Source organism: Azotobacter chroococcum (assembly GCF_004339665.1).
GTDB lineage: Bacteria > Pseudomonadota > Gammaproteobacteria > Pseudomonadales > Pseudomonadaceae > Azotobacter > Azotobacter chroococcum.
Genome location: NZ_SMMU01000006.1, coordinates 1 through 114,615, shown reverse-complemented (window position 1 = coordinate 114,615; position 114,615 = coordinate 1). Strand labels below are relative to the sequence as shown.

Below are 114,615 nucleotides of genomic sequence, written 5' to 3'. Positions count from 1 at the left end.
CGGCCAGTACTGGTACAGCTACAACGAGACCGGCAACTACGGCTACTACTACATCGACGCCGTCTACGACGGTTACGGCAGCTCGTACTACGACGAATACGTCTCGGTCTACAGCTACTACGACAGCGAGTCCGGCCAGTACCTGAGCAGCGTCTATGGCGAGTCCTGGTCCGGCCTGGGCAACGAGTACGGCTACGGCTACAACTCTAGCTATACCGACTCCGACGACTTTGGTTATGGATACTATGAGGCGGATGTTTCCAACGCATAAATAGAAAATTACTACATTGCAGCAGGTCACTCATGGACGCAACTCCATGAGTGACCATCGAGGCTGCCTACTGAATAAATGCTCCAGCATGACCGATCGGATCATGCTGGAATATTTAAGCGCTGGTTATTTCAGACATGAAGGATAAATCGATGGAACATCTTTTTGTTGATGCTGTAAGTGAAGTTTCAGTCGGAGCAGGGGTCGTCAGGATTGTATTTGGCGTTCAACGCAAGGCCTCGAAGGATGCCAAGCCAGAACTGACGCAAACGCTTTCCCTGAACATTCCGATTGAAGGCTTTGCAAACAGCATGCCCTCCCTGCAGGGCCTGATTGACAAATTGCTCAAGGACGGAGTCCTGAAAACCCGGGATGCCAAGCAACTGGGTTCTCCAAACTTCAACTGATTGACCTGAAATTTTCTGGGGGCCCGGGCCCCCTTTTTTTACGCAGGAACTCAAGGGTTGACAGACAATAAATCTTTGCAAGACTGTTTGGCCTTTATTTTTCCTACCAAAGGCTTTGATGAACAGTTGGTTAATGATTTGTCCTCTGCAGTAATAGCAGTGGATAGTGCGCGATCATTCTCTGTCGATGGACTGAGTGCATCCCTCGACAACATGGAGTTCGAAAAACTCTCCGAACTCATCAGTTCAGGCGAAAAGGCTCTTGCCCAACTGGCAAATGGCAACTGGGTAGTTCCACTTGGCTTCGAATATGAAAATGGAGAAATTGCTCACGTCGATCTTTTTGACCCACTGGCAAGAGACGGGAGTATAAATGTAACAAAAAACCAATTCATGTCACAATGGACAGGTCTTGGGGTTCTGCTACACGAAGCGCAATCGATAGATAATAATGCCAAACCCTCCACGCATACGTTCAGCGATCTCACAAGGGCGTTTCGGGAATATCAGCACCTACTGAGTCCTGTATTATTTTCCGGCTTTATGGTCAGCCTGCTATCGCTGGCAAGTCCATTCTTCTTCATGCTGATCCTTGACAAGGTAGTCTCGTACCGCGCCTGGTCCACCTTAACTGCACTAGTAGTTGGCGCGATATTCCTGATCGCTTTTGAAGGCACTTTTGAGTACATCAGAACAGTTTTCATGAACAGGATGACGAAGTCCGTCGGCAGAGATGCATCTGCCGCGACATTTAGTCATACCACAGCGATCCCCTCCGAGATATATGAAAGTCGCTCCATCGGAGCATGGATACATGATAACAGACAATCCGAAAGATTAGTAAGGCTACTTCGCCATATATCCATCGCTTCGGTTGAATATGTATTTGCCTTTATATTTCTTGCAGTATTACTGTGGATAAACTGGATTTTGACATGTGTTGCCATAGCAACGTGCCTGTTCCAGATTGGGTTCGCTTTTTATTGCGGCGAAAAAGTCGATAAAAAAGGCAAAGAAAGTCAGGACAACCTAGAAAGAAAAGAGTCCCTTCTCATCGAGAGCTTGACGCATCTTCATGCCATAAAAATGCTTGGCCTCATGGGAAACAGGACCACAGAGTACTGTGAAAGCATTACGTCTGCAGAAAACGCTCGCCAGGCAAAGGATGACAGTGAAGCATTCGTTCGCTCAGGAACCGCCTTCATCGAACGATCGGGAAACATCCTGATGCTCGCCGTCGGTGCAGCAATGGTTATGCAGTCGAGCCTGACGGTTGGAGCCTTGGTTGCGTGCAATATCCTGATGCGCCGCCTTACTGGCCCTCTAGCCAAACTTCCCATGTTCCTGCGGGATCTGCGGGAACTCAAGAACATACAAAAACGTTGGCAAGATATTTCCCGCAATGTTCCAGTTGCTCCGATGAACAACCAGGAAAAGCTGAGAAAGAAAATCACAGGTGCACTGGAGTTCAAAAAGGTATTTTTCCGCTATGGACGCGACTCCAGATTCCAACTGATGATTGATGCGAAATTTCCGAGAGGCGAGATTATTGCAGTAGTAGGAAAGTCAGGAGCAGGAAAAACAACCCTGACGAATCTCATGCTGGGCCTGAACTCACCACAAGTTGGCTTGATCTGCATGGACGGGAGCGACCTGCGCGAACTGAACCTTGAGCATATGCGTCAGCAAATAGGAATCGTAACGCACGAAACAGGCCTATTCAGAGGAAGCGTTCAAGCCAATATCGCATCCTGGGATAAAAAAATCACGCTTGACCGCATCCAGAATGCTGCTCGCATGGCCTGTATCCATGATGCCATTCAAGCGCTTCCGCGAGGATACGATACGATTATCGGCGATGATGGCGCAAACTTGTCATCTGGCCAAAAAAGCCGATTGGCATTGGCAAGAGCGCTTGTTCGAGACCCTGCGCTCCTGATACTTGATGAGGTAACTGGCGACCTTGATCCTTCAACGGAGCATATGCTCGTTTCCAACATCATCAACGCCAGACGTGGAAGGACAACAATCTTTCTTACCCACCGAGAATTTGTTGCAAACCAGGCAGATATTGTTTACTTCCTCGATGATGGCAGAGTGATTGCCTCTGGAAAACATGAACGCCTAACAAGTGACAATGTTGCCTATCGTGCTTTATGGGGGCGGCATTAAATATGGACAAGCAGGCGACCGATAGCCGCATCAACATGGTTGAAAAAAGCCCAAGATCATTTCTGCTCTATACCTTTGGCGCTCTCGTTCTCGGCGGAATACTACTTGTCTCAATGATTGAGGTCGATCGAGTCATTTCCGGACGCGGGAAAACAGTCCTGCAAGAACCGAGAATAGTGCTTCGCCCTTCGACAAAATCCCTGATAAAGCAGATTCACGTCAGTGTTGGCGATCGAGTGACAAAAGGTGCTGCGGTACTAACTTTAGATCCAACCGTTTCTGAATCGGAACTCAATAAGTTCCTGGAAAAAGTCGATAGCTATCAGGAGGAGATTAGACGCCTGGATGCTGTCTTGAAGGGTGAAAATTTACCCACGGAAGTGTCTGAAAGCAACAGTCCGCACGCCGATATGCTTGCTGCAGAACTGCGGGAATTCAAGTTCAAGATAGAAAAGTATCGTGAGCAAGAAGCCGGTCTGCGTGAAAAAGCCGCGGAACTCTCCTCTCGACTACCGATGCTCAAAGAGCAACTGAAAATCGCCTCCGACATAGAAAAAATGTGGGACGATCTGGTCAATAAAGAGAACTACGGATCCCGCCTCAATTGGCACAAGGCGACTCAAGACCGGATCAAAGCACAAACACAGCACTCCGAAACCAGCGGAGAATTGATGAAAACACGCTATGAACTGAAGAAGGTTATAGCCGAGCGAGAAGGATACGCAGAAGAATGGCGTGTCAAGAAAATGGATAGCCGTATTCAGGCAGAAAGAAACTTGCGCGAAGCCCGACAAGAAGCAGCCAAGGCGAGCTTTGAAAATTCGTCGGTCGTGCTTGTTGCCCCCGAGGATGCCATAGTTGTGGAGATGTCGGATACGGCTGTGGGCACAATGGTCAGCCCAACTGACGTACTAATGAAGTTGATTCCTGCCAAAACTCCCAGCCTTGTGGATGTGCGTGTTGCAGCCACAGACATTTCCTTTATCTCATCCGGCATGCCGGTCGATATAAAGCTGGACAGCGCCCCTTTTCAGAAGCATGGCTTTCTGCATGGTCGGCTTGATTCGATAACTTATGACTCGTTTGACAAGGACTCAGAGTCCAGCAAAGGCAACAACAAGGATATCGAGAGCAACGTGTCCAGCGTATCGACTGAGACCGAGCAATTCTATCTTGCCCGAATAGAAATTACCGACAATGCACTGAAGAACCTGCCTGAAGCATTTCGCCTGATGCCCGGAATGAGCGTGGAGGCAGATATCAAGGTTGGCCAGCGCCGACTAGTTGAATACTTGTTGTTTCCGGTCATGCGTGTCGTGAACGAGGGAATGCGAGAGCCATGATCGGTCAAAAAGCTATGTGCCGTACCAATCTCCTGTTAATGGCTGCCTGCCTAAGCACAGCACTGACAGCGGCTACAGAAAATGAGCACGAACATTTTCTAAGGTCAGTATCGGCCAAATGCATGCAATCGGAACCGCCCGGAAAGGAAGTCTCCAAAGGCGCACTTCGCCTGGGAGGAGGACACTCGATTGGCTATGTAAATCTCCAGCAGGGAAATGGCGATCTAATCAGAATGTACGAACGAGATATCCGCTCGGGTGCCCGACTATACGAGCTCTATACAAAAACGGAAAAGGGAGTTAGAGCATCGGTATCTGCTAAGTTTGATAACAACTGCCTGGCACTGGAAGGTCGTGAGATCGAATATGACGCTTTTGGCAAAGCCGAAAGAATCCACTGGCTAGGAAAAGGACTCAACAGGACAGGCTATCGCGAAGACTTAAACCCACCAGTACCCGACTCCGCGAGCCATTTTGGCGTCAAAGTCGCCCTTGTAGACTCCGGTGTAAACTATCTCCTTCCAGAGATTGCTCGAGCGCTAGCAAGAGACGCTCAGGGCAATATCTTGGGATATGACTTCAGGGAAATGGATGATCGTCCATATGATGTGGACCCAATCAAGAGAGGGCCGTTTGATCCTTTGCGCCATGGCACATCAGTGGCAAGCGTCTTGCTGGAAAATGGCAAAGAAACGATAAGCCTTGTGCCATATAGCTTCCCAGGAGTTGACCCTAGAAGATTCCAGCTACTAATACAGGACTTGCAGAGCAAAGGCATCAAGATCGCCAATATGTCCATAGGCAGCAGCGATCCCCGAGCCAAGGAGCCATGGACGATAATATCCCGAGCAATCGAAACCGCTCCAGAAATCTTATTTGTAATAGCCGCCGGAAATGAAGGCAAAAATATTGATGCAACACCTCACTACCCTGCCTCGTTCAGGCTACCCAATGTTTTGATTGTTGGAGCAGTCAATGAAACAGGCAAAGTGTCCACCAAGAGCAACTACGGGACCAATGTTGATGTTGCAGCCAAAGCCGACCCCGTGCTCGGACGAGACTTCATGTGGAACAGCAAAATGCTGCACGGCACAAGCTTTGCCGCACCTAAGATTTCAGCCCTCGCCGCAAAAATCCTGCAGGCAGAGCCCAAACTGACTGCAACTCAACTGAAGAGCAGGATTTGCTCTCTAGCAAAGCCCCTGCCTGAGAAAAATAAAATTGCCTGTGGATATTTCGATTGAGCGAGGATGTGTGGCCAGGTATCTATTAGGACTGCTCGCAGTTGGCTTGACATGGATGCCCGAGCTTGGAATGGCAATGGATGTTTATGACGTCTATCAAAAGTCCTTGGAAAAGGAATCCAAGTACCAAGAAGCCATTCAAACATATTTATCCAAGCGCGAAGCGAAAGACCAGGGTTTCGCAGGGCTGCTTCCCAGGGTCGAGCTTAGAGGATCGTATGAAAAAGTTTACCAAAAAAAGAAAGTCGACTCGCAGACCTCGGAAAATTCTGCCGACTATTATCAGGAGCATTATGAAGTAAAACTGCTACAACCTCTGTTCGACGCTGAAAAAATGGCGCTTTTCCGCAAGGGAAAACGGGAAGCCCTGCAGGCAGAGATTGAACTGGAACTTGCACGACAAGAACTACGACTGCGAGTAGTCGAGGCCTTTTTTGAGGCGCTCTATGCCCAGGACAGTCTGAGGGCTTATGAAGCGCAGAAAAAGGCCACTTTCGAATTCATGGACCAGGCGAAGAAAAGCTTCGAAATCGGCACAGTCACTGCCAATGACGTTTATGATGCAGAGTCCAGATATGAACTGGTTTCTGTAAAAGTCATGCAGGCTGAAATCGACCTTGAACTGAAGCGCAAGGCCTTGGAGGTCCTGACTGGAGATCCGGTGGATTTTATTCAACCTCTACGGAACACCATCAAGCTTCTACCCCCACAACCAGCGACCCTGAAAACCTGGCTGGATCAGGCCGCCACCTCCAACCTTGAGGTACAAATTCAGAATTTTTCGACGGAGATCGCCTCGGCCGAGCTTGACTACAATAAAGCAGGTCATTACCCAAGATTGGAGTTCACTGCCAGCGCCAACTTGGACGACCAGTCCGGCACTATGTCCAGCTTTGAGGAGACAGGCCCGGGACAGCGTACAAACGACTCTTATGTTGGATTGTTGCTGACAGTGCCCATATTTGAAGGTGGCTATGTCCAGTCCAAGGTACGAGAAGCGAAGCATGCACAGGCTGCCTCGCATCAGAAGCTGGATGATGTCAGGAAAGAATCCATCGAAAAGGCACGGGAAGGCTTCATAAACACAGTGGTTGGCGCAAAAAAAATCGAGACTCTCTATTCGGCAGTTACATCCAGTCAAGAGTCCTTGCGGGCCAGCAAGCTTGGCTATGGTGTTGGCGTACGAACCGCCGTGGACGTTCTCAACGCGCAAGAGCAGCTATCTTCATCCATCAGAGAGCGCGCCAAGACAATTTATGATTCGATTATTTTTTCTCTGAAACTGAAAGCATCGGTAGGCACTCTCAGCGATGAGGACATAATGCAACTCCGGGCCTATACCGACTACTCAAACGCTCCAGTAAACAACACCAGTTTTTAAAAAATACAAAACAATCGTCCGCCACTATTCGAAACTAATGGTCAGTGGCAGCATTTTTTTGAAAGATTCACCACGCATAGACAAACCGAAAGCGATCCATGAGACGGTGCGCCAGGTGCTAAAAAACGGACTCAAGCCGTGAGGTTGGCTGGGTAATCCCGCCGAAGGCCAGCGGGGAACTCGTGGCGGCCATGGAGCAGGTGCTCGATGTCTACAGCCGCCCCATGACCCGGCCCATCCCGTGGTCTGCATGGACGAGACGCCGCGGCAGTTGATCGGCCAGGTACGCTCGCCCATCGAGGCCGAACCCAGCCGGCCGGCCCGGGAGGACTACGAGTATGTGCGGTGGGGCAGCTGCAATGTGTTCATGGCCTGCGAACCGCTGGCCGGGTGGTGCATGGTCCGGGCCATCGCCGAGGCTTACTCCGACGCCGAGCGCATCACTCTGGTCATGGACAACCTCAACACCCACAGCGCCGGTTCCCTGTACGAGGCATTCCCTCCTGAAGAGGCACGGGCCCTGCGAGAACGCTTCGAGTTTGTCTACACGCCCAGGCATGGCAGTTGGCTGAAGATGGCCGAGATTGAACTCCAGGTGCTGATTGGCCAGTGTCTGAAACGGCGTATCGACTGCATCGAAACCGTGTGTGCCGAAGTGGCTGCCTGGCAGCGCCATCGCAACCACCTCGGCACCCGGGTCAACTGACAGTTCACTACCCCGGATGCCCGGATCAAGCTGCGCCGGCTTTATCCGTCCATTGAGCGTTGAGGTGACATTAGCTTTAGGCGATCTCGCCCAGCAGCTTCTCCCACTCCTTGTTCTCCTTCTTCGACACTCCACCGAGCAGTTCGATGGCTTGGCGCAGGCGGAAGCGGGTCAGGTCGGCGCCGAGGATCTCCATGGCGTCGAGCACCGACACCGAGCTGGCGTGGCCGGTGATCGCCGGGAAGATCAACGGCATGGCGTCGCGCAGTTTGTAGCCGAGGTGCTCGCTGGTCTTCTGGATGATCGCGGTGATGTTGTCCTTGTTCCACTGGCGCAGCGCTTCCAGCTTCCAGAGGATCAGTTGCAGCAACTGGCGGACCTGGTCGGGCGAAAGCTTCTTGTGCTCGAACAGCCTGGCGTCCAGCGGCACGCCGCCGGCGAAGAAGAAGCCGGCCAGCGGGGCGATCTGGCTGAAGGTTTCCACCCGGCCCTGCACGTGCGGAGCAATCTGCATCAGGTATTCGGGGTTGAACGCCCACTTGTGCACTTCGGCGGCGAAGGCCTCGACCGACAGCTCGCGCAGCCACTGGCCGTTCAGCCAGGAGAGCTTCTCCATGTCGAAGATCGGCCCGCCGAGGGACACGCGCTGGATGTCGAAGTGCTCGATCATCTCGTCCAGGGTGAACTTCTCGCGCTCGTCGGGCATCGACCAGCCCATGCGGCCCAGGTAGTTGAGCATCGCCTCGGGCAGAAAGCCCATGCGCTGGTAGAAGGTGATCGAGGTGGGGTTCTTGCGCTTGGACAGCTTGCTCTTGTCCGGATTGCGCAACAGCGGCATGTACACCAGCTTGGGCTGCTCCCAGCCGAAATACTCGTAGAGCTTGATCAGCTTGGGCGCCGAGGGCAGCCATTCCTCGCCGCGCAGCACGTGGGTGATGCCCATCAGGTGGTCGTCGACCACGTTGGCGAGGAAGTAGGTGGGCAGGCTGTCGGCCTTCATCAGCACCTGCATGTCCATGCGGTCCCAGGGGATCTCGACGTCGCCGCGCAGCAGGTCCGGCACCGTGCAGACGCCTTCGCTCGGTACCTTCATGCGCACCACGTGGGATTCGCCGGCGGCGATACGCTGCTGCGCCTCTTCAGGCGCCAGGTGCATGCAGTGGCCGTCGTAGCGCGGGGTTTCCTTGTTGGCCATCTGCCGCGCGCGCACTTCGTCGAGCCGCTCGGCGCTGCAGAAGCAGGGGAAGGCATGGCCCTTGGAGACCAGCTCGTCCGAGTACTTCTTGTAGATCGCGCCGCGCTCGCTCTGCCGGTACGGGCCGTGCGGGCCGCCGACGTCCGGGCCCTCGTCCCATTCGATGCCCAGCCAGCGCAGGGCGTCGTAGATCTGCTGCTCCGACTCGCGGGTCGAGCGCAGTTGGTCGGTATCCTCGATGCGCAGGATGAACTGGCCGCCGTGCTGACGGGCGAAGCACAGGTTGAACAGGGCGATGTAGGCGGTGCCGACGTGCGGATCGCCGGTCGGCGACGGCGCAATGCGGGTGCGGACGGTGGTCATGCAGACTCCCGGAAAAAGGGACGAACGGAAGGATGAAAGGCGCGAATGTTAGCAGGCGCGCAGCCGGAGGCTCCAGCCTGGCAGGGCGGGCGAAACCCGCCGCCTCCCGGTGGCATCCCGACATTTACCGCGGGTTTCACATCCCCTACGCCCGCATCAGACCTGCAGCAGCTTTTCGCGCAGCGCCTGGATCTCGTCGCGCAGCTGCGCCGCGGCCTCGAACTCCAGGTCGCGAGCCAGGGCGTACATCTTCTCCTCCAACTGGCGGATGCGCTTGTTGATCTCGCTCGGCGAACGCAGCTCGGCGGCGTACTGGCCGCTCTCCTCGGCCGCCCGGGCCACCCGCCTGCGACTGCGCGCACCGGGCACCACGGCCCCCTCGAGGATGTCCTGGATGTCCTTCTTGACGCCCTTGGGCACGATGCCGTGGGTCTCGTTGAAGGCGATCTGCCTGGCCCGGCGCCGCTCGGTCTCGTCGATGGCGCGCTGCATCGAGCCGGTGATGCTGTCGGCATAGAGGATCGCCTTGCCGTTGAGGTTGCGCGCGGCGCGGCCGATGGTCTGGATCAGCGAGCGCTCGCTGCGCAGGAAGCCTTCCTTGTCCGCGTCGAGGATCGCCACCAGCGACACCTCGGGCATGTCCAGGCCCTCGCGCAGCAGGTTGATGCCGACCAGCACGTCGAAGGCGCCGCTGCGCAGGTCGCGGATGATCTCCACGCGCTCGACGGTGTCGATGTCCGAGTGCAGGTAGCGCACCCGCACGTCATGGTCGCCCAGGTAGTCGGTGAGGTCCTCGGCCATGCGCTTGGTCAGGGTGGTGACCAGCACGCGCTCCTCGGCGGCGACACGCTTGCGGATCTCGGAGAGCAGGTCGTCGACCTGGGTAGTCGCCGGACGCACCTCGAGCTGGGGGTCGACCAGGCCGGTGGGGCGCACTACCTGCTCGATGATCCGTCCGGCGTGTTCGGCCTCGTAGGGACCGGGTGTCGCCGAGACGAAGATGGTCTGCGGGCTGATGCGCTCCCACTCGTCGAAGCGCATCGGCCGGTTGTCCAGCGCCGAGGGCAGGCGGAAGCCGTATTCCACCAGGGTTTCCTTGCGCGATCGGTCGCCCTTATACATAGCGCCGACCTGCGGGACGGTGACGTGGGATTCGTCGATCACCATCAGCGCGTTGTCCGGCAGGTAGTCGTAAAGGGTCGGCGGCGCCTCGCCCGGGGCGCGGCCGGAGAGGTAGCGGGAGTAGTTCTCGATGCCGTTGCAGTAGCCCAGCTCGAGGATCATCTCCAGGTCGAAGCGGGTGCGCTGCTCCAGGCGCTGCGCCTCCACCAGCTTGCCGTGCTCGCGCAGGTACTCCAGGCGATCCTTGAGCTCGGCCTTGATCTGCTCCAGCGCCTCCAGCAGCGTTTCGCGCGGGGTGACGTAGTGGCTCTTGGGATAGAAGGTGAAGCGCGGCAGCTTGCGGATCACCTCGCCGGTCAAGGGGTCGAAGGCCGACAGGCTCTCCACCTCGTCGTCGAACAGCTCGATGCGGATCGCCTCCAGTTCGGATTCGGCCGGATAGATGTCGATCACGTCGCCGCGCACGCGGAAGGTGGCGCGGGCGAAGTCCATGTCGTTGCGGGTGTACTGCAGCTCGGCCAGGCGACGCAGCAGGGCGCGCTGGTCGAGTTTGTCGCCGCGGTCGATGTGCAGCACCATCTTCAGGTAGCTGGCCGGATCGCCCAGGCCGTAGATCGACGAGACGGTGGCGACGATGATCGCATCCGGCCGCTCCAGCAGCGCCTTGGTCGCCGACAGGCGCATCTGCTCGATGTGGTCGTTGATCGAGGCGTCCTTCTCGATGTAGGTGTCGGAGGACGGCACATAGGCTTCCGGCTGGTAGTAGTCATAGTAGGAGACGAAGTACTCCACCGCGTTGTTCGGGAAAAAGCTCTTGAATTCGCCGTAGAGCTGCGCCGCCAGGGTCTTGTTGGGCGCCAGCACCAGGGCCGGGCGCTGCACCCGGGCGATGACGTTGGCGATGCTGAAGGTCTTGCCGGAGCCGGTCACTCCCAGCAGGGTCTGGTGCGACAGGCCGGCCTCCAGCCCCTCGACCATCTGGCGGATCGCCTCGGGCTGATCGCCGGCGGGCTGGAAACGGGTCACCAGCTGGAATTCGGACATGGAAAACCTCTCTCGGCGTTGCGGGCGGACAGTGCTGCCGGAGGATCGGCGCGAGCCCCGGCCGGCGGCCCCGCCCTCGACAAATGGTTGACAGAAAACCCTTGACAGCATATCGCAGGCGACCGGCATGGCCGCTATACTAGCGCCCCGATTCTGCACTCCCCTGCGCGCACCGCCGCCCCTCCCCGGTCGACGGCACTTTCCCCTGCGTGGGGGTTGTAGCCTTGCCCTTCACCCTCTTCTTCTTCGAGCACCTCGACCATGAGCCTGTTCTCTGCCGTAGAAATGGCACCGCGTGACCCGATCCTTGGCCTCACCGAAGCATTCAATGCCGATACCCGTCCGACCAAGGTCAACCTCGGCGTCGGCGTCTACTACAACGAAGAAGGCCGAATTCCCCTGCTGCGCGCCGTCGAGGAGGCCGAAAAGGCCCGCATCGCCGCCCATGCGCCGCGCGGCTACCTGCCGATCGAAGGCATCGGCGCCTACGACCAGGCGGTGCAGAAGCTGCTGTTCGGCAACGACTCCGCGCTGCTTGCCGACGGCCGTGTGGTCACCGCCCAGGCCCTGGGCGGCACCGGCGCGCTGAAGGTCGGTGCCGACTTCCTCAAGCGCCTGCTGCCGGATGCGCTGGTCGCCATCAGCGACCCGAGCTGGGAGAACCACCGCGCCCTGTTCGAATCGGCCGGCTTCCGCGTGCAGAGCTACCGCTACTACGACGCCGCCAGCCACGGCCTGAACCGCGCCGGCATGCTGGAAGACATCAAGGCCCTGCCGGCCCGCTCCATCGTGCTGCTGCATGCCTGCTGCCACAACCCGACCGGCGTCGACCTCTCCGGCGACGACTGGAAGCAGGTGCTGGAAGCGATCCGCGAAGGCGGCCACGTGCCCTTCCTCGACATCGCCTACCAGGGCTTCGGCGACGGTATCGAGGAGGACGCCGCAGCGGTGCGCCTGTTCGCCGAATCGGGCCTGCAGTTCTTCGTCTCCAGCTCCTTCTCCAAGTCCTTCTCCCTCTACGGCGAGCGCGTCGGCGCCCTGTCCATCGTCACCGCCTCGAAGGACGAAGCCGCGCGCGTGCTGTCGCAGGTCAAGCGGGTGATCCGCACCAACTACTCGAACCCGCCGACCCACGGCGCCAGCGTGGTTGCCAGCGTGCTCAACAGCCCGGAACTGCGCGCCCTGTGGGAAGCCGAACTGGCCGAGATGCGCGGACGCATTCAGAGCATGCGCCAGGCCATGGTCGAGCAACTGGCCACCCAGGGCGCCAAGCGCGACTTCGCCTTCGTCGCCCAGCAGCGCGGCATGTTCTCCTACTCCGGCCTCAGCGCCGAGCAGGTGGAGCGGCTGCGCAGCGAGTTCGGCATCTATGCCGTCGCCACCGGCCGCATCTGCGTCGCCGCCCTGAACCAGCGCAACCTCTCCAGCGTCACCCAGGCCATCGCCCAGGTGCTCTGACTTCCTGCCTCCGAGCGGCTCTCCCTGCGAGAGCCGCCCCAGGCAGAACAAAACGCGGACAAAACAAAAAAGGCCTGATCTTGCGATCAGGCCTTTTTTCGATCTGGCTCCGCGACCTGGACTCGAACCAGGGACCCAGTGATTAACAGTCACTTGCTCTACCGACTGAGCTATCGCGGAATAACGGTGCGTATCCTACTGATAGTGAAAGGAAAGTCAACTCCCCCTGGAGATCAATGACATCCCCCGGCGACGAGTCGTCCCGACCGCCTGCCTTCGCAAAAGGCCGGTCGCAAGACCGGCCTCCCCTGCAGCACCGAATCAGTTGACGCTCAAGCGGGCGCGGTTCTTTTCCAGTGTCGCAGTGCCGATTCCCTTGACCTCCAGCAGCTCGTCCACCGAGGCGAACGGCCCATGGGCCTGCCGGTAGTCGATGATGGCCTGGGCCTTGGTAGCGCCAATCCCCAGCAGCTCGCGCTCGAGCGTTGCCGCATCGGCAGTGTTGAGATCGACCTTGACCGTAGCCGTCGCCTGGACAGCCTGGGCAGGCTGTACGGGCTGGGTCACGGCCGGCTTGGCGATCTCGGCCTTGGGCGCTTCCGCTGCCGAGACGGCGACAGAGGCGCTGGCCAGCAGGGCAAACAGGAGGGAGGAAAACGGGTTCTTGCGCATGGGTGCACTCCTTGTGTCGTTAAGCGCGGGGTTCCATGACCACGCATCGCCACGATAACGGGCACCCACGGGAGATCAATTTGCCCTTCTCCGGAACCCAAAACGGGCTCACAGAACCGGCAAACTCATGCCCGGCTTTTGCAGACGGTCCGGCACGGCCGACACGCCATCTATTCCGCCTTCTTGCGAATCCAGTACAGGTAGGTTCCGCCCTCGTCCTGCTGCCCGAGCAACTCATGACCGAGGAAGATGCAGAACTTGGGGATGTCGCGACGGGTCGAGGGATCGGTGGCGATCACCTTGAGCAGACCGCCGGCCGCCAGGTCGCGGACCTTGTTGTGCAACAGCATCACCGGCTCGGGACAGTTGAGGCCGGTGGCATCGAGAATCGCGTCGACGGCCAGGCTGGCGGGATCGGGCTGGGACATGGCTAACTCCAGAAAACCGGTGGGGCATTGTCGCCGAAGCAGCGGCCCGGGTCACCCCGGCGACTACAGCCGGCGCAGATGGCAGGTCACTTCCTCGCGGTCGTGGTAGAGCTGCCGGCAGGCGATGGACGCCTTCACGCCACGCGCGGCCAGGCCATCGCCGATGCGCTCGAGCAGGCGGCGTACTTCGGCATAACGCTGCTTCATCGGCAGCTTGAGGTTGACCACCGCCTCGCGACAAAGTCCCTCGCCGAGCCAGGTCTCGATCAGTGCGGCCGTGCGGGCGGGCTTCTCGACGATGTCGCAGACCATCCAGTCGACCGGCCGGCGCGGACGGAAGACGAAGCCATCGGCGCGGACGTGCCCGACCAGCCCGGAATCCATCAGGCTCGGCGCCATCGGCCCGTTGTCCACCGCGGTCACCTTCATGTGCCGGTTGACCAGCTGCCAGGTCCAGCCGCCGGGTGCGGCGCCGAGGTCCACGGCGGTCATTCCCGGTGCCAGGCGCAGGTCCCATGCCTCGCGCGGGATGAACTGATGCCAGGCCTCCTCCAGTTTGAGGGTCGAACGGCTGGGCGCCTCGCGGGGGAACCTCAGGCGCGGGATGCCCATCGGCCAGGCGGCCGAGTTGTCCGCCTCGGCCAGGCCGAGGAAGACCTCGCGGCCGCTCCTGAAGGTCAGCAGCAGGCGCGGCTTGCGCTGATCATCCAGCAGCCGGCCAGCCTTGAGCAGCGCCTTGCGCAGCGGCACCTCGAACTTGCGGCAGAAGGTCGACAGCTCCTTGCCTTCGTTGCTGTCCAGCACCTCCAGCCAGAGGCTGCCGCAGATCGGGTAGTCGGCCAGGCGCTCGAGCAGGACGCCGATGCGCTCGCTCTCCGGCAGCTCGACGAAACCGCCGCGCGCCCACTGGCGGGGAAAGATCAGCCCGGCGAAGCGCAGCCCGTGCATCAGTCGCTCGGCGCCGCCCGGTTCGCTGCAGACGAACTCGGCATGGGCGCTGTTCGGCCTGGCCCTGGCATAGCCGGCCACGCCCAGGCGCCCGGCGTGTTCGCCGATCTCGGCGCAGACCTCGCCTTCGAAACCGGGACGGCAATGCAACAACAGGCTGTTCATGGTCGGCATTTTTCCTCGAGAAATCCCATCGCCTTCAGGGCCGCGCATGATAGCCAATTCGACGGCAGCGGGCCTGCCCGGCAGTCCATTCGACTGGCGAGTCGCGGCGGGCGGAACTAGCTTGGAACAGTGTCCCATCAAGAAGCCTGCTCTGCCGAACACTCCCGGAGAAACCCCATGCCTTCCCTGGATAGCCTGAACTGCCGCCGCAGCCTGGACGTGGACGGCCAGACCTACCATTACTTCAGCCTGCCGGAGGCGGCGAAGAGCCTGGGCGACATCAGCCGTCTGCCGGTTTCGCTCAAGGTGCTGCTGGAGAACCTGTTGCGCTGGGAGGATGGCGTCAGCGTGCGCGCCGACGACCTCACCGCATTGGCCGGCTGGCTCGAAACGCGCAGTTCCGAGCGGGAGATCGCCTTCCGCCCGGCGCGGGTGCTGATGCAGGACTTCACCGGCGTGCCTGCGGTGGTCGACCTGGCCGCCATGCGCGACGCCGTGGCCCGGGCCGGCGCCGATCCGCAGCGGATCAATCCGCTTTCCCCGGTCGATCTGGTGATCGACCACTCGGTGATGGTCGATCGCTTCGCCGATCCGAGCGCCTTCGCCGACAACGTCGCCCTGGAGATGGAGCGCAATGGCGAGCGCTATGCCTTCCTGCGCTGGGGCCAGCAGGCCTTCGCCAACTTCCGCGTGGTGCCGCCGGGCACTGGCATCTGTCATCAGGTCAACCTGGAATACCTGGCCCAGGTGGTCTGGAGCCGCGAGGAGGACGGCGCGCTCTGGGCCTATCCGGACACCTTGGTCGGCACCGACTCGCACACCACCATGATCAACGGCCTCGGCGTGCTCGGCTGGGGCGTCGGCGGCATCGAGGCGGAGGCGGCGATGCTCGGCCAGCCGGTGTCGATGCTGATTCCCGAGGTGGTCGGCTTCCGTCTCAATGGCCAGCTGAACGAAGGCGTCACCGCCACCGACCTGGTGCTCACCGTCACGCAGATACTGCGCAAGCACGGGGTGGTCGGCAGATTCGTCGAGTTCTACGGTCCCGGCCTGGACAATCTGCCGCTGGCCGACCGGGCCACCATCGCCAACATGGCTCCGGAATACGGCGCCACCTGCGGCTTCTTCCCGGTCGACCAGGCGACCCTCGACTACCTGCGCCTGAGCGGCCGCGACGAGCGGCGCATCGCCCTGGTGGAGGCCTACTGCAAGGTCCAGGGCCTGTGGCACGACGCTCGGGCACCGGAACCCTGCTTCAGCACCACCCTGGCGCTCGACCTGGGCGCGGTCCGCCCGTCCCTGGCCGGTCCCAAGCGCCCGCAGGATCGGGTTGCCCTGGAGGACATCGGTGCCCAGTTCGACCTGCTGCTGGACCTCGGCGGACGCAAGGCCGAGCTCGACAAGGCCTTTCCGGTCGGCGACGGCAGCTGCAGCCTGCATCACGGCGACGTGGTGATCGCCGCCATCACCTCCTGCACCAACACCTCCAACCCCAGCGTGCTGATGGCCGCCGGGCTGCTGGCGAAGAAGGCGGTCGAGCGCGGCCTCGAGCGCCAGCCCTGGGTGAAGAGCTCGCTGGCGCCGGGCTCTAAGGTGGTCACCGACTACCTGGCGAAGGCCGGCCTCACACCCTATCTCGACCAGCTCGGCTTCAACCTGGTCGGCTACGGCTGCACCACCTGCATCGGCAACTCCGGCCCGCTGCCGGAAGCCATCGGCCAGACGATCGCCGACAACGACCTGATCGTTTCCTCGGTCCTGTCCGGCAACCGCAACTTCGAGGGCCGGGTGCATCCGCAGGTGAAGGCCAACTGGCTGGCCTCGCCGCCTCTGGTGGTGGCCTTCGCCCTCGCAGGCACCACGCGCATCGATCTGACCCGCGAACCGCTCGGCTTCGACGCCCAGGGCCAACCGGTTTATCTGCGGGACCTCTGGCCGAGCAGCAAGGAAATCGCCGCAGCAGTCGGCCAACTCGACAACGAGATGTTCCGACGGCGCTACGCTGACGTGTTCAGCGGCGATGCCGCCTGGCAGGCCATTCCGGTCGGCGAGGGCGATACCTATCGCTGGGATGCCCAATCCACCTATGTGCGGAATCCACCCTTCTTCGAAGACATCGGCCAGCCTCCGGCGCCCCCCAAGGATATCGAAAGCGCGCGCATTCTGGCGCTGTTCGGCGACTCCATCACCACCGACCATATTTCCCCGGCCGGCAGCATCAAACCCAGCTCACCGGCCGGCCTCTACCTGCAACAGCTCGGCGTGCAGCCGGCCGACTTCAACTCCTACGGCTCGCGGCGCGGCAATCACGAAGTGATGATGCGCGGCACCTTCGCCAATATCCGCATCAAGAATGAGATGCTGGCTGGTGAGGAAGGCGGCAACACCCTGCATCAACCGGGCGGGGAAAAGCTGTCGATCTACGATGCAGCCATGCGCTATCAGACCGAAGGCGTGCCGCTGGTGGTGATCGCCGGCCAGGAATACGGCACCGGCTCCAGCCGTGACTGGGCGGCCAAGGGCACCAGCCTGCTCGGCGTGAAGGCGGTGATCGCCGAAAGTTTCGAGCGCATCCACCGCTCCAACCTGATCGGCATGGGCGTACTGGCGCTGCAGTTCTGCGCGGGACAGACACGCCAGAGCCTGGGCCTGAACGGCACGGAGAAATTGTCCATTCGCGGCTTGTCGGGGAGCCCACTTAAACCGCGCCAGTCGTTGACAGTGGAGGTCGAGCGCCAGGATGGATCGCGAATCGGCTTTCCGGTGCTATGCCGCATCGACACGGCCAACGAAGTCGAGTACTTCAAGGCCGGCGGCATCCTGCAGCATGTGCTGCGGCAGTTGATTGGCGAGTCGCACGCCTAGAAACGCCAGACGGGTGCTTCCTTGAGACGGGCGATCGGCTGCTGTGCCGGCTCCAAAGCATCCTGTTCGGGGTTCTGTACCGTCTGTCTAGCGATATCGGTAAAAGCCGGCACGCTCCATTGCGGGTCGGATGCCCATTGCCGACCTCCGGCAGCGCCGGGCAGGTCAACACTGACATATTTGAGGCTCCCGTGCTGCCTCACAGGAGTGTCGGCCACAACCGTGCGCTTCCCCTCTGCAGCCACCGCACTGAACAGCAACCAGCAGCAAGCCAGCCCCGTAACGAGTACTACACCATTCCCCCTCTTCTTCCTGGGAATTGAATGCCAATCCATAGCGCCTCCTGAGTGTCGTTTTGCATGCCGCCTAACTGAACCAAGACAGCAGTGAATCCGTTCGACCGACGACCCCGCGGGTGAGAAGACAGCGCTTCACCACCCTGCAGAGACTATCAGCTACCGAAGTGAGGAAGATGCGCCCTGCACTTACGGTATCGAGAGGTGCTCACCAGCCAACCCATACAGGAGCAGTTGTCCGCCACAACAGTGGATTGCCCAAGTGAAATAGCCAAAGGCCAGTAGCGGACAAGAAATGACACACCCTCGAAAAACCTCTTTTTGCAACTAGCAACCAAAACAGTGGTCGTACGCAAGTCTGAAACAAGACACTGTCGAGCCTTGCGCCACTCTTGCCCCAAAGGAATATATATCCCTATTACATAGTCAAATTCATATCCCTATCAGGACTGGCTCAACGCCACCCCATCAACAGGCATGAGTTTGCGTTACGCTCGTATATGCATGGCTCTGTCCGCTCTCGACACCCCAGGAGATGACAGGCACTCAGGGGTACCGCCGCAATTTCAAGCCTATCCCTCCACTTGCAAGGGCCGACCTTCCGTTCAAGATAGCCAATGATCGCCATGGCAATACGATATTAAGCACTGGCGCTGCTGCAGTTCGATCTTTATCAACTCCGAGACCAATCGGCGCGCAATCAAAATGCCAGCAATTAGCTCACCCACAATCAACAGCTGTACGACTGAAAGCGGCTCGGGTGCAAGAAAAACCCAATCATAGCGATGAAGTTACCCAAGCGAAACCATAAGCCAATTAAAAATAATGGCCAACCAGTCTCTAGCAATAGCAAACAGCCATAATGACTCATGGTAAATTGCCATAATCACGAGACAATGATCGCTGAATACGGCAATGCCAAATACCATCAAAAAGATATCAGGCCACGTCAACCAAGAGACTGTAAAAACTTCGCAACGGTATCTGCCGCCATATCAAGATGATATTCATGGGTGAACCCAGAAGCCCTGAGGGGTTTCAGATCATGATCAGCCGAGGCCAGCCAGTGCAGGCATATCGCCGCAGACAAGGAATACCCCATCACTGTACCCCGCTTGCCCATGGCGTCACGCTCCCCTTGAACGATCAAGGCAGGTGTTCTGATCCCTGCCAGGTGAGCCGTTCTCGGCTTGTCCGTTTTGCCTGCAGGATGAAAGGGATAACCCAGGCAGACAAGCGCATCGGCCCCCAATTCGTCTGCCAGCAGACTTGCCATGCGCCCCCCCATGGACTTGCCGCCGATCGCCAGAGGTGTGGAGATCCGCTGGCGCAATAGTGAATAAGTCTCACGCCAGCAATCCAGCAGGCGGTCCTGTGGATCGGGAGGACGTCTGCCCGCCCCTCGCCGCCGTGCGGCCATATAGGGAAATTCGAAGCGCACCACTGCGACCCCGCGGACAGCAAGGCGTTCAGCCATGCCCGTCATGAACTCGCTGTCCATCGGAGCTCCAGCGCCGTGAGCCAGGATCAGACAGGCATCCGCCGCGGCAGGCGACGGACCGCTCCACAGCCATGGTCCAATCCCATTGGCGTCCTGCGGGCATTGATCTACGTCAATACAGACAACTTGCCCATTCACCATCCTTCCCCCGTTTTAAAACGCCTAATATTTCCCGATGAAGCTTGGACATGACACATAGCCCGCCAAAGAGGCGCAGACGCCCTTCAACGCGCGATACGATATCGCACCACGGACCGCCAACGCCCTTGATTGGAGCGTCGGTATCTAAACTTTTCGAAACAATTTTGAGACAATGGTGTATTGACCCGGCGTCTTTCTTGAAGAGACCCCATCGGTCAGGCCTGCCCGCAAACAGGGTCGAGTCTTTTGCTGCTGGGCCTCTTTAAACGCAGATCACGACGGCTCGTGCGTTGCCATGGCTCGCCCCATCGAGCATAGCCACCGCCGTTTTTTGCCTTCAAAAACCTCCATTAACCGTGGAAACCTTAAGCATGAGCACAGCATCGAGTCAGACTGCTTATAACTATAAGGTGGTCCGCCAGTTCGCCATCATGACGGTGATCTGGGGGGTCATCGGAATGGCACTTGGGGTCCTCATTGCCGCACAGCTGGTGTGGCCGGAACTGAACCTCAACCTGCCGTGGACCAGCTTCGGTCGCCTGCGACCGCTGCATACCAATGCGGTAATCTTCGCCTTCGGCGGCTGCGCCCTGTTCGCCACCTCGTACTACGTGGTGCAGCGCACCTGTCACACGCGTCTGATCTCCGACAAACTGGCCGCCTTCACCTTCTGGGGCTGGCAGGCCGTGATCGTGCTGGCCGTGATTACCCTTCCGCTGGGCATTACCAGCAGCAAGGAATACGCCGAGCTGGAATGGCCGATCGACATCCTGATCGCCGTGGTCTGGGTCACCTACGCGATCGTTTTCTTCGGCACCGTCATCAAGCGCAAGACCAAGCACATCTATGTAGGCAACTGGTTCTACGGAGCGTTCATCCTGGTAACCGCCATGTTGCACATCGTCAACAACATGGAGCTGCCGGTTTCCTGGTTCAAGTCCTACTCCCTCTACTCCGGCGCTACCGATGCCATGGTCCAGTGGTGGTACGGCCACAACGCCGTGGGCTTCTTCCTGACCACCGGCTTCCTCGGCATGATGTACTACTTCGTGCCCAAGCAGGCCGAACGCCCGGTCTACTCCTACCGTCTCTCCATCGTCCACTTCTGGGCGCTGATCACCCTCTACATCTGGGCCGGCCCGCACCACCTGCACTACACCGCACTGCCGGACTGGGCACAGTCGCTCGGCATGGTGATGTCGGTCATCCTGCTGGCTCCGAGCTGGGGCGGCATGATCAACGGCATGATGACCCTGTCGGGGGCCTGGCACAAACTGCGCAACGACCCGATCCTGCGCTTCCTGGTGGTCTCCCTGGCCTTCTACGGCATGTCCACCTTCGAAGGCCCGATGATGGCGATCAAGACCGTCAACGCCCTGTCCCACTACACCGACTGGACCATCGGCCATGTTCATGCCGGCGCCCTCGGCTGGGTCGCCATGGTGTCCATCGGCTCGTTGTACCACCTGATTCCGAAGGTCTTCGGCCGCGAGCAGATGCACAGCGTCAACCTGATCAACGCGCACTTCTGGCTGGCCACCATCGGCACCGTGCTGTACATCGCCTCCATGTGGGTCAACGGCATCACCCAGGGCCTGATGTGGCGCGCCGTGAACCAGGACGGCACCCTGACCTACTCCTTTGTCGAGGCACTGGAAGCCAGCCACCCCGGCTTCATCGTGCGGATGATCGGCGGCGCCTTCTTCGTCGTCGGCATGCTGCTGATGGCCTACAACACCTGGCGTACCGTGCGCGTCGCCAAGTCGACTGAATACGAAGCCGCTGCCCGAATCGTTGAGGTTGCCCACTAATGAAGCACGAAGTACTCGAAAAGAACATTGGCCTGCTGGGCCTGTTCATGGTCGCCGCCGTCAGTATCGGCGGCCTGACCCAGATCGTTCCGCTGTTCTTCCAGGACGTCGTCAACGAGCCGGTGGAGGGCATGAAGCCTTATACCGCCCTGCAACTGGAGGGGCGCGACATCTACATCAAGGAAGGCTGCGTCAGCTGCCACTCGCAGATGGTTCGCCCGTTCCGTGCCGAAACCGAGCGCTATGGTCACTACTCGGTTGCCGGTGAGAGCGTCTGGGACCACCCGTTTCTCTGGGGCTCCAAGCGTACCGGTCCCGACCTGGCCCGCGTAGGCGGCCGCTACTCCGACGACTGGCAGCGTGCGCACCTGTACAACCCGCGCAACGTGGTGCCGGAATCGAAGATGCCTGCCTATCCCTGGCTGGTCGAACACAAGCTGACTGGCGAGAACACTGCCGACAAGATGAAAGCCATGCGCACCCTCGGCGTGCCCTACACCGACGAAGACATCGCCGGTGCCCGGGAGTCGGTCAAGGGCAAGACCGAAATGGACGCCTTGGTGGCCTATCTCCAGGTTCTCGGCACCTCCATCAAAACCAAACGGTAACGCATCATGGATATCGGGACTCTTCGCGGACTGGGCACCGCTCTGGTGCTGATCGCCTTCGTGGGAATGCTGATCTGGGTCTTCAGCAGCAAACGCAAAAAGAGCTTTGACGAAGCCGCCAACCTGCCCTTCGACGATGAGCCCGAGTCCAGGAAGCGTGACGACAAAGCTTCTAGGAGCAAGAACGAATGACTTCATTGACTTCATTCTGGAGTTCGTACATCACCCTGCTGACCCTCGGGACCATCGTCGCCGTTACCTGGCTGCTTTTCGCGACTCGCAAAGGCGAACGCAAGGGCAGCACCGACCAGACCATGGGGCATTCCTTCGACGGGATCGAGGAGTATGACAATCCGCTGCCCAAGTGGTGGTTCTGGCTGTTCCTCGGCACCGTGATCTTCGCGGTCGGCTATCTGATCCTCTACCCGGGACTGGGCAACTGGAAGGGCGTGCTGCCCGGCTACGAAGAAGGCTGGACCGGCGTCAACCAGTACCAGAAGGAAATGACCAAGGCCGACGAGCAATACGGCCCGCTGTTCCAGAAATACGCCGCCATGCCGATCGAGGAAGCAGCCAAGCAAGAGCAGGCCCTGAAGATGGGCGGGCGCATCTTTGCCTCCAACTGCTCCGTATGCCACGGCTCCGACGCCAAGGGTGCCTATGGCTTCCCCAACCTGACGGACAACGACTGGCTGTACGGCGGCGAGCCGGAGACCATCAAGACCAGCATCATGGAAGGCCGCAAGGCAGCCATGCCGGCCTGGAAGGACGTGATTGGCGAGGAAGGGATCAAGAACACTGCCGCCTATGTGCGCAGTCTCGCCGGCCTGAAAGCCCCGGAAGGCGTCGAGGTCGACCTGGCCGCCGGCCAGAAGATCTTCCAGACCAACTGCGTGGTCTGCCATGGCCCCGAGGGCACAGGCGTCCAGGCCATGGGCGCTCCCAACCTGACCGACCGCGTATGGCTCTATGGCTCCAGCTTCGCCCAGGTTCAGCAGACCCTGCGCCATGGACGCAATGGCAACATGCCATCCCACAAGGAGTTCCTCGGCAACGACAAGGCTCACCTGGTAGCCGCGTACGTGTACAGCCTGTCGAGCAAAGCCACGGAGAAATGATCGCCTGCAGGCGCGACCAGCGGTCGCACCTGCATTCGACTCGCCAGGTCTACAATCTACCAAAAGGTAAACTGACTACGGCCGATTCCATATCGGCCGAGTCACCCTCCAACGCCGTGGTAAGCATTGATGAGCGAGCAAATTCCCGTCCAAGACGTCACCCCCGCGGACAAAGACAGCGACAACGTCGACCTCTATGTCCAACGTGAAAAAATCTACACACGCGCCTTTACCGGCCTGTACCGCAACCTGCGGCGCGTCGGTGGCCTGGTACTTTTCATTCTCTTTTTCGGCACCGCCTGGTTGAACTGGGATGGCCGCCAGGCCGTCTGGTGGGACCTGCCGGAGCGCAAGTTCTACATCTTCGGCGCGACCTTCTGGCCGCAGGACTTCATGCTCTTGTCCTGGCTGCTGATCATCTGCGCCTTCGGCCTGTTCTTCGTCACCGTCTTCGCCGGGCGTGTCTGGTGCGGCTACACCTGTCCGCAGAGCGTCTTCACGTGGGTCTACATGTGGGCGGAAAAGGTCACCGAAGGCGACCGCAACCAGCGCATGAAACTGGACAAGGCCCCGATGAGCGGCCAGAAACTCCTCCGCAGGATGGCCAAGCATGGCATCTGGCTGGGTGTCGCCCTGCTCACCGCCATCACCTTCGTCGGCTATTTCACCCCCATTCGTCAGTTGGTGCCCGATCTGCTGACCTTCGAGGTCGGAGGCTGGGCCCTGTTCTGGATCGCCTTCTTCACCCTGGCCACCTATGGCAACGCCGGTTTCCTCCGGGAACAGGTGTGCATCTACATGTGCCCCTATGCCCGCTTCCAGAGCGTGATGTTCGACAAGGACACGCTGATCGTCTCCTACGATCCGAACCGCGGCGAAAAGCGCGGCCCGCGCAAGAAGGGCATCGACTACAAGGCGCAGGGCCTGGGCGACTGCATCGACTGCACCATGTGCGTCCAGGTCTGCCCCACCGGCATCGATATCCGCGATGGTCTGCAGTTCGAATGCATCGGCTGTGCCGCCTGCATCGATGCCTGTGACACCATCATGGAAAAGATGAACTATCCGAAGGGCCTGATCAGCTATACCACCGAACACACGCTGTCCGGCGAGAAGACCCATCTGCTGCGCCCGCGCCTGATCGGCTATGCCATTGCACTGATCGCCATGACAAGCCTGTTCGGATACGCCGTGTCCAACCGCTCCCTGGTCGAACTTGACGTATTGAAGGACCGGGTGCTCTATCGCGAAAATGACAATGGCCGCATCGAGAACGTCTATATCCTGAAGGTCATGAACAAGGCCCAGCGCGACCTAACCTTCATGATCGAAGCCAAGGGCCTGGACGGCCTGATCTATGAGGGTCAGCGCGAGGTGCGGGCCGCTGCCGGGGAAATCCTGTCGGTCCCGGTGGAGCTGTCCATCGATCCGGAGAAACTGCCCTCGAGCACCAACGACATCGTTTTCAGGATACAGTCCGCCGACGACCCGAGCATTCAACAAGACTCTGAAAGCCGCTTCATCGGCCCCAGCGTCCGCTAGCCAAGGTAATGCATGCACCCAACCAACAGTGAAAGCAGTCGCTGGTACAAGCAGTTCTGGGCCTGGTTCGTCATCGCGATCCTCCTCAGCTCGGTGGTGCTGGGCACCAGCCTGCTGGTGATTTCCATCCGCGAGGCGGACAGCCTGGTAGTGGACAACTACTACGATGCCGGCAAGGGCATCAACACCTCGCTGGAGCGGGAGCACCTCGCTCGTCGTCTGGGCATGCAGGCCCGGCTGGTGTTTCATGAGGAAGACGGCATCGCCGAGATCCAGCTGAGCGGCGACAGCCGCCCCCAGCAACTGGTGCTCAACCTGATCTCGCCGACCCAGGTGGAAAAGGACCGCCGCATCGTGCTGCAACCGCAGACCGATGACCTCTATCGGGGACAGATGCAGGATGCGGTGCAGGGACGCCGATTCGTCGAGATCCTTGGCCAGGAAGGTGGCAAGGACTGGCGCCTGTTCGAGGAGGAAAGCCTCGAACCCGGCGTCGCCCTCGAGCTGGGCAACTAAACCAAAGGGGCGGCGGCAGTCTCTGCCGTCGCCTCGTCCAGACGCCAACCACTCACCCTGCATTTCGGCATCTCCCATGGCCAGCCTCACCCCCTGCTACCACTGTGGCCTGCCGGTCCCCGCCGGCAGCCGCTTTCAGGCCCATGTCCTGGGCGAACCCCGCGCAATGTGCTGCCCAGGCTGCCAAGCAGTGGCCGAAGCGATCGTCGCCGGCGGCCTGGAAAGCTACTACAAACACCGCAGCGAGAATGCCGCCAACCCGGAAGCCCTGCCCCAGGCACTGAGCGAGGAGTTGGCGCTCTATGACCGCGCCGATGTACAGCAGCCCTTCGTCCAGCACGAGGGAGAGCTGAGCACTACCTGCCTGCTGATCGAGGGCGTCAGCTGCGCCGCATGCGGCTGGCTGATCGAGAAACACCTTCGCGGCCTGAACGGCGTTGCCGAGGCCAGCCTCAATCTGTCCAACCACCGCCTGTACGTGCACTGGAATGCCAGCCAGGTGCCACTGAGCCGCCTGCTCGAAGCGCTGCGCCGGATCGGCTATGCCGCCCATCCCTACCAGCCGGACCAAGCCGCCGAGCAACTGGCCCGGGAGAATCGCCGCGCGCTGAGACAACTGGGCGTCGCCGGCCTGCTGTGGTTCCAGGTGATGATGGCCACCATGGCTACCTGGCCGGAATTCAACCTCGACCTCTCGGCGGGGATGGACAAGATCCTCCGCTGGGTCAGCCTGATCCTCACCACGCCGATCGTCTTCTACAGCAGCGTCGACTTCTTCAGGGGTGCGTGGCGCGACCTGCACACACGTCACCTGACCATGGACGTCTCGGTCAGCCTGGCGATCGGCGGCGCCTATGCGGCCGGCATCTGGTCGACACTGACCGGCCAGGGCGAACTCTATTTCGATGCCGCCGGCATGTTCGCCCTGTTCCTCCTCGCCGGACGCTTCCTCGAGCGTCGTGCCCGCGAACGCACCGCCGCGGCCACTGCCCAGTTGGTCAACCTGCTGCCTCCCTCCTGCCTGCGTCTCGACGACCAAGGGCATGGCGAACGCATCCTGCTCAGGGAACTCAGCCCGGGCGACCGCGTGCTGGTGCCGCCGGGCAACCTGCTGCCGGCCGACGGCCGCATCGTCGCGGGGCAGTCCAGCGTCGACGAGTCGCTGCTGACCGGCGAATACCTGCCGCAACCCCGCGCCCCGGGCGATGCAGTGACCGCCGGGACACTGAACGTGGAAGGCCCGCTGACCATCGAGGTCCAGGCCCTGGGCGATGACACCCGCCTCTCGGCTATCGTGCGCCTGCTCGAGCGCGCCCAGGCCGACAAGCCCCGGCTCGCCGAGTTGGCCGACCGGGTGGCGCAGTGGTTCCTGCTCGCCGTGCTGGGCGTGGCCGCACTGGTCGGCCTGATCTGGTGGCAGAACGACCCGGACCAGGCCTTCTGGGTCGTGCTCGCCCTGCTCGTCGCCACCTGCCCCTGCGCCCTGTCGCTGGCTACTCCCACCGCCTTGACCGCAGCCACCGGCAGCCTGCACAGGTTCGGCCTGCTGCTGACCCGCGGGCATGTGCTGGAAGGATTGAACGGCATCGACACGGTGATCTTCGACAAGACCGGCACCCTCACCGAGGGGCGTCTGGCCCTGAGCGCGGTACACCCGCTGCGCGAACTGGACGGCGATGCCTGCCTGGCACTGGCCGCCGCCCTGGAGAACCGCTCCGAACATCCGATCGCCCGCGCCTTCGGCCGCGCCCCCCAGGCCGCCGAACGGGTCGACGGCATTCCCGGGCAAGGCCTGGAGGGCGTCGTCCAGGACCGGCTCCTGCGTATCGGCCAGCCCGCCTTCGTCGCTGCGCTCAACGGCCAGCCGGCGCCGCCGTTTCCCGGCGAGCAGGGCCAGTGGCTGCTGCTGGGTGACCGGCAGGGACCTCTGGCCTGGCTGGTGCTCGACGACCGCCTGCGCGAAGACGCCCCCGCCCTGCTCGATGCCTGTCGCGCACGCGGCTGGCGAACCCTGCTGCTCTCGGGCGACAGCTCGCCGATGGTCGCCGAAGTTGCCAGGCAACTGGGTATCGACGATGCCCGTGGCGGCCTGACCCCGGACGCCAAGCTCGGCGTGCTCAGGCAGCTGCACGCCGAGGGGCACCGCGTCCTGATGCTCGGCGACGGGGTGAACGACGTTCCGGTGCTGGCCGGCGCGGACATCAGCGTAGCCATGGGCTCGGCCACCGACCTGGCGAAGACCAGCGCCGATGCCGTCCTGCTGTCCAACCGGCTGGAAACGCTGGTACAGGCCTTCGCCCTCGCCCGCCGCACCCGCCACATCATCATCGAGAACCTGGCCTGGGCCGGCCTGTACAATGGCCTGATTCTGCCCTTCGCCGCACTCGGCTGGGTCACCCCGCTCTGGGCCGCGATTGGAATGTCGCTGAGCTCCCTCCTGGTGGTCCTGAATGCCTTGCGGCTGACCCGCGGCTCCTGAGCCGCCAGCACAACAGGAGCACGACATGGCTGCGCTCTATGTAATGATTCCGGTCGCCATAATAGTGGTCGCCCTGGCCATCTGGCTGCTTTTCTGGGCCATCGACAACGGCCAGTACGACGATCTCGACAGCCCGGCGCACAACATCCTTTTCGACGACGAAGACCCCGCGCACAAGGCCGGACTGGCCGAGGCGGAGCATCCGGACAAGCCGGCCAGACAGGACGAGGAGCCTCCGCGTGCCTGAATTGATTCCGCTGCTCGTTTCGGCCACGATCCTGGGCCTGCTCAGTGGCGGGCATTGCCTGGGCATGTGCGGCGGCCTGATGGGCGCCCTGACGCTGGCGATCCCGCCCGAGCAACGAACCCGTCGCCTATGGCTGCTGCTCGCCTACAACCTCGGACGAATCCTCAGCTATGCCACTGCCGGCCTGCTGATCGGCCTGGGTGGCTGGGCTGTGGCCAACAGTCCGGCAGCCATCGCACTACGCATCGTCGCGGCCCTGCTGCTGATCGCCATGGGCCTGTACCTGACCGGCTGGTGGAGCGGACTGATCCGCCTCGAGGCCCTCGGCCAGGGCCTCTGGCGGCGCCTCCAGCCGGCCGCCTCCCGCCTGCTGCCGGTCGACAGCCTGCCCCGCGCCCTGCTGCTCGGCGCAGTCTGGGGCTGGCTGCCCTGCGGGCTGGTCTACAGCACCCTGCTCTGGGCTGCGAGCCAGGGCAGCGCCCTGGACAGCGCCCTGCTGATGCTCGCCTTCGGTCTCGGCACCTTGCCGGTGCTGCTTGCCACCGGATTGGCCGCCGAGCGCCTGACCGCCTGGCTTCGCCAGCGGCACGTGCGCATCGCTGGTGGCCTGCTGGTGATCCTGTTCGGTTTCTGGAGCCTTCCCGGGCCTCACCAGACATGGCTGACAGGTCACCACGGCCATGGCGCAACCAGCCGGATACCGGCGCCAGCGCAGCCTTCCGGCCCGCTAACGGCAACTGTCCAGCCCGTTTGATACAAATCAAGATGCTTTCCGGCAGCGTTCTTTTAGACTTCCCTCCACAGCCTGCCCATACCGGAATACTCCTATGCCTGCTCCGATCAAATGGGATACCAACCTGATTCGTCGCTACGATCAGGCGGGTCCGCGCTACACCTCATACCCCACGGCAGTGCAATTCCAGCCTGGCGTGGGCTCCTTCAAGCTGCTCAACGCCCTGCGCGAAAGCCGCCAGGCCAAACGCCCACTGTCGATCTACGTACACGTCCCGTTCTGCGCCCACGTCTGCTACTACTGCGCCTGCAACAAAGTCATCACCAAGGATCGCGGCCGCGCCCTGCCCTATCTCGAGCGCCTGGAAAAGGAAATCGACATCATCAGCCGCCACCTGTCCCCGCAACAGCAGGTCGAGCAGTTGCATCTGGGCGGCGGCACACCGACCTTCCTCAGCCACGGCGAACTGCGGCGCTTGATGGAGTTTCTGCGCCAGCGTTTCAGCTTCGCCGAAAAGGGCGACTTCAGCATCGAGATCGATCCTCGCGAAGCGGACTGGTCGACCATGGGACTGCTCCGTGAGCTGGGTTTCAACCGCATCAGCCTCGGCGTGCAGGACCTCGACCCCGAAGTCCAGCGCGCGGTGAACCGCCTGCAAAGCCTGGAGGAAACCAGCGCCATCGTCGAAGCCGCACGGACCTTGGGCTTTCGCTCGATCAACGTCGATCTCATCTACGGTCTGCCCAAGCAGACGCCGGAAAGCTTCGCCCGCACCGTCGAGGAGATCATCGCCCTGCAGCCCGACCGACTGTCCGTGTTCAACTACGCCCACCTGCCGGAGCGCTTCAAGCCGCAGCGGCGAATCAGTGCCGCCGACCTGCCTGCGCCCGCCGACAAGCTGGCCATGCTGCACAACAGCATCGAACAGCTGACCGCCGCCGGCTACCAGTACATCGGCATGGATCATTTCGCCCTTCCGGACGACGAGCTATCCATCGCCCAGGAAGATGGCAGGCTGCAACGCAACTTCCAGGGCTACACCACGCATGGCCATTGCGACCTGATCGGCTTGGGGGTCTCGTCCATCAGCCAGATCGGCGACCTCTACAGTCAGAACGAGAGCGATATCGACGCCTACCAAAGCCGCCTCGACAACGACCAGTTGCCGACCGCCCGCGGCCTGCAATGCAACGCCGACGACCGGATTCGCCGTGCGGCGATCCAGAAGCTCATCTGCGACTTCCAGTTGGACTTCGCCAGCCTGGAACAGCAGTTCGGCATTGTCTTCCGGGAATACTTCGCCGACGTCTGGCCCCAGTTGCAGAGCATGACCCGCGACGGACTGATCGCCCTGCCCCCGCAAGGCATCGAAGTCCTGCCCGCCGGGCGCCTGCTGGTTCGCTCGATCTGTATGCTTTTCGACTATTATCTGGTCGAACACAATCGCCAGCGCTTCTCCCGTATCATCTGAATCGCTCCGCATCGGGAGAGGCCTTGCACTCCCGATGCGGCGTTTCGAAGATGAGGTTTTCTTCGGGTTAAGACTTTTTGTCAGTTGACTGAAGCCTGGGGTATTATCCCTTGGCAGAGCGCCTCATAAGTAAGAGAAAGTTGCCCATGTCGGATAAATCCAAGGTACGCCCCGTGCATCATATCCGCTGTCAGGAGTGCAGTCTGGCGGCCTTGTGCCTACCGATCTCGCTCAACTTCGAGGACATCGACGCCCTCAACGAGATCGTCAAGCGTGGCAAGCCGATCAAGAAGGGCGAATTCCTCTTTCGCCAGGGCGACGCCTTCGGCTCGGTGTTCGCCGTGCGTTCGGGCTCGCTCAAAACCTTCAGCGTCAGCGACAACGGCGAGGAGCAGATCACCGGCTTCCACCTGCCCAGCGAGCTCGTCGGTCTTTCCGGCATGGACAGCGACAGCTGCCCGGTTTCCGCACAGGCGCTGGAAACAACCTCGGTCTGCGAGATTCCCTTCGAGCGCCTGGACGAACTTGCCCTGCAACTGCCCCAACTGCGTCGCCAGCTGATGCGGGTCATGAGCCGGGAAATCCGCGACGACCAGCAGATGATGCTGCTGCTGTCGAAGAAAACTGCGGACGAGCGCATCGCCACCTTCTTGATCAATCTGTCCTCGCGCTTTCGGGCACGCGGCTTCTCCGCCAACCACTTCCGCCTGGCGATGTCGCGCAACGAGATCGGCAACTATCTGGGCTTGGCCGTCGAGACCGTGTCACGGGTATTCAGCCGCTTCCAGCAGAACGAACTGATTGCCGCCGAGGGCAAGGAAGTGACCATCCTCAACCCCATCGAGCTCTGCTCCCTGGCGGGCGGGAACATGGAAGCCTGACTCCTCACCGGCGCCGCCTGGCGGCGCCCCGCTTCAGCCCCCTGCAATCACGACACGCATGCAGGGGCTGCAACCTCTCCGCAAAGCGCCCTCCCAGCACACATCGCCGTCTTTGCCTTTCTTGCCCCCAAGGGCGCGGCCATCCTACCCAAACGGCACGATAGGGCTATAAGCCTGACAGCCGAAGCATTTCCCGACCTCACCTTCCCCGCTCTCCAGAACGCTCTCTGCGCACCGGTCAGCCTGCGCATGTGCGGCCTACAAAGGCCATTATTTCGCCTTTATGACACTCCCTACCAAAGACTAAATGCACGCTAGTGCAAAAAAGTCAATACAAGACATTTTTCTTAATTATCATATACTTATGAGGCATGATCAGCCCATCAGCCCCCCTCCTAAAGGCCCCTCCAACCAGCAAAAACGGGCAGGTTTCATTGACCTGCGTCAATTGGTCACTACCGAGCGGCAGTGAATCTTGATTTATTTGACCTGGATCAACGTGCCGACCCCCGTCGACCGTTGTCCATCCAGCCTTTTGGAGCTGCCCACATGTCTCAACCATCCAAATCTTCGCCTTGGCGTATTCCTCTGGTTCGGGAGCTCGTTGTCATCCTAGCGATCAAGCTGGGCGTGATAATCGGTATCAAGGCACTCTGGTTCACGGAACCGACAGTGCCTGAAAACGGTACCGAGAAAGTCAGCGAGCGACTGTTTGGCAGTGTGGCAGTGCAAGATCAATCCCCGACCGAGGAGAGTCCCTGATGATCTCGGAATCCGTCGTAGACCTATCGCGTCTGCAGTTCGCCATGACGGCGCTGTATCACTTCCTATTCGTACCATTGACCCTAGGGATGACCTTCCTGCTCGCCATCATGGAGTCGGTCTATGTAATGACCGGCAAGCAGGTCTACAAGGACATGGTGAAGTTCTGGGGCAAGTTGTTCGGTATCAACTTTGCCCTCGGCGTCACCACCGGCTTGACCATGGAATTCCAGTTCGGCACCAACTGGGCCTACTACTCCCACTATGTGGGTGACATCTTCGGTGCGCCGCTGGCCATCGAGGGTCTGATGGCCTTCTTCCTGGAGTCCACCTTCATCGGCCTGTTCTTCTTCGGCTGGGATCGCCTGTCCAAGGTGCAGCACCTGGCAGTGACCTGGCTGGTGGCGCTCGGCTCCAACCTGTCCGCCCTGTGGATTCTGGTCGCCAACGGCTGGATGCAGTACCCGGTCGGTGCGGAGTTCAACTTCGAAACCATGCGGATGGAGCTGGTGGACTTCGGTGCTCTGCTCCTCAACCCGGTTGCCCAGGTCAAGTTCGTTCACACCGTCGCCTCCGGCTATGTGACCGGCGCCGTGTTCGTTCTGGCCATCTCCAGCTACTACCTGCTGAAAAAGCGTGACCTCGGCTTTGCACGCCGCTCCTTCGCCATCGCTTCGGCTTTCGGCATGGCATCCATCCTCTCGGTTCTCGTGCTCGGTGACGAATCTGGCTACGAAGTCGGTGAGGTACAGAAGACCAAGCTTGCTGCCATCGAGGCCGAATGGGAAACCCACCCGGCGCCGGCCAGCTTTACCCTGTTCGGTTTCCCGAACGAGGAAGAGCAGCGCACCGACTTTGCAGTCCGAATCCCCTTTGCCCTGGGCATCATCGCCACCCGCTCGCTGGATGAACAGGTCATCGGCATCAAGGACCTGATCATCGAAGGCGAAGCCCGCATTCGCAATGGCATGGTCGCCTACGGCCTGCTGGAAGAGATTCGTGCTGGCGACAAGAGCCCGGAAAAGATCGCTGCCTTCAACGAAGTCAAGGATGATCTCGGCTACGGCCTGCTGCTGAAGAAGTACACCACCAACGTGGTCGACGCTTCCGAGGAGCAGATCAAGCAAGCTGCTAAGGACACCATTCCCAGCGTGCCCAGCATGTTCTGGAGCTTCCGCGCCATGGTGGGTTCGGGCATCGTGATGCTCGTCCTGTTTGCCTGCGCCTTCTGGGCCTCGGCTCGCAAGAACGAGGAGTCCAAGCCCTGGCTGCTCAAGTTCGCCCTGTACAGCCTGCCGCTGCCCTGGATCGCCACCCAGACCGGCTGGTTCGTGGCCGAGCATGGCCGTCAGCCCTGGACCATTGGTGGCGTCCTGCCCACCCACCTCTCCGCTTCCAGCCTGACTACTGCTGACCTCTGGGGCTCGCTGCTGGCTCTGATCGCGTTCTACACCCTGCTGCTGGTAGTCGAGATGTATCTGATGATCCGCTTCGCCCGCCTCGGCCCGTCCAGCCTGCACACCGGTCGCTATCACTTCGAACAGCTCGAGCAGTCGGCTGACAAGCATGCCAGCCCGAGCCAGACGGAACCCCAACAACCAGTCAGCGCCTAAGGAAAACGCCATGTTTGATTACGAAACACTGAAATTGATCTGGTGGGGCTTGATCGGTGTGCTGCTGATCGGCTTTGCCCTCACCGACGGCTTCGACATGGGGGCCATGGCGATCATGCCCTTCGTCGCCAAGACCGACAACGAGCGCCGCGTCGCGATCAACACCATTGCCCCCCACTGGGACGGCAACCAGGTGTGGTTCATCACCGCCGGTGGCGCGCTGTTCGCCGCCTGGCCGCTGGTTTACGCCACGGCCTTCTCCGGCATGTACTGGGCCCTGCTGCTGGTGCTCTTCGGTCTGTTCTGCCGCCCTGTGGGTTTCGACTACCGCAGCAAGCTGGAGAACAAGAAGTGGCGCGACATCTGGGACTGGGCACTGTTCGCTGGCGGCGCCCTGCCGGCCCTGCTGTTCGGGGTAGCGTTCGGCAACCTGTTCCTCGGCCTGCCGTTCCGCTTTGACGAGACGATGCGCTCCCACTTCGAAGGCTCCTTCTTCAGCCTGCTGCACCCCTTCGCGCTGCTGGCCGGCGTCGTGAGCCTGAGCATGCTCAGCGCCCATGGCGGTTCCTGGCTGATGCTGCGTACCGAAGGCGAACTGTACGAGCGCTCCTGCAAGGCTACCCGCCTGTGCGCCATGGTGTTCCTGGGCGGCTTCTTCCTCTGCGGTATCTGGCTGCTGCTGGGCGTCGACGGCATGAACCTGGTCGACAACTTCGATCCCAACGCCGCACTGAATCCGCTGGTCAAGCAGGTCACCCTGGACAACAGCGGCTGGCAGGCCAACTATGTGCGCTACCCCCTCACCCAGTTCGCTCCGCTGCTGGGCCTGATTGGCGGCGCGCTGGCTCTGATGGGCGCGCAGACCAAGCGCAACGGCATGGCCTTCCTGGGCACCAGCCTGGCGATCGTCGGCGCCATCCTCACCGCAGGCTTCGCCCTGTTCCCGTTCGTGATGCCGTCGGCCATCGACCCGCTCTCCAGCCTGACCGTGTGGGATGCCGTGTCCAGCCAGAAAACTCTGGGGATCATGCTGATCGCCGCGATCATCTTCGTGCCGATCATCCTGGGCTACACCCTGTGGTGCTACTGGCGCATGTGGGGCAAGCTGAACGACCAGACCATCGAGGCCAACCCTCACGGCCTGTACTGACCGAAACCGGCGCGGACCCTGTCCGCGCCATCCCCCATTGAGATCGCCCGTCCCTGGCGGGCCTAGGAGGCAACATGTGGTACTTCAGTTGGATTCTCGGCATCCTGCTGGCCTGCGGCTTCGGAGTCATCAACGCCCTGTGGCTGGAAACCACCATGCAAATGGATGAGGGTCCGGCGGGTGGCGAGTGAAAAGCAGCTTCTGCAGCGACGCCCGTTCCGCATCCTGTCGCTGCTGCTGGCCACGCCGATCACGCTGGTATTTCTGATTCATCCATCGTTGATCGTGGATCCCGAGGCCGGCTACAGCCACAGCCTGCTGATGCTGGTGATGCTGGGAATCTCCAGCGGCTTCATTCACGGCGTCGGCTTCGACCCGCGCGGCCTGGTCTGGCGCATCCTGTTCCACCCGGTGGGTGGCTGGGTGCTGATGGGATTGGGTTACGCGATTCTGTACACGGTACAGTTGGGTTGACTCCCCCCAGAAGGCCCCGCAAGGGGCTTTCTGCTTTTCACCCCTTACTCCTCCCGGCCCGCCTACCCCCTCCAGAGCGATCGATCACCGCTCGGCAGCCTCACAGGCTGATCGGCTTGCGTCCGGCCAGAGCGTGACTCAGGGTGCCACCGTCCACCAGTTCCAGCTCGCCGCCCAGCGGCACGCCATGAGCGATACGGGAAACCGTGACGCCCCTGGGCGCCAGCATCTGGGCGATATAGTGGGCAGTGGCCTCGCCCTCCACCGTCGGATTGGTGGCGATGATCACTTCTTCGAAGGTTCCCTGCTCGATCCGCATCAACAGCTCGGGAATGCCGATGGCCTCCGGGCCGAGACCATCCAGGGGAGACAGATGCCCCTTGAGCACGAAATAACGGCCGCGATAGCCGGTCTGCTCGATGGCGAACACGTCCACCGGACCCTGCACCACACACAGCAGGGCATCGTCACGACGCGGATCGGCGCATTGCGGACAGAGCTCGTCCTCGCTCAGCGTCCGGCACTGCCGACAGTGACCGACGCGCTCGAGCGCCTGGGTCAGCGTCTGGGCCAGACGCAAACCGCCGCTGCGATCACGCTCGAGCAGATGCAGCGCCATGCGCTGGGCGGTTTTCTGCCCCACACCGGGAAGGATGCGCAGGGCGTCGATGAGTTGGCGGATCAGCGGACTGAAGCTCATGGGCGAAGGAACCGGGGACAGGACAACAGGACGGATCGCCTGCAGGAAAGGCGACCAGCCGGTCCTCTCCCCAGGAGGGAGAGGACCGAATGAGGGAAAACCGGAGGAGTACTCAGAACGGCATCTTGAATCCGGGCGGCAGGCCCATGCCGGCGGTCATCCCGGCCATCTTTTCCTGATTGTTCTGCTCGATCTTGCGCACCGCATCGTTGACGGCGGCCGCGATCAGGTCCTCGAGAACCTCCTTGTCCTCCTGCATCAGGCTCTCGTCCAGAGTGACGCGCCGGACATCATGGCGACCGGTCATCACCACGCTCACCAGGCCGGCACCGGACTGACCGGTCACCTCGGCGTTGGCCAACTCTTCCTGCATCTTCTGCATCTTTTCCTGCATCAGCTGGGCCTGCTTCATCAGGCCGGCCATGCCACCTTTCATCATGGGAATCACCTCAGGTATTCAGGGGTTCGATGGTGCCGTCGCGGATCACCGCGGCGAACTGTTGAATCATCTGCCGGACCAGCGGATCGTCCTGAATGGACGCCTCGGCCTGGCGCTGGCGCTCGGCCCGCCGCCGCGCCGCCGCCTGGGCTGGAGTCTCCTGCTCCGGCTTGCGCAATTCGATATCCAGCTTGAGCATACGGCCATGGTGCTGGTTCAGAGCCTCGTTCAGGCGCCGCTGCTGGGTGCTGTTGAACAGTGCTGCCTGCGCCGGGTCCAGATGCAGCAGCCAATGGTCACCCTCGACCTTCGCAAGGGTACAGTTGGCGGCAATGTTGGCGGTCATGCCGGCCAGCCCCAAACACTGGAAGAGTTCGAGCCACTCGGCGGCAAGGCCGGTGGCCGGTGCCGCCGCAGGCTCGGCCTCGGGTTGGGACTTCGGCGGCGCCGGCTCCTCGACGGGAAAGGCATCAAGGTAGGCATAGGCCTCGACATCCACCTCATCGGCATCTACCTCATAATAGTCATCGTCCGCCAGGGGGGGCTCCGGCGCGGAGGCCCTTTCCGGCGAGCGATCAGCGACCGGAGCCGCCGCCACCTCCTGCTCCGAGAAAGACCGAAGCGGCGGGCGCAGGCGCTCCGATGCAGCGCTTTCGGGAAGACTCTCCTTCCCGTCCTCGTCCGCCAGCGGAGCCGTGGCAATACCGCCCACCAGCAGCGCGGCAGACTCCGAAATGGGAGTGCCCGCCGCCTGCGGGGGCTCCTCCCAAGGCAGATCGGACGCCCCGGCAGGCAGGCAGGGTGACTCCTGCGACGGCACGGGCGCGGGCGCGGGCGATTCGGCAAGCGGCGGCGACGGAGCCATGGCCTGACTCTCGCCCAGCTCAGCGACGGAGGCGGCAGGCGCCAGCGGGCGGCTACCATGTGCCACGGAAGCGGATGAGGAATCAGCCGTGGCCGTGCAGATTCCGGGGTCCTTTAGCGGCGTACCCGGCGCCCCGCCGACACCCGCAGGGCGAAACGCCAGCATGCGCAGCAGCACCATCTCGAAACCGCCGCGCGGATCGGGAGCCAGCGGCAGGTCGCGGCGGCCGATCAGGCCCATCTGGTAATAGAACTGCACGTCCTCGGCCGGCAGCGCCTGCGCGAGCGCCAGCACCCGCTCGCGGTCGCCCTGGCCATTGTCCACCGCCTCCGGCAGCGCCTGGGCGATGGCCACCCGGTGCAGCACGTTGAGCATCTCCGCCAGCACGCCGCTCCAGTCCGGACCCTGCTCGGCCAGCTGGCGCACGGCCTCGAGCATGGCCCGGGCATCACCTTCCAACAGGGCCTGCAACACGCCATAGACCTGGCCGTGATCGAGCGTGCCGAGCATGGCACGCACATCGGCGGCGAACACCCGCCCCTCGCCGAAAGCGATGGCCTGGTCGGTCAGGCTCATGGCATCGCGCATCGAGCCGTCGGCGGCGCGACCGAGCAGCCAGAGGGCATCCGCTTCGAATGGAATGCCCTCCACGCCGAGCACATGGGTCAGATGTTCGACCACCCGCTCCGGCGGCATGCTCTTCAGGGCGAACTGCAGGCAGCGCGACAGGATGGTCACCGGCAGTTTCTGCGGATCGGTGGTCGCCAGCAGAAACTTGACGTGGGGCGGCGGCTCCTCGAGGGTCTTCAGCAAGGCGTTGAAGGAGTGGCTGGAGAGCATGTGCACTTCGTCGATCAGGTAGACCTTGAAGCGCCCGCGGGTCGGCGCGTACTGCACGTTGTCGAGCAGTTCGCGGGTGTCCTCCACCTTGGTGCGGCTGGCGGCATCGACCTCGATAAGATCGACGAAACGCCCCTCGTCGATTTCCCGACAGACCGAACACTGCCCGCAGGGCGTCGAGCTGATGCCGGTTTCACAGTTCAGACACTTGGCGATGATCCGCGCGATGGTGGTCTTTCCCACCCCGCGGGTGCCGGTGAACAGATAGGCATGGTGCAACCGCTGACTGTCAAGAGCGTTGATCAGCGCCTTGAGCACATGGGCCTGGCCGACCATTTCGCGAAACGAGCGAGGACGCCATTTACGTGCAAGAACCTGATAACTCATCGACACCATCGCAGCAGAAAAAGCGGAGAGCGGCAATGCTAGCGGAGCAGGATGCAAATTGCATCCGCCCTGCGGGCACATGCAGGGAACGCTGCCGGCCGACCATGCGTTGCAAATATGGAGCACACCAAACCATTTCGGAACATCAGTGTTTCAAAAGTGAAACACTCACGCTTAAAAGGATCATCGCATCAGGCGCAGACCTGCAGCGAAGCCAGCGTCGCAGAGCGGACAGCCCGAGACAGGGAAGGTACTGGAAGGATACTTGCTTGGGATTAGCCAGCGCTGCCGCTCTGGAGGTACACGCCATGGGGATTCAATGGATGTTCTGGTCGATCATATTGCTGGTATCCATGGCCGGCGTGATATGGCAAGGCATATACAAGGGCCATTAGAGAAATAATGGCTGGCGCTGGATTTTGGAGCGGACAAATCCCTGAGAGACAAGAATTTGAAAACTGGAGGTGATCCCACCAGCCACACCCCGGCACACAAGGTCACCGCTACGGCTGCTCCCTTCCGGGCCTGACCGGGTTCACGGCTGCTCGTTGCGGGGGGACCGGCAGGACCACCATAACGACACCCGCCAGTTGGCGGGCCGCGCCATTGTACCGGCTTGCCCGCAACTTACAACTGCACGTGTGAAGAAAACCTTTGTCGACAGTCACTTGCCGCCAACGAAAGAGCGGCCCGAAGGACATGATCGCCAGCAAGCTGGCTCCTACGTCCCACGCGGCTATCGGGGCGGGCCGCCAGGCCCAGCCCCGCGATCATTGCATCAGCGAGCCGCCCGGCATGAACTCTCCGCCGTTCCCGGCCTGGCCGATGCCGAAGTCGCGCATCCGGCGCAACTGCTGCAGGCGGTCGAGGTTCTGCCAGGCGGCATCGTAATGAGCCGGCGACTGCTCGATGGCGGTGCGGAAGAATTGCTCGGCCAGCTCGAAGCGACCTTCGATCATGCAGATATAGCCCACATCGTTGCTCGCCTCGGCTCTTTTCTCGACATGCTCGAACGCGGATATCGCTTCCTCATAGCGCCCCATGCGCGACAGCAGCAACCCGTAGTTGCGCCACAGCGGCTTATAACCGTCGTCATAGCTTATGCCGCGCCGGTAGGCCCGCTCGGCTTCCTCCCAGTGTCCGGCCAGGTAATAGGAATACCCTTGGCTGTTCTGCACCAGCGCCGAGCGCGGCTCGATCTGCAGGGCCAGGCGATAGTAGCTCTCCGCCAGAGCGAAATCGTTGCGCAGATCGGCGAGCACGCCGAGGCCGTTGTACAGCTTCAACGGCGAACGACCGTCCACCTTCAATTCCTCCGGCGCGGCCTGCGCCGAGGTGCCGAGGCGCTGCTGGTCCAGGCGCAAGGCCAGTTGCAGGCTGGCCTGGGCCTTTTCCTGGTTGCGCCTGGAGAGGTGCAGCAGCCCCAGCTCGGTCAGGGCATCGACATGGTTCGGGTCCTTTTCCAGCACGTCGGCGAAGGCCAGTTCGGCCAGTTCGTCGTTGCCGCGCTCGCGGTGGATGCGCCCGACCCAGAGCAGCGCCTCATGCAGCTTGGGGTCAAGGTCGGCGGCACGCAGATACTGGAACAGCGCCCGGTCCAGATCGCCAGCGCGATAGGCCGAGGCGGCGACGAGCATGGCCTGCTCGGCCGAGGTGTCGGCCTTGCGCGCCTGGTAGAGCACCGAGCGATTGCCATCGTAAAGGCTGGAGCGGCTGATCCCGTTCTTGTCCGGCTCCATGGTCTGACATCCCGACATCACGGCCGTCATGGCCAACAGCAGACTGACCTTTCGCATATCAAAGTTTCCCGAAGGTTCTGAGTATTCCAACGATCACCGGACCGATGGCCACCAGGAAGAAGCTCGGCCAAAGACAGAAAATCAGCGGGAAGACCAGCTTGGTGCCGATCTTCGCCGCCTGCTCTTCGGCCGCCTGGGTGCGCCGGTCGCGGAACTCGTCGGCATAGATGCGCAGCGTATCGGCCACGCTGGTACCGAAACGGATACTTTGCGCCAGCAGGCTGACCAACCCCTGCACGTCATCCAGCCCGGTACGGTCGGCCAGATGCTTGAGCGCCTCGGTGCTGGGAATGCCGGCGCGGATCTCGGCGTTCACCAGGGCCAGCTCCTCGGCCAGCTCCGCCTGGCTGACCGCCATCTCGTCGGCGACCCGCTCGATGGCCTGCGGCAGGGCCAGGCCCGACTCGACGCAGACCACCATCAGGTCCAGCGCATCGGGAAAGGCCGCGCGCAGCGTTTTCATCCGCGCTTCCTTGCGCTTGTCGACATAGATGGCCGGAACCAGCCAGCCGATGCCGCCCGCCAGCGACAGCAGCAGGATGCTTTTTTCCAGGGACAGCTTGGGAATCAGCGGCAACACCAGGAAGGCCAGACCGACCAGCAGCAGGGGCAGCAGCAGGCGCACCGCCCAGTACACCTGCAGGGCCGACGGCGAGCGATAGCCGGCATGCATCAGCAGCGTGCGGGTCGCCGAAGTCTTGGCTTCCTCGGTGGTATCGAAGCGCTGACCGACCCGTTCCAGCATCAGTTGCAGGGCGCCGGGCGGTCGCTGTCCGGGAGCGAGCCCCGCCTGGCCGCGCTTGAGCTGCACCAGACGCCGCTGCACGGGGTCGCGCAGGCCGTTCAGCAGCAGGATCAGGGTGGCTGCGGCGAGCACGGCGCTGAGACCGATGGCGCCGACGAACAGCAGACGCGCCAGTTCTTCGTCGCCCACCGCACCGTTGATCAAACTGAGCAGGTAATCCATATCCCCTCCTCTTTCACACCTGGATGCGGATGATTTTGCGGATCCAGAAGATGCCCAGCAGCATGGCGACGAAGGCCGCCATGATCAGCTTCTGTCCGAAGGGGTCATTGATCAGCATGGGCAGATATTCTGGTGAAGTGACCAGGATTAAGATGGACAACACGAAGGGAATCGCCACCAGAATCCAGGCCGACATGCGTCCCTCGGCGGACAGGGTCTTGACCTTGCGCTGGAAGCGGAAACGTCCGCGGATCAGCCGGCTCAGGCGCTCCAGCACCTCGGTCAGGTTGCCACCGGTCTCGCGGTGGATGAGGATGGTGGTCACCAGCATCATCACCGTCATGCTTGGCACCCGCTCCAGCAGGCCGAGCATGGCCCGGCGCACGTCGTTGCCGTAGTTGATGTCGGCGAAGGTCTGGCCGAACTCCTGGGCCACCGCCCCCTTGTGCTCCTCGGCAACCAGGCGCAGGGTCTCATTGAACGGATGGCCGGCGCGCAGTGCCCGGCACATCGCATCCAGGGCATCCGGCAATCCCTCCTCGAAAGCGGCAAAACGCTTGGCGCGGTCGCCGGAGATCTTCAGCAACGGCAGGAAAAACGCCAGCAGCCCGATCAGCGCCGCCCACCACAACTGGGTGAGCATCCACAGCAACAAAGCCGCCCCCACAGCCAGTGCGACGCCGAGCAGCAGCACGCGGTAGGCGCGATACTCGTGCCCGGCCTGCTCGATCGTCTGCGCCAGGGACTCCATGAAAGGCCACTGTTCGAGGGCAGCCTCCAGCGGCGAGAGGCGCTTGAGGTACTTCTGGCGCAGCACGGTCTGCATGTTCGGCAGGCCGCTGGCCTGTTCAAGCATGTCGAGCCGGCTGCGGATGCGCTTGCGCACCTTGCCCGCCTCGCCAAACACCGGCACCACCAGCCCCTGGCTGAGCAGGAACACGGCAGCGAAGACCATGCCGAGGAAGGCCAGGATATATTCGGAGGGGATCTCGCTCATGGCTGCGCAGCCTCCATCCAGTCGGGACGGAACAGGCTCAGCGGCAGCTCGATGCCGCGCTTGGCCAGCGCGTCGCGGAACGCCGGCACCATGCCGGTCGGCCGGAAGTCGCCGAGCACCTCGCCGTTCTCGCCGATGCCGCGCCGCTCGAAGGTGAAGATCTCAGTCATGGTGATGATCTCGCCCTCCATGCCGTTGATCTCCTGCACGCTGACCACCTTTCGCTTGCCGTCCTCCTGGCGCTCCAGCTGGACCACCACGTCGATGGCGGAGGCGATCTGCTGGCGCAGGGCCTTGATCGGGAAGGTCGCGCCGGTCATCGACACCATGTTCTCGACCCGCCCCAGGGCGTCTCGCGGGGTGTTGGCATGGATGGTGGTCAGCGAGCCGTCGTGGCCGGTGTTCATCGCCGTCAGCATGTCCAGCGCCTCGGCGCCGCGCACCTCGCCGATGACGATGCGGTCGGGGCGCATCCGCAGGCTGTTGCGCACCAGCTCGCGCTGGTTCACCTCGCCGCGGCCCTCGATGTTCGGCGGACGGGTTTCCAGGCGCACCACATGGGGCTGCTGCAGCTGCAGCTCGGCAGAGTCCTCGATGGTGACGATGCGCTCGTTGTGCGGAATGAAGCTGGACAGCACGTTGAGCATGGTGGTCTTGCCGGTGCCGGTGCCGCCGGACACCAGCACGTTGAGGCGACCGCGGACGATGGCCTTGAGCACCAGCGCGATGGCCGGGGTCAGGGCGCCCATCCGCACCAGGCTGTCGCTGTTGAGCAGGTCCACGCTGAAGCGGCGGATCGACACGCTGGGACCGTCGATGGCCAGCGGCGGGATGATCGCGTTGACCCGCGAACCATCCTTAAGACGCGCGTCCACCAGCGGCGAGGACTCGTCGATGCGCCGGCCGAGACTGGAGACGATGCGGTCGATGATGTTCAGCAGATGCTGGTCGTCGCGAAAGCGCACGTCAGTCCGCTGCAGCTTGCCGAAACGCTCGACATACACCGAGGCATGGCCGTTGACCAGGATATCCGACACGCTGCGGTCGGCCAGCAGCGGCTCCAGCGGACCGAGGCCGAGCACCTCGTCGGTGATCTGCTTGATGATCAGTTGGCGGCTGGAACTGGTCACCGGCGCCGAATGGTCGTCCAGCAGGTGCTGGCAGATGTCGCGGATCTGCCGTGCCGCCTCGGCCGCGTCGAGGGAGTCCAGCAACGACAGGTCCATGACCTTGAGCAACTGCTGGTAGATCCGCTCACGCCATTCGGTCTCCACCGGATTGAGCTGGGTCCTGGTCTCGTAGACTTCATCCGGAGCGCTCTCCTCCCAGGCCAGCTTCTCCTCGCCGGGCGCGGCGGCTTCGGGCTCCGGCGCCCTGGCCGCGGCGGCCGGCTTGCCTGCGGTCTGGCGCAGGCGGTTGCGAAAATCGCTAAGCATGGCTCACCCCCTTGAAGAAACGCCCGAAAGCCCGCTTGAGCAGGCCCTTTTCGCCATCGTCCCGATGCCCGAGCAGCTCCAGGCTCAGCTCGCGCACCGCCGCGGTGATGGGCGCACGCGGTGCGTGGGTCTCCAGCGGCACGCCGGCATTCTGGCTTTCGTTGACCACGGCGAAATCGTTGGGCAGCTTCAGCGGCGCGCTGCAACGCAGCGCCTCCTCGATATCCCGCGGGGTGATGGGCGCATTCTTGTCGTAGCGGTTGACCACCACCTGCAGGCGATTGCCCTGCACGCCCAGCTCGTCGCGCAGGATGCGAACCAGCCGGCTGCCGTCCTTGAGATGGCTGAGGCTCTGCTGGAGCAGCACGTAAACCTGGTCGGCCTGCTCCAGCACGGTGCCGGAGAGATGATCGATCTGCCGCGGCAGGTCGACCACCACCCAGTCGTAGCTCTCGCGCGCCAGCCTGAGCAGGGCCTCCAGCTGTTCGACCTGGACATCCTGGGGCAGGAACAGCTCGTCGGCACGCCCGCCGAGCACATGCAGGCTGGGACTGTAATGGGTGCAGAAACCGCGCAGGGCCACGCTGTCAAGCTCCTGGACCTGTTTCAGGACCTCGACATGGCTGTGCTGCACCAGCACGTCGAGGTAATGGGCGACGCTGCCGAACTGCAGGTCCAGGTCCAGCAGCAGGACGCTGCCGGCCCTGGTGCTGAGCTGCTGGGCCAGGTTGCAGGCGAGCATGGTGGCACCCGAGCCGCCCTTGGCGTTGATCACCGCCACCAACCGACCGGCCCCCATGGAGCCGACCGGACGCGCCTCGTCGATCATGCGCTGCAGGGCCTGCAACAGGTCTCCCGGCTCGACCGGCTCCGGCAGGAAATCGCGGGCGCCCGCCTGCATCGCCAGGCGCATCCCCTCGCGCTCCTCCAGCGGACCGCAGACCAGCAGCGGCGGACGCTCGTGGGCCGGACGCTGCAACAAGGCCGCCAGTTCCTCGCGCCACAGGTGGCTGACCCGCAGCAGCAGCAGATCGGGCATCCGTTCCAGTCCATATAGTGGGTCGGTGTGTCCGTTGCTCACCAGGCGGGTGGTCACCTGCAACTCGGGTAGGTCCTGGCAGAGCGCCTGCAGGTGCTGCAGGGACTCGGCATCGCGGCTGCTGATCAGGAGGCTCAGGGCCTGCTTTCTGGAAAGGCTGGTCATGATGGTTTCCTGGACTTCAGCATGGGGTTATCTCCGGCGTCACACCACTTTCTGCATGGCGGCCAAGGCTTTCACGGGGCAGGGTCGACTGGAATGTCGGCAGGGTGATGGCTCCGTCGAATCCTGGTATCGGAATAAGCAGATTGAAGGGGAATTTCACCACTCGCAGACGGACGAAACGAATGGCGCGAAAGCCCGTGGCACTAGTGAGATCACTTGGAGCGGTCACTGGATTGCCATCCTTGTCGAAGTACTCCAGTTGCAGATCGGAAGTTTCCAGACCGCTGATCAGCGAACTACTACTGGTAGCCTCCGCCTCATTGAAGATCGCCCGGCGCAAAATCCGCACATCCTGAATATTGCAGACTGCTGCCAGTCTTGCCCCGCGCCGAACCACTTCGTCCATGGTATTGACCGTGAAATACAGCCGCCCCATTTCCAGCACGCCGAACAACAACACGAACAGCAACAGGCCGACGATGGCAAACTCCACCACATAAACTCCCTGCATACCCTTCCGCCTCATCACAGCACCCTCATCACAGTGGTAGCGACCAGAGTAACCCGCAGCGAAATTTCCTTCCCTATGAAAGCTGGAATGCTATCACCGATCACTGGCTGGAAGTCATAGCTGATACTGACTCTGATATGATCGGAAGTACCAGGCTCAACTGCAACGCTAACCTGATCGGTCGTCAGATCCGGCACGGCTGGCGTACTGGAGACAACAGGCAAACCATATACCGCGATGTTTCGGGTCTGCGTCATCAGCGCATCGGCAAGCTCAATCTCCCCCAGAGTACTATTCCACGCCTGCCCGGCGACATAGCGGCTCGCATCGCGACTGGCCTGCATCAGGCTGTTGTAGTGGTAGAGCATCCGCCCAAACTCGGCGACAGCCAGAAGCAAAAGCAGAAGCAATGGCAAGGCGATGGCAAACTCCACTATAGCCACTCCGCGCTGGGCTCTAGCCAGTTTTAATTCACGTCGCCTCATATTGTAGCTGCCCCTCGTTGAAGCCTCTTGAGCCATAGGCAAAACACAACTTACCCTTCCTGAAACTAAGAGTCAGTACTAGCCTCCCATGAGCCATCGGGGCGCTTGATATAGGTCTTGTACAACTGAATAATTTGCGGACCGACATCCGTTGCCGGAGTTGGCCCGGCCACACCATCCCCCTCACACTCCTTGATGAATTGCCCATATATCTGAGCATCACCGCCTGCGTGAATCCCAGGCTGGACCAAGAAGAAACAGCCAAATCCAAGAACCGGGATCTGGGTGGCCCCACCTTTCAAACCAGCACAGTTACCGACGACCACCTTGAGAACACGACGCTCGAATGCACCATCTGCAGTACAGCCAACTCCATTATTGGCCACACAGGTATCGGAAGCATTTTTCCAATCATGATAATCCAACAAGTCGATCTTCGTGGAGCCATCCGGCGAATAATAGATATTTCCGTCTGCGTCCGACTGCACCGAAAAGTCAGTACCCGCATACTTGATAACGCCCGTATCGCTCAGCTCCAGCGCGGCCCCCCCCCCCTCTTTCGAATAGGTGATGACATAATCCGGTGGATAATCATCTGCGCTCTTTTTGAAATCGCCCGTATAATCTCCAAACCTGGTATTCAAACCGGAAATGGCCTGCCCTACGGTATTACCAGGCTTGGTCGTGACATTTTCTCCCACCAGAGGACAGGTATGCCCCCCCCCGGCCATCAGGTCGCCCACCGTACTGGCACCGGAGCCGAAATCGAGCAACTGATAATTACCATTGGCCAAGCTTTCATCATTTGCAGCAGTTTTCAGTACCTCCAGATCACCGAACTCATAACCAAAGTAGGTACCAGGAGTATCGACACCACAGACCACGATCGGCGCCAGATCACAGGGGGCTGCGGTAGGGCTGGGGCCGGCGGTCGCGACGGCGGCAACGGTCTTGTCACCCAAATCATCGCCAAAGACCCCCCAAAAAAACTCGGCCAGGCCATAACTGGGTACCGACACCTGCACATAGCGTGCTGGTGTTTCCTCATTACAGGATGAAAACCCATAAAAGGAATGATCGTCGTCACCATAAACGCTGGGGGCGAACTTAACCATGACAAAAGCGGCGGCCGCATCATTCCCCGTGCCCATAGCCTTGAGCAGCTCTTCGTTGCCAGGCGCTCTTGCATTGAGCGTGAAGGTCGCCAGCGCTGCCTTTTCGGCCTCGAAACAGTCATCGCTTTTGTCACCCTCCAGGCGACTCAATGTCTTCGCCCCACTCAACGCCGCCGCATCCACCGCATTCTGCAGGCGCGCCTTGTTCATCAGCATGTGCCCGCCATCCAGAGCCAGGGCGGCCATCATCAGAATTGCGGTCATGGCGACCACAACGAGAATAAGTACCGCCCCTTGTTGATTCCGGGGCAAAGCCTTGAAAGAGTGCTGACGGCGCTGCTTCATGATCAGTTTCCTCCGCTGCCGCCGCTTCCGCTTTCCACATTGATCTGAATGGGCTGAGAAACCTGCTTGGCGTTGCCGGTCACCCCGCGGAAGCCGTCCAGCACGGTCTCGGTGAGCGGGCCGTCGATGCCGGTCGGGGAAACTTCGGTGCCCGGGTTGGCGGCCTGGCGCTTGTCGGCGATCTGCTGGTAGTGGGTCTCGTAGACGCTGGTGCCCAGCGGGCCGACCCGGCCTTCCTCGAAGTGCATGCAGCCGGCCGTGGCCAGCAGCAGGAGGGAAAGGGGAAGCATGGCTTTCATGTGGTTTGTCTCCTGTGGTGTTCTGGGCTGGAGCGAAGGACTCTCCCCCTCGCTCCGGCCTCCTCCCCAAGGGGAGAGGGAGTGCTGCAACCCCTCCCTGCTCATCTCTCTCGAAAGGGAGAGAGCAAGGGCGTCAGTCGAGATCGTGGCCGAAGCGGCCTTCAGTTACGCCCAGGCTGACCGGAACCTGGCGGCCGAGCCCGCTGCCCTTGGTCTTGCCGAGCAGGTAGAACTCCTGGTCGCTGGGTTCGACGAAGCGGTCGGTGGGCAGGCTGACCGTGCGGGCGTCCACCGGTTTGGCCAGATGCGGGGTTACCAGGATCACCAGTTCGGTTTCGCCGTTGATGAACTGCTGGCTGCGGAACAGGTGGCCGAGCACAGGAATGTCGCCGAGCCCGGGGAAACGGCTGACGTAATCGCGGGTGCTCTCGCTGATCAGGCCGGCGATGGCGATGGTCTGGCCGTTGCCCAGCTCCACCGTGGTCTGCGAGCTGCGCTTGGTCAGCGAAGGGATCGTCTGGCTTACGCGCGAGGCGCTGGAAGAGCCATTCACCCCCGTGTCCATGACTACCGCATTGGTGTTGGTGAGTTCGCTCACCATGACGTTCAGGTTGAGATTGATGCGCCCCGAGTCCATCACCACCGGCACGAATTTCACCCCGACGCCGTACTCCTTGTACTCGATGGTGATGCCCTCGTCCTCGGTGACCGGCACCGGGAATTCGCCGCCGGAAATGAACTCCGCCTGCTGCCCGCTCAGGGTGGTCAGGGTGGGCTCGGCCAGCACCTTGGCCGAACCGTTGTCCTTGGCCGCCTCCAGGGTCACGTTGAAGAGGAAGTTTTCGGACAGGAACTGGCCGAAGATGCCCCGACCGTCGCCGAACAGGCTGGTCGGGTTGACCAGGCCGTCCTCGTCGAAGCCCAGGCTGGAGCCGCCGTTGTAGGCGCCGGTCTTCCAGCGGCTGGAGGAGCCGAAGTCAAGGGCGTTGAAGCGCATGTCGATGCTCTTCATCAGGCTGCGCTGCACTTCCGCGACCTTGACCTCCAACATCACCTGCTGGCTGCCGCCGATGGTGAGCAGGTTGATGACATCCAGATTCTTGGTAGGACTGGTCTTGGCGGCCTCCCCCTCGCCCTGGATGATGCTTTGCGCCTGGGCGGCGTAGGTCTTGGCCAGCTTCACCGCGGTGTCCATGGCCGCGGCGCTGCTGACCTGGCCGCGCAGCACCAGGCCGCCCTGGGAACTGAACACGGAGATCTGCTCGTTGGGCATCAGCTCGTGCAGCTTGGCCTTCAGGCCGCCGAGATCGTGCACCACTTCGAGATCCAGGGTATCGATCAACTGATCACGGCCGTCCCAGAGCAGCACGTTGGTGCTGCCCAGGGAACGGCCGAGCAGATACAACTGGTTCGGACTGGTGACCAGGATGTCGGCGATCTCCGGATTGCCAACGGAAATCTTCTTCACCGGGGCGCGTGTGGTCAGCACCCGCGACTTGTAGATCGGCACCTGGATGCTGCCGACATTCGCCGCCGGCATGGCGGTGACGGCGGGCGGCTCGGCAGCCAGATCGGCGGAAACCAGCAGTAAGCCAGCGCCCAGGGCCGACAGCAGGCCCGAGCACAGTCTGCGGATGCTATCCATGTACGACTCCTTATCGAATGACTGCCGGACTCAGCGAACCCTGGCCTGTTCCATCGCGGTACCGCGAATGATGGTGACGGCGCCCCAGTTGGGGGCGCTGCCGGTGCTGCGGCGCACCACCGGCTTGGGCGCGGGCACACGGAGCGGAACCGGAGGAACGGCCACCACGGTCGGGTTTTCCGGTTTCTTCTGATTGTCCAGCGGGTTGCGCAGGGCCAGTTGCAGGCTGCCTTCGGTCTGCGCCTTGACCAGGGTTTCCGCTTCGGCCGGGGTCATCTCCAGGGTCACCGCGCGCACTACCACCGGCTGGGTCTTGTCGGTGCTGGCGGTCTGGTCCACGGCCAGCACGCGCAGGTCCTCAAGGATGGTTTCCGCCTTGGCCTCGTCGCGACCGCCGCCACGCTTGGTGGCCAGCACGTCGACGCGGTTGCCCGGCAGGAGGAAGCCGCCGACCCCGACCACGTCGTCCACCCGCACGGTAATGGCGCGCTTGTCCTTCTCGATCAGCGAGGCCAGGGTGCTGCCGCCGAGGTGTTCGGCCAGGCGGGCAGCGCGCAGGATGTCGCCGCGCAGCGTGTCGAAGGTGGCGATCTTGCCGACGACCTTCTCGATGGCGTCGAAGGAGTCTTCCGGCACCGTGCCCTTGGGCAGGCGCACCAGGGTGACGTGTTGAGCCTCGACCATCTGCCCGAAGGGAATTTCCAGGCTGGCCACCACCACGCTCTGCAGGTTGTCGTCCGGCTTGACATCCAGACGGCTGCTCAGCCAGCTGTTGGCCAGCCAGGCGGCGCCCAGGCCGAGCAGCAGGGACAGTCCGATCAGTGTCAGGGTACGCGAGGTCATTGCGGTGTCTCCCCGTTCAGTGGGTGGCCAGGGTGACGAAGTAGTTGCGCCAGGCCCAGGTCAGTGTCGGTGGCGTGAGGGGTTGCCTGCCGTCCGCGCCTTGGTAGCGCTGGAAATCCAGCGCCATGTTCAGCAGGTCGCGGGGATGGCAGGGCAGCAGAGGGCGACTTTCCGCCCTGTGCAGGCGCTCGATGACGAAATCCACCACGTCGGGATCGTAGGGCGTGCCGAGCTTGTCGCACTCCTGGCGCCAGATCTGCCGGTACTCGTCCGGCTGCAGGTAGTCGAAATGCAGCTTGTAGCCGATGCGCCGGAGGAAGGCCTCGTCGGCCAGCTCCAGCGGATTGAGGTTGGTGGAGAACACCAGCACCAGATCGAAAGGCACCTCGCAGTGGCGGCCGCCGCCGAGGTTGAGGAAGTCCTTCTTTTCCTCCATGGGCACGATCCAGCGATTGAACAGCTCCACCGGCGCCATGCGCTGGCGGCCGAGGTCGTCGATGATGAAGATGCCGTTGCTCGCCTTGAGCTGCAGCGGCGCCTGGTACTGGCGGCAGTGCGGATCGAAGCGGATGTCCAGCATGTCCATGGTCAGCTCGCCGCCGGTGATCACGATCGGCCGGCGGCACTGCACCAGGCGGCGGTCGACGCCCTCGTCGAGGCGCAGGGTGCGCGGCTCACCCTGGGCAAGCGGCTGATGCAGCTGGGGATCGAAGATCTCCACTACCGCCTCGTTGATGGCGATGGCATGGGGAATCCAGATCGCCTCGCGGAGCAGGCGGATCAGCCGCTGGCTGATATAGGTCTTGCCGGTGCCGGGTGGCCCATAGATCATGATCGCCCGCCCGGAATTCATCGCCGGGCCGAGCTGGTCGAGCAGCCCGTCGCGCATCACGGTGCCCGTGAAGGCCTCGCGCAGGTTGTCTGCATTGACTTGGCAGCCGTGCACCGACTGCGCCTTGAGCAGCTCACGATAGCGCTCCACTGGAAAGGGCGCCGGGCCGATATAGCCGCTGCGCAACAGGGCATCCTTGGCCGAGGCGCGACCGCGCTCGGTCAGGCCATAGCGCAGACCCTGACCACCGCCCTGCCCCAGCACCTCGACACGCCCCTCCTTGCGCAGGAAGGCCAATAGCTCCTCCAGCACAGGACCGGTCAGTGCCAGGCGCTGCACCAGCCGCGGCATATCCAGCACGCCGGCATCGTGCAGATGCTTGCAGAGCAGGTCAGCCAGGAAATTCTCCGCCAGCCCGGTTTCCGCGACAGTGCGCGGTTGCGGAGCAAGATTGCGGACAGGATCGCGCTCGTCCTGAGCGGCTTTATTCTCACTCGCCAACAACATGATGGCTCACTCCCTGACTACGGGCCGAAGGGTTGCCAGAAAAGACTGATCAGCACTCCGGTGAAAATTGCGATCGCATAGGGGAAACGCTGACGGGCGGCATCGTCGGCCTGCGGCGCTATATAAGTGCGCAGACTGGCCATGGCCCAATAACGTTGTACCAAGCGAAACAGTTGCTTCTTGTAGAGCAGAGTTGACAGACCGAATATAGTGCCCACTATCAAGGTCAAAGCTACTGCAAAAATCGTTGCCATGGGCCCAAGAAATCCCCCAGCCATAGCCATAAGCTTCACATCACCCGCAGCCATGCCACCGAGCGAGTAGAAAGGCAGAAACAGCCCAAAGCCGACCAACACTCCCAACCAACAACTAATCAAGCCATTCATACCAGTCAGCGAAAATTGACAAAGCAGACTTAACACCATGCCAATCAGCACAAGAGAATTAGGAATGCGGTGACGGCAAACATCGACTACCACCGCACAACCCAAAAGAGCCAGCAGCACAACAACGATCAACAGATTATCTGAAGACATTACTGCAACCCTTACAAGACAAATCTGACGAGGTATTTCTTGGGCTTGGCAAACAAATTTAACGCATAACGGCCTCACCCAAGAATTGACCCTTCAGGAACTGTCGACTAGCGACTAGCTATTGATAACTGCAGTTATACGGCCAAGTTCATTACTGACAGCGGTTCCCAAGTTTGTGAAAGCAAGCACTACACCAAGAGTAATCAACCCCCCCGCCACTGCATACTCCACAATGGTCAGACCTTCTTCGTCCTTGATGAACTTCATTACCGAAGTCTTGATTGCTTGCAGATTCATAATTTTGCTCACCTCTTTCGAGTTTCGTTCCAGGATCGAGCGGGCTCCGTGCACCGCCTTGATGGCAGATTAGTCATAAGGCCTGAATTGAGGTTAGGAGATTTTTGCGAAGTGCTAGCATTTTTTTGCCATCATCGGGAACGCTCCCACCCCGGCAGGCCCTGTAACCATGGGATGTGGACAGGAATTGGCGGCCTTTTCCCCGCTCAACGAGCGGCCTCTCATCCGATTGCCCTCCGAGTAAAGGTCTGCAAGGCTCACGACAAATTGCCAGCATCCCGAGGGCAAGCCGGGAAGACGGAAGGACAGGAAAATGACCTCTCAGACTGCTGTGGAGATCCGCACGCCCCATACACTGCTCCACAACGCCTTGGTCCCCGCTCTTTTGCTGGTGACGGCGACGCTGCCACTGATGCCCTGGCTGCCAGGCTATTGGCACAACCAGCAGCGGATCGGCCAGGTTCTGGTGTTCTGCCTCTGCGTACTGGCAGGCGTCCTGAGCCTCAGGAGCCAGACGTCGAACTCACCTCTGCTGGGAACAGGCCCGCGTAACTGCCTGGCTGCCGTACTGCTGGCAGGGTTGACCTCGGCCCTGCTGGCGCAACATACCGACTGGGCACTGGCCGAGTTCGGCCTGGCCATTCTCAGTCTGGCTCTGGGTGGAACCGTAGCTGCGTCCCGGCGACGGCTCGGCCCCGCCCTGGACCAAGCATTGCTGGGCACTCTGACTCTGATGATTAGTTGCTTTCTGGCTCTGTATTTCTTCCTCTACTACTGGCAAGTCACCCATACCGGCACTCTCAACGCCTACAAGCTGCTCTGGGGCTTTTCCAATCCGCGCTTTCTCGCCCAGTTCCTTGCCCTGGCACTCCCTGTAATCGTTTGGCCTCTGCTGCGGGACGAAACCTCCCGTAGGGAAAAGCTGCTGGTTTCGGTCATTGCCGCGCTGGGCTGGACGCTGGCCATCACCAGCGCCGCCCGGGGCTTGGCATTGGGCATGGCCGTCGCCATGATCTGGCTGAGCCTGTCAGGAACGGCGGGACGGCGCTGGAGCATGCTGCAGCTGCGCTCCGCCGCCCTAGGGCTGCTGGTCTATCTGCTGATGCTGTCGGCCATACCGGCATGGCTGGGGGTCGAGGTGACCGAGCATGCCGCCAACCGCCTGCATACCTCGCTTTCCAGCCGCGACATTCTCTGGCCGCTGGCGCTGGAAATGATCCAGCAAAAGCCCTGGCTGGGGGTCGGCCCGATGCATTTCTCCGCACACTTCAACGTGGTGGCGGCGCATCCGCACCAGGCGATTCTTCAGATAGCCTCGGAATGGGGCATTCCCGTCGCCATCATCGTCATCGCTCTGGTATTTCTTGCGGCCCGCGCCACCTTTCGCATGCTGCGCAAGACAACCGACTCCCGTGATCCAACCGATACGCTGCGGGTTTGTCTGGCTGGTGGCATCGCAACTGTGCTGACGCTGGCCATGGTCGACGGCATCCTGGTGATGCCGAATGTGGAACTCTGGCTGGCGATCATCGCCGGCTGGCTGCTCGGACTACATCCGGCAGCCTCAGCGCCCGCCACCAGTTCTTCGATACTCCGTCGTGGCTGGCTACTGGCCCAGACTTTGGCAGCGGTATTTCTGGCTGGCATCGTATTTCGCGATCTACCCGCTCTGACCATGCAAACCGAAGGATACAGCCAAACCTTCGAGTCTCATCTGCAGCCCCGCTTCTGGATACAAGGGGTTATAGACGACCTCGACAGGGCATTGATCATCCAGCAAGATCACCGCCAGCAAAGCCGGTGAAAGCTCTGGCCAAAATTATTAATGAAAAGGAATGACACCCTGCAAAGGGCAAAACAAGGAGCATGGCTGCGAGTCTCCCTCGCACAACCAGCAAAACCCAAAAAACAGGCAAAAAAAAAGGGCGACAACGTCGCCCGAAAGTGCCTTGCGTGCTCTGGATCTGAAGGACTTTTCCTACTTCTGGTTCTGGGAGTCCTTCCAGATGAAATAACCGATTCCGCCAGCGAAGACGAACATTAATCCCACCACTCCAATTCCGGCCAGCACCACTTCATCGATAAACATGGTTGGCTCCTTCTTCTTCGCTGGTTGTCTCTTCGATGGACTCAAGGTAACTGCACCGGCGGCCGGAAAAATTGACCGTGATCAATATTGGCCGCCGACTTCAGGAGCGCATACCGAAGGACTGACATGGATCAATCGAGGTGCGGCGGGAGGTCGCGGATGGCGCGGGTTTCGGCGCCTGCAGGGACCTCGGAAGAAAACACGCAAAACTCGCAAGGAAATATGGGGATGGACTTGCAGCAATAAAAAGTTCATCCGCAATGGCAGCGGTGCAGTCCGTGAAAAATTTCGGCCGTGATTGGCCGTTGCTTTTAACATGCGAACTGCAGGGCGAACTGATTGCATGATGAAATGACTCACCGACAACAGGGTGAATATATGGCGTAATACCATGCCACCCATTACGGAAAGGCCATGCCCCTGCCCTCACGGCAGGGGCATAGTTTCAAATTTGCAACAGCAAGGTGCGGGTCTTGTCGATGGCGATCCGGGCGCGTTCGAGGGCGCTGACGCCCTGTTCGAGCAACTGGCGGGTGGGGATTTCCAGACTGAGCGGCAGGTTCGCCGGCAGGGCACGCAGCAGGCCGGGCAGGTCGCAATCGCCGTCACCGGGGAAACGCCGCTCGTTACGCGCCTGGCGCAGGATCTCGTCCATGTCGTCCGGGCGCGGCCCGGCCACGTCGCACAGCTGGGCGTAATGGATGTGTGCCGGATCGAGCCGGGCCAGATCCTCCAGGCGCGAGGCGGAGCGGTCGAAATGGAAGGCATCGACCAGCACGCAGCCGTTGGCCCGTCCGGCATTCTCGACGATGCGCATGGCTTGGCTCAGATCACGGGCGTCGGTCCAGGGCATGAACTCCAGGTGCGGGTTGAGGCCGAAGCCGGCTGCCAGGTCGCACAGGGCGGCGAAGTTGTCGGTCTGCCGCGCCTCGTCGGGATCGTTGCCGGCCACCAGCAGCTCGCTGGCGCCCAGCTCGGCGCCGGCGGCGAGGATCGGTTCGAAGTCGGCGACGCGGGTCTCCGGCCTCAGGCGCAGGATCTCCACGTCGAGCACCCGGATGCCGGTATCGCGCAGGCGCGCCAAGGTCTGCCGGCGCAGCCCGGCGTCGGCCACCAGCGGGAAGTGGTGCTCCTCGGCAGTGGCCGGCACCAGGCGCAGGCCGACATGGCTGTAGCCGGCGCGGGCGGCCACCTCCACCATCTCGGGCGGGGACAGTTCGAGCACGGTCAGGGCGGCCAGGGAAAGAATGCGTTCGCTCATGGCGGGTCTCTTCAGGGGGCGGAAATCGTAGAGCGAGCAGGCGCGCCTGCCGGCCGCCCATGACGCCGACGGGGGCGACACGAAGCGGCCAGGTCAAGGCTGCACCCTCTTGCCGTCATGGGAGGAAAGCGGCCCGGGGAGCCGGAGTCCACCGACCAAGCGAAATCTAGAACCATATTCCACTTTATCGCAAGACGCGACGTACGAAGCCGTGCGCTCAGCGCACAGCCATGATTGACGATGGAAAGCAGGCGGCCCCGACTCGACAGTGCAATCGGATTGAGACAGACGGGACTCAGCAGGGACGGATCAGGAGAACAGCTCGGACGCCTGACTGGCGTCGGACAGCTCTTCGCTGGCCGCCAGCAGGCGCGGTGCCAGCTGGTGTATGCGCGCTTCGCCGAGGCGGGCACTGGGACCGGCGAGGCTGAGCACGCCGATGGCGTGGTGATTGCGCGGGTGACGAACGATGGCCGCCATGGCCGCGGTGCCGACGGCGGAACTCTCCACCACCCAGGCATAGCCGTGCTCCCGTGCCAGGCGCAGACGTTCGAGCAGCGCGGCCTCGCTGCGCGGCGCGCTGGGGCCCAGCTCGGCCGGATCGACCGGCGTCTGCCGGGCGACCCGGGCCAGGGCCTCCGCATCGCTCATGCTGGCCAGCCAGGCATGCCCGGAGGCGGTGGAGGACAGCGGCGCGTCGCGGCCCATGTCCGGGTCGTAGCGCAGCCCGCCGCGGGCGCCCTGGGACTTGGCGATCCAGGTCAGGCGCTCGCCGTCGATCACCCCCAGGCGCACCAGTTCACCGGTTTCCTCGGCCAGGCGGTCGAGGATCGGCTGGACCACGTCCGCGCCGCTGTTGGCCAGGTAGCGGAAGCCCAGCGCCACCAGCTTGGTGGACAGCTGGTAGCGGCTGGTCTGCGGGTCCTGGCGCACGTAGCCCAGGCGGATCAGGTCGGCGAGCATGCGGTGGGTGGCGCTCTTGGGGATGTGCAACTGGTCGGCCAGGCTCTGCAGGGAGATGCCGCCGGGATCGGCGGTCAGGCTTTCCAGAAGACTCAACGCGCGTTCGATTTGACTGCCAGCCATGTTCAGCATCCAGGCGGAAAATGCCGCGATTCTAAAAGAGCCGGTCGTCTGGCGGAAACCGCGTCTTGCTCCGCGCATCCTCATGGCGGCGCACGGAGCGCCGGGCACGCAGGATCTCCGGCGAGACTCAGCGCTTCTTCTTCGGCTTGCCGGCCGGCTTCTTCTTTTTCCCCTGCGGCAGCGGCAGGGCCTCGGCGAAGGCCTGGCGCACGTCGTTCAGGCGTTTCTCGTGCAGGTCGTGGATGCGCTTGCTGCGCTCGCTGCTGAAGTCGATCAGTTTGTCGTCGGAGCTCATGGCTGCGGATGCACCTGGCGGAAGGTCAGATTCAGGCGTGGCGCGCAGAACCTGCGCGTCTTCGCCACCCGATGCTGCCAATGATGCTGTGTCGCGCCGGCCATGACCAGCAGGGAGCCGTGCTCGAGCAGCAGCGAATGGGCGATGCGGCTCTGGCCGATCCGGCGCAGGTCGAAGCGCCGCGCGCCGCCCAGGCTGAGCGAAACGATCAGCGGATCGCGCCCCAGTTCGGCCTCGTCGTCGCTGTGCCAGCCCATGGAGTCCCGGCCATCACGGTAATGGTTGAGCAGCACGCCGTTCAGCGGCTGGCCGACGAGCGCCTCGACGGCTGCGCGGATCTCCGCCAGAAGCGGTGTCCAGGGCAGCGGCCGGTGGGTCAGCCCGGAGTAACGATAGGCGGCATCGCCATACCAGGCGACCTGGCGCGGCACCGGATAAAGGCGCCCGTACAAGCGCACCTGCGGCTGCTCCCAAGGCGTCTCCGCCAGCAGGAAAGCCAGCCAGCGGTCGGCGCTGGCGCCGTCCAGCCAATCGGGCAGGTAATGCAGTTCGGCATCGGGCAGGTCGAGGGGAACGGCGTCGAACAGCGGCATGGCACGGAGAGCGGCAAACGGGGAAGGCCCATGCTACACCGACCGGCACAGGCAAGCCGAGCAGCGAGGACTACGCTTTCTCCAGGGGGCTGTTGACGTCGATCTACCCAGGGCATTCCGTTACCATACCGGCCTTTTTACAGCGGAGACAGGCATGGTGCAGCAATATCAACCGGGGCAGCGCTGGATCAGCGACAGCGAGGCGGAACTCGGGCTCGGAACCATTCTCACCGCGGATGGCCGGCTGCTCACAGTGCTCTATCCGGCCACCGGCGAAACCCGCCAGTACGCCCAGCGCAATGCGCCCCTGACCCGCGTGCGCTTCGCCCCGGGTGACGAGATCACCCACTTCGACGGCTGGAAGATGACCGTCCGCGAGGTCGAGGACCACGACGGCCTGCTCATCTACCACGGCCTCGACGAACAGAATCAGGGCCGCAGCCTGCCGGAAACCCAGCTGTCCAACTTCATCCAGTTCCGTCTGGCCAGCGACCGCCTGTTCGCCGGGCAGATCGATCCGCTGTCCTGGTTCGGCCTGCGCTACCACACCCTGGAACACCGCAGCCGCCTGCTGCAGTCCTCGCTCTGGGGGCTGTCCGGCGCCCGCACCCAGCCGATCGCCCACCAGCTGCACATCGCCCGCGAGGTCGCCGACCGCGTCGCCCCGCGCGTGCTGCTGGCCGACGAGGTGGGCCTCGGCAAGACCATCGAGGCCGGCCTGGTCATCCATCGCCAGCTGCTCTCCGGCCGCGCCGGCCGGGTGCTGATCCTGGTTCCGGAGAACCTCCAGCACCAGTGGCTGGTGGAGATGCGCCGGCGCTTCAACCTGGAGGTGGCGCTGTACGACGCCGAGCGCTTCGCCGCCAGCGACGCCAGCAACCCCTTCGAGGACACCCAGCTGACGCTGGTCTCCCTGGAATGGCTGACCACCGCCGGGCACGCCCAGGACGCCGCCTTCGCCGCCGGCTGGGACCTTCTGGTGGTGGACGAGGCGCACCACCTGGTCTGGCACCCGGAGCAGCCGAGCGCCGAATACGCGCTGGTCGAACAGCTCGCCCAGGTCATTCCCGGCGTGCTGCTGCTCACCGCCACCCCCGAACAGCTCGGCCAGGAGAGCCACTTCGCCCGCCTGCGCCTGCTCGACCCCGACCGCTTCCACGACCTCGAGGCCTTCCGCGCCGAGAGCGCCAACTACCGTCCGGTGGCCGAGGCGGTGCAGGAGCTGCTCGACCAGGGCCGCCTCTCCGAGCAGGCCCACGCGGTCATCCACGGCTTCCTCGGCGCCGAGGGCGAGGCGCTGCTCGCCGCGGTCAGCGACGGCGACATCCAGGCCAGCGCGCGCCTGACCCGCGAGCTGCTCGACCGCCACGGCACCGGCCGCGTACTGTTCCGCAACACCCGCGCCGCAGTGCAGGGCTTCCCCGAGCGCCAGCTGCACCCCTACCCGCTGCCGAGCCCGGACGAGTATCTGGAGCTGCCGGTCGGCGAGCACGCCGACCTGTATCCGGAGGTGAGCTACCAGGCCCAGCAGGAGGATGGCGGCGACGAGAACCGCTGGTGGCGCCTCGACCCGCGGGTCGAGTGGTTGATCGACACCCTGAAGATGCTCAAGAAGGTCAAGGTGCTGGTGATCTGCGCCCATGCCGAGACCGCACTGGACCTGGAGGACGCCCTGCGGGTGCGCTCCGGCATTCCGGCCACGGTGTTCCACGAGGGCATGAGCATCCTCGAGCGCGACCGCGCGGCGGCCTACTTCGCCGACGAGGAGTTTGGCGCCCAGGTGCTGATCTGCTCGGAAATCGGCAGCGAGGGGCGCAACTTCCAGTTCGCCCACCATCTGGTGATGTTCGACCTGCCGGCCCACCCGGACCTGCTCGAACAGCGCATCGGCCGCCTTGATCGCATCGGCCAGAAGCACAGCATCCAGCTGCACGTGCCCTATCTGGAGAACAGCGCCCAGGAGCGGCTGTTCCAGTGGTACCACCAGGCGCTGAACGCCTTCCTCGCCACCTGCCCCACCGGCAACGCCCTGCACCACCAGTTCGGCCCGCACCTGCTGCCGCTGCTGGAAGGCGGCGACGATGGCGAGTGGCAGGACCTGCTGGATGCGGCCTGCGCCGAACGCGAACGTCTGGAAAGCGAGCTGCATGCCGGCCGCGACCGCCTGCTGGAACTCAACTCCCGCGGCGGCGGCGAGGGCGATGCACTGGTCGAGGCCATCGAGGAACAGGACGACCAGTACGCCCTGCCGATCTACATGGAAGAGCTGTTCAACGCCTTCGGCATCGACAGCGAGGACCATTCGGAGAACGCGCTGATCCTGCGTCCCAGCGAGAAGATGCTCGACGCCAGCTTCCCGCTGGGCAGCGACGAGGCGGCGACCGTCACCTACGACCGCAACCAGGCCCTGGCCCGCGAGGACATGCAGTTCCTCACCTGGGAACATCCCATGGTGCAGGGCGGCATGGACCTGGTGCTGGCCGGCTCGATGGGCAACACCGCGGTGGCGCTGATCAAGAACAAGGCGCTCAAGCCCGGCACCGTGCTGCTCGAACTGCTCTACGTCAGCGAGGTGGTGGCACCGCGCGCCCTGCAGCTCGGCCGCTTCCTGCCGCCGCTGGCACTGCGCTGCCTGCTCGACCCCAACGGCAACGACCTGGCGCCGAAGGTCGCCTTCGACACCCTCAACGACCAGCTGGAAAGCGTGCCGCGCGGCAGCGCCAACAAGTTCGTGCAGGCCCAGCGCGACGTGCTGGCCAGGCAGATCAACGCCGCCGAGGCCAAGATCGCGCCGCGCCATGCCGAACGCGTCACCGAGGCCCGGCAGCGCCTCAAAGCCAGCCTCGACGAGGAACTGGCCCGCCTGAGCGCGCTCCAGGCGGTCAACCCGAGCGTGCGCGACAGCGAACTGGAAGCCTTGCGCCAGCAGCGCGAGGACGGCCTGGCCATGCTCGACAAGGCCGCCCTGCGCCTGGAGGCGATCCGCGTGATGGTGGCCGGCTGAGGCCGCGCGCCCGCCATTGGCGTGCCCATGGTGGAAAACGCTGCGCGGTTTTCCACCCCACTCAGCTGCGTACGGGTGAAACCCGCCCTACGTCTTCACGAGAAAGCGCTTATCCCTCCAGCTGCCGCAACAGGACGAGGAAAGCTTCCTCGTCGAGCACCTTGACCCCCAGCTCGCCGGCCCTGGCCAGCTTCGAGCCGGCGCCGGGACCGGCGACCACGCAGGCGGTCTTCGCCGAAACCGAGCCTGCCACCTTGGCGCCGAGACTTTCCAGCTTCGCCTTGCCTTGCTCGCGGCTCATGGACTCCAGGGTGCCGGTCAGCACCCAGGTCTGTCCGGCCAGCGGCAGGCCCTCGGCGCAGCGGCGCTCACTCTCCCAGTGCATGCCGAACTCGCGCAGCTGCGCCTCGATGGCACAGGCGCGCTCGACATTGGTGGGAACGGCGAAGAACTCGCGCAGCGCCTGCCGGGCCTTCTCGCTCAGCCCCTTGGTCACGCTCAGGCTCAGCCAATCCTGGCTGAGCTCGATCACCGCCTCCAGGCTGCCGGCCGCCTCGGCGAGCTTCTTCGCCCCGGTGGCGGCGATGCCCGGGATGCCCAGCTTGTCGAGCAGGTCGCCCAGACTGGCGCAGGCGGCGAACTCCGCATGCAGCCCGCCCTCCTCCTGCAGCTCGAGGCCGCGCGCCAGCAGTTGCCCGATCACCGTGCGGTTGTGCTCGTCCTCGAAGAAGCTGTGGATCTCGTGGGCGACCTCCAGGCCGACGTCCGGCAGCCAGGTGAGGACCTCAGGCAAGGCCTTCTCGATACACGCCAGCGACCCGAGGGCGCGGGCCAGCCGCTTGGCGGTCTCCTCGCCGACGTCGGGAATGCCGAGGGCATAGACGAAGCGCGCCAGGCTCGGCTTGCGGCTGGCGGCGATGGCGGTCAGCAGATTGTTGCTGGAAACCTCGGCGAAGCCATCCAGCACCACCAGTTGCTCGAAGGTCAGGGTGTAGAGATCGGCCGGCGACTTCACCAGGCCGGTGTCCACCAGTTGCTCGACGATCCGCTCGCCGAGGCCGTCGATGTCCATGGCGCGCCGCGAGACGAAGTGGACGATCGCCTGCTTGAGCTGGGCCTGGCAGGCCAGCCGGCCGACGCAGCGGTAGATCGCTCCCTCGCTGAGCGCGGCCTTGCCCTTGCCGCGCCTGACCAGCTGGGTGCGCTCCACCGCCGAGCCGCACACCGGGCACCGCTGCGGCACCTCGACGGGACGGGCGTCGGCCGGGCGGCGCTCGGGCACCACCTGCACGATCTGCGGAATCACATCGCCGGCGCGGCGGAGGATCACCGAGTCGCTGATACTCACACCGAGACGCGCCACCTCGTCCATGTTGTGCAGGGTGGCGCTGGACACCGTGACGCCGCCCACCTGCACCGGCCTCAGGCGCGCCACCGGGGTGATGGCGCCGGTGCGGCCGACCTGGAAATCAACGCCGAGCAGTTCGGTGATTTCCTCCTGAGCCGGGAACTTGTAGGCGATGGCCCAGTGCGGGGTCCGGGCACGGAAGCCCAGCTCGCGCTGCCAGTCCAGGCGGTTGACCTTGAACACCACGCCGTCGATGTCATAGGCCAGGCTCTGGCGGCGCTCGCCAATGGCACGGTAATACTCCAGGCAACCCTGGACGCTCTCTGCCAGCTTCAGCTCGCGGCTGGTCGGCAAACCCCAGCGCTTCAGGGCCTCGAGAACTCCGGCATGGGTTTCCGGCAATCCACTCCCATCGACCCGGCCGACCCCATAGCAGCAGAACTCCAGCGGCCGGCTGGCGGTGATCCGCGGATCGAGCTGGCGCAGGCTGCCGGCGGCGGCGTTGCGCGGGTTGGCGAAGGACTTGGCGCCGCTCTCGACGGCGCGGGCGTTGAGCGCCTCGAAGCCGGCGAGGGGCATGTAGATCTCGCCGCGCACCTCGAGCAGCGCCGGCCAGCCCTTGCCGTGCAGGCGGAGCGGGACGTTGCGCACGGTGCGCACGTTGGCGGTAATGTCCTCGCCGGTGCTGCCGTCGCCACGGGTGGCGCCGCGTACCAGTTGGCCGTTCTCGTAGAGCAGGCTGACCGCCAGGCCGTCCAGCTTGGGCTCGCAGCTGTACTCGACCGTCTCGATGCCCCGGTCCAGGCTTTTGCGCACGCTGCGGTCGAAGTCGAGCAGATCCGCTTCCGCGAAGGCGTTGCCCAGGCTGAGCATGGGCAGCTCGTGGCGCACCTGGCCGAAAGCCGCCAGGGCCTCGCCGCCGACGCGCTGGGTCGGCGACTCGGGAGTGACCAGCTCGGGATGCTCGGCCTCCAGGGCCCTGAGTTCGTTGAACAGGCGGTCGTACTCGGCATCCGGCACGCTCGGCGCATCGAGCACGTAATAGCGGTAGTTGTGTTCGTCGATCTCGCTGCGCAGCCGGGCGATGCGTTCGGCGGCGGTCTGGGCGTCGGTCATGGCGATGGTTTCCGGAAAACGAAAAGAGCAGCCGTGGCTGCTCGAAGGGGTGCGCTGGGGATTGCCGGAGACGGCTTCAAGGCCGCCGGGGGATCGCTGCGCCTGGCAGCCGATCCTCCCGGGGCTGACGAAAGATCCGGGCTCAGCGCTTGTGGGTCAGTTGCCGGCGTTCGAATTCGACGATGCGCTGACGATAATGCTCGATGGTCTGGGCGGTCATCACGCTGCGCTGGTCGTCCCGCAGCTCGCCGCTCAGCTCCTGGGCCAGCTTGCGGGCGGCCGCCACCATCAGGTCGAAGGCCTGCTTCGGATGGCGCGGGCCGGGCAGGAGGAGGAAGAAGCTGACCGCCCGGGTGCTGAAGTGGTCGATGTCGTCGAGATCGAAGGTGCCGGGCTTGAGGGCGTTGGCCATGGAGAACAGCACCTCGCCGTTGCCGGCCAGGCTTTCGTGGCGATGGAAGATGTCCTTGTCGCCGAAGCGCAGGCCGCTTTCGAGGATGCTCTGCAGCAGCGCCGGCCCCTTGAAACCCGCCTCGTCCCGCGACACCACGATAATGACCAGGTACTCCTCGACCGGCAGCGACTCCCGCGACGCGCTGCGCTCGGGCTGCCCGGCCCTGCGCGGCTCGCTCTTCGGCTCCGCCCTGCGCGGCCTGGGCGCGGGCTCGGCCGCCGGACGGACCGGCTCGTCGAGCTCCAGCCCGAGGTCATCCGTCTCCAACTCCTCGTCGAGGTGCCGCCGGCTCAGCCCGCGGGCGCTCAGCGAGGGCAGGTTTTCCTCGTCCGGATCGAAGGAATTCCCTTGCGGAAAATCGATCGACCGCGCGGGCCCCAGCAGTTCGCTGCTTTCGCCGACCGCTTCGGGCGCTTGGGGCGCATCGGCAACATTGCGCTCGAGCTTGAACTTGAGCTTGCCCTTGCTGCCCCGCATGCGCCGCCATCCATCGAACAGGATGCCGCCGATGACGACGATGCCAATGAGGATCAGCCACTCACGCAGACCGATTTCCATGAAATCCACAACCCCTGAACTGATTTGACAAAAAGGACTTCCTATCCCGTACAAAAAAGGGCGTCCCACCCTTCCACAAACGTGGCGACTGCATGTTCTGCAGTGTTTTCCACGCGTACCGAAAATTGCCCATTAAGCTAGCATGCCCTATCCGTGGATTGTACCGCCGGCCGCCGCATTCCCGTGAGAGGGAAGATCCTGCAATACATTCGCCTCAGAGGCCCGCCAGCGCCACTGCCTCCTCCACGTCCACCGCCACCAGACGCGAACAGCCCGGCTCGTGCATGGTCACGCCCATCAACTGGTCGGCCATCTCCATGGCGATCTTGTTGTGGGTGATATAGATGAACTGCACCTTTTCCGACATTTCCTTGACCAGCCTGGCGTAGCGCCCGACGTTGGCATCGTCCAGCGGCGCGTCCACCTCGTCGAGCATGCAGAACGGCGCCGGGTTGAGCTGGAAGATGGCGAACACCAGCGCCAGCGCGGTCAGCGCCTTCTCGCCGCCGGAGAGCAGATGGATGGTGCTGTTCTTCTTGCCCGGCGGGCGCGCCATGATGGCTACCCCGGTATCGAGTAGATCCTCGCCGGTAAGTTCCAGATAGGCGTGGCCCCCGCCGAAAACTTTCGGGAACAGCGCCTGCAGGCCGGCATTGATCTGTTCGAAGGTGTCCTTGAAGCGGTTGCGGGTTTCCCGGTCGATCTTGCGGATGACGTTTTCCAGGGTTTCCAGGGCTTCCACCAGGTCGGCGTTCTGCGCATCCAGATACTGCTTGCGCTCGGACTGCTGGCGGTATTCGTCGATGGCCGCCAGGTTGATCGCGCCGAGGCGCTGGATGCGCGCCGCGACGCGCTCCAGCTCCGCCTCGCAGTCCGCCTCGCGGGCCTCGGCGGGGAGCGTGCCGAGCAGCTCGTGGAGGGCCTGGCCATCCTCCTGCAACTGCTCCTGCAGAGCCTTGCGCCGCACGCTGAGGGCCTGCCACTCGAGGCGCTGCTGCTCCAGCTGGCCGCGCAGCAGCTGGGCCTGCTGCTCGGCCTGGCCGCGGCGCTTCTCCACCTCGCGCAGCCCGCGCTCGGCGTCCTCCAGGGCCAGGCCGGCCTGGCGCAGCTCCTCCTCGACGGCCAGCCGTCGCTCGAGCAGCTCCTCGAGCTTCATGCGCAGCTCCTCCAGCGGCGCCGCGCCCTCCTCCAGATCCAGGCCGAGCTGCTCGCGACGCTCCCGGGCGCGCTCGAACTGCCGTTCGAGGCGCTCCAGGGACTGCCGGGTGGAATCGCCGCGGGCCTGCAGCGAGCCGAGCCGCACGGCCAGCTGGTGCGCCTGGTCCTTGTGCGAGCGGGCCTCCTGGCGCAGGCGCTCGAGGCCCTCGCGCAGGGCGTCGCGGCCGGCCAGCAGCTGCTCGCGGCGCTCGTTGTCCGCGGCCATGGCATCCAGCGCATCCTGCAGCTTCAGGCGGCACTCGCCCAGCTGCTCGATCTCCAGGGCGCGCTGCTCGCCCAGCTCGGCGAGTTCCTCGTCGAAGCGGCGACGGCGCAGCAGCAGCTGTTCGGCCCGCGCCTGCAGGGCCGACAGCCGGGCCTTCAGCTCGCCCTGCTGGCGGGCCTCCTTCTGCAGACGCCGGCGCAGCCCCTCACGGCTCTCCTCCTGCTGGCAGCGCGCCTCGTTCATGGCGAGCAGGCGCGCCTCCAGTTCGGCCAGGCGCGCCTCGAGTTCGTCGCGCCCGGCCTGCAGGCGCTCCAGCTCCTGGCCACGGGCGAGCAGCCCGGATTCGGCGTCGCTGGCCCGGCGCACGCGCAGGAAGTGGCGGCCGAGCCAGTAGCCGTCGCGGCTGATCAGACTTTCGCCCTCGCTCAGGGAGGGCCGCCGCTGCAGGGCCTCGGCGAGGTGCTCCACCGTCATCACCCGGCCCAGCCAGGGCGCCAGGTCGGCGCCGCCCTCGACCTTGTCGAGCAGGCTGCCGGCCAGACAGGTGGCGCCCGGCGCCGGGGCGAGCAGGTGCAGCTCGCCCTGGGCGAAGGCGTCCAGGTCAAGACCGGCGAAGTCCTCCACGAGCGGCGCCTGCAGATCGGCGCCGAGCACGGTTTCCACCGCCAGCTCCCAGCCGGGCGTCACCCGCAGCCCCTCGGCCAGCCGCGGACGATCCTCCAGGCGCTGCCCGCGCAGCCATTCGGCGACCCCCTGGCCGGGGTCCAGCGCCGCCTGCTGCAGGGCCTCCAGGGAGGCGATCCGTCCGTTCAGGCGCTGCAGCTCGCCCTGGACCTGCTGCTGTTCCTGGGTCGCCTGCTGCAGCTCGCCGCGCAGCCGCTCGAGGGTTTCGCCCAGGGCCGCCTCGGCGGCGCCCAGCTCTTCCTGGGTCAGCTCGCCGAGCGCCAGCTGCTCGGCCAGCTCGGCGATGCCGGCCTCCTGCGGGTCGTCCGCCAGCTGGGCGCGCTCGTCACCGAGGCGGCGCTCGCGCTCCAGCAGGCGCTCGAGGCTCTGCTCCAGCTGCTGGATGTGCGCCTGCTGCACCTCGGCGCTGCGCCGCGCTTCCGAGGAGTGCTGGTGGAAGCCGTCCCACTGCTCCTGCCAAGCCTGCATGGAGGACTCCGCCTCTTCCAGGCGGGCGGCACTCTCCTCGGCAGCAGCCGCGGCGACTTCCCGCTCGGGCTCGAGCATGGCCAGCTCCTCGTCGAGCTCGGCCAGCAGGCGGCGGTCCTGGTCGAGGTGGGCGGCGGTTTCCTGACGGTTCTTCTCCGCCTCCTGCAGATCGTTCTGCAACTGGCGCAGACGCTGCTGGCCGTGCTGGATGCTCTGCTCGACCCGGCCGATGTCGGCGCCCAGCGAATAGAAGCGGCCCTGCACCTGCTGGAAGCGCTCGGCGAGTCCGTGGTGCTCGTCGCGCAGGCGCTCGATGCCGGCGTCGGCATTGCGCTGCTCGGCGATCAGCGCCTCGAGGGCGACCTCCTGGTCGCCGATGACCTGCTCGCGCTGGCCGACCTGCTCGTTCAGCGCCCGCCAGCGCAGGGCGGCGAGCTGGGCCTTGAGGCGGCGCTCCTCGGCCTTGCATTCCTGGTACTTCTCGGCGGCCTGGGCCTGGCGCTGCAGGCGCTCGAGCTGGCGCTCCAGTTCCTCGCGCAGGTCGGAGAGGCGCGCCAGGTTCTCCTCGGTGCGGCGGATGCGGTTCTCGGTCTCGCGACGGCGCTCCTTGTACTTGGAGATGCCGGCGGCTTCCTCGATGAAGTTGCGCAGATCCTCGGGACGGGCCTCGATCAGCCGGGAAATCATGCCCTGCTCGATGATCGAGTAGCTGCGCGGCCCCAGGCCGGTGCCGAGGAAGATGTCGGTGATGTCGCGGCGGCGGCACTTCACCCCATTGAGGAAGTAGGCGCTCTGCCCGTCGCGGGTCACCCGTCGGCGAATGGAGATTTCCGCATAGCCGGCATATTCGCCGGTGAGGCTGCCGTCGCTGTTGTCGAAAATCAGCTCGATGGAAGCCTGGGTCACCGGCTTGCGGCTGTTCGAGCCGTTGAAGATGACGTCGGTCATCGACTCGCCGCGAAGGTTCTTCGCCGAGCTCTCGCCCATCACCCAGCGGACGGCATCGATGATGTTGGACTTGCCGCAGCCGTTGGGACCCACCACCGCCGCCATGTTGCTCGGGAAGCTTGCCGTGGTGGGGTCGACGAAGGACTTGAAACCGGCCAGCTTGATGCTCTTAAGGCGCATGGCAGGTCTCGGGCAGGCCGTGTCTGGCAGGGGGCGTGAAGAGGAAGCGGTCGGGAGCCGGCGGGATCATGGCTGGAGTTGGGGTTCGTCGGGTGCGTGCAGGGCGCGAAGTCTAGCACAGGGGCCTGCCCGGGCAGCGCCGACGTCGCGCGACCAAGGTCGCAGGAAGCACTATCCTGGTGCAGACAGAGCGGGCATGCGCCCCTTTCGCTCAACCTCCGGTCATGCTCATGAAGCGCACTACCTGCACCTGGGCGTCGGCCTCGAAGTGATGGCGCTCGGGCTTGAGCTGCAGGGCGTCGACCAGGGCCTGGCGCAGCCGTTCGGAGTCGCCGGGATGGGTGCGCATCAGGGTCTTCAGGTCGAGCGCACCCTCGTGGCCGAGACAGAGCACCAGCTTGCCCTCGGCGGTGACCCGCACGCGGTTGCAGGCGCCACAGAAGTTGTGGCTGTGCGGCGAGATGAAGCCGACCTGAGTCTGGCTGCCGACCACCTGCCAGTAGCGCGAGGGGCCGCCGCTGACGTGGCTGCTGCGCACCAGGGTGAAGCGTTCCTCGATGCGCCGGCGCACCTCGTCGCTGGAGCAGAGGGTCTCGCTGCGCCTGTGGCTGGAGATGCCGCCGAGCGGCATCTCCTCGATGAAGCTGATGTCCAGGCCGCGCGCCACGGCGAACTCGACCAGCTCGAGCACCTCGTCGTCGTTGCGGCCCTTCTGTATCACACTGTTCAGCTTGAGCCGCGCGAAGCCCGCGGCACGGGCCGCCTCGATGCCGGCAAGGACCTGGTCGAGCTTGTCGCGGCGGGTGAAGGCGGCGAAGCGCTCGGGGCGCAGCGAGTCGAGGCTGATGTTGAGGCGCCGGACCCCGGCCGCGCGCAGGTCGCCGGCCATGAACGGCAGCTGCGAGCCGTTGGTGGTCATGGCCAGGTCTTCCAGCTCCGGGCGCGCGCCCAGGCGCTCCAGCAGGCCGAGCAGGCCCCTGCGCACCAGCGGCTCGCCGCCGGTGATGCGGATGCGCCTGACGCCGAGGCCGATGAAGGCGTCCGCCACGTCGTAGAGCTCCTCCAGGCTGAGGATCTGCTCGCGCGGGGCGAACACCATGTTCTCGCTCATGCAGTAGGTGCAGCGGAAATCGCAGCGATCGGTCACCGACAGGCGCAGGTAGGTGATGCGGCGTCCGAAGGGATCGACCAGTTCGGCATTGGACATGGCGTAGTTCACTCTCACCGGCCTGTATTGCACCGCTCCGCGGGACCAGGCCGGATCGCTCGCATCCTCGAGCCGGTTATGATCGGGGCCGGCGATGTCAGCCATCATTGACCCTTTGCACAATGAAAGCAGGATGTGCGCCAACCGGCCAGTCCGGCGGACAGGCGCAGCGAACGAGGTGGCACATGGACAAGAACAGCTGGCGCGAGCGCCTCTACATCATCGTCTTCTTCAGCGACACGCCGGCCGGCCGGCAGTTCGATATCGCGCTGCTGCTGGCCATCTTCGCCAGCCTGGTGGTGGTGATGCTCGACAGCGTGCAGAGCTACGACCACTACGGCGAACTGTTCTACGCCCTGGAATGGAGCTTCACGATGCTCTTCGCCGCCGAATACCTCCTGCGCATCGCCATCCACCCCAGGCCGTCACGCTACATCTTCAGCTTCTACGGCGCCGTCGACCTGCTGGCCGTGCTGCCGGCCGTCCTCGCCCTGCTGTTTCCCGAGGCGCAGTACCTGCTGATTATCCGGGTCATGCGCATGCTGCGGGTGTTCCGCGTGCTGAAGCTCTTGCCCTATCTGAGCCAGGCGAACTTCCTGCTCGTCGCGCTGCGCGGCAGCCGGCAGAAGATCATCGTCTTCCTGTTCAGCGTGACCACCCTGGTGATCGTCTTCGGCACCCTGATGTATGTGATCGAAGGACCGGAGCATGGCTTCACCAGCATTCCCGCCAGCATCTACTGGGCGGTGGTGACCATGACCACGGTCGGCTACGGCGACATTACGCCGAAGACCCCGCTGGGCCAGGCCATGGCCACCCTGGTGATGATCACCGGCTACTCGGTGATCGCCGTGCCCACCGGGATCTTCACCGCCGAACTGGCCAGCGCGATGCAGCCGGAGCGGCTGCACCAGACTTGCCCGACCTGCGAAAAGGGCGTCCACGAGCCCGATGCCGCCTATTGCAGCCGTTGCGGCAATGCCTTGTTTCCCCACCGCCCGGAATCCGTACCGGAGGCCAGCGAGGAGGAGCTGCACGGCTGACGCCCGGCCGCTCAGCGCGCCGGATGGCGGCTGCGCAGCCCCGGCGGCACGCTCGGCCCCTCGACCGTCTCCCAGGGTCCGTTCGGCCGCCCGGAGCTGTACCAGCCGTCGTTCCAGCGGTAGTACAGGCGCTCCCGGTAGTACAGCGGCCGGCCCTTCACCACGTAGACCCCCAGGCTGTTGTCCCAGTAGGCGTCGACATCCGGCGGCGGCGCGTAGCGCGGATGGTTGCCGCCCCGGCTCTGCTGCGGACTGGCAGCCTTGGGGGAGGAAGGCAGGGCCTTGATCGTCTGGCTCGGCTGCCTCGGAACCTGCGCCGGCGGCCGCTGCACGGGAGGACGCTGGGTCGGCGCCGGACGCGGCTCGGGTGGATGGTCGTAATCCTGATGGGCACAGGCGACCAGCAGCAGGGTCAGGCCGAGCATGCCGAACGGACGCAGGTGGCGCGGCAGCCCGGCGGACCTCGCCGGGAACGGGGAACGGATCTTCATCAGTCCTCTCCGGGGACGCGCCCTGAGGGCGCGTCGGCTCGATCGATGGTCAGGGCGTATTCGCCCGATGCCTTGGCGTTCACCGCATCGAGCTGGCCGACCCAGTCGCCCGCGGTGGGATTTCCGGCCCGCGAGACCCGGGCGACCAGCTGCACCTCGGCGAAGTTCGACAACCTGAGCTGCGGCATCATCGCATCGGCGTCGCTCAGGGCGACCTGCGCCGGCAGGTCGGCCACACGCAGGCGCTCGACCGCCAGCGGCATCGGCGGACCGGAAACGGCACGGGCGAAGACGAATACGCTGTCGTCCGGCTGCACCTTGCCGGCCAGCTCCGGCGCCAGGGCGACGCTGACCTTCAGCTCGACCTGACTGGCCGTCGCTGGCGCGCTTTCCGGCATGCCGGCCTGCTCGCGGGCGCGGGCGATGCCGCCGACGATGGCCGCCCGCGACGGATCGCCCTCGGGCAGGATCGCCACCAGGCGCTCCCAGTAGCCGGCGGCATCGGCGAAGCGGCGCTCCTCGAAGGCGGCGATGCCCAGCAGGCCGAGGCTGGTGACTTCGGCCGGGTCAGCGGCCAGCGCCTCATCGGTCAATGCCTGCATCTGCGGATTCCAGCGCTTGCCTTCGGCGAAATACAGCGCCTGGGCCCACTGACCGAGGATCTCCGGCGGCCGCTGGGCCAGCCGGGCGGCCTGCTCGAAAGCCCGCACGGCATCGACCGGACGCTCCTGGGCCATGTAGGTGCGGCCGAGGAAATACCAGCCCTCGGCGGAGTCCGGCTGGACCTTGACTGCCTCCTCCAGACGGGCAGTCATCTCCTCGAGGGTCTTCGGCTGTTCGTCGAACTGGCGGGCCAGATCGAGCTTGTCGCTGGCGCCCCAGTGCAGGTACAGGCCGTAGCCGAGCAGCGGCACCAGCAGCGCCACCGCCATCGGCACGGCCTTGCCCAGCGAGGCGCGACGCTGTCCCTCGCCGTCCGCCGTATCGGCCAGCAGCTCGCGGGCCGCCTCGGCGCGGCCGTCCTCCAGTTGCCCGGCATCCAGGGTGCCGGCCGCGCGCTGCGCCTCCAGCTCGGCCAGACGCTCCTCATAGAGCGCCACGTTGAGCGCGGTGCGGTCCTCCTCAGCCTGGACGCGGCGGCCGCGCACCACGGGAAGCAGCAGAAAGGCCAGGGCCAGCAGCAGCAGCAGGCCGGCGGCGATCCAGAAGTCGATCATGGGTCTTTTTTGTCCAGCAGGGTGGCAAGGCGCTCGCGCTCGGCCGGGGAAAGGGTGTTCGACGCGGAAGTGGCGACACTGCGCCGACGCCGGACGAGAATCATCGCCAGCACGCCGAAACCGATCGCCAGCAGGCCCGCCGGGCCGTACCAGAGCAGCATCGTCCGGGCGTCGAGCGGCGGCTTGTAGCGGACGAAGTCGCCGTAGCGGGCCACCAGGTAGTCGACGATCTGCTCGTCGCTCTGCCCTTCGCCGAGCATCCGGTAGATCTCCCGGCGCAGGTCCATGGCGATGGGCGCGTCGGAGTCGGCGATGTTCTGGTTCTGGCACTTCGGACAGCGCAGCTCCTCGATCAGGCCGCGGTAGCGCTCGCGCTCGGCGTCGCTCTTGAATTCGTAGGTGTCGATGGCGGCATGGGCAGTCATGCTCAGCGCCAGGCCGAGCAGTGCAGCGCGGATCAAGGCTCTCATTCGTCCAGCAGCTCCTGGTAGCGCGCGGCAAGCTGCTCGCGCCAGACCCGCTCGTCGATCACCCCGACGAACTTATGGCGGATGATGCCGTGCCTGTCGATGAGGAAGGTTTCCGGCGCGCCGTAGACGCCCAGGTCCAGGCCGAGGCTGCCCTGCTCGTCGCGGATGTTCAACTGGTAGGGGTTGTGGAACTCCTTCAGCCATTTCAGCGCGCTGGCGTTGTCGTCCTTGTAGTTGACGCCGACGATGTTCACGCCGCGCCGGGCCAGTTCGTTGAGCACCGGATGCTCGACCTTGCACGACACGCACCAGGTCGCCCAGACGTTGACCAGCGCCGGCCGGCCCTGGAGATCGGCGACGCCGAGGGTGCGCTCCGGCTGCTCCACGGCGGGCAGGGAGAACGCCGGGAACGGCTTGCCGATCAACGCCGAGGGCAGCTCGGCGGGATCGAGGAACAGGCCGCGATAGAGGAAGGCCGCGATGCCCAGGAAGAGCACCAGCGGCAACAGGAATATCGCTCGTTTCACCTTCAGGCTCCTTGTCCGGCCAGGCCCAGGGCCTCGCGCACGCGGGTCTTGACCTTGACCCGATAACGCCGGTCGCAGGCCGCCAGCGCTGCGCCGAAGGCCATCATCAGGCCCCCCAGCCAGATCCAGCGGACGAACGGCTTGATATGCAGGCGGACCGCCCAGGCGCCGTTTTCCAGCGGCTCGCCGAGGGCGACGTAGAGATCGCGGGTGAAACCGGCGTCGATGCCGGCCTCGGTCATCGGCATCCGCTGCACGGTGTAGAGACGCTTCTCCGGGTGCAGCACGGCCACCTCGTCATCGCCGTCGAAGACGCGGACGCTGGCCCGGTCGGCGACGAAGTTGGGACCCTCGTGATGCCGGGTGCCCTCGAAGACGAAGCGGTAGCCGCCCAGCTCCACCGCATCGCCCGGCGCCATGCGCAGGTCGCGCTCGGCGCTTTCCTGGCTGCTCAGGACGATGCCCAGGGCGCAGACGGCGATCCCCACGTGGGACAGCTGCATGCCCCAGTAGCTCGGCGAGAGGCTGCGCAGGCCCTTGAGCAGGCCCTTGTGGCGGGTCTTGTCGAACAGGTCGCGGCCCCCGGCGAGGACCACCCAGGCGGCCAGGAAAGCAGTCGCCAGCACCGCCCAGGCGAAATCGCCGAGGGCGAAGGCGGCCAGCAGGGCCAGCGCCACGCTGGCCAGCAGCACCGGCGCGAGCATGCCGGCCAGCCATTGCAGCGGCGTGTCCTTCCAGCGCGCCAGCACGCCCACCGCGAGGCTCAGCATCAGGAGGCCCATCAGCGGCAGGAACAGCGCGTTGAAGTACGGCGGGCCGACCGACAGCTTGGCGCCGGACAGCGCATCCAAGAGCAGCGGATAGAGGGTGCCGAGGAGGATGGTCGAGGTCGCCACCACCAGCAGCAGGTTGTTCACCAAGAACAGGGTCTCCCGCGACCAGAGGGCAAAGCCGACCTGGCTCTTGACCACCGGCGCACGGAGGGCGAACAGGGTCAGCGAGCTGCCGACCACCAGCAGCAGGAAGCCGAGGATGAATACCCCGCGCTCCGGGTCGTTGGCGAAGGCATGCACCGAGGTCAGCACGCCGGAGCGCACCAGGAAGGTGCCGAGCAGGCTCAGCGAGAAGGCGGCGATGGCCAGGAGCACCGTCCAGCTCTTGAACACCCCGCGCTTCTCCGTCACCGCCAGCGAGTGGAGCAGCGCGGTGCCGACCAGCCAGGGCATGAAGGAGGCGTTCTCCACCGGGTCCCAGAACCACCAGCCGCCCCAGCCCAGCTCGTAGTAGGCCCACCAGGAGCCGAGCACGATGCCGATGCCGAGGAAGGCCCAGGCAACCAGCGTCCAGGGCCGCGACCAGCGTGCCCAGGCGGCGTCCAGGCGGCCGCCGAGCAGCGCGGCGATGGCGAAAGCGAAGGCCACCGAGAAGCCGACATAGCCCATGTAGAGCATCGGCGGATGGACGATCAGACCGAAGTCCTGGAGCAGCGGGTTGAGATCGCGTCCATTCGCCGGCGACTGCGGCAAGAGGCGCGCGAAGGGGTTGGAGGTGACGATCAGGAACAGCAGGAAGCCGACGCTGATCAGCCCCATCACGCCCAGCACGCGGGCCAGCATCTCCTCCGGCAGCTGCCGGGAGAAGATCGACACGGCGAAGGTCCAGGCGGACAGGATCAGCGCCCAGAGCAGCAGCGAGCCCTCGTGGGCGCCCCACACGGCGCTGAACTTGTAATACCAGGGCAAGGCGCTGTTGGAGTTGCCAGCCACGTAGGCGACCGAGAAGTCGTCGACCAGGAAGGCCTGGGTCAGGCAGAGGAAGGCGAACAGCAGGAAGGCGAACTGGCCCCAGGCGGCCGGCACGGCCAGGTTCATCCACAGACGGTCGCCGCGCCAGGCGCCGATCAACGGCAGAGTGCCCTGCACCAGCGCGAGGCACAGGGCGAGGATCATCCCCAGGTGGCCGAGTTCGGGAATCATTGCGCGCCCCCCGGCTTGCCGCCCTCGTAGTGCTTGAGCATGCCGCTCTTCTCCAGCGCCTGGCTGACTTCCGGCGGCATGTAGTTCTCGTCGTGCTTGGCCAGCACCTCGTCGGCCTGCAGTGCGCCGTCGCCATCGACCCGCCCCAGCGCAACGATGCCCTGCCCCTCGCGGAACAGGTCCGGCAGGATGCCCTGGTAGCGGACGGTCACCGTCTCGGCGCCGTCGGTGACCCGGAAGGACACCGCCAGCGAGTCCGCATCGCGCTGCACCGAGCCCTGCTCCACCAGGCCGCCGGCACGGATCCGCATACCCTGCGGCGCCTCGCCTGCGGCGATCTGGCTGGGGGTGTAGAACAGGTTGATGTTCTGCTGCAGGGCGGACAGGGCCAGCGCCACGGCGATGCCCACGCCGGCGAGGATCGCCAGCACGATGAACAGCCGTTTCTTGCGCACAGGGTTCACTTCGACTCCTCCCGGCGCAGGCGACGCGCCTCTTCTTGCAGATAGCGCCGGCGCGCCAGCAGCGGCCCGGCGACATTGATGACCAGCACCGCCAAGCTGATGCCATAGGCCGACCACACATAGAGGCCATGGTTGCCCATGGCGACGAATTCGGCGAACGAGGAAAAACTCATGCTGCCCCCACGAGAGCCTTGATCTCGGATTTGGCCCAGCTGCTGCGCGCCTCGCGCCTGAGCACCTCGAGGCGCATGCGCAGCAGCAGCACGGCGGCGAAGAAGCAGTAGATGCCAAGCACCATGACCAGCATCGGCAGCCACATCTCCATGGGCATCGCCGGCTTCTCGGTCAGGGTGAAGGTGGCCGGCTGGTGCAGCGAGTTCCACCATTCGACCGAGTACTTGATGATCGGGATGTTGACCACCCCGACGATCGCCAGCACCGCGCAGGCCTTGGCGGCGCTGTCGCGGTTGGCGATCGCCTGGCCGAGGGCGATGATGCCGAAATAGAGGAACAGCAGGATCAGCATTGAGGTCAGCCGGGCATCCCAGATCCACCAGGTGCCCCAGGTCGGCTTGCCCCAGATGGCGCCGGTGACCAGGGCGATGAAGGTCATCCAGGCGCCGATGGGTGCCGCGCACTGCAGGGCGATGTCGGCCAGCTTCATGCGCCAGACCAGCCCGACCAGCCCGGCCACCGCCAGCAGCACATAGCAGGACTGGGCGAGGAAGGCCACCGGCACATGGATGTAGATGATGCGGAAGCTGTTGCCCTGCTGGTAGTCCGGCGGCGCGAAGGCCAGTCCCCAGACCAGGCCGACGCCGAGCAGCAGCGCGGCGGCCACGGCGAACCAGGGCAACCAGCGGCCGCTGATTTCATAGAACCACTTGGGCGAACCCAGCTTGTGAAACCATGTCCAATTCATCGAGACCACTCACATTCTCAGGGGACCGGATACGCCCGGCCCGCTTCGGTCGTTCCGTAACCGCTCGATCCGGCCTTTCGGGCGGATCACTCACTCGCCGACGCTGATGCTCAGACCGGCGGCGATCGCAAAGGGCAGCAGGGTCACGGCCAGCATGGCCAGGCTGGCCAGCCACAGCAGGTGGCCGGTCGCCGGCAGTCCCTGCAGTGCCGCCTGCAACGCCCCGCTGCCGAGAATCAGCACGGGGATGTACAGCGGCAGGATCAACAGCGGCAGCAGCAGGCCGCCACGCTTGAGGCCCACGATCAGCGCTGCGCCGACGGCTCCGAGCAGGCTCAGAATCGGGGTGCCGAGCAGCAGCGAGAGCAGCAGCACCGGCAGGCAGCGGGCCGGCAACCCCAGCATCAGGGCCAGCAGCGGCGCCAGCAGGACCAGCGCCAGCCCGGAGAACAACCAGTGCGCCAGCACCTTGGCGAGCACCAGCAGCGGCAGCGGCTGCGGCGCCACCACCCATTGCTCCAGGGAGCCGTCCTCGAAGTCGCTGCGGAACAGCCCATCGAGCGAGAGCAGCACGGCGAGCAGCGCCGCCACCCAGATCAGCCCGGGCGAGAGCGTCTGCAAGAGCTGCGACTCGGGCCCCACGGCAAGCGGGAACAGGGCGATGACGATGGCGAAGAACACCAGCGGATTGACCAGTTCGGCCGGCCGGCGGAACAGCAGCCGCGACTCGCGGGCCAGCAGGAGGGCGAACACACTGCTCATGCGGCGTGCCGCTCCAGATCCAGCTCGCGGAAAGTCGCCGGCCTGATCTCCAGGCGGTGATGGGTGGTCAGCACGACCATCCCGCCACGCTCGCAGTGCCCCTGCAGATGCCGCTCCAGCTGGGCCACGCCCTGGCGGTCGAGGGCGGTGAAGGGCTCGTCGAGGATCCACAGCGGCGCCGCCTCCAGATGCAGGCGGGCGAGCGCCACGCGGCGCTGCTGGCCGGCCGACAGGGTATGGCAGGGCACATCCTCGAAGCCGCGCAGGCCGACTGCCGCCAGCGCCTGCCAGATCGCCTCGCGTCCGGCAGGACGATGCAGGGCGCAGAGCCAGGCGAGGTTCTCCTCGGCGGTCAGCAGCCCCTTGATGCCGGCGGCATGGCCGATCCAGAGCAGGTTGCGCGCCAGCTCGGCACGCTGACCGCGCAGACTGCGCCCCTGCAGGCGCACCTCTCCGGCCGTGGGTTGCATCAGGCCGGCCAGCAGGCGCAGCAGGCTGGTCTTGCCGCTGCCGTTGGGCCCGACCACCTGCAGCATGTCGCCGGGAACCAGCGCCAGGTCGAGCCGCTCGAACAGCATGCGCCAGTCCCGCTCGCAGGCGAGCGCCAAGGCTTCGAGAAAGGGGCTGGTCACAATAGGCTTACCATCGACCTCAACACGGCAATACCGGTCTGAGCGCGGCATGCGTCAATCCGGGCGGGCCCGCATTATACATGCCGAACCCACTGGCCGAAGGGGCTATTTTCGCCGCGCCGCCGCCTCGGCCGGGAGCATCAGGGAAAGCCGCCCGCCGGGGGCGCCCTACGCCGACTTCGCCTGCGCCGTGCGAATCAGATGCTCGACGAAGAACTCCACATGCCCCCGCGGGTTGGCCGGCAACGGCCAGCCATCGACCTTCTCGGCGATCGCCCGGAAGGCCAGCGCGCTCTTCGAGCGGGGAAACGCCTCGCAGACCGCCGTCTGCCGCTGCACCGCCCGGCGAAGGCTGTCGTCCCAGGGCACGGCACCGACGTACTGCAGGGTTGCGGCGAGGAACTGCTCGGTCAGCCGGAGCAGCTTGGCGAACAACTCGCGCCCCTCGCGAGGTCCCGCCACCATGTTGGCGAGGATCCGGAAGCGAGTCACCCCGCAGTCGCGATTGAGCAGCCTGATCAACGCGTAGGCATCGGCGATCGACGCCGGCTCGTCGCAGAGCACCACGAGCACTTCCCGCGCCGCCCGCACGAAGCCGACCGTCGAATCGTCGATGCCGGAAGCGGTGTCCACCACCAGCACGTCGAGCTGGTCGGCGAGCCGCCCGAAGTCATGGATCAGCCCGGCCTGCTGCCGGGCGGAGAGACGCGCCATGCTGCACATGCCGGAGGCCGCAGGCACCACACGGATACCGCCCGGCCCCGCCAGCACTATATCTTCCAGCCCACAGTCTCCAGCGAAGACGTCGACCAGGGTGCGCTCGGCGCCAAGACCGAGCAGCACGTCGACATTCCCCATCGCCAGATCGCCATCGAGCAGCATCACCCGCCGCCCGAGCCCGGCCAGCGCCAGCGCCAGATTCACCGCCGCCACACTCTTGCCCACCCCGCCCTTGCCACTGGTCACCGCAATGACCTGCACCGGACCCATGCTTGCCATGTCGCTCACTGCCTGCCTCGCCCGCCCACATCATTGACCGCCCGACCCACCAGGGTCCAGCATAACCACCGTGCCAGCAAGCCTACGCCAAGCTGGCCGCATCCAGGGCACGAACGCCCTTTTGCATGCACAACAAGGAGAAACCCATGAAGAAATGGCTGATTGCAGCACTGGCCGCCAGCTGCGCACTGCCCCTGCAGGCCGCGCCGCTCAGCGTCACGCTCGACGCGGTGAGCGGCGACGGCATCGGCGCAGCGCTCGGCACCGTCAGCATCGAGCAGAACGAACACGGCCTGGTCTTCACCCCCAACCTCGAGGGACTGCAACCCGGCATTCATGGCTTCCACGTCCACGCCTCGGGCAGCTGCGCCGTCGCGGAAAAGGACGGCCAGAAGGTCGCTGCCGGCGCCGCCGGCGGCCACTGGGATCCGCAGAATACCGCAAAGCATGGCCAGCCCTGGGGAGACGGCCACCTGGGCGACCTGCCGGCCCTCTACGTGGGCGCCGACGGCAAGGCCACGCAACCGGTGCTGGCACCGCGCCTGAAGGACCTGGCGGCACTCAAGGGTCATGCCCTGATGGTGCATGCCGGTAGCGACAACCATGCCGACAGCCCCGCGCCGCTGGGCGGTGGCGGAGCTCGGGTGGCCTGCGGCGTCATCAAGTGATCGCCTGAATCGCGCATCAGCACGGACGCCAAGCAACTCTCCCCTGCCGCCAGGCTTGATTCAAGCAGCAGGGGATCCGGTCGGAAACGGAGTTGGAGAACGTGATAAACAAAAAGGGTCACCTATACAGGCGACCCTTTGAACCCAATGGAGGGTAGAACTGGCGTCCCCTAGGGGACTCGAACCCCTGTTACCGCCGTGAAAGGGCGGTGTCCTAGGCCACTAGACGAAGGGGACGAAACCTTCGATGACAAAGCCGGCGATACGCGCCGACCTCGCGTGGAATTGGTGGAGCTAGACGGGATCGAACCGTCGACCTCTTGCATGCCATGCAAGCGCTCTCCCAGCTGAGCTATAGCCCCGGATTTAGCGTCTCTCGACGTAGACAGCGCCAAGGCGCTGTCGCTGGAAATGGCGTCCCCTAGGGGACTCGAACCCCTGTTACCGCCGTGAAAGGGCGGTGTCCTAGGCCACTAGACGAAGGGGACGAAACCTTCAAAACCGATCAGTCAAGCTGACTGACGTGGCCACTCTCGAATCGAGAGTGGTGGAGCTAGACGGGATCGAACCGTCGACCTCTTGCATGCCATGCAAGCGCTCTCCCAGCTGAGCTATAGCCCCGTCTCGAGGACGGGGCGCATATTAGGACCGCTCCAAACCCCTGTCAACAGATTTTTCGATTTTTTTTGCCAGTAGAACAACTACTTACCGGACACGGCGGTTCAGGACGCGCTACCCTGCCAGCTGGCGCGGGCCGCCGGAGGCTCGCGAGCGGCTAGGGACCCGGCCGGTGCGAGCACCCGCTCGAGAACCTCCGCCTCCAGCGCGGCGAGACGTGCCGAACCGCGGTTGCGTGGGCGCGGCAAGTCGATCGGCAGATCCAGGCCGATGCGCCCCTCCTCGATCAGGATCACCCGGTCGGCGACGGCGACCGCTTCGCTGACATCGTGGGTGACCAGCAGCACGGTGAAGCCATGCTGCTGCCAGAGCCGCTCGATCAGTTGCTGCATCTCGATGCGGGTCAGCGCGTCCAGCGCGCCCAGCGGCTCGTCGAGCAGCAGCAGGCGCGGGCGGTGGATCAGCGCCCGCGCCAGGGCCACGCGCTGCTTCTGCCCGCCGGACAGCGCCGCCGGCCACTCCCCGGCGCGCTCGGCCAGCCCCACCGCAGCCAGGGCCTCCTCGGCGCGGGGACGCCAGTCGCCGGACAGGCCGAGACCGACGTTGTCGATCACCCGTTTCCAGGGCAGCAGGCGCGCGTCCTGGAACATCAGCCGGGTGTCCTCGCGCACCTGTGCCAGCGGCACCTGGCCGGCCAGCAGCGCGCCGCCAGTGGGCGCATCCAGCCCGGCCAGCAGGCGCAGCAGGGTGCTCTTGCCGCAACCGCTGCGGCCAACCACCGCGACGAACTGCCCGGCCGGGATGTGCAGGTCGATCGCCTGCAGCACCTGGCGCTCGCCGAACGCCTTGTGGAGGCCTTCGAGCGCCAGCGGAATACCGTTCTTCAGCGTGTGCAGGGCGCTCATCGGGCACCTGCCTTGGCCTGATAGGCCGGATGCCAGCGCAGCCACAGGCGCTCCAGGGTGCGCGCCGCCACGTCGGCCAGCTTGCCGAGCACGGCATAAAGCAGGATCGCCAGCACCACCACGTCGGTCTGCAGGAATTCGCGGGCGTTCATCGCCAGATAGCCGATGCCGGAGCTGGCGGAAATGGTTTCCGCGACGATCAGCGTCAGCCACATGAAGCCGAGGGCGAAGCGCACGCCGACCAGGATCGACGGCAGCGCGCCGGGCAGGATCACCTGGCGGAACAGGGCGAACCCGGACAGGCCGTAGCTGCGCGCCATCTCCACCAGGCCGGCGTCGACGTTGCGGATGCCGTGGTAGGTATTCAGATAGATGGGAAACAAGGTGCCGAGGGCGACCAGGAAGATCTTCGCCGCCTCGTCGATGCCGAACCAGAGGATCACCAGCGGGATCAGCGCCAGGTGCGGTACGTTGCGCACCATCTGCACCGAGCTGTCGAGCAGGCGCTCGCCCCACTTCGACAGGCCGGTGACGAAACCGAGCAGCAGGCCGAGGCCGCCGCCGATGGCGAAGCCGATGCTCGCCCGCCAGCCGCTGATCGCCAGGTGTTGCCAGAGATCGCCGCTGGCGAGCAGGTTCCAGCCGGCCTCCAGCACCGCACTCGGTGCCGGCAGGATACGCGTGGAAAGCAGCCCGCTGGCCACCGCGCCCTGCCACAGCCCGAGCAGCGCCAGCGGCAGCGCCCAGGGCGAGAGGCGCTCGGCCAGCCGGTTGATATGGGTTGTACTCATTTTCAATCTCTTGAGTCTTGCGGTCCGTAGGCTGGAAAGTGCACGCAGCGCTTTCACGATGGTTGCCACGCTCCTGCGTGGGAACCCGCGACGTGGACGCTCGGCGTCCAGTGGGGGCAGCGTGCCCACGCAGGAGCGTGGGCACGATCAGCTCCCTACGAATCAACTGGCAGCCGCCGCCCTGGGCAGGATGTCGTTGGCCACCACCTCGCCGAACGGGCTGACGTAGCTGCGCCCTTCCGCCCTGGCCGGGCGCTCCAGCTCCAGATGCGGGAAGAGCAGCTCGGCGACCCGGTAGGACTCCTCCAGGTGCGGGTAGCCGGAGAGCACGAAGGTGTCGATGCCGAGATCGGCGTATTCCTTGATCCGCGCCGCCACGGTCGGGCCGTCGCCGACCAGCGCGGTGCCGGCCCCGCCACGCACCAGGCCGACGCCGGCCCAGAGGTTCGGCGACACCTCCAGATTGTCCTTGCTGCCGCCGTGCAGGGCAGCCATGCGCTGCTGGCCGACCGAGTCGAAGCGTGCCAGCGAGGCCTGGGCCTTGGCGATGGTCTCGTCGTCCAGGTGACTGATCAGGCGGTCGGCGGCCGCCCAGGCCTCCTCGCTGGTTTCGCGGACGATCACGTGCAGGCGGATGCCGAAGCGCACCGTGCGCCCGTGGCGGGCGGCGCGGGCGCGCACGTCGGCGATCTTCTCGGCCACTGCGGCCGGCGGCTCGCCCCAGGTCAGGTAGAGGTCGACCTGCTCGGCGGCCAGCTCGTGGGCGGCTTCCGAGGAGCCGCCGAAGTACAGCGGCGGATGGGGCTGCTGGAGCGGTGGATAGAGCAGCCTGGCGCCCTCGACCCAGATGTGCTTGCCCTTCAGGTCGACGGTCTCGCCGGACAGCACGCCACGCCAGATGCGGGTGAATTCGGCGGCCGCCTCGTAGCGTTCGGCGTGGGAGAGGTGCAGGCCCTCGCCGGCCAGTTCCTCCGGGTCGCCGCCGGTCACCAGGTTGAACAGCGCACGACCGCCGGACAGCCGGTCGAGGGTCGCCGCCTGGCGTGCCGCCACGGTCGGCGAAATGATCCCCGGGCGCAGGGCGACGAGGAACTTCAGGCGCTGGGTGACCGGAATCAGCGAGGCGGCGACCAGCCAGGAGTCCTCGCAGGAACGCCCGGTGGGAATCAGCACGCCACCGAAACCGAGGCGGTCGGCGGCCTGGGCGATCTGCTGCAGGTAGGCGTGGTCGACGGCGCGGGCGCCCTCGGCGGTGCCCAGGTAGTGGCCGTCGCCGTGGGTGGGCAGAAACCAGAAAACATTCAGACTCATGGAGTGATCTCCTTTCGATGGGGGCTTGGGAGTGCGGGCGAACGCCGGTGAACTACTGCCGGGCCAGCTTGGCCGGCGGCGTCCAGACCACGTCCTCGATGCTCAGGCGCTTGGGAATCAGCTTCAGCTCGGCGAAGGTGTCGGCGATCTTCTGCTGTGCCGCGACCACCGCCGGGGTGAGCGGCTGCGCGCCGTAGCCCTGGCGCACCACCGCCTGGTGGGTGATTTCCGGGGACAGGCCGATCAGCGGCGCGACCTGCGCGGTGACCTTCTGCGGATCGGCCCTGGAATCCTCGCCGACGCTGCGCACTTCCTCGATCAGCGCCTCGATCACCTGCGGGTGCTTGCCGACGTAGGCTCCGCTGGCCAGATAGAACTGATGGTTGTCGACGATGCCCTGGCCGTTGCGCAGGGTGCGCGCCGCCAGCTGCTTCTCGGCGGCGGACTGGAAGGGGTCCCAGATCACCCAGGCGTCCACCCGGCCACCCTCGAAGGCGGCGCGGCCGTCGGCCGGCGGCAGGTACACCGGGGTGATGTCCCGGATGCCCAGGCCCGCCTCTTCCAGGGCGCGGACCAGCAGGTAGTGGACGTTGGAGCCCTTGTTCAGGGCGACCTTCTTGCCCTTGAGTTCGGCGACGCTCCTGATCGGCGAATCCTGGGGTACCAGGATCGCCTCGCCCAGCGGAGCCGGCGGCTCGAAGGCGACATAGCGCAGGTCGGCGCCGGCGGCCTGGGCGAACACCGGCGGGGTTTCGCCGGTCACGCCGAAATCGACGGAGCCGACGTTCAGGCCCTCCAGCAGCTGCGGGCCGCCGGGGAACTCGGTCCACTGCACCTCGATGCCCTGGGCCGCCAGGCGCTTCTCGAGCGTGCCCTTGGCCTTGAGCAGCACCAGGGTTCCGTACTTCTGATAGCCGATCCGCAGGGTCTCGGCCTGTGCCTGGGTGATGGCGCCGAAGGAAACGGCTGCCGCGAACAGGGCAGCCAGACTTCGACGCAAAGTGATGGCGCGCATGGGCGACCGCTCCTTCGCATTGACTGGGTGTGCGACCTGCTCGCCCGTTGACGGGCCAGTAAGGCGGGGGTTCCGCTGCTGACAGCGGCTGAGGAAATCAGAGACTCCGGCGGACGTGTTCCGACCGGTCGTGGGGCAGGCGAACTTCCAGGGACCCGCTGCGGCGGATCAGCGCGGCGAGCAGATCGTCGAGGGACTCGTCGAGCCGCTCGACCAGCTCGTCGGCGAAGCGCGCCGGCTGCTCGCCCTCGGGATAGGCGATCTGCGCATCCACGGCGAACACCCCGGTCAGCACCTCCTGGGCCTTGAGCGCCGAGAGCACCGGCTTGAGGGCGTAATCCACCGCCAGCAGATGGGCCGGACTGCCGCCGCTGACCACCGGCAGCACCACCTTGTCGCTCAGCACCCGTTCGGGCAGCAGATCGAGCAGCACCTTCAACGCGCCGGAGAAGGATGCCTTGTACACCGGGGTCGCAACGATCAGGCCGTCGGCCAGGCCGACCGCGGCCTGCAGGTCGCGCACCGCGGCGCTGTCGAAGCGGGCGTGGAGCAGTTCCTCGGCGGCGAAGTCGCGCACCCGGATCAGCGACACCGCGATCCCCCGGCGCTCCAGGTAGTCGCGGGCGTAGTCCAGCAGCAGCTCGCCACGCGAGCGTTGCGAGGGACTGCCGGACAACAGGACAACGTGCATGCTCGTCTCCTTAGCGGTTCGGTTGCGGGGTCAGGCGCAGATAGGGTTTCACCGCACGGAAACCTTTCGGGAAGCGCTGCTTGAGCTCGTCAGGGTCCTGCAGCGAGGGCACGATCACCACTTCCTCGCCGTCCTGCCAGTTGGCCGGGGTGGCGACCTTGTAGTGGTCGGTCAGCTGCAGCGAGTCGATCACCCGCAGGATCTCATGGAAGTTGCGCCCGGTGCTCGCCGGATAGGTGATGATCAGCCGCACCTTCCTGTTCGGGTCGACGATGAACAGCGAACGCACGGTCAGGGTGTCGCTGGCGTTCGGATGGATCAGGTCGTAGAGCCCGGAGACCTTGCGATCGGCATCGGCGAGGATCGGGAAGTTGACCTGGACGTCCTGGGTTTCCTCGATGTCGCCGATCCACTTCAGGTGGGAGTCCACCGGGTCCACCGAGAGCGCGATGGCCTTGACGTTGCGCCTGGCGAACTCGTCCTTGAGCCTGGCGGTGAAGCCCAGTTCGGTGGTGCACACCGGGGTGAAGTCGGCCGGGTGGGAAAACAGGACTCCCCAGCTGTCGCCCAGCCACTCGTGGAAACGGATGCGGCCGGTGCTGGAATCCTGTTCGAAGTCGGGGGCGATGTCGCCGAGACGGATGCTCATGGTCTGCTCCTGCAGTCTAGTCCTGAACGGGAGGCCACTATGAGCAGGACGAAAATAAAACAAAAAGAATAAATATTAATTTATTAATAACCAAAAATAATAAAAAGAAGGTTCCTGTTGCGGAATATTCAAGTAACTAAATATTCTTTTATGGAATAAGAAAGAGTCTTCTATAGTTCTGCACTCTCTACGTCCGACAACCTTGGATCGTCTCCATGAAGCGACTGCTGACCTCTTCCCTGCTGGCGGCCGGCGTGGCCCTGGCCTCCGTCGCCAGCCAGGCGGCCCCCCTGCTCAACGTCTCCTACGACGTGATGCGCGACTTCTACAAGGAATACAACCCGGCCTTCCAGAAGCACTGGCAGGCCGAAGGCAACCCGCCGCTGCAGATCCAGATGTCCCACGGCGGCTCCAGCAAGCAGGCGCGCGCGGTGATCGACGGCCTGCCGGCCGACGTCATCACCATGAACATGGCCACCGACATCAACGCTCTGCACGAACACGGCAAGCTGATTCCGGAGAACTGGGCCGAGCGCCTGCCGGACAACAGCGCGCCCTTCACCTCGGCGACCGTGTTCATCGTTCGCAAGGGCAACCCGAAACAGCTCAAGGACTGGCCCGACCTGCTCAAGGACGGCGTGCAGGTGGTGGTGCCCAATCCCAAGACCTCGGGCAACGGCCGCTACACCTACCTCTCGGCCTGGAGCTACGTGCTGAAGAACGGCGGCGACGAACAGGCCGCCCGCGACTTCGTCGGCAAGCTGTTCAAGCAGGCCCCGGTGCTCGACACCGGCGGCCGCGCCGCCACCACCACCTTCATGCAGAACCAGATCGGCGACGTGCTGGTGACCTTCGAGAACGAGGCGGAAATGATCGCCCGCGAATTCGGTCGCGGCGGCTTCGAGGTGGTCTATCCCAGCGTTTCCGCCGAAGCCGAGCCGCCGGTGACGGTGGTCGACAAGGTGGTCGACAGGAAGGGGACCCGCAAGGAGGCCGAGGCCTACCTGAAGTACCTGTGGTCCGACGAGGGCCAGCGCATCGCCGCCAACAACTACCTGCGTCCGCGCAACCCGACGATTCTCGCCGAGTTCGCCGACCGCTTCCCCAGGGTCGAGCTGCTCAACGTGGTGAAGACCTTCGGCGACTGGCCGACCATCCAGAAGACCCACTTCAACGACGGCGGCGTGTTCGACCAGGTCTACGGCGGCCGCTGAACCCCTGCCCCCTCGCCGTCCCCCGGGTGGAAAACCGTTCGGCGTTTTCCACCCGCCCCTCTCCGCGCAGACGCGTTCCCCAACCGGAGGCACGGAATCCCGCCCCGCGGTTTGTCCCCTCCGCCACAACAGACCTCGTCCGCTATGTAGAGAAGCGTACAGAAAACCGGAAACGCCCTTGTAGAATCAACGACTTATTCAGTGGCATGGAGCTTGCTGGAAGGCTTTCTCCGTGGTTACCAAGGCTGGACCGGCATGAAACTTCTCATCGATCGACCCTACGTCGAGGCGTTGGTCAGCACATTCCCCGAGCTGTCGGCGCTGACCCATCAACTGAAATTCGGCAACCGGGCCGAAGTGGTCTTCGAGCAGCTGACGCTGGCGCAGCTCGACCACCTGCACCGGCTGTACCTCGCCGCAGGGCCGAGCATGGAGCTGCGCGCGGCGCAGATCGCCACCCTGCGCCGGGCGGTCAGCGACGGCGGCGAGCGCTACGGCGAGCGCGACCTAGAGCGAATGGTCCCGGCGGTCGCCGAGTTCCTGATCCGCGGCGCGCTCCGCGGCTGGCTGTTCAAGATCAACATGGCCGGCAAGCCGCTCGCCTACCTGGTGTCGCGCATCGACTTCACCCCGCCGGGCGAGGAGGAAAGCGGGCGCATCCTGATCGAGCTGAAGGCCAACTCCATGGCGCGGGTCACCTCGCAGACCCTGACCATCCTCGAGCGCGACATCCTCGGCCGGACCATCGCGGAAATCCTCATCGCCAAGGGCTTCCTCCGCGAAACCCCGGAGCTGATCGCCGCCTACGACCACTCCACGGCGCGCTTCTTCGAGCACCGCGCCGACTACGGCCGGCAGTTCGCAGCGAGCGGCACCGGGATCTTCGCCGAGGACCCGACCGCCACCCACCGCAACACCGACTGGACCCGCAAGGAACGGGTGGTGCTCTCCTCCTCCGGCGGCAGCGCGCGGCTGGTCAACGACGAGGAGATCCTCAAGGACCGCGCACTGGTGCTCGACGCCAGCGGCGACGTGCTCGGCAAGTACCTGCGCAAGGCCGGACGCAGCGTGAAGTACGACGAGCGCGTGGAGAAGGCCACCGAAGCGGTGCGCAGCGACATCCCCGAGGGAGTGTTCGCCGAGCTGCCGGTGCATGGCTACATCCTGATGTTCCACCTCGACCTGCACCACCACCTGTGGGTGCACGTCGACGACATGCAGCCCTACGTCTACCAGCCGGAACTCAAGGACAAGCTGATCCTGCCGCCGGAGCAGACCGACCTGATCGACATCCTCACCGCCGAGATGGACGTGCTGATGGACGACATCGTCGAGGGCAAGTCCGGCGGCACCACGGTGCTCTGCGCCGGCCCGCCCGGGGTGGGCAAGACGCTGACCGCCGAGGTCTACTCGGAGATCATCAAGCGCCCGCTGTACCGCGTGCACTCCGGCCAGCTCGGCCTGAACGTCGCGGAGATGGAAAAGACCCTCAAGGCCACCCTGACCCGCGCCCAGCGCTGGGGCGCGGTGATGCTGATCGACGAGGCCGACGTATACATCAAGCGGCGCGACGACAACATCACCGCCAACGCGGTGGTCGGCGTGTTCCTGCGCGTGCTGGAGTACTTCAACGGCCTGCTGTTCCTCACCACCAACCGGGTCGACGACATCGACGAGGCGGTGGTGTCGCGCTGCATCGCGCTGATCAAGTACCACCCGCCCGGCCTGGAGGATCGCCGGCGGATCTGGCAGGTGATGACCGAGCAGTTCGGCCTGAGCGTCGCCCCCGAACTCTGCGAGCGCCTAGCTGCCCTCTTCCCGGACGCCAGCGGCCGCGACATCAAGGGCCTGGCCAAGCTGGTGGCCAAGTACTGCCACCACAAGTCGGTGGAACCGGGCCTGGCGGTGTTCGAGCGCTGCAGCATCTTCCGCGGCATGGACATGGGCAGGCACGCCTGAACGGAGTCCGTAATTCAGGTCAAGGCCACCCTGCTGCCGGCCGGCAGCAGGGCGGCAATCGGAAAATCCACGGAGCGTTCTGCATGATCAACGTCCTCACCCCCTATCAACTGCTCGGCGGCGCGGAAGGTGTGCGCCGGCTGTGCAACGCCTTCTACGACAACATGGAGCGCCTGCCCGAGGCGGAGACCATCCGCCGCATGCACGGCGCGGACACCGGTCCGGTGCGCGAGAAGCTCTTCGAGTACCTCTCCGGCTGGCTCGGCGGTCCGAAGCTGTACCTGGAGAAATACGGCACCGTGGCCATGGGCCCGGCGCACCAGCCCTTCGCCATCGGCCCGAAGGAGCGCGACCAGTGGATGCTCTGCCTGAACAAGGCACTGGACGACATCGGCGCCAGCGAGACGGCCAAGGGGCTGATCAAGGCGCCGATCTACGCCTTCGCCGACCACCTGCGCAACCGCGCAACCTCGGATTGAGGGCGAAACCTTCACAGTCTCCATCGGTGGGTAAGGCTGCGCCATTACCCACCCTGCGGAAGCCGACACCTGAAGGCTTGCCGTAGCCGTAGGGTGGAAAACTCGCGCAGCGATTTTCCACCGCCTGCCCCGACGACGGTCAGGTCACTGCACGCAGCTCCACAGCTCGACCGCCGGTCGCTCCGCCCGCGGCGGGCCGAGCCATTCGGCCAGGGCATGGCAGGCGCCATCGAGGCACAATTGGTAGTCCCCCGCCTCGGGCGTGCGCCCCAGGCGCAGGGGCTGCAGCGGCGGCAGCTGGCGCCGGTAGTGCCAGCTGCCGTCGTGCAGCACGGCGCCGTCCGGGATCTCCATGCCGGCGCCGCTGCCCCTGACCCGCGCCTCGCCGAGCAACAAACCCTCTGCGGTAACGCGGTAGTCCTCCTCCCAGCGGATCTTCTCGATCGTGTGGCTCCAGGCCAGGGTGAAGGCCGGCACGGGCAGCTGTGCCCATACCGCGCCGGCCAGCCCCAGGCACAGGCCGATCACGCCGTCGCCACCTCGGCACGGCGGGCACGCCAGAAGTGCTGGGCGAGGAACAGCACACCGAGGGCGAAGCCGATCTCGTCGGTCACCGGCATGGCCATGACCATCGACACCCCGGCGGCGAAGGCCAGCAGGCGCTCCCACCAGCTCAGGTCGCGCTGCAGGTGGCCGGTGAACCCCGCGCCCCACAGAGCGATGGCGAAGGCCGCCTTGAACAGCACGTAGAGGATCGCCAGCCAGCTGTCGCTCTGCAGCATCAGCGCCGGATCGTAGACCGCCATGAACGGCACCACGAAACCGGCCACGGCGATGCGCACCGCCCACAGGCCGATCTTCAGTCCGCTCTCGCGGGCGATCGGCGCCGCGGCGAAGGCGGCCAGGGCCACCGGCGGCGTCAGGTCGGCCATGATGCCGAAGTAGAAGACGAACATGTGCGAGACGATCAGCGGCACGCCGAGGTCGAGCAGCGCGGGCGCGGCGATCGAGCTGGTGATGATGTAGTTGGGGATGGTCGGAATGCCCATGCCCAGCACCAGGCAGGTAAGCATGGTCAGCACCAGCGAGAGGAACAGGTTGTCCTGGCCGATGGCGAGGATATAGCCGGCGAAGGTCGAGGCCACCCCGGTCAGCGACACCACGCCGATGATCACCCCGACCAGGGCGCAGGCGATGCCTACCGGCACCGCATGGCGCGCGCCCTCGACCAGCGCGTGCAGACACACGGTGAGGGTGTCGCGGCCGCCCTTGACGAACCAGCAGATCGCCACCAGCACACCGATGACGCCGAACACCACGCCGATGCCAAGCTGGAAGAAGCCGGCGCAGAGGATGCCGAGGGCGATCCAGAAGGCGATGCGCAGGGCATTGGACGACACCTTGAGGATGATCGCCGAGCCGAGGATGACCATGGCGGTCAGCGCCAGGCCCACGGTACCGGAGAACATCGGCGTGCGCCCGGAGAACAGCAGGTAGACCAGCACGCCCAGCGGGATCAGCAGGTACCAGCTTTGCTTCACCGCCGCCCAGGCGTCCGGGCACTGCTCCTTGGGCAGGCCCTTGAGCCCGGCGCGCTTGGCCTCCAGATGGACCATCCAGAAGGTCGAGCCGAAATACAGCAGCGCCGGCAGCAGGGCGGCCTTGGCCACCTCGGCGTAGGGCACGTTGATGGTCTCGGCCATGATGAAGGCCACCGCACCCATCACCGGCGGCATGATCTGACTGCCCATGCTGGCGGTGGCCTCCACGGCGCCAGCGAAGGCCGCCTTGTAGCCGAAGCGCTTCATCAGCGGGATGGTGAACTGGCCGGTGGTGACCACGTTGGCGACCCCGGAGCCGGTGATGGTGCCCATCAGCGCCGAGGAGACCACCGACACCTTGGCCGGACCGCCCAGCTTGTGGCCGAACAGGCCCATGGAGAAGTCGGTGAACAGCTTGATCATCCCGGCCTGCTCGAGGAAGGAGCCGAACAGGATGAACAGGAAGATGTAGGTGGCCGAGACGTAGGTCGGCGTGCCGTATAGGCCCTCGGTGCCGAAGGCCAGCTGGTTGACGATCTGGTCGAAACCGTAGCCGCGGTGCGCCAGGTCGCCCGGCAAGTATTCGCCGAACAGGCCGTAGGCGAGGAACAGCGCGCAGATCAGCGGCAGGGCAATGCCCATCACCCGCCGCGCCGCCTCGAACACCAGCACGATGAGGACGATGCCGATGGCCATGTCGGCGTCGGTCAGCTCGCCGGAGCGCTGGATCAGGTCGGCCTCGAACACCCACTGATAGGCGAAGGTGCTCATGCCGGCAAGGCCGAGCAGCCAGGCCAGCGGCTGGAACGGGCGGTCGGTACCGCGTGTCGGGTAGCAGAGGAACACCAGCAGCAGCAGGAAGCCGACGTGGCCGGCGCGCAGGATCTGGGTACTCACCGGATGGAAGGCGGCGGTGATGATCTGGTAAACGGAGAACAGCAGGGCGACGGCGAACAGCGCCTTCGGCCACTCGCTGGGACTGGCGTGCATGCCTTGGCTTTCGCTCATGGGACACCTCGGGACGAAAATCGGGAAGAGGACGAGAGCCACCGGCAGAACCTGCACGCACAGGCCCCACCGGCAGGTGCGGCGGGCCGCGCCGGAGCGCCGCCGCCGCAAACCGGACGGCTTACTTCAGCACGCCGGCTTCCCTGTAGAAGCGCTCGGCACCGGGGTGCAGCGGGATCGGCAGGTTGCTGGTGGCGTTTTCCAGCTTGATGTCCTTGGCCGCGGAGTGGGCGTTGCCCAGGGCCGGCAGGTTGTCGAACATCAGTTTGGTCATCTGGTAGGCGACCTCGTCGGACACCTTGGCGTGGCTGACTAGGATGTTGGTGATGGCCACGGTGGGTACGTCGGCGGTCTGCCCCTCGTAGGTGCCGGCCGGAATCACGCCGGCCTGGTAGGCCGGGCTGCCGATCTTCGCCACCACCTCGGCAGGAATGGCGACGAAGGTCACCGGCATGGTGGTCGCCAGGTCGCGGATCGCCGCCATGCCCAGGCCCGAGGACTGCAAGGTGGCGTCGAGCTGGCGGTTCTTGATCAGCTCCACCGATTCGGCATAGGGCAGGAACTCCACCTTGCCCAGGTCCTCGTAGGTCATCCCGGCGGCCTTGAAGATGGCCCGGGCGTTCAGCTCGGTGCCGGACTTCGGCGCGCCGACCGAGATGCGCTTGCCCTTGAGGTCGGCCAGGGTCTTGATGCCGGAATCGGCGCTGGCGACCACCTGGATGTAGTTGTGGTAGGTGCCGGCGATGGCCCGCAGGCTCTTCAACGGTGCCTTGAAGCCGGCATCCTCCACCCCGTTCCAGGCGTCGGCCACCGAGTCGCCGAGAGCGAAGGCCAGCTCGCCGCGACCGGCCTGCAGCAGGTTGAGGTTCTCCACCGAGGCCTTGGTCGCCTGCACCGAGGTCTTGGCGCCCTCGATGTTCTTGCCGTACAGCTGCGACAGGGCGACGCCGACCGGGTAGTAGACCCCGCTGGTGCCCCCGGTGAGGATGTTGATGAAGGTGGGCGCGGCCAGGACCGCGGTGCTGGCAGTGAAGGCCGCGGCAGCGGCGAACAGGCTAAAATGCTTGCTCAGTTTCATTTTTTATTCTCCAGATTTCTTCCATGGATACTGCGTTCGCCGCCTGCAGACGGCGAGAGGCAGGAGCTATACGGCTGACGGGAACAACGGGCATGAGGAGGATGGGAACTCGCCTTGACGCTGTTCTTGGACTCGGCCGGCATAACCTCACCAGCATACCGCAACCATAGTGCCACCAGCACCCGATAGCTCTGGAATGCGGGTTTGCGCCGGAAGGCCGGAGGATGGTAAGCGGATTTTGCCGAGCAGGAACAGCCGTCGGCAAAAATCCGCCGACGCACCATCCCGGAAGACGGGAGCGGAAAGGATCGGAACGCCCGCCGGGACCGGCGGGCGGGAGGACGACGGTCAGCGGTCGTGGTGCAGGTAGGCCGCCTGCTTCGGCAGGCGCAGGCTGAAGCAGAAGGCGATCGCCAGCATGCCCGTCACGTACCAGTAGAAGACTTCCTCATGGCCGATGGACTTCAGGCCCAGCGCCACGTATTCGGCGGTGCCGCCGAACATGGCGTTGGCGATGGCATAGGACAGGCCGACGCCCAGCGCGCGCACCTCCGGCGGGAACATCTCGGCCTTCACGATGCCACCGATCGAGGTATAGAAGCTGATGATAGCCATGCCCAGGATGATCAGCAGGCAGGCTAGCACGGGGCTGCCAGCAGTCTTGAGGGTCATCAGGATCGGCAGGGTGCAGAGGGTGCCCAGGGCGGCGAACGAGAGCATCGAGGCGCGCCGGCCGATGCGGTCGGACAGGGAGCCGAACAGCGGCTGCATCAGCATGTAGCAGAACAGCGCGAAGGTCATGATGCCGCTGGCGGTCTTGGCGTCCATGCCCACCGAGTTGACCAGGTATTTCTGCATGTAGGTGGTGAAGGTGTAGAACATCAGCGAGCCGCCGGCGGTGTAGCCGAGCACGGTGATGAAGGCGGCCTTGTGGTGCTTGAACAGGCCGGCCATGCTGCCCGCCTCCTTGCTGGCACGGGTTTCCGCAGTGGTGGTTTCCTCCAGGGAACGGCGCAGCAACAGGGCGATCACCGCGGCGATGGCGCCGATCACGAACGGTATGCGCCAGCCCCAGGCCTTCAGCTCATCGGTGCTGAGCAACTGCTGCAGAATCACCACCACCAGCACCGCCAGCAACTGGCCGCCGATCAGGGTGACGTACTGGAACGAGGAGTAGAAGCCGCGCTTGCCCTTGAGCGCCACCTCGCTCATGTAGGTCGCGGTGGTGCCGTATTCGCCGCCGACCGACAGGCCCTGGAACAGGCGGCAGAGCAGCAGCAGGACCGGCGCGGCCACGCCGATGCTCTCGTAGGTCGGCAGGAAGGCGATGACCAGCGAACCGGCGCACATCATCAGCACCGAGATCAGCATCGAGGTCTTGCGGCCGTGCTTGTCGGCGATCCGGCCGAACAGCCAGCCGCCGATCGGGCGCATCAGGAAGCCGGCGGCGAACACCCCGGCAGTGTTGAGCAGTTGGACGGTGGGATCGTCCGAGGGGAAGAAGGCCGGGGCGAAGTAGATGGCGCAGAAGGCGTAGACGTAGAAGTCGAACCACTCCACCAGGTTGCCGGAGGAGGCGCCGACGATGGCGAAGATCCGCTGGCGGCGCTCGGCAGCCGTGTACTCGGTATCCCGAGCGGTCATGCGCGGGGTTTCGTCGGGGCGGTCGGCGGCAAGGTTTGCAGGGACGCACAGGTCGGGACTGCTGGGGATTGTCATTGTATTTCTCCGTTTCTTCTGGGAGTTCCTTGCTGCGCGGCAGTCGCCGCGCAGCCGGCAAGGAGCCTCTGGACAGCGGAGCGGACAGTCGTCACGCCGGGTGCCAGGGCAACGGAGGATGCTTTAGCAGGAACCAGGCCAAGACACGGGAAGGCTCTGGATTGCGGCTTTGCGACAGAATGGCCGGCGGCGGTCGGCAGACTGCCGCCGACGCCGGCGGGCAAATCGGCAAGAATCCGCCGACGGCTGCTCAGTCCTGATCGTCGCCCGGCAGGAACTCGCTGCGCGTCAGTCCGTGGCGCTGCATCTTCTCGTTGAGGGTGCGCCGCGGCAGCTGCAGCAGCTCCATGACCTCGGCGATGTTGCCGCGACACTGCTGCAGGGCCTGGCGCAGACACTGCGCCTCGAAGGTCTCCAGCTGCGCGGCGAGCGACTGCGGTGCCGCCGCACCGGCGCCGCCGCCCAGACCGAGGGCGTGACGTTCGGCGGCGTTGGCCAGTTCGCGCACGTTGCCCGGCCAGTCGTGGGCCAGCAGCCGTGCCAGTTCGGCGGAGCCGAGCGGGCGCGGCTCGCGGCCATGGCGCTCGGCCGCGGCGTGGGCAAAGTGCTCGAACAGCAGGGGAATGTCCTCGCGCCGCTCGCGCAGCGGCGGAATGTGCAGCTCGGCGACGTTGAGGCGGTACAGCAGGTCCTCGCGAAAGCGCCCGGCGCGCACCTCGGCGGCGAGGTCCGGCTTGACCGCGCCGATCACCCGCAGGTCGACGGCGATGCTGCGGTTGGAGCCGAGGCGCTCCAGACTCTTCTCCTGCAGCACGCGCAACAGCTTGGCCTGTTGCGCCAGCGGCAGGCTCTCCACCTCGTCGAGAAACAGGGTGCCGCCGGCGGCATGCTCGATCTTGCCGATGCGCTTGCCCTGGGCGCCGGTGAAGGCGCCGCTCTCGTGGCCGAACAGCTCGCTCTCGAACAGCTGCTCGGGAATCGCCGCGCAGTTGAGCGCGACGAAGGCTTTGTCGGCGCGCGGACCGAAGGCGTGCAGGCAGCGCGCCACGCATTCCTTGCCGCTGCCGGTCTCGCCGCGGATCAGCACGTTGACCGCGGTGTCGGCCAGTTCGAGGATCTGCCGGCGCAGTTGCTGGATCGCCGGCGACACGCCGAGCAGGCGGCTCTCGATGCGCCCCTGCTGCGTCACCTGGCGGCGCAGCGCGCGGTTCTCGCAGACCAGCCGGCGCTTGTCGAGGGCGCGCTGCAGGCTGCCGAGCAGACGCTCGGGGGTGAAGGGTTTCTCGATGAAGTCGTAGGCATCCTGCTGCATCGCCGCCACCGCCATGGGCACGTCGCCATGCCCGGTGACCATGATCACCGGCAGCTCGGCATCCAGCGCCTTGAGACGTTCGAGCAGGGCCAGGCCGTCCATGCCGGGCATCCGCACATCGCTGACCACCACGCCGGGGAAGTCGGCGTCGAGCAGCGCCAGCGCCTCCTCGGCGCGGGCGCAGGTGCGCACCGAAAGGCCGGACAGCTCCAGCCACTGCTGCACCGCCTCGCGGATCGGCGCTTCGTCGTCGATGAAGAGAATCTGCTGCATTTCACGGCTCCTGCGGACTGGGCTGCAGTGTATCCGGCGGCAAGGCTGCCGGCAGCCGGATGACGAACTGCGCCCCGTCACCGGCGTTGCGCACCTCCAGCTGGCCGCCCGACTCGCGGACGATGCCGTAGGACACCGCCAGTCCCAGGCCAAGCCCCTCGCCCACCGGCTTGGTGGTGAAGAACGGCTCGAAGACCCGCGGCAGGTGCTCGGCGGCGATGCCGCCGCCGCTGTCGGCGACGCTCAGCAGCCAGTCGCCGCCGTCGCGGCGCAGCGCGATGCGCAGCACGCGGCGCTCGCGTCCGGCCATAGCATCCAGGGCGTTGTGCAAGAGGTTGACCAGCACCTGCTCGAGGCGGATCGCGTTGCCCTCAACCCAGGCCTGCGGCGCGCGCCGGCGCAGCACCTGCACGGCGTCCTGGCGGATGCGCGCCTCCAGCAGAAGCAGCGCATGGTCGACGACGGTGTCCAGCGCCAGGCGCTCGCGCAGACCGCCGGGGGTGTCGCGGGCGAAGGTCTTGAGGTGCCCGGTGAGCGCCGCCATGCGGGTGAGCAGGCCGTCGATGCGCTCCAGGCAGGTGCGCATCGCCGCCGAATCGTTCTTCGCCAGCAGCAGGCCGAGGCTGCCGAGCTGCATGCGCATGGCGGTCAGGGGCTGGTTGATCTCGTGGGCCAGGGCCGCCGACATCTGCCCGAGGGCGGCCATCTTCGCCGCCTGCACCAGCTCGTCCTGGGCCTGGCGCAGCGCCGCGGTGCGCTCCTCGACCAGCCGCTCCAGCTCGGCCCGGCGGCGCAGCAGCAGGCGGCGGTTTTTCTGCCGCTGGCCGAGGAACAGGAAGAGGAACGCCAGCGCCAGCCAGATGCCGGCCGCCGCCAGGCCGTAGCCGCGCACCGCGCCGCCCGGCACGCGCGCCTCGCGCAGCAGCTGCAGGGTCCAGCCCTCGTCGGCCAGCGGCTGGCGCAGGCGCAGGTAGTCGCGCCGGCCATCCGGGCCGTCGATGCCCAGCAGCTCGGCGTCGCCGTCGAGCTGACGCAGCGATCGCACCGCCAGGGGCTGCAGCTGCCGGTCGCCATAGCGACGGGTATCGACCAGACGGGCGCGCAACTCTGGCGACAGCCCCTGCAGGGTGCGGAAACGCCAGGCCGGCCGGCTGGCGAGGATGGCCACCTCGTGCTGGTCGGTCACCAGCAGGATGCCCGTCTGCCGCGCCCAGTCGCGCTGCAGGTCCTCCATCACCAGCTTGAGCGCCAGCACGCCGAGGATGCGGCCATCGGCGTCGCGCACCGCCCGGGAGAGGAAATAGCCGGGCACCCCGGTGGTCACGCCGACGCTGAAGTAGCGGGCACTGCCCTCGCGCAGGGCGCCCTGGAAATACGGGCGGAAGGCATAGTTGCCGCCGACGAACTTGCCCGGCTCCTGCCAGTTGCTGGCGGCGATGGCCTTGCCCTGCAGGTCGAGCACGAAGATCACCCCGGCTCCCGCCTCCCGATTGAGACGCTGCAGGCGCCGGCTGAGCCGCTCGCGCGCCAGCGGATCGGCGGCGTCGCGCAGCAGCGACTGGATCTCGCTGTCCAAGGCAAGGATCGCCGGCAATGCGCGAAAGCGCTCGACGAGGATGCGCAGCGACTGGGCGTACAGCTCCAGCTGGCCGCGGGCCTCGACGGCGGTCTCGCTCCAGTGGCGCCGCTCGGCGTAGCGCCCGGCCAGCCAGACGCTGGCGAGCAGCCCGGCGAGGATCGCCAGGACGACCAGCAGCATGCGCCGGCGGGCGGAGAGAAACGCCACGGCCTAGGGCCTGTCGACGTTTGGGCATGAGCCGCGTTGCCGCGGCAAATGCCGCCAGGCAAGGCGCGGGGCGCCGGCAATGGTCATTCCCTTGCCAAGACCCGCAACGCCGCATGGCGGCATTTGCCGCGCAACCCGCAGGGACGGGGCCCGTTTGGCGCAGCACGGCGTCGCTCGTCGTTCATTTGGAATGACCAAACTTCTCTCCTCGTTCCTTGTTCTGCGCCAAACGGGCCGCCGTCGCGGCCTACGCCCAAACGTCGACAGGCCCTACCCGCCGCGCAGCAGGCGCAGCAGCGCCTCGGCGTCGAGCTTGGCGCTGACCTCGCCGCCCTCCAGCAGGCTGTCGGCGAGGTCGCGCTTCTGCCCGTGCAGGGCGAGGATGCGCTCCTCGATGGTGTTCTCCGCCACCAGCCGGTAGATGGTCACCGGGCGCTGTTGGCCCATGCGGTGCGCGCGGTCGCTGGCCTGGTCCTCCACCGCCGGGTTCCACCAGGGGTCGAGGTGGATCACGTAGTCGGCGGCGGTCAGGTTGAGGCCGGTGCCGCCGGCCTTGAGGCTGATCAGGAAGATGTCGCCGTCGCCGCCCTGAAAGGCCTCCACCCGCCCCATGCGCTCCCTGGCCGGGGTCGAACCGTCGAGGTACTGATAGCGGATGCCGCGCTCCTCGAGCCATGTGCGGACGATGCTCAGGTGGTCGACGAACTGGCTGAACACCAGCGCCTTGTGGCGGCTGTCGAGCAGCTCCTCGACGATCTCGGCGAAGGCCGCCAGCTTGCTGCCGGGAAGGTCGCTGTCGGGCACTACCAGGCTCGGATGGCAGCAGAAGCGCCGCAGCCGGGTGATTTCGGTGAGCACCCGCAGCGGCGACTGGCTGCCCTCCTCGCCGCCCTGGCTGAGGGCGTCCAGCGCCTGCTGGCGCATGGCCTCGTAGAGGTGCAGCTCGGCGTCGGAGAGCGGCACCCGGTAGACCACCTCGGTGCGCGCCGGCAGCTCGTCGAGCACCTGGCTCTTCAGGCGGCGCAGGATGAACGGCTGGATCAGCGCCTTGAGCGCCTTGCGCGCGCCCTGGTCGCCGCGCTCGATGGGTCCGGCGAAGCGCTGGGCGAAGTGTTCGCGGCTGCCGAGCAGGCCGGGGTTGATGAAGCGGAACAGGTTCCACAGCTCACCCAGGTGGTTCTCCAGCGGCGTGCCGGTGGCGACCAGGCGGAAATCCGCCTGCAGCGCCATGGCCGCCTGGGAGCGCTTGCTGGCGGCGTTCTTGATCGCCTGCGCCTCGTCGAGCACCACTGTGGTCCAGTGCCGGGCGGCGAAGGCCTCGGCATCCAGCTGCAGCAGGCCGTAGCTGGCGACCACCAGGTCGCGCGGGCCCAGCCCGTCCAGGCTGCGGCTCTCGCGGTAGGCGTGCAGGCGCAGGGTCGGCGCGAAGCGGGTGGTCTCGGCCAGCCAGTTGGGCGTCACCGAGGTCGGCGCGACCACCAGCTGCGGGCCGGCGGCGGAACGGTGCAGCAGCAGGGTGAGCGTCTGCAGGGTCTTGCCCAGGCCCATGTCGTCGGCCAGGCAGGCGCCGACGCCCCACTTGGCCAGCCGCGCCATCCAGTCGAAGCCCTCCAGCTGGTAGTCGCGCAGCTCGGCCTGCAGGGTGCTCGGCACCCGCGGCCGGTAATCGCGCAACGATTCCAGGCGGGCCAGGTGTTCCTGCCAGGCGGCGTCGGCCTCGAAGCCGCCCACCTCCTCGGCCAGCTCGGCGAGCAAGGGCGCGGTCAGCGGATTGAGGCGCAGGCCGGCATCGCCATTGCGCTCGGCCAGCCGGCCCAGTTCGTCCAGGCGCCGGCGCAGGTTGCTGCCGAGGGCCAGCCAGTCCTGGTCACCGAGGCGGACGAAGCGCCCGGGACTGCTCTGCAACAGCTCGAGCAGCTGGCGCAGATGCAGCACGCGGCCGTCGTCGACCACCACCTCGCCGTCCAGCTCGAACCAGTCGCCGCTCTGGCGCAGGCGCAGCTGCAGCTGGCGCAGGCCGGGCCGGGCCTTGATGCGCATGCGCTCGCCCTCCGGCCAGACGCACTCGAGCAGGCCGGCGTCCAGCCCCTGCAGCTCGCTCAGCACCTGCAGCGCGGCCTGCGGCTCGGCCAGCTGCCATTCGTGGCCGTCGCTGTCGGCCTCGGCCAGCGCCGGACAGGCCTGCAGCACCTGCTCGAGCCGCTGGCGCTCGGCCGGCAGGTCGCGGACCGCCTGCAGCGGCCTGCCCTCCTGCTCGCCAAGCACGCTCTCCGCGCCCTGGCCAGGGCGGAACCAGTTGCCGCCGGCCAGCGGCCGCACCAGCAGCTGCAGGCGCAGGCCGTCCTGCAGGGGCAGCAGGTGGGCGTACAGCCTGTCGTCGGCGGCCACCTTGTCGATGTTCACCGCCAGCTCCGGCAGGTCCGAGTGGATCGGCAACAGCGGCGCGATGCTGCCGATGGTTTCCATCAGCTGCGCCTTGGCCGCCTGCGGCACGCCCAGCCCGCCGCCGACGATGTCGGCGATCTGCCGGGCCTCGCGGCCGAGTGGATAAATCACCAGGCGGGTCGGGGTTTCCCGCTCGACGAACAGCCCGTCGCACGCGGCGATCCCCTCGGGGATCAGCGCCAGGTGGATCTGCGTGCCGCGCTGCTGCAACTCCAGGGCCACGCTGCCGGCCAGCAGGTCGATGCGCACCTCCGGCGCGTCGCTCCAGAACAGCGCCGGATGGCCGACCAGGTGCGGCAGGGCGCGCTCGCCGTCGAGCTGGTAGCGGATGCCGTAGTAATCGCTGTGCATCTGAATCTGCTGGATGGCCCGGCGGTCCTGCTCCAGCAGGTAGTCGAAGCTGTCGGACTCCTCGAGCAGGCGCTTGAGCGACACCACCCTGCCCCGGCTCCACTGGCCCTTGGCGCCGAGCTTCTGCTCGCGCGGCTCGACGCTCGGCACCTGCGCCGTGGCGCTGCCGATCATCCAGGCCAGGCGCTGGCTGCTCTGCGGCTGCGCCGGGACGCTGGCGCGGGAGCCGGGACGCAGCGCGGCCAGCGCGGCGAGGGCATGCTCCCAGAGCTCCTGGCGGCGGTACAGCTCGACCAGCGGCTGCAGCCCCTGACGCCGGTGCCAGTCCGCCTCCGCCGGGGGCGTGCCGAACTGCCGCTCGAGCAGCACGTCCAGTTCGGCCACCAGCCAGGCGTAGCCCTCCCCGGCCAGCTCCGCGCGGAACTGCTGCAGGCGCCGCTGCCAGGCGGAGGACGCCGGGGCGTCCATCCAGTACAGCGCGATCGCCGTCAGCAGACCGTCGAAACCCTGCAACTGCTGCATCCGGTAGGCTGGATCGGGGCAGCGCCCGCCCTTGCCCTGGAACTGCTCGAAGAGCTTCTCGAAGACGTCGTAGGCGCTGCCCAGGCCCTTCTTCAGTCCCAGCCCGAGCGCCTGGCGCAGCGCCGCATGCTGCTGGCTGTCGCCATCGATCAGCAGGAGCAGGCAGTAGCAGGCGTTGAGCGTGGCCGGCAGCTCGACCCGGCGCTTGCGGCTGCCGCGCTGGATGCGGATGTACTCCTGAATGAACTCCAATGCCTCGGCGGACTCCCCATGCAGCAGGCTCCGGAGGACCCTGCCGAACGCCGCCCGCTCGTCCCGGCCCAGGGCTTCGAAGCGCGGCCAGTCACCGCGCCAGAGCGCCTGCAGAAACAGCTGGAAAGCCAGCTCGGCGGACTTCACCTGACCGCCGTCGAGCAGGGCCAGGCCCTGCCGATAGGCCTCCCCGGCGGCCACCAGCCCGCTGTTGGCGCGGGTCAGGTAGTCCTCCAGCAACACCTCGCGAACGCCCGGGACGAGCCGGGCGAACAGCTGCCGGCCGGTTTCGTCGGCCAGCAGCTGGCCGCAGGGATGCGGCAGCTCGCCCCGCTCCTGCTCCATGCCGAGCAGCAGCTGGGTCAGCTCCGGCACCTCGCCCGCCAGCAGGGCCAGCCAGAGGCCGCGCCACAGGCTCAGCGGCAGGCTGCCCGGCGCGGCGGCGACGTGCTCGATCAGCCCGCCGCGCAGCTTCGGCCACCAGTGCGGCTCGCTCTGCAGCAGCAGCAGCACCTGATTGCAGGCCACCGGGTTCAGCCTGAAGAAGCTGCGCTCGTCGCCGCGTTCCAGCCAGTTCAGGCGCTCCAGGGTTTCCAGCATCTCGCCGAGCAGCACGCCGTCCATGGCGCGGCTGTTGGTGGCGCGCACGCCGAGACGTTTGAGCTGCTCGAGCAGCGCGGTCTTGTTCCGCGGGGTGGCCAGGAACAGGACGTAAAGCAGCGCCTTGTAGGCATCGGGCAGACTGGCGAGGGTCGAGCGGGCGGCTGAGCTGGACATGGGCACCCCGAAAGCGACAAAGCAAAGGACCGACAGGATCTTAGCAAGCTAACTCATTCAGCTGGCGAGAGGCCAACAGCGGCATGGTGAAGCACCCGCCATTCCTGCGGACAACCGCACGGTTGCCGCGCAGGCCCGGATACCCGTAGTCTCGGCGAACAGATCTTTCCTCCACCCCATGATCGGAACCAGCAGTCAGGCAAGCCACCATGAGCACGAACAACAAGAGCAACATTCCCTATGCCCAGCGCGAACAGGGTTACCGGGAAAAGGCCCTGAAGATGTACCCCTGGGTCTGCGGCCGTTGCGCCCGGGAGTTTTCCGGCAAGCGCCTCAGCGAGCTGACGGTCCACCACAAGGACCACAACCACGACAACAATCCCGAGGACGGCTCGAACTGGGAACTGCTCTGCCTGTACTGCCACGACAACGAGCATTCGCGCTATACCGACAGCCAGTACCAGACCGCTCCCCGTCCCGGCGCCGACCTGGGGCCGAAGACCACCTTCAAGGCCTTCGCCAACCTCGGCGACCTGCTCAAGGGCAAGCAGGACTGAACCCCGCTGCCGCAACCGCCGCGCCTGCTCGCAGCGCCCGCGGCGGTTGCCGTCCGTCCCGACCTCTCGTCCGCCGCCCGGGCACGCCCGGTGCCCGCCGGCAACCCGCCAAAGCCCTGCTGCTAGACTCCAAGGGGGGTCATCCCCGGCCCCGGCGCCGCTGCCGCGGGTCTCGATCGACCATTCGCCGGAACCTTATATGCAATGCAACGGGAGGTGAACATGAACCGGCACTACTACGTCAGCGACGATCTGGACGATCTGGAACGGGTCGAGCAGGAACTCGAAGCCAAAGGCATCGATACCGAGCAGATCCATGTGCTGAGCGAGCAGGATGCCGAGCTCGAACGGCATCGCCTGCACAGCGTACCCTCGATGATGAAGACCAACGTGGTCGACGCCGGCACGCGCGGCCTGTACATCGGCCTGGCACTGGCCGCCCTGGTGCTGGTCGTCGCCTACTTCGGCGGCTGGACGCAAACCCGCGTCGGCTGGATACCCTTCATCTTCCTGGCCCTGGTGCTGTTCGGCTTCAGTATCTGGGAGGGCGGCTTCTTCGGCTTCCAGAAGAGCAACCGCGCCTTCCGCCCCCTGCAGGACAAGCTGCGTCAGGGCAAGCATGTGTTCTTCGTGGATGTGGAGCCGGCCCAGGAGCCGCTGCTGGAGCAGGTCGTCAGCCACCACCCGAAACTGGAAATCGCCGGAACCGGCGCCGCCATGCCGCACTGGATCATGAACGGGGAGAAGAAATGGCACCGCTTCAGGAACAGGCTCTGACGGCTCCGGGCAACGGGGAAAGGAAATCCCCTCCCCTGCGGCCCGACGCGCTCCGGCTTACTTGACGAGCAGCACGGGCACCGTCACCTCATGCACCACACGGGTGGCGACCGAGCCCATGACCAGGTTGGAGAAGTTGCTCATTCCCCGGGTGCCCATAACCACGGTGTCGCAGCCGAACAGGCTGACCGCCTTGGCGATCTCTCCCACCGTCTCGCCCAGTTCCTCGTGGGCGCTGGCCTCGAGGCCATGTGCCCGCAGGAGTTCGAGCCCCTTCGCATTGATCTTGCGCCCATGCTCGCGGGCCGCGTTGACCAGGGTCTCCAGCATGGGACCGGCGACATAGTCGCCGTACATGATCGGATGCCCCTGCACGTTCAGCAGATGGACCTCCAGATCCGGCACCTGCTTCACGAACTCCACAAGGTAAAGCAAGGCGCGCTTGGCGCTTTCGGAACCATCGAACGGAACAAGTACTTTCTTCATGGCCTGCACACTCATTGTGCCTGGTGGACGGAAAGGCCCCGCGGGGCCTGGCGCAGCGGCGAACCCCGCTCAGTGCCGGGGATGCAGGCGCTCGTTGAGTTCGTCGACGATCGGCGCCCAGTCGGCGTCATCGAGCAGTTCCTCCTTCAGCAAGGCCGCCTGGGAGGGTGACCAGAAGGGTGCCTCGGACACCTTGATCCCGTTGGGCAGCATGTGGCTGCCGATGAAGGCATCGATGCTGGCCGGATCGGACTTCAGCCCCAACTGATCGAACAGCGTGGACAGCTTGTGGATGGGCATTTCCATCTTTCCTTCCTCCTCTGTTGCGTTTGTGGGAAGCGCGTATCGCTTCTTCTAACCATAGCGGAAAATCCATCGGCGACCGCTTGATCCAGGGCAGCTTTTGCCCTGCACCGTCGACGCCTGCGGCGCCCATCCATCGAGTGGTGGAGAAAAGACTAGGTGATCCAGCGTCGAGGGAGTAAAGTGGCTTCACTGTGTTGCATGCGTCACCGCGAAACGATCTGCGTAACTGCTGTCCGATCCTTTTTCGACTGCTCTTTGCACTCAGTCAACGCCCGGGCCCAAAGGCCCAGCTTTCAACTTTGTCCAAGGAGACAACTCATGTCCAATCGTCAAACCGGCACCGTCAAATGGTTCAACGATGAAAAAGGCTTCGGCTTCATTACTCCGGAAAGCGGCCCCGACCTGTTCGTTCACTACCGCTCCATCCAGAGCACCGGCTTCAAGAGCCTCCAGGAAGGCCAGCAGGTTTCCTTCGTGGCAGTGAAAGGCCAGAAAGGCATGCAAGCGGACGAAGTACAGGTCGTCTAATCGCCTGCGCTGTCCAGGAAACCGGCCTTCGGGCCGGTTTTTTCATTTTGGGCATCCACCCTGCCAGAGGAGAAACCAGCATGATCACGCGGGTTGCAGGATCGAATCGGAAGGCCAAGCCGGAACCGGCTCAGGAAACCCATGAATCCCTAGACGCCCTGGTTTCCGCCTTTCTCCGGGGCGGCGGCGAGATTCGGCAGATCGCCAATGGCGTCAGCGGCCAGACCGCCACGCCGCCCAGCCGGCATATCAAGATTGGCAAGAAGCAATAGTCGGCACGCCCGCTCAGGACTGCCGATAGCGCACCAGCCGTCGCAGCAGCGGCCGCCCCGCCAGGTGCAGGAACACCGGCGCACCGGCGATCAGATAGAAGTAGTAGGTGACGGCGCGCCAGATCAGGATCGCCGCCCCGCTGGTCGACTTGCCGACCAGCGGGGCGAGCAACGCCGCCGAGGCCAGCTCCGCCCCGCCGGCCCCGCCCGGCAGCAGGCTGGCCTGTCCGGCGCTGAGCGCCAGCATCTGCACCAGGAAGGTCCAGGCCCAGGACAGCTCGCTGCCCAGGCCGCGCAGGGTCAGGTAGAGCACGCTGTAGCGCAGCACCCAGTGCGCGACGCTGAGCAGGAACACCCCGAGCAGCACCGGGCGCGGCAGGCTCAGGCTCTGGCGCAGGGCATTGCGAAAGCGCATCACCTTGCGGGCATACTGCAGCCGTCGGCGCACACTCACCCCCAGGCGCTGCAGCAGCCGGCCGTTGAGACGGAACATCTGGCGATGGAAGCGGCCGAGCAGGAACAGCAGGACAAACACCCCGAGCAACAGGCTGGCACTGGCGCCAAGCAGCCAGGCGAGGTGCGGGCTCAGGGCATGGGACAGGGCATAGACCAGGATGCCGAGCAGCGCGCAGGCGAACACCAGCAGGTCGGTGAGCTGCTCCACCGCATAGGTGGCGGTGCCCTGCGCCGCCGACACCCCGCGGCGCATCAGCAGCGCCATCAGGGTCAAGGGACCACCGGCGCCGCCCGGCGTCGCGCAGATGGCAAACTCGGTGGCCATGATGATGCCCAGAGCGTCCTTCTGATGAAGCCGGTAGCCGGGCAGCAGCAGACGCAGGCGCAGCGCGTTGAGATTCCAGCAGATCACGATGATGCCGAGCATGGCCAGCAGCAGGTTGGCCGGAAAGCTCTGCAGCTGCCGCCACAGCCCGCTGCCGCCGAGCAGCAGGGGAATCAGCAGTGCGGCCAGCAGACCGCCCAGCAGCAGCCACAGACCACGGCTCATGCGCCAGCACCCGGCAGCTGCGGCGACTGCCGATTCAGCCAGCCGATCTTGGTCAGCGGCTGGCGCCCCTCCTCCAGCAGGCGCACGAGCAGCTCCACCCAGTAGCGGCGGGAGAAGTCGTGGCGCATGTCCACCGGATGCAGCCCCAGGCGCAGCAGCGGCGCCCGCCGATGACAGGCGGCGAGCCCCGCGCAGACCAGCCGGGACAGCCCGCGGCGCCAGCGGCTGCGGGCGCTCCAGGTCAGGCCGGGGGCGTCGATGGCCTGGAAATCCGGCAACCGGTAGAGATGGCGCAGGTCGCTGGTATAGCGCAGCGGGGTTTCCCGCAGGGCCAGGCGGGTGCCCTCGCTCATCAGCCAGGCGGGGGGAACGAAGCCGTGCAGCGGCCAGCCACAGCGGCGGAACACCTCCATGCCCTGCTCCAGACGCTGCCGCGCCTGCGCCTGGTCGAGCCGGTAGAACTCGCCTTCGCGGGTATAGACGCGGCGCATCAGCCAGTCCCGCGGCGTGCGCGGCGGCGGTGCGTCGTCGTCGTGGTGGTAGCCGTGCAGGGCCAGCTCGTCGCCGCGCGCCAGCCGTGCATCGAGCTGCCGGCACAGCTCGGCGTGGGCCGTCAGCGGCTGGCGGCGATGGAAATCCGGCACCACCAGCCAGGTGACGGGCACATTGCCCAGGGCATCCACCATCTCGACGAAACGCTGATAGTCGGCCCAGGTTTGCGGGGCGACATCGTGCAATACCAGCAACAGATGGCGTTCAGACATTCACGGCGACCGGCAGCTCGGCCGTGCCCAGCACGGCATGGTAATGGGCAAGCAGGCCGGCGACCACGGCATCCCAGGCATGGTGGGCCTCGACGTGCTGACGCGCCTGACGTCCCAGCCGCGCGACATCGCCCTCGAACAGCTCGCGCACGGTCGCGGCCATGGCCCGCGCGTCATTGGGCCGACACAGGCGGCCGGCGCTGAACGGCACGATCTCGGCCAATGCCCCGGCACGCGCGGCGATCACCGGAATGCCGCAGGCCATCGCCTCCAGCACCACCAGGCCGAAGGTTTCCTGGTCGCCGGCGTGCAGCAGCACGTCGCTGCTGGCCATCAGCCGGGCCACCGCGGCGGCCGGCTGGAACTGGTTGATCACCGTGACGTTGTCCGGCACCCGCCGCGGCATGTCGGCGCCGACCAGCAGCAGATGGTAAGGCGGCCCGAGGCGCCGGACGGTCTCCAGCAGAATGTGCAGGTTCTTCTCGCGCGCCCCGCGGCCGGCGAAGACCAGCAGCCGGGCCTCCTCGGCAAGACCCAGCTCGCGCTTGAGGCCCGGATCGCGCCGCGCCGGCTGGAAGACCTCCAGATCGACCCCCAGGGGCTGCACGAACACGTCCTGCACGCCCAGGCGCAAGAGTTTCTCCGCCATGATCCGGCTGGGCGCCAGCACCCGGTCGAACTGGCCGTAGAGGTATGCCACGTAGTCGTTCACCCGGCCGCCGCACCAGGCGCCGACACGCTTGGTCGCCAGCCGCGGCAGGTCCGAGTGGTAGAAGCCGATCACCGGGATGTCCAGACGCCGGCCGGCATCCAGCGCCGCCCAGGCGGTCAGATAGGGATCGCCGACCTCGATCAGGTCGGGCTGCAGGCGCTGCAGCTGCTGGCGCCAGGGCGCGCGGCGCAGGGGAAAGCGATAGCCGTTGCCGAACGGCAGCAGCGGCGAAGGCACCTCGTAGACGCCGGCCTGCTCGCGGTAACCGGCACCAGGCACCAGCACGCTGTGACGCACCCCGGAGTACAGCCGCAGGCGACGGTGCTTGGCCTCCAGATAGGTGCGCACGCCACCGCTGGCGGGGGCATAGAACATGGTCATATCGGCAATGTGCACAAGCTTCCTCCGTCCGAAGGCTTTCGGAGCGAACCGCCGCGGCTGCGGCGGGACGCCCCGCCCACCCACAAGCGGTCCCGCCATGAAAACCGCAGTGCTGTAGCAAAAAGATAGTCTGTGCCCGTTTCAGCGTCAGGAAATCGCCTCCCGACCAAGCCGAACGAACGGCCTGCCCGGGCGCTGCCGCGAACCAGGGAACACCGGGGTAGACCGAGCGGAACGCCCTGGAGTTTCCTCGAGCGCGCACGCATCGGCACCGGAAGGCGTTGCCATGAAAAAGCCAGCACGGCGCCGGGAGGGCGTTGGGAAAGCTGCCGCATGCAGCAACAGATAGGGAAAAGGCCATCCCTGGCCGATGGATCAGCAGTCGTGGCCGGGCGAGGCGCAGAGCGCCTTCAGCGCCGGCAGAAAGGCCCGCTCAGGCCAGCTGGACATTGCCGGGCAGGCGCTTGCGGGCCGCCAGCGGATGGTCCGAGAACGGCTTGAAGCGCTCGAAGCCGGTGACGATCAGCGCCCCGCCGGCATGTTCGAACTCCTCCCTGAGGTGGCTCAGGAACTCCATGAAGGTGTGGTCCACCAGATGGGCCTCGGAGAAATCCAGGGTCACCCTGGTGCTGCGGTCGATCTGGCTGAACAGCTTCTTGAAGCCCAGCAGATTGGAGAAGATCGCCGCCCCGCCGACCGTGATCCGCTGTTCGCCGGCCTGCCGGGAGCGCGCGTAGCGGGCCTTGAAGAAGTTGCCGAACGGCACCCGGTGCGCCAGGTTGAACGCCAGCTCCGTGGCGATGCCGGCCCCGACGCCGATCAGCAGGTCGGTGGACAGCGTCACCAGCACGGTCACGACGAAGATGACCAACTGCTCGGCGCCGATGCGGTAGACCTTGAAGAACTCATGGGGCGAGGCCAGCCGGTAGCCCACGGCGATCAGCAGCGCCGCCAGGGCCGCATTGGGGATCATCTCGATGACCGGGATGAACAGCAGCATGGCGATGAACAGGCACAGGCCGTGGAAGAAGTTGCTCCAGCGGCTGCGGGCGCCGAAGCTGACGTTAGCCGAGCTGCGCGCCACCTCGGAAATCATCGGCAGGCCGCCCAGCAGCCCGGACAGGGCGTTACCCGCGCCCACTGCGACCAGGTCCTGGTTGAAATTCGACGCCCGCTTCCAGGGGTCCAGTCCATCGACGGCCTTGACCGTCAGCAGGGACTCCAGGCTGCCGATGAAGAGGAACATCAGCACGTACTTCCAGAACACCGCGGTGCCGATCAGGGAAAAGTCCACGTTCAGCCCGACGTTGGACCAGAAGCTGCCGATGGTCACCATGTCGAACACCGGCTCGGTGTGCCTGAAATCCATGATCAGGGCCATGGGCACGGCCACCAGCAGGACCAGCATCGGCGCGGGAACCTTCTTCAGACCCGGAATCTTCAGCAAGGGCATGCCGAAGATGATCGCCAGGCTGACGACCCCCACCAGGGCCACGTGGGAATCGGCGTGCATGATCGAGGCAGGAATCCGCTCGAACAACTCGACCAGCTCGAGTCCCTTGAGGGTGGCCGGATCGATGCCGAGCAGCACGTGGATCTGCTTGGCGAAGATGATCAGGCCGATCGCCGCCAGCATGCCGTGCACCACCGAGTGCGGGAAGAAGTCGCTCAGGGCGCCGAAGCGCAGGAAGCCGAACAGCATCTGCAGCACGGCCGCCACGAAGATCGCCCCGAGCGCCAGGTGCCAGCCCTCGGCGCCACCGCCGAACTCGACGACGGCACCGGCGCAGATGGTGATCAGGCCGGCGGCCGGTCCCTTGATGGTGAGCCGCGAGCCGGCGAACAGACTGACGAACAGGCCGCCGATCATGGCGGTCAACACGCCCATGGCCGGCGGGAATTCGCTGGCCTTGGCGATGCCGAGACTCAAGGGAAGCGCCAGCAGGAATACCAGGAATCCCGATACCACATCGCTGCGCCAATTTTGCTTGAGGCCTTTCAGGCCGTCTTCTGGAATTGCACACGCTTTCATAAGGCAATGACTCCTTGGATATTTACAGGCACTTTCAAATGCTCGTGATGGATATCTCTCGCCAAACTTTTCAACGAATCAGGAAGACTTGTACGCCACCTCATAGACCGACTTGGCATGCGGCCCGAGAAATACCCGCGCATAAATGCGGATGATCGACAGACCGACCAGGACGAAACTGAAGCTGGTCAAAAAGGCCAGACCGACCTGCCCTTCCTTGATATGCGCGAACATCAGGTCTTCGCCGATGAACGTGGGACTGATCGGAAAACCGGTGGCGCACAGACAACAGAGCAGGAATACGAAAGCGATCTTCGGATGCTGGCGGGAATGGCCATGAAAGCGGTCGAGATCGATATCGCCTTCGAAATGCTTGAGTCGCCGCAGGCACAGAAATCCGACGATCCCCGCCAGGGCGACGCCGCTCAGGTAGATATAACTTTCGCTGAAGTCGAAGTTGGCATTGAAAGACGTGGCCAGGGCGATCCAGAAGTGCGTCATGATCGCCAGCAGCCAGGTCATGCGGGCGCGCTTGCGCTCGGTAAAGGACTTGAGCACCAATACTGCCGCCATCGACGCGAAGATCACCGGCAGCACTTCCGTGACCGCGACAGGCAATACTTCACGGTTATAGACCCCAAACAAACCCAGCAGATAGACCGGCACGAAAATACCGACGGCCCGCCAGAAGGTCAGAAAGTTCAAACGCCGCCCCAAGCTCTTCATGGGATTCCACAACTTGCGGTACATGAAGGCATCCAGATCGAATTCCCGCACCGAAAGCATATAGAGGGAATACACGAACTTCTTGGGCAGCACCCATCTGGCATGGTGTTCCCGCGGCACGAAGTTGTAGAACTGCTCGCGGATCAGATAGGTCACCACCGACGGCGAAACCAGCAGCTGATAGGTGCGCAGGAAGGCGTTCCCGGCGAAGTGCACCAGGGCCAGGGTGTCGAAGCCGGCGGCGATCTCGATGAAGATCAGGCCGATTTGGGCGATGGAGGCATAGGCGATCTGGCTCTTGATCGCCGATTGCGAGCGGGCGATCACCGTCGCGACGACGCTGGTGGTAAAGCCCAGAAGGCCGATGACCAGGCAGACGAACAGCTGATCACGCCAGAGCGGCGCGGTGCGCAGCAGCAGGAAGACCCCGATGTGCACCGACAGGGAGCCGTAGAAGATCGCGCTCGATGGCGTCGGTCCCTCCATGGCCCGCGGCAACCAGCTGGAGAACGGCAGCTGCGCCGACTTGGCGGCGGCGGCCACCAGGATCATCAACCCGATGACGACGCCAACGAAGGCATGCGGCTGCAGGTGTTCGAGCACGAAGGCCTGGTCTTCGAGCATGTGGAAGCTGACGTTCTCGTGGAAGAGGTTATGCATCATCCACATGGCCAGCAGCAGGCCGACATCGCCGATCCGGTAGATGGAGAACACCTTGACCGCGTTCTTCACCGGCAGGTAGCGGTCCCGGTAGAAGGCGATCAGCAGGAACGAGGTGATCCCCAGCATTTCCCAGCCGGTGAACATGGTTTCCATGTTTCCGGAGAAAACCACCATGTTGTAGCCGGCATAGAAGAACAGCACCGTGCTGAAGAAGCGCTTGTAGCCCGCCTCGCGGTGCATGTAGTGACGGCTGTAGAGCAGCACCATGAAGGTCAGGAAGGCGCCGACGAACATGTAGGTCGCGGTGATCCGGTCGAACAGGAAGTCGATGTAGAACTCGTAGCTTTCTGTCTGGAACAGCACGAAATCCTTCAGCTCCAGGGTGGGAAAGCCGCGGAACGCCCAATACAGCAAAAACAGGTTGAAGCCGGCCAGATGAGCGCCGACCGTGATGAGGGCGGTGCGGGAAATCCGCGTCTCGTCCCGTTCCGGATGGGTCAGGCTGATCAGAAACCCGAGCAGCGGTAGAAAGATGAAGATCTGCAGTATGGCGGCCATGGCAGCTCCCTAGCTCAACGCGAGAACAGGCAGGTTGTCCGCCTGGGTTTCGAAGAGTTTCTCGAGATCGGTAGCAGCCTCGATCCGCTCGGTCAGCGGGCGATACGGCGCGAAGCTGCCGTCCTTGAAGCGAAACAGCTCATGGCTCTCGGGATGGACGACCGTGAGGTTCAGCCATTCGTTGGCGAACCATTCCCAGGTGGCCGGCTGCTGCTGGATGGTGTTCAAGACCACCTCGGGGAACTGCTCGACGACGATCATCATCCGCACCGGGTGGTGCACCTCGATCATCTGGCTCGGCAGGCCGGGGCGCAGGTCGCCGTCGTTGCCGTTGGCCACGCCGATCAGGCCCATCACGTTGTGCGGCAGCTTGCTGCCCGCCCCCAGCTTCTGGTTGTCCACGTGGGAGAAGAAGTATTCCAGGTTGATGCCGCCGCAGACCGGCGCCGCAGCGCGCAGGATGCCGAGCAGGAACTTGCCGTCCGGGTCGATGCGGTAGTCGTAGGAGTTGAGGAACGAGCGCCGGTCGAGGAACAGCTTGCGGCTCAAGGCCCGGCGTCCGACGATGCACAGCGCGTTGGTCGCGTGGTTCAGCTCGGGACGCGGCTCGAACAGCGATACGGAACGCGCCTTGACCGCCTCGTGGACCCGCTCCGGCGGCTGCTGGCTATCGGTCAGCGCGAAGCGGCGCGAGCGCTCCTTGGCGTTGAGCGCCAGGGCCTTGTCGAAGACCGCCGTATTGGCCTGGTGCCGGGCGTGGTTGTCGGGGCTGAGCGAAGATTCGTCGTAGAAGGCAATTTCGTCGCGGGTGGTGTCGTGCAGCGCGCCGACGAACTGCGTGCCTTCGGGAATCTCGATCCCCTTGCCGGCCAGTATCCGCCGCACCTCCGGATGGTTGAGCATGAAGCAGATCACCCGCGCGTTCACCGACCCCGGCCGGCCCGAGCAGGCACCACAGTCGTAGGCGGCGTAGTGCGGGTTGTTGGTGTTGCTCGCCCCGTGCCCGAACACGTAGACGATGGGCGCGAAATCGCGGGTCAGGCCGATGCTGCCCAGCAGGTTCTCCGCGCGCTGGGCCATCTCCTCGAGGGTGAAGCCGATCTGCAGGCCGTCCTCGCGGTCGTCCGCCGAGCGATTCAGGATGCTCAGGCTGGACGTACGATCCATGTGCCGGAAGGACGAGGCGCCGAGGGGGCTCGCCGAGGGCTTGAAGATGTTGTCGAAAAGCTTGACGGCCGACCAGAAGCCGAGGGTCTGCGAAATCACCCAGCCGCCGAAGAGGTCATGGGAGTGCTTGCTGAAGTGCGGCTCGGCCTTGCGCCTGTCCTGGCTGCCGGTTTCCTTGATCAGGTATTTGGGCTCGATCGGTCCCGGACAGACCTTGGTGTAGGACTTGGCGTTCTCCGGCTTGAAGTAGAACTCCACCCCGAAGAAGCCCGGCGTCCCGTAGGTTTCGCAGTGCGGATCGAGGCTTTCGATGTGCCGGCGAAACGAGCAGATGCGGTCGTCGATGCAGAACAGGCCCTGGAAGCTCTTTTGCTGCGGCAGCGATCCTTCCGTGGGCTGGCGCTGGATGGCGCTCAGCACGGGATCGTAGAAGCTCCACTCCAGCGCTTCCTGCCAGATCGCCAGGACCTCGTGCAGCTCGGTCTTCGGCACGTCCGCGAGAATGGCCGGCGGCTCGCCGGCCAGCTCCGCCACCAGCGGGCTCCAGCGCTTGTCGAAATGCTCGTCGAGCGCGTCGATCTCGAGGAGCAACTCGAAGACGATCAGCTCGCGCAGGGTGATCCTGCGGCTGTCGATCAGGGTGCCGGGCTGCGCCTCGATCACCGTGACCATGCCCGACCAGCCCGGATGGGCGAACTGCTGGTCGAACAGGTAGTGCTCGAACAGCGCCTCGTCGCGCACCAGGATCTTCAGCAGATCCGCGATGGAGCAGTCCTGTTCGAGCAGCAGCGCACGTGCCCGCTCGCGGCGGAAGAAGCTGGTGAAGCTGTGGCGCTCCAGCTCGCGGATGGCGCTCAGGAACCCCTCGCCGCTGGAGGGGAAGGTCCATACCGAGATGCCCTGGTCGAGATAGCTGCAGAGGATGCGGAACAGCAGCGGATGCACCAGCGAATCCAGGTCGATCCGCTGGATCTTCTTCCAGTTCGCCCGCACGGAACCGATGCGGGGTAGCGGCGGCGGGGCGAAGCTTTCCCCAATGACCTTGTTCTTCCAGAGTTCGAACTGAGCGCCTTTGCGCGCGGCAATTATTCCATCCAGGATGTCCGGATTTATTTCTCCCTCGAGATAAAGGCGGCGGTATTTATCCAACTTCAAAGACACGCTGTATCCGAAGATACCCGAGGCATTGCGCGCCGCGTCGTGAAACTTCGAATCCTGAAATGCATGCAAGGTATTGTGGTGAACGAAATCCTTCAAGGGAGCTTGTTTCGGAAGATAATGTTCAAGCTCGTGCAATACAGCCGTCTCATCAAAACTACCGGACTGCACTGGATTTTCTGCTCTAGCGGACATCGATTTATCTCCAGAGGCCATCGGCATACTTCAAATGGCCTGCAGAAAGATGGAACAAAGCCACGCCTTGCCGGTCATTCGAAAACAAAAGCCTCCGAATGACGTGTCCGGTCAAGACAAGCCATTTCTCTACCTGATCCACTTTGATGCCGTTACCGGCGAATCCCGTTAAGGAGAATCTCTAGACTGACGACATGCGTCTTGCTGCCTGCCCGGGAAATAACGCTGCGCACGCCAAAGAGCGCGCATGGCACTTCCAACGAGCTTGCCTTCACCTCATTTGTGAAAAAAATGTTTTCTTCCGGGGGTCTTCAATGGGCATTCCAAAGCCCCTGAAAAGTATTTCAAGATATTACAGGAAATTATCGACCATTCAACAGAGGCACATTGCATGCCAATCGATAGCAAGGCAACCATGTGAAGACTTTATTTAAAAATAAATTAACCATTCATGAAGTGAAAAAGCGTTATTGAACTAGGTTCTGTTGACGCAAGCCCAGTGCTAAAACTGGGCTTTTGCCATGACTGACAGAAGCCGACTGAGCGACAGGGAATGGTCCCGCATACAAA

At 64.5% G+C, this 114,615-nt stretch carries 99 protein-coding genes, 5 tRNA genes, 1 other RNA gene and 1 pseudogene; 36 read left to right on the top strand and 70 right to left on the bottom strand.

All coding sequences use genetic code 11. The annotated features are described in order from the left end of the window. The 7 genes and pseudogenes from EV691_RS23295 to EV691_RS07710 form a co-directional block, all read left to right on the top strand. Positions 1–271 (top strand): hypothetical protein (locus EV691_RS23295; RefSeq protein ID WP_207901103.1); only part of this gene is annotated, 271 nt, incomplete at its 5' end. 152 nt (positions 272–423) lie between these two features. After that, on the top strand, positions 424–678 hold the full coding sequence (locus EV691_RS07735; protein WP_089167784.1) for a hypothetical protein: 255 nt from the start codon (positions 424–426) through the stop codon (positions 676–678). Between the two features lie 57 nt (positions 679–735). Further along, on the top strand, positions 736–2,850 hold the full coding sequence (locus EV691_RS07730) for a peptidase domain-containing ABC transporter (protein WP_131301783.1): 2,115 nt from the start codon (positions 736–738) through the stop codon (positions 2,848–2,850). Between the two features lie 2 nt (positions 2,851–2,852). Next, positions 2,853–4,193, top strand: coding sequence for an HlyD family type I secretion periplasmic adaptor subunit (locus tag EV691_RS07725; protein WP_165496618.1), 1,341 nt, complete (start codon positions 2,853–2,855; stop codon positions 4,191–4,193). Then, entirely contained in the window at positions 4,190–5,437 is a 1,248-nt protein-coding gene (locus EV691_RS07720; RefSeq protein ID WP_131301789.1) for a S8 family peptidase, read from the top strand. The genes EV691_RS07725 and EV691_RS07720 overlap by 4 nt, the downstream gene beginning before the upstream one ends. Positions 5,438–5,507: 70 nt before the next feature. After that, positions 5,508–6,818, top strand: a complete 1,311-nt coding sequence (locus tag EV691_RS07715) for a TolC family outer membrane protein (RefSeq protein WP_165494364.1) — start codon at positions 5,508–5,510, stop codon at positions 6,816–6,818. A gap of 97 nt (positions 6,819–6,915) precedes the next feature. Further along, positions 6,916–7,521 (top strand): annotated as a pseudogene (locus tag EV691_RS07710) (IS630 family transposase); the annotation flags it as partial. A gap of 79 nt (positions 7,522–7,600) precedes the next feature. Here EV691_RS07710 and gltX read toward each other — a convergent pair. Continuing rightward, positions 7,601–9,082 carry a glutamate--tRNA ligase gene (gene gltX, locus EV691_RS07705; RefSeq protein WP_131301798.1) on the bottom strand — a complete coding sequence of 494 codons (1,482 nt, stop codon included), beginning with the start codon at positions 9,080–9,082 and terminating at the stop codon, positions 7,601–7,603. Between the two features lie 156 nt (positions 9,083–9,238). Further along, the gene (gene uvrB / locus EV691_RS07700; protein WP_131301801.1) at positions 9,239–11,248 is read right to left on the bottom strand and encodes an excinuclease ABC subunit UvrB; all 2,010 of its coding nucleotides are present in this window, start codon (positions 11,246–11,248) and stop codon (positions 9,239–9,241) included. Positions 11,249–11,509: 261 nt separating this feature from the next. Here uvrB and EV691_RS07695 point away from each other — a divergent pair, with 261 nt between their 5' ends. Further along, entirely contained in the window at positions 11,510–12,706 is a 1,197-nt protein-coding gene (locus EV691_RS07695) for an amino acid aminotransferase (RefSeq protein WP_131301804.1), read from the top strand. 104 nt (positions 12,707–12,810) lie between these two features. Here the strand turns inward: EV691_RS07695 and EV691_RS07690 are convergent. The 4 genes from EV691_RS07690 to rlmM all read right to left on the bottom strand — a co-directional run bounded on the left by EV691_RS07690 (position 12,811) and on the right by rlmM (position 14,919). Continuing rightward, a tRNA-Asn gene (locus EV691_RS07690) sits at positions 12,811–12,886 on the bottom strand. Positions 12,887–13,027: 141 nt separating this feature from the next. Beyond that, entirely contained in the window at positions 13,028–13,378 is a 351-nt protein-coding gene (locus EV691_RS07685; protein ID WP_131301807.1) for a ComEA family DNA-binding protein, read from the bottom strand. Positions 13,379–13,548: 170 nt separating this feature from the next. Beyond that, entirely contained in the window at positions 13,549–13,806 is a 258-nt protein-coding gene (gene tusA, locus EV691_RS07680) for a sulfurtransferase TusA (protein WP_131301810.1), read from the bottom strand. Positions 13,807–13,869: 63 nt separating this feature from the next. Continuing rightward, the gene (gene rlmM, locus EV691_RS07675) at positions 13,870–14,919 is read right to left on the bottom strand and encodes a 23S rRNA (cytidine(2498)-2'-O)-methyltransferase RlmM (protein ID WP_131301812.1); all 1,050 of its coding nucleotides are present in this window, start codon (positions 14,917–14,919) and stop codon (positions 13,870–13,872) included. A 177-nt stretch (positions 14,920–15,096) separates the two neighbouring features. On the opposite strand from rlmM, the gene acnA reads away from it, so the two are divergent. After that, complete coding sequence (gene acnA, locus EV691_RS07670) at positions 15,097–17,784, top strand: aconitate hydratase AcnA (protein WP_131301815.1); 2,688 nt, start codon at positions 15,097–15,099, stop codon at positions 17,782–17,784. Between the two features lie 1,245 nt (positions 17,785–19,029). Here acnA and EV691_RS07665 read toward each other — a convergent pair. Next, entirely contained in the window at positions 19,030–19,722 is a 693-nt protein-coding gene (locus EV691_RS07665; protein WP_242672651.1) for an alpha/beta family hydrolase, read from the bottom strand. A gap of 371 nt (positions 19,723–20,093) precedes the next feature. On the opposite strand from EV691_RS07665, the gene ccoN reads away from it, so the two are divergent. The 16 genes from ccoN (at position 20,094) to EV691_RS07585 (ending at position 35,127) form a co-directional block, all read left to right on the top strand. Next, a complete protein-coding gene (gene ccoN, locus EV691_RS07660; protein WP_131301818.1) occupies positions 20,094–21,533 on the top strand; it encodes a cytochrome-c oxidase, cbb3-type subunit I in 1,440 nt (479 codons plus the stop codon). After that, positions 21,533–22,141: a cytochrome-c oxidase, cbb3-type subunit II gene (gene ccoO / locus EV691_RS07655; protein WP_039804821.1), complete on the top strand. Its 609-nt coding sequence runs from the start codon at positions 21,533–21,535 to the stop codon at positions 22,139–22,141. Before ccoN ends, ccoO begins: the two co-directional genes overlap by 1 nt. Before the next feature lie 6 nt (positions 22,142–22,147). Next, a complete protein-coding gene (locus EV691_RS07650; RefSeq protein ID WP_131301821.1) occupies positions 22,148–22,333 on the top strand; it encodes a cbb3-type cytochrome oxidase subunit 3 in 186 nt (61 codons plus the stop codon). Between the two features lie 5 nt (positions 22,334–22,338). Then, positions 22,339–23,259: a cytochrome-c oxidase, cbb3-type subunit III gene (ccoP, locus tag EV691_RS07645; RefSeq protein ID WP_131302019.1), complete on the top strand. Its 921-nt coding sequence runs from the start codon at positions 22,339–22,341 to the stop codon at positions 23,257–23,259. A gap of 129 nt (positions 23,260–23,388) precedes the next feature. Then, positions 23,389–24,801, top strand: a complete 1,413-nt coding sequence (gene ccoG / locus EV691_RS07640) for a cytochrome c oxidase accessory protein CcoG (RefSeq protein ID WP_131301824.1) — start codon at positions 23,389–23,391, stop codon at positions 24,799–24,801. Positions 24,802–24,813: 12 nt separating this feature from the next. After that, complete coding sequence (locus EV691_RS07635) at positions 24,814–25,317, top strand: FixH family protein (RefSeq protein ID WP_131301827.1); 504 nt, start codon at positions 24,814–24,816, stop codon at positions 25,315–25,317. Between the two features lie 76 nt (positions 25,318–25,393). Next, positions 25,394–27,796, top strand: a complete 2,403-nt coding sequence (locus EV691_RS07630; protein WP_131301830.1) for a heavy metal translocating P-type ATPase — start codon at positions 25,394–25,396, stop codon at positions 27,794–27,796. 25 nt (positions 27,797–27,821) lie between these two features. Further along, positions 27,822–28,043, top strand: coding sequence for a cbb3-type cytochrome oxidase assembly protein CcoS (gene ccoS, locus EV691_RS07625; protein ID WP_039804832.1), 222 nt, complete (start codon positions 27,822–27,824; stop codon positions 28,041–28,043). Further along, a complete protein-coding gene (locus EV691_RS07620) occupies positions 28,036–28,797 on the top strand; it encodes a sulfite exporter TauE/SafE family protein (RefSeq protein WP_131301833.1) in 762 nt (253 codons plus the stop codon). Before ccoS ends, EV691_RS07620 begins: the two co-directional genes overlap by 8 nt. A gap of 73 nt (positions 28,798–28,870) precedes the next feature. After that, complete coding sequence (hemN, locus tag EV691_RS07615) at positions 28,871–30,247, top strand: oxygen-independent coproporphyrinogen III oxidase (RefSeq protein WP_131301836.1); 1,377 nt, start codon at positions 28,871–28,873, stop codon at positions 30,245–30,247. A gap of 146 nt (positions 30,248–30,393) precedes the next feature. Further along, positions 30,394–31,128, top strand: a complete 735-nt coding sequence (fnr, locus tag EV691_RS07610) for a fumarate/nitrate reduction transcriptional regulator Fnr (protein WP_089167767.1) — start codon at positions 30,394–30,396, stop codon at positions 31,126–31,128. 549 nt (positions 31,129–31,677) lie between these two features. Then, a complete protein-coding gene (cydP, locus tag EV691_RS24180) occupies positions 31,678–31,890 on the top strand; it encodes a cytochrome oxidase putative small subunit CydP (RefSeq protein WP_131255289.1) in 213 nt (70 codons plus the stop codon). Continuing rightward, positions 31,890–33,503: a cytochrome ubiquinol oxidase subunit I gene (locus tag EV691_RS07600; protein ID WP_131301838.1), complete on the top strand. Its 1,614-nt coding sequence runs from the start codon at positions 31,890–31,892 to the stop codon at positions 33,501–33,503. The genes cydP and EV691_RS07600 overlap by 1 nt, the downstream gene beginning before the upstream one ends. Before the next feature lie 10 nt (positions 33,504–33,513). Beyond that, positions 33,514–34,653: a cytochrome d ubiquinol oxidase subunit II gene (gene cydB / locus EV691_RS07595; protein WP_131301841.1), complete on the top strand. Its 1,140-nt coding sequence runs from the start codon at positions 33,514–33,516 to the stop codon at positions 34,651–34,653. A gap of 74 nt (positions 34,654–34,727) precedes the next feature. Next, complete coding sequence (gene cydX, locus EV691_RS07590; RefSeq protein ID WP_039804847.1) at positions 34,728–34,844, top strand: cytochrome bd-I oxidase subunit CydX; 117 nt, start codon at positions 34,728–34,730, stop codon at positions 34,842–34,844. Then, positions 34,819–35,127 carry a cyd operon YbgE family protein gene (locus EV691_RS07585; protein ID WP_131301844.1) on the top strand — a complete coding sequence of 103 codons (309 nt, stop codon included), beginning with the start codon at positions 34,819–34,821 and terminating at the stop codon, positions 35,125–35,127. Before cydX ends, EV691_RS07585 begins: the two co-directional genes overlap by 26 nt. Positions 35,128–35,227: 100 nt before the next feature. Here the strand turns inward: EV691_RS07585 and recR are convergent, their stop codons facing one another. From recR to EV691_RS07495, 18 genes are all read right to left on the bottom strand, one after another. After that, the gene (recR, locus tag EV691_RS07580; RefSeq protein WP_131301847.1) at positions 35,228–35,827 is read right to left on the bottom strand and encodes a recombination mediator RecR; all 600 of its coding nucleotides are present in this window, start codon (positions 35,825–35,827) and stop codon (positions 35,228–35,230) included. Positions 35,828–35,939: 112 nt separating this feature from the next. After that, positions 35,940–36,266: a YbaB/EbfC family nucleoid-associated protein gene (locus EV691_RS07575; RefSeq protein ID WP_089167762.1), complete on the bottom strand. Its 327-nt coding sequence runs from the start codon at positions 36,264–36,266 to the stop codon at positions 35,940–35,942. 10 nt (positions 36,267–36,276) lie between these two features. Continuing rightward, entirely contained in the window at positions 36,277–38,358 is a 2,082-nt protein-coding gene (gene dnaX, locus EV691_RS07570; RefSeq protein ID WP_131301850.1) for a DNA polymerase III subunit gamma/tau, read from the bottom strand. A gap of 468 nt (positions 38,359–38,826) precedes the next feature. Then, positions 38,827–38,923: signal recognition particle sRNA small type (ffs, locus tag EV691_RS07565), an RNA gene on the bottom strand. A gap of 205 nt (positions 38,924–39,128) precedes the next feature. Next, positions 39,129–40,154 (bottom strand): tetratricopeptide repeat protein, encoded by a 1,026-nt coding sequence (locus EV691_RS07560; RefSeq protein WP_131301853.1) that lies wholly within the window; start codon positions 40,152–40,154, stop codon positions 39,129–39,131. 1 nt (position 40,155) lies between these two features. Beyond that, on the bottom strand, positions 40,156–41,124 hold the full coding sequence (locus tag EV691_RS07555) for a type II secretion system F family protein (RefSeq protein WP_131301856.1): 969 nt from the start codon (positions 41,122–41,124) through the stop codon (positions 40,156–40,158). Positions 41,125–41,137: 13 nt separating this feature from the next. Next, positions 41,138–42,121 (bottom strand): type II secretion system F family protein, encoded by a 984-nt coding sequence (locus EV691_RS07550; RefSeq protein WP_131301859.1) that lies wholly within the window; start codon positions 42,119–42,121, stop codon positions 41,138–41,140. Next, positions 42,118–43,557 carry a TadA family conjugal transfer-associated ATPase gene (locus EV691_RS07545; RefSeq protein WP_131301862.1) on the bottom strand — a complete coding sequence of 480 codons (1,440 nt, stop codon included), beginning with the start codon at positions 43,555–43,557 and terminating at the stop codon, positions 42,118–42,120. The genes EV691_RS07550 and EV691_RS07545 overlap by 4 nt, the downstream gene beginning before the upstream one ends. Beyond that, positions 43,550–44,761, bottom strand: coding sequence for an AAA family ATPase (locus EV691_RS07540; protein WP_131301865.1), 1,212 nt, complete (start codon positions 44,759–44,761; stop codon positions 43,550–43,552). The genes EV691_RS07545 and EV691_RS07540 overlap by 8 nt, the downstream gene beginning before the upstream one ends. 16 nt (positions 44,762–44,777) lie before the next feature. Further along, on the bottom strand, positions 44,778–45,287 hold the full coding sequence (locus tag EV691_RS07535) for a TadE/TadG family type IV pilus assembly protein (RefSeq protein WP_131301867.1): 510 nt from the start codon (positions 45,285–45,287) through the stop codon (positions 44,778–44,780). Continuing rightward, positions 45,287–45,757 (bottom strand): TadE/TadG family type IV pilus assembly protein, encoded by a 471-nt coding sequence (locus EV691_RS07530; protein WP_131301870.1) that lies wholly within the window; start codon positions 45,755–45,757, stop codon positions 45,287–45,289. The genes EV691_RS07535 and EV691_RS07530 overlap by 1 nt, the downstream gene beginning before the upstream one ends. Before the next feature lie 65 nt (positions 45,758–45,822). Beyond that, entirely contained in the window at positions 45,823–47,217 is a 1,395-nt protein-coding gene (locus tag EV691_RS07525; RefSeq protein ID WP_131301873.1) for a TadE/TadG family type IV pilus assembly protein, read from the bottom strand. A gap of 2 nt (positions 47,218–47,219) precedes the next feature. Next, a complete protein-coding gene (locus EV691_RS07520) occupies positions 47,220–47,516 on the bottom strand; it encodes a hypothetical protein (protein WP_131301876.1) in 297 nt (98 codons plus the stop codon). Between the two features lie 133 nt (positions 47,517–47,649). Beyond that, on the bottom strand, positions 47,650–49,161 hold the full coding sequence (locus EV691_RS07515; RefSeq protein WP_131301879.1) for a type II and III secretion system protein family protein: 1,512 nt from the start codon (positions 49,159–49,161) through the stop codon (positions 47,650–47,652). 30 nt (positions 49,162–49,191) lie between these two features. Beyond that, positions 49,192–50,004 (bottom strand): Flp pilus assembly protein CpaB, encoded by an 813-nt coding sequence (gene cpaB / locus EV691_RS07510; RefSeq protein WP_131301882.1) that lies wholly within the window; start codon positions 50,002–50,004, stop codon positions 49,192–49,194. 16 nt (positions 50,005–50,020) lie between these two features. Further along, positions 50,021–51,343, bottom strand: a complete 1,323-nt coding sequence (locus EV691_RS07505) for an ATP-binding protein (protein WP_131301885.1) — start codon at positions 51,341–51,343, stop codon at positions 50,021–50,023. 17 nt (positions 51,344–51,360) lie between these two features. After that, on the bottom strand, positions 51,361–51,879 hold the full coding sequence (locus EV691_RS07500; protein WP_131301888.1) for an A24 family peptidase: 519 nt from the start codon (positions 51,877–51,879) through the stop codon (positions 51,361–51,363). A gap of 114 nt (positions 51,880–51,993) precedes the next feature. Beyond that, complete coding sequence (locus EV691_RS07495; protein WP_131301891.1) at positions 51,994–52,176, bottom strand: Flp family type IVb pilin; 183 nt, start codon at positions 52,174–52,176, stop codon at positions 51,994–51,996. A gap of 313 nt (positions 52,177–52,489) precedes the next feature. Between EV691_RS07495 and EV691_RS07490 the strand changes: the two genes are divergently transcribed. Beyond that, positions 52,490–53,980, top strand: coding sequence for an O-antigen ligase family protein (locus EV691_RS07490; protein WP_131301893.1), 1,491 nt, complete (start codon positions 52,490–52,492; stop codon positions 53,978–53,980). Positions 53,981–54,154: 174 nt separating this feature from the next. On the opposite strand, the gene ccoM is transcribed toward EV691_RS07490, so the two are convergent. The 5 genes from ccoM to EV691_RS07475 all read right to left on the bottom strand — a co-directional run bounded on the left by ccoM (position 54,155) and on the right by EV691_RS07475 (position 57,500). Beyond that, the gene (gene ccoM, locus EV691_RS24125; protein ID WP_278249232.1) at positions 54,155–54,265 is read right to left on the bottom strand and encodes a cytochrome c oxidase subunit CcoM; all 111 of its coding nucleotides are present in this window, start codon (positions 54,263–54,265) and stop codon (positions 54,155–54,157) included. A 445-nt stretch (positions 54,266–54,710) separates the two neighbouring features. Further along, positions 54,711–55,526: a sugar phosphate isomerase/epimerase family protein gene (locus tag EV691_RS07485; RefSeq protein WP_131301896.1), complete on the bottom strand. Its 816-nt coding sequence runs from the start codon at positions 55,524–55,526 to the stop codon at positions 54,711–54,713. A gap of 309 nt (positions 55,527–55,835) precedes the next feature. Further along, positions 55,836–56,612 (bottom strand): IclR family transcriptional regulator, encoded by a 777-nt coding sequence (locus EV691_RS07480; RefSeq protein ID WP_131301899.1) that lies wholly within the window; start codon positions 56,610–56,612, stop codon positions 55,836–55,838. 127 nt (positions 56,613–56,739) lie between these two features. After that, the gene (locus EV691_RS23290; protein ID WP_165494371.1) at positions 56,740–56,907 is read right to left on the bottom strand and encodes a hypothetical protein; all 168 of its coding nucleotides are present in this window, start codon (positions 56,905–56,907) and stop codon (positions 56,740–56,742) included. Beyond that, positions 56,904–57,500 (bottom strand): alpha-ketoglutarate-dependent dioxygenase AlkB family protein, encoded by a 597-nt coding sequence (locus tag EV691_RS07475; RefSeq protein WP_131301902.1) that lies wholly within the window; start codon positions 57,498–57,500, stop codon positions 56,904–56,906. Before EV691_RS07475 ends, EV691_RS23290 begins: the two co-directional genes overlap by 4 nt. A gap of 154 nt (positions 57,501–57,654) precedes the next feature. On the opposite strand from EV691_RS07475, the gene rapA reads away from it, so the two are divergent. Then, positions 57,655–60,504, top strand: a complete 2,850-nt coding sequence (gene rapA, locus EV691_RS07470) for an RNA polymerase-associated protein RapA (protein WP_131301905.1) — start codon at positions 57,655–57,657, stop codon at positions 60,502–60,504. 109 nt (positions 60,505–60,613) lie between these two features. Here rapA and ligA read toward each other — a convergent pair whose 3' ends face one another. From ligA to moaA, 4 genes are all read right to left on the bottom strand, one after another. Next, positions 60,614–62,968: an NAD-dependent DNA ligase LigA gene (ligA, locus tag EV691_RS07465; protein WP_131301908.1), complete on the bottom strand. Its 2,355-nt coding sequence runs from the start codon at positions 62,966–62,968 to the stop codon at positions 60,614–60,616. Between the two features lie 142 nt (positions 62,969–63,110). Further along, on the bottom strand, positions 63,111–63,980 hold the full coding sequence (zipA, locus tag EV691_RS07460) for a cell division protein ZipA (RefSeq protein WP_131301911.1): 870 nt from the start codon (positions 63,978–63,980) through the stop codon (positions 63,111–63,113). Between the two features lie 214 nt (positions 63,981–64,194). Next, positions 64,195–67,683 (bottom strand): chromosome segregation protein SMC, encoded by a 3,489-nt coding sequence (smc, locus tag EV691_RS07450; protein WP_131301914.1) that lies wholly within the window; start codon positions 67,681–67,683, stop codon positions 64,195–64,197. A gap of 211 nt (positions 67,684–67,894) precedes the next feature. After that, positions 67,895–68,890 (bottom strand): GTP 3',8-cyclase MoaA, encoded by a 996-nt coding sequence (moaA, locus tag EV691_RS07445; protein ID WP_131301917.1) that lies wholly within the window; start codon positions 68,888–68,890, stop codon positions 67,895–67,897. 185 nt (positions 68,891–69,075) lie between these two features. Here moaA and EV691_RS07440 point away from each other — a divergent pair, with 185 nt between their 5' ends. After that, positions 69,076–69,933 (top strand): ion transporter, encoded by an 858-nt coding sequence (locus EV691_RS07440; protein ID WP_131301920.1) that lies wholly within the window; start codon positions 69,076–69,078, stop codon positions 69,931–69,933. Positions 69,934–69,944: 11 nt separating this feature from the next. On the opposite strand, the gene EV691_RS07435 is transcribed toward EV691_RS07440, so the two are convergent. From EV691_RS07435 to EV691_RS07385, 11 genes are all read right to left on the bottom strand, one after another. Continuing rightward, entirely contained in the window at positions 69,945–70,424 is a 480-nt protein-coding gene (locus EV691_RS07435; RefSeq protein ID WP_131301923.1) for a hypothetical protein, read from the bottom strand. Then, on the bottom strand, positions 70,424–71,641 hold the full coding sequence (gene ccmI / locus EV691_RS07430) for a c-type cytochrome biogenesis protein CcmI (protein ID WP_131301925.1): 1,218 nt from the start codon (positions 71,639–71,641) through the stop codon (positions 70,424–70,426). The genes EV691_RS07435 and ccmI overlap by 1 nt, the downstream gene beginning before the upstream one ends. Then, complete coding sequence (locus EV691_RS07425; RefSeq protein WP_131301928.1) at positions 71,638–72,111, bottom strand: cytochrome c-type biogenesis protein; 474 nt, start codon at positions 72,109–72,111, stop codon at positions 71,638–71,640. Before EV691_RS07425 ends, ccmI begins: the two co-directional genes overlap by 4 nt. Beyond that, positions 72,108–72,638 carry a DsbE family thiol:disulfide interchange protein gene (locus EV691_RS07420; RefSeq protein WP_131301931.1) on the bottom strand — a complete coding sequence of 177 codons (531 nt, stop codon included), beginning with the start codon at positions 72,636–72,638 and terminating at the stop codon, positions 72,108–72,110. Before EV691_RS07420 ends, EV691_RS07425 begins: the two co-directional genes overlap by 4 nt. A gap of 2 nt (positions 72,639–72,640) precedes the next feature. Continuing rightward, complete coding sequence (locus tag EV691_RS07415; RefSeq protein ID WP_131301933.1) at positions 72,641–74,614, bottom strand: heme lyase CcmF/NrfE family subunit; 1,974 nt, start codon at positions 74,612–74,614, stop codon at positions 72,641–72,643. Beyond that, positions 74,611–75,078 (bottom strand): cytochrome c maturation protein CcmE, encoded by a 468-nt coding sequence (gene ccmE / locus EV691_RS07410; RefSeq protein WP_131301936.1) that lies wholly within the window; start codon positions 75,076–75,078, stop codon positions 74,611–74,613. The genes EV691_RS07415 and ccmE overlap by 4 nt, the downstream gene beginning before the upstream one ends. Then, on the bottom strand, positions 75,075–75,251 hold the full coding sequence (gene ccmD / locus EV691_RS07405; protein ID WP_039804899.1) for a heme exporter protein CcmD: 177 nt from the start codon (positions 75,249–75,251) through the stop codon (positions 75,075–75,077). The genes ccmE and ccmD overlap by 4 nt, the downstream gene beginning before the upstream one ends. Beyond that, complete coding sequence (locus EV691_RS07400; protein WP_131301938.1) at positions 75,248–76,000, bottom strand: heme ABC transporter permease; 753 nt, start codon at positions 75,998–76,000, stop codon at positions 75,248–75,250. Before EV691_RS07400 ends, ccmD begins: the two co-directional genes overlap by 4 nt. 90 nt (positions 76,001–76,090) lie before the next feature. Continuing rightward, positions 76,091–76,762 (bottom strand): heme exporter protein CcmB, encoded by a 672-nt coding sequence (ccmB, locus tag EV691_RS07395; protein ID WP_039804904.1) that lies wholly within the window; start codon positions 76,760–76,762, stop codon positions 76,091–76,093. Then, positions 76,759–77,445, bottom strand: coding sequence for a cytochrome c biogenesis heme-transporting ATPase CcmA (gene ccmA / locus EV691_RS07390; RefSeq protein ID WP_131301941.1), 687 nt, complete (start codon positions 77,443–77,445; stop codon positions 76,759–76,761). The genes ccmB and ccmA overlap by 4 nt, the downstream gene beginning before the upstream one ends. Positions 77,446–77,562: 117 nt before the next feature. Then, positions 77,563–78,393 (bottom strand): MinD/ParA family protein, encoded by an 831-nt coding sequence (locus EV691_RS07385; RefSeq protein WP_131302022.1) that lies wholly within the window; start codon positions 78,391–78,393, stop codon positions 77,563–77,565. A 146-nt stretch (positions 78,394–78,539) separates the two neighbouring features. Between EV691_RS07385 and sodC the strand changes: the two genes are divergently transcribed. After that, complete coding sequence (gene sodC / locus EV691_RS07380) at positions 78,540–79,061, top strand: superoxide dismutase family protein (RefSeq protein ID WP_165496620.1); 522 nt, start codon at positions 78,540–78,542, stop codon at positions 79,059–79,061. Between the two features lie 161 nt (positions 79,062–79,222). Here sodC and EV691_RS07375 read toward each other — a convergent pair. The 10 genes from EV691_RS07375 to EV691_RS07330 all read right to left on the bottom strand — a co-directional run bounded on the left by EV691_RS07375 (position 79,223) and on the right by EV691_RS07330 (position 85,041). Further along, positions 79,223–79,298 (bottom strand) — tRNA-Glu (locus EV691_RS07375). Positions 79,299–79,347: 49 nt separating this feature from the next. After that, positions 79,348–79,423, bottom strand: a tRNA-Ala gene (locus EV691_RS07370). Positions 79,424–79,473: 50 nt separating this feature from the next. Next, a tRNA-Glu gene (locus EV691_RS07365) sits at positions 79,474–79,549 on the bottom strand. 57 nt (positions 79,550–79,606) lie between these two features. After that, positions 79,607–79,682, bottom strand: a tRNA-Ala gene (locus tag EV691_RS07360). A 101-nt stretch (positions 79,683–79,783) separates the two neighbouring features. Further along, on the bottom strand, positions 79,784–80,584 hold the full coding sequence (gene ssuB, locus EV691_RS07355) for an aliphatic sulfonates ABC transporter ATP-binding protein (RefSeq protein ID WP_131301947.1): 801 nt from the start codon (positions 80,582–80,584) through the stop codon (positions 79,784–79,786). Next, positions 80,581–81,375, bottom strand: coding sequence for an aliphatic sulfonate ABC transporter permease SsuC (gene ssuC / locus EV691_RS07350; protein ID WP_131301950.1), 795 nt, complete (start codon positions 81,373–81,375; stop codon positions 80,581–80,583). The genes ssuB and ssuC overlap by 4 nt, the downstream gene beginning before the upstream one ends. Positions 81,376–81,537: 162 nt before the next feature. Further along, positions 81,538–82,686, bottom strand: a complete 1,149-nt coding sequence (ssuD, locus tag EV691_RS07345; protein ID WP_131301953.1) for an FMNH2-dependent alkanesulfonate monooxygenase — start codon at positions 82,684–82,686, stop codon at positions 81,538–81,540. Positions 82,687–82,738: 52 nt separating this feature from the next. Beyond that, positions 82,739–83,701, bottom strand: coding sequence for a sulfonate ABC transporter substrate-binding protein (locus EV691_RS07340; protein ID WP_131301956.1), 963 nt, complete (start codon positions 83,699–83,701; stop codon positions 82,739–82,741). A 97-nt stretch (positions 83,702–83,798) separates the two neighbouring features. Further along, positions 83,799–84,392: an NADPH-dependent FMN reductase gene (gene ssuE / locus EV691_RS07335; RefSeq protein WP_039804919.1), complete on the bottom strand. Its 594-nt coding sequence runs from the start codon at positions 84,390–84,392 to the stop codon at positions 83,799–83,801. Positions 84,393–84,402: 10 nt separating this feature from the next. Continuing rightward, the gene (locus tag EV691_RS07330; RefSeq protein WP_131301958.1) at positions 84,403–85,041 is read right to left on the bottom strand and encodes a peroxiredoxin; all 639 of its coding nucleotides are present in this window, start codon (positions 85,039–85,041) and stop codon (positions 84,403–84,405) included. A 215-nt stretch (positions 85,042–85,256) separates the two neighbouring features. Here EV691_RS07330 and EV691_RS07325 point away from each other — a divergent pair, with 215 nt between their 5' ends. The 3 genes from EV691_RS07325 (at position 85,257) to EV691_RS07315 (ending at position 88,693) form a co-directional block, all read left to right on the top strand. Beyond that, a complete protein-coding gene (locus tag EV691_RS07325; RefSeq protein WP_131301961.1) occupies positions 85,257–86,255 on the top strand; it encodes a sulfate ABC transporter substrate-binding protein in 999 nt (332 codons plus the stop codon). 255 nt (positions 86,256–86,510) lie between these two features. Next, the gene (locus EV691_RS07320) at positions 86,511–88,214 is read left to right on the top strand and encodes an AAA family ATPase (RefSeq protein WP_242672653.1); all 1,704 of its coding nucleotides are present in this window, start codon (positions 86,511–86,513) and stop codon (positions 88,212–88,214) included. 83 nt (positions 88,215–88,297) lie between these two features. Continuing rightward, positions 88,298–88,693, top strand: coding sequence for a group II truncated hemoglobin (locus tag EV691_RS07315; protein WP_131301967.1), 396 nt, complete (start codon positions 88,298–88,300; stop codon positions 88,691–88,693). A gap of 144 nt (positions 88,694–88,837) precedes the next feature. Here the strand turns inward: EV691_RS07315 and EV691_RS07310 are convergent, their stop codons facing one another. From EV691_RS07310 to EV691_RS07280, 7 genes are all read right to left on the bottom strand, one after another. Next, a complete protein-coding gene (locus tag EV691_RS07310; RefSeq protein ID WP_131301970.1) occupies positions 88,838–89,221 on the bottom strand; it encodes a DUF1850 domain-containing protein in 384 nt (127 codons plus the stop codon). Then, entirely contained in the window at positions 89,218–91,242 is a 2,025-nt protein-coding gene (locus EV691_RS07305; protein ID WP_131301973.1) for a TRAP transporter permease, read from the bottom strand. Before EV691_RS07305 ends, EV691_RS07310 begins: the two co-directional genes overlap by 4 nt. A gap of 121 nt (positions 91,243–91,363) precedes the next feature. Beyond that, positions 91,364–92,320: a TAXI family TRAP transporter solute-binding subunit gene (locus EV691_RS07300; protein ID WP_131301976.1), complete on the bottom strand. Its 957-nt coding sequence runs from the start codon at positions 92,318–92,320 to the stop codon at positions 91,364–91,366. A 348-nt stretch (positions 92,321–92,668) separates the two neighbouring features. Then, positions 92,669–93,964 carry an MFS family transporter gene (locus EV691_RS07295; RefSeq protein ID WP_207388629.1) on the bottom strand — a complete coding sequence of 432 codons (1,296 nt, stop codon included), beginning with the start codon at positions 93,962–93,964 and terminating at the stop codon, positions 92,669–92,671. A gap of 325 nt (positions 93,965–94,289) precedes the next feature. Continuing rightward, the gene (locus tag EV691_RS07290; RefSeq protein WP_131301979.1) at positions 94,290–95,624 is read right to left on the bottom strand and encodes a sigma-54-dependent transcriptional regulator; all 1,335 of its coding nucleotides are present in this window, start codon (positions 95,622–95,624) and stop codon (positions 94,290–94,292) included. Position 95,625: 1 nt separating this feature from the next. Further along, the gene (locus tag EV691_RS07285) at positions 95,626–97,383 is read right to left on the bottom strand and encodes an ATP-binding protein (RefSeq protein ID WP_131302024.1); all 1,758 of its coding nucleotides are present in this window, start codon (positions 97,381–97,383) and stop codon (positions 95,626–95,628) included. Positions 97,384–97,680: 297 nt separating this feature from the next. Further along, positions 97,681–101,757: a DEAD/DEAH box helicase gene (locus tag EV691_RS07280; RefSeq protein WP_131301982.1), complete on the bottom strand. Its 4,077-nt coding sequence runs from the start codon at positions 101,755–101,757 to the stop codon at positions 97,681–97,683. A gap of 209 nt (positions 101,758–101,966) precedes the next feature. Here EV691_RS07280 and EV691_RS07275 point away from each other — a divergent pair, with 209 nt between their 5' ends. Together EV691_RS07275 and EV691_RS07270 are read left to right on the top strand one after the other, a co-directional pair. Beyond that, complete coding sequence (locus tag EV691_RS07275) at positions 101,967–102,314, top strand: YajD family HNH nuclease (protein WP_039804952.1); 348 nt, start codon at positions 101,967–101,969, stop codon at positions 102,312–102,314. 222 nt (positions 102,315–102,536) lie between these two features. After that, the gene (locus EV691_RS07270) at positions 102,537–103,091 is read left to right on the top strand and encodes an O-antigen ligase family protein (RefSeq protein WP_039807921.1); all 555 of its coding nucleotides are present in this window, start codon (positions 102,537–102,539) and stop codon (positions 103,089–103,091) included. A gap of 57 nt (positions 103,092–103,148) precedes the next feature. On the opposite strand, the gene EV691_RS07265 is transcribed toward EV691_RS07270, so the two are convergent. Together EV691_RS07265 and EV691_RS07260 are read right to left on the bottom strand one after the other, a co-directional pair. After that, complete coding sequence (locus EV691_RS07265; protein WP_131301985.1) at positions 103,149–103,577, bottom strand: universal stress protein; 429 nt, start codon at positions 103,575–103,577, stop codon at positions 103,149–103,151. 69 nt (positions 103,578–103,646) lie between these two features. After that, positions 103,647–103,883, bottom strand: a complete 237-nt coding sequence (locus EV691_RS07260) for a DUF2789 domain-containing protein (RefSeq protein WP_089167702.1) — start codon at positions 103,881–103,883, stop codon at positions 103,647–103,649. A gap of 318 nt (positions 103,884–104,201) precedes the next feature. On the opposite strand from EV691_RS07260, the gene EV691_RS07255 reads away from it, so the two are divergent. Beyond that, complete coding sequence (locus EV691_RS07255; RefSeq protein WP_039804958.1) at positions 104,202–104,411, top strand: cold-shock protein; 210 nt, start codon at positions 104,202–104,204, stop codon at positions 104,409–104,411. 80 nt (positions 104,412–104,491) lie between these two features. Beyond that, complete coding sequence (locus tag EV691_RS07250) at positions 104,492–104,683, top strand: hypothetical protein (RefSeq protein WP_039804960.1); 192 nt, start codon at positions 104,492–104,494, stop codon at positions 104,681–104,683. A 13-nt stretch (positions 104,684–104,696) separates the two neighbouring features. On the opposite strand, the gene gpgF is transcribed toward EV691_RS07250, so the two are convergent. The 6 genes from gpgF to EV691_RS07220 all read right to left on the bottom strand — a co-directional run bounded on the left by gpgF (position 104,697) and on the right by EV691_RS07220 (position 114,072). Next, complete coding sequence (gene gpgF / locus EV691_RS07245; protein ID WP_131301988.1) at positions 104,697–105,689, bottom strand: glucosaminyl phosphatidylglycerol flippase; 993 nt, start codon at positions 105,687–105,689, stop codon at positions 104,697–104,699. Beyond that, positions 105,686–106,453, bottom strand: coding sequence for an N-acetylglucosaminyl phosphatidylglycerol deacetylase (gene gpgD, locus EV691_RS07240; RefSeq protein ID WP_131301991.1), 768 nt, complete (start codon positions 106,451–106,453; stop codon positions 105,686–105,688). Before gpgD ends, gpgF begins: the two co-directional genes overlap by 4 nt. Next, a complete protein-coding gene (gene gpgS, locus EV691_RS07235) occupies positions 106,446–107,561 on the bottom strand; it encodes an N-acetylglucosaminyl phosphatidylglycerol synthase (protein WP_165496621.1) in 1,116 nt (371 codons plus the stop codon). Before gpgS ends, gpgD begins: the two co-directional genes overlap by 8 nt. A gap of 418 nt (positions 107,562–107,979) precedes the next feature. Next, complete coding sequence (locus EV691_RS07230) at positions 107,980–109,578, bottom strand: SulP family inorganic anion transporter (protein ID WP_131301994.1); 1,599 nt, start codon at positions 109,576–109,578, stop codon at positions 107,980–107,982. A 78-nt stretch (positions 109,579–109,656) separates the two neighbouring features. Continuing rightward, positions 109,657–111,525 (bottom strand): proton-conducting transporter transmembrane domain-containing protein, encoded by a 1,869-nt coding sequence (locus tag EV691_RS07225; protein WP_131301996.1) that lies wholly within the window; start codon positions 111,523–111,525, stop codon positions 109,657–109,659. A gap of 9 nt (positions 111,526–111,534) precedes the next feature. Beyond that, positions 111,535–114,072 (bottom strand): YbcC family protein, encoded by a 2,538-nt coding sequence (locus EV691_RS07220; RefSeq protein ID WP_131301999.1) that lies wholly within the window; start codon positions 114,070–114,072, stop codon positions 111,535–111,537. Between the last annotated feature and the right edge of the window lie 543 nt (positions 114,073–114,615).

Bases quoted from the DNA above. Each gene is read 5' to 3' on its own strand.
- EV691_RS07260 (WP_089167702.1), bottom strand. From the start codon at position 103,883: ATGGAAATGCCCATCCACAAGCTGTCCACGCTGTTCGATCAGTTGGGG.
- EV691_RS07250 (WP_039804960.1), top strand. From the start codon at position 104,492: ATGATCACGCGGGTTGCAGGATCGAATCGGAAGGCCAAGCCGGAACCG.
- EV691_RS07585 (WP_131301844.1), top strand. From the start codon at position 34,819: ATGAGGGTCCGGCGGGTGGCGAGTGAAAAGCAGCTTCTGCAGCGACGC.
- dnaX (WP_131301850.1), bottom strand. From the start codon at position 38,358: ATGAGTTATCAGGTTCTTGCACGTAAATGGCGTCCTCGCTCGTTTCGC.
- EV691_RS07520 (WP_131301876.1), bottom strand. From the start codon at position 47,516: ATGAAAGCCATGCTTCCCCTTTCCCTCCTGCTGCTGGCCACGGCCGGC.
- EV691_RS07495 (WP_131301891.1), bottom strand. From the start codon at position 52,176: ATGAATCTGCAAGCAATCAAGACTTCGGTAATGAAGTTCATCAAGGAC.
- recR (WP_131301847.1), bottom strand. From the start codon at position 35,827: ATGAGCTTCAGTCCGCTGATCCGCCAACTCATCGACGCCCTGCGCATC.
- EV691_RS07435 (WP_131301923.1), bottom strand. From the start codon at position 70,424: ATGAAGATCCGTTCCCCGTTCCCGGCGAGGTCCGCCGGGCTGCCGCGC.
- EV691_RS07720 (WP_131301789.1), top strand. From the start codon at position 4,190: ATGATCGGTCAAAAAGCTATGTGCCGTACCAATCTCCTGTTAATGGCT.
- ccoM (WP_278249232.1), bottom strand. From the start codon at position 54,265: ATGTTTATCGATGAAGTGGTGCTGGCCGGAATTGGAGTGGTGGGATTA.
- ccmD (WP_039804899.1), bottom strand. From the start codon at position 75,251: ATGAGTTTTTCCTCGTTCGCCGAATTCGTCGCCATGGGCAACCATGGC.
- EV691_RS07385 (WP_131302022.1), bottom strand. From the start codon at position 78,393: ATGGCAAGCATGGGTCCGGTGCAGGTCATTGCGGTGACCAGTGGCAAG.
- EV691_RS07535 (WP_131301867.1), bottom strand. From the start codon at position 45,287: ATGAGGCGGAAGGGTATGCAGGGAGTTTATGTGGTGGAGTTTGCCATC.
- gpgD (WP_131301991.1), bottom strand. From the start codon at position 106,453: ATGTCTGAACGCCATCTGTTGCTGGTATTGCACGATGTCGCCCCGCAA.
- EV691_RS07490 (WP_131301893.1), top strand. From the start codon at position 52,490: ATGACCTCTCAGACTGCTGTGGAGATCCGCACGCCCCATACACTGCTC.
- EV691_RS07230 (WP_131301994.1), bottom strand. From the start codon at position 109,578: ATGAAAGCGTGTGCAATTCCAGAAGACGGCCTGAAAGGCCTCAAGCAA.
- EV691_RS07440 (WP_131301920.1), top strand. From the start codon at position 69,076: ATGGACAAGAACAGCTGGCGCGAGCGCCTCTACATCATCGTCTTCTTC.
- cydB (WP_131301841.1), top strand. From the start codon at position 33,514: ATGTTTGATTACGAAACACTGAAATTGATCTGGTGGGGCTTGATCGGT.
- EV691_RS07275 (WP_039804952.1), top strand. From the start codon at position 101,967: ATGAGCACGAACAACAAGAGCAACATTCCCTATGCCCAGCGCGAACAG.
- moaA (WP_131301917.1), bottom strand. From the start codon at position 68,890: ATGTCCAATGCCGAACTGGTCGATCCCTTCGGACGCCGCATCACCTAC.
- sodC (WP_165496620.1), top strand. From the start codon at position 78,540: ATGAAGAAATGGCTGATTGCAGCACTGGCCGCCAGCTGCGCACTGCCC.
- EV691_RS07270 (WP_039807921.1), top strand. From the start codon at position 102,537: ATGAACCGGCACTACTACGTCAGCGACGATCTGGACGATCTGGAACGG.
- ccoO (WP_039804821.1), top strand. From the start codon at position 21,533: ATGAAGCACGAAGTACTCGAAAAGAACATTGGCCTGCTGGGCCTGTTC.
- cpaB (WP_131301882.1), bottom strand. From the start codon at position 50,004: ATGACCTCGCGTACCCTGACACTGATCGGACTGTCCCTGCTGCTCGGC.
- EV691_RS07225 (WP_131301996.1), bottom strand. From the start codon at position 111,525: ATGGCCGCCATACTGCAGATCTTCATCTTTCTACCGCTGCTCGGGTTT.
- EV691_RS07300 (WP_131301976.1), bottom strand. From the start codon at position 92,320: ATGAAACTGAGCAAGCATTTTAGCCTGTTCGCCGCTGCCGCGGCCTTC.
- EV691_RS07685 (WP_131301807.1), bottom strand. From the start codon at position 13,378: ATGCGCAAGAACCCGTTTTCCTCCCTCCTGTTTGCCCTGCTGGCCAGC.
- ccoG (WP_131301824.1), top strand. From the start codon at position 23,389: ATGAGCGAGCAAATTCCCGTCCAAGACGTCACCCCCGCGGACAAAGAC.
- EV691_RS07265 (WP_131301985.1), bottom strand. From the start codon at position 103,577: ATGAAGAAAGTACTTGTTCCGTTCGATGGTTCCGAAAGCGCCAAGCGC.
- EV691_RS07555 (WP_131301856.1), bottom strand. From the start codon at position 41,124: ATGGATTACCTGCTCAGTTTGATCAACGGTGCGGTGGGCGACGAAGAA.
- EV691_RS07665 (WP_242672651.1), bottom strand. From the start codon at position 19,722: ATGGTGAATGGGCAAGTTGTCTGTATTGACGTAGATCAATGCCCGCAG.
- ligA (WP_131301908.1), bottom strand. From the start codon at position 62,968: ATGACCGACGCCCAGACCGCCGCCGAACGCATCGCCCGGCTGCGCAGC.
- EV691_RS07475 (WP_131301902.1), bottom strand. From the start codon at position 57,500: ATGCCGCTGTTCGACGCCGTTCCCCTCGACCTGCCCGATGCCGAACTG.
- EV691_RS07425 (WP_131301928.1), bottom strand. From the start codon at position 72,111: ATGAGAGCCTTGATCCGCGCTGCACTGCTCGGCCTGGCGCTGAGCATG.
- EV691_RS07315 (WP_131301967.1), top strand. From the start codon at position 88,298: ATGATCAACGTCCTCACCCCCTATCAACTGCTCGGCGGCGCGGAAGGT.
- gltX (WP_131301798.1), bottom strand. From the start codon at position 9,082: ATGACCACCGTCCGCACCCGCATTGCGCCGTCGCCGACCGGCGATCCG.
- EV691_RS07295 (WP_207388629.1), bottom strand. From the start codon at position 93,964: ATGACCGCTCGGGATACCGAGTACACGGCTGCCGAGCGCCGCCAGCGG.
- EV691_RS07220 (WP_131301999.1), bottom strand. From the start codon at position 114,072: ATGCCGATGGCCTCTGGAGATAAATCGATGTCCGCTAGAGCAGAAAAT.
- ssuB (WP_131301947.1), bottom strand. From the start codon at position 80,584: ATGAGCGCCCTGCACACGCTGAAGAACGGTATTCCGCTGGCGCTCGAA.
- EV691_RS07320 (WP_242672653.1), top strand. From the start codon at position 86,511: ATGAAACTTCTCATCGATCGACCCTACGTCGAGGCGTTGGTCAGCACA.
- EV691_RS07505 (WP_131301885.1), bottom strand. From the start codon at position 51,343: ATGTTGTTGGCGAGTGAGAATAAAGCCGCTCAGGACGAGCGCGATCCT.
- EV691_RS07600 (WP_131301838.1), top strand. From the start codon at position 31,890: ATGATCTCGGAATCCGTCGTAGACCTATCGCGTCTGCAGTTCGCCATG.
- EV691_RS07525 (WP_131301873.1), bottom strand. From the start codon at position 47,217: ATGAAGCAGCGCCGTCAGCACTCTTTCAAGGCTTTGCCCCGGAATCAA.
- EV691_RS07545 (WP_131301862.1), bottom strand. From the start codon at position 43,557: ATGCTTAGCGATTTTCGCAACCGCCTGCGCCAGACCGCAGGCAAGCCG.
- tusA (WP_131301810.1), bottom strand. From the start codon at position 13,806: ATGTCCCAGCCCGATCCCGCCAGCCTGGCCGTCGACGCGATTCTCGAT.
- EV691_RS07725 (WP_165496618.1), top strand. From the start codon at position 2,853: ATGGACAAGCAGGCGACCGATAGCCGCATCAACATGGTTGAAAAAAGC.
- EV691_RS07515 (WP_131301879.1), bottom strand. From the start codon at position 49,161: ATGGATAGCATCCGCAGACTGTGCTCGGGCCTGCTGTCGGCCCTGGGC.
- acnA (WP_131301815.1), top strand. From the start codon at position 15,097: ATGCCTTCCCTGGATAGCCTGAACTGCCGCCGCAGCCTGGACGTGGAC.
- EV691_RS23290 (WP_165494371.1), bottom strand. From the start codon at position 56,907: ATGAGCTCCGACGACAAACTGATCGACTTCAGCAGCGAGCGCAGCAAG.
- ssuC (WP_131301950.1), bottom strand. From the start codon at position 81,375: ATGAGTACAACCCATATCAACCGGCTGGCCGAGCGCCTCTCGCCCTGG.
- EV691_RS07285 (WP_131302024.1), bottom strand. From the start codon at position 97,383: ATGCTGCTGGTCGTCCTGGCGATCCTCGCCGGGCTGCTCGCCAGCGTC.
- EV691_RS07650 (WP_131301821.1), top strand. From the start codon at position 22,148: ATGGATATCGGGACTCTTCGCGGACTGGGCACCGCTCTGGTGCTGATC.
- EV691_RS07530 (WP_131301870.1), bottom strand. From the start codon at position 45,757: ATGAGGCGACGTGAATTAAAACTGGCTAGAGCCCAGCGCGGAGTGGCT.
- smc (WP_131301914.1), bottom strand. From the start codon at position 67,683: ATGCGCCTTAAGAGCATCAAGCTGGCCGGTTTCAAGTCCTTCGTCGAC.
- EV691_RS07575 (WP_089167762.1), bottom strand. From the start codon at position 36,266: ATGATGAAAGGTGGCATGGCCGGCCTGATGAAGCAGGCCCAGCTGATG.
- EV691_RS07500 (WP_131301888.1), bottom strand. From the start codon at position 51,879: ATGTCTTCAGATAATCTGTTGATCGTTGTTGTGCTGCTGGCTCTTTTG.
- ssuE (WP_039804919.1), bottom strand. From the start codon at position 84,392: ATGCACGTTGTCCTGTTGTCCGGCAGTCCCTCGCAACGCTCGCGTGGC.
- EV691_RS07305 (WP_131301973.1), bottom strand. From the start codon at position 91,242: ATGAGCGAAAGCCAAGGCATGCACGCCAGTCCCAGCGAGTGGCCGAAG.
- EV691_RS07255 (WP_039804958.1), top strand. From the start codon at position 104,202: ATGTCCAATCGTCAAACCGGCACCGTCAAATGGTTCAACGATGAAAAA.
- EV691_RS07550 (WP_131301859.1), bottom strand. From the start codon at position 42,121: ATGAGCGAGATCCCCTCCGAATATATCCTGGCCTTCCTCGGCATGGTC.
- EV691_RS07560 (WP_131301853.1), bottom strand. From the start codon at position 40,154: ATGCGAAAGGTCAGTCTGCTGTTGGCCATGACGGCCGTGATGTCGGGA.
- EV691_RS07325 (WP_131301961.1), top strand. From the start codon at position 85,257: ATGAAGCGACTGCTGACCTCTTCCCTGCTGGCGGCCGGCGTGGCCCTG.
- EV691_RS07400 (WP_131301938.1), bottom strand. From the start codon at position 76,000: ATGAATTGGACATGGTTTCACAAGCTGGGTTCGCCCAAGTGGTTCTAT.
- cydX (WP_039804847.1), top strand. From the start codon at position 34,728: ATGTGGTACTTCAGTTGGATTCTCGGCATCCTGCTGGCCTGCGGCTTC.
- ccmB (WP_039804904.1), bottom strand. From the start codon at position 76,762: ATGAGCAGTGTGTTCGCCCTCCTGCTGGCCCGCGAGTCGCGGCTGCTG.
- EV691_RS07290 (WP_131301979.1), bottom strand. From the start codon at position 95,624: ATGCAGCAGATTCTCTTCATCGACGACGAAGCGCCGATCCGCGAGGCG.
- fnr (WP_089167767.1), top strand. From the start codon at position 30,394: ATGTCGGATAAATCCAAGGTACGCCCCGTGCATCATATCCGCTGTCAG.
- EV691_RS07330 (WP_131301958.1), bottom strand. From the start codon at position 85,041: ATGAGCATCCGTCTCGGCGACATCGCCCCCGACTTCGAACAGGATTCC.
- rlmM (WP_131301812.1), bottom strand. From the start codon at position 14,919: ATGAACAGCCTGTTGTTGCATTGCCGTCCCGGTTTCGAAGGCGAGGTC.
- EV691_RS07635 (WP_131301827.1), top strand. From the start codon at position 24,814: ATGCACCCAACCAACAGTGAAAGCAGTCGCTGGTACAAGCAGTTCTGG.
- EV691_RS07415 (WP_131301933.1), bottom strand. From the start codon at position 74,614: ATGATTCCCGAACTCGGCCACCTGGGGATGATCCTCGCCCTGTGCCTC.
- zipA (WP_131301911.1), bottom strand. From the start codon at position 63,980: ATGGAAATCGGTCTGCGTGAGTGGCTGATCCTCATTGGCATCGTCGTC.
- EV691_RS07340 (WP_131301956.1), bottom strand. From the start codon at position 83,701: ATGCGCGCCATCACTTTGCGTCGAAGTCTGGCTGCCCTGTTCGCGGCA.
- ccmI (WP_131301925.1), bottom strand. From the start codon at position 71,641: ATGATCGACTTCTGGATCGCCGCCGGCCTGCTGCTGCTGCTGGCCCTG.
- EV691_RS07480 (WP_131301899.1), bottom strand. From the start codon at position 56,612: ATGGCTGGCAGTCAAATCGAACGCGCGTTGAGTCTTCTGGAAAGCCTG.
- EV691_RS07695 (WP_131301804.1), top strand. From the start codon at position 11,510: ATGAGCCTGTTCTCTGCCGTAGAAATGGCACCGCGTGACCCGATCCTT.
- uvrB (WP_131301801.1), bottom strand. From the start codon at position 11,248: ATGTCCGAATTCCAGCTGGTGACCCGTTTCCAGCCCGCCGGCGATCAG.
- ccoN (WP_131301818.1), top strand. From the start codon at position 20,094: ATGAGCACAGCATCGAGTCAGACTGCTTATAACTATAAGGTGGTCCGC.
- EV691_RS07280 (WP_131301982.1), bottom strand. From the start codon at position 101,757: ATGTCCAGCTCAGCCGCCCGCTCGACCCTCGCCAGTCTGCCCGATGCC.
- gpgF (WP_131301988.1), bottom strand. From the start codon at position 105,689: ATGAGCCGTGGTCTGTGGCTGCTGCTGGGCGGTCTGCTGGCCGCACTG.
- cydP (WP_131255289.1), top strand. From the start codon at position 31,678: ATGTCTCAACCATCCAAATCTTCGCCTTGGCGTATTCCTCTGGTTCGG.
- EV691_RS07735 (WP_089167784.1), top strand. From the start codon at position 424: ATGGAACATCTTTTTGTTGATGCTGTAAGTGAAGTTTCAGTCGGAGCA.
- EV691_RS07715 (WP_165494364.1), top strand. From the start codon at position 5,508: ATGGCAATGGATGTTTATGACGTCTATCAAAAGTCCTTGGAAAAGGAA.
- EV691_RS07630 (WP_131301830.1), top strand. From the start codon at position 25,394: ATGGCCAGCCTCACCCCCTGCTACCACTGTGGCCTGCCGGTCCCCGCC.
- ccoS (WP_039804832.1), top strand. From the start codon at position 27,822: ATGGCTGCGCTCTATGTAATGATTCCGGTCGCCATAATAGTGGTCGCC.
- ssuD (WP_131301953.1), bottom strand. From the start codon at position 82,686: ATGAGTCTGAATGTTTTCTGGTTTCTGCCCACCCACGGCGACGGCCAC.
- rapA (WP_131301905.1), top strand. From the start codon at position 57,655: ATGGTGCAGCAATATCAACCGGGGCAGCGCTGGATCAGCGACAGCGAG.
- ccmA (WP_131301941.1), bottom strand. From the start codon at position 77,445: ATGCCGCGCTCAGACCGGTATTGCCGTGTTGAGGTCGATGGTAAGCCT.
- hemN (WP_131301836.1), top strand. From the start codon at position 28,871: ATGCCTGCTCCGATCAAATGGGATACCAACCTGATTCGTCGCTACGAT.
- EV691_RS07485 (WP_131301896.1), bottom strand. From the start codon at position 55,526: ATGAGCGAACGCATTCTTTCCCTGGCCGCCCTGACCGTGCTCGAACTG.
- EV691_RS07540 (WP_131301865.1), bottom strand. From the start codon at position 44,761: ATGACCAGCCTTTCCAGAAAGCAGGCCCTGAGCCTCCTGATCAGCAGC.